Source organism: Nocardia sp. NPDC004278, assembly GCF_053602975.1.
In genome coordinates this window covers 57672-173014 of record NZ_JBSGEQ010000020.1, presented here as the reverse complement: position 1 = coordinate 173014, position 115343 = coordinate 57672, and the positions used below count along the sequence as shown (strand labels likewise).

Below are 115343 nucleotides of genomic sequence, written 5' to 3'. Positions count from 1 at the left end.
ATGGCCGACTTCGGATCCACCGTGTGAGCAAGAGCCTCTTCGAAGGGACCGCCGTCGGCAAGAGCGTCTAGCTCACCAGCGGCGGCCCTGATCAGCAATAGAAATCATCTCCGGACCGGTTGTCCACACGCAGCACTTCGGGTGGTCCCCCCAGGGCAAGAAACACCTTCTCCAGTCCGGTCACGAGCCGCTCAGCGGTGATCGAGCGTTCCACCAGGTGTAGAAGCGACTCGCGCGTGTGCTCGTCGATCATCGATGCGATCTTCGCCGCCTTGCCGTCGACAGTCGAGTCGAACTGGAAGTCCGACGCCCACACCACTTTCGGTGCGTCAGCTTCGACCCTGCATTCCGTGTCACCTGATGTCGCGGGCTCGTTCCGCCGTGTGCAAACCAGCTCGCTCACCCAACTGGACGCTCGGGTCCCTTTTGTTCGACCGTGTCTCACTTCTTTTGCCGCGGAACGGCTTCCGTCGTGCCTTGTTTGTAGCTAGGTTGTTCGTGGCCGCTGCAGGAGGCGGCGAAGGCGAGTCCGAGTGCGGGAGGTTCGGCGGGGTGGATCCGGTGGCATTGGTGGCGGCCGCGGTAGCGGCGGGTGCCACCGCGGGCTTGACCGATACCGCGAAACAGGGAGTGCTCGACTCCTATCAAGCGCTACGCGGATTGATCACCCGCCGGTATCGCTCGGTGGACGTGGGTGTGGTGGAGGCACGGCCGGAAGCCGGTTCGCGGCGAGTGGTGCTCGCCGAGGAATTGGCGCGGGCAGGCGCCGCGGACGATCAGGAGTTGCTGACGGCGGCGCATCATCTCCTACAGTTGATCGAGGAGCACTCGCCACAGGCCGCCCAGGCCGTGGGTGTGACGTTGACCCGGGTCCGAGCCGGTGAACTGAAGATCACCGACATCGAGAGTAGCGGAAGCGGTGTGATCGCCACGGACACAACAGTGTCCGGAACACTGAAGATCGAAGGGCTCCGGGCCGGTGCGCAGGAGCCGCCACACCCTTCGCAGGCGCGGCGGTAACCGGGTATCCCGCTGCGCCCACAATCATGGCGCCTGTTTCCGCGACTGGGGTGACGGTCGGCGGGGACTTCATCACCACCTATCGGTTCGCGGGCGCCTCGCCGGTGGTCACTGAGGCACCCCTCGTCGAGCTGGTGGAGCGGCGGGGAGCGGGGGGCGGACTCCCGCTGATCACCGAGTTGGATCCCTACATGCTGGGGGCCACACCGTCGCGCTTCGGCGAACCCGGCCGGTTCGGTGGTGCCGACCCGTATGTGCCGCGCACCCACAACGCGGTCGATATCCGCTTGGCCGCGGCGTTGTCCGGTGACCGCCTCACGGTGGTGGTCGGCCCGTCGAAGGCAGGCAAGACACGCAGCCTGTTCGAAGCCGTCAGCAAGGCGCTGCCCACGGCCAGGGTCCTGGTGCCCACCCCCGAGTCGCTCGCTCAGATACCGGCCTGCGCGGAGTTCGTCGACTGCCCGGAGCAGATCGTGGTCTGGCTGGACAACCTGGACAGGTTCGTCACGACCAGTCGGCCGCTGACGCCGTTGACACTCAGCCGCCTCACCGCGCGCGCGGCACCGACCGTCGTGGTCGCTACGCTGCGGTGCGAAGCTCGCGACCGATTGCACTATGGCAGTGAGGATCTCGCACACGACACGCGGGTGGTGCTGCAGCAGGCCATCCAGATCGATCTGTCCTCGACCAGCAACAGTCTCATCGAGCACGCCGATGCCGCGGCCGCCTACCCGTCGCTGAACCTGGACCGGTACGGACTCGCCGAAGTCCTCGCCGGCGCACCCGAACTGCTGAAGCACTACGACGATTCCCGCTACCGGAATCCCGTGCTGCACACCGTGATCCAAGTCGCCGTGGACTGGGTCCGCGTCGGGCGCACGGACCCGATCCCCGAACCCGTCCTAGCCGAACTCGCCATGGCGATCGCCGAGGAGCAGTACCCCGAGCTCGAGGTCGGTACCGATCAGGTGCAGGACGCGATCGTCGCCGCCCGCACTCCCTCCCCGAGTGTCGGGCACGTCGCGCTCCTGCTCACCGATCGCCTCCCCGACCGCTCCCGCGCATACCGGCCGTTCGATTACCTCGTCGCGGCAGACGACGGTCAGCACCGCTCCCCACGCCCTATCCCTACCGATTTCTGGCACTTGGCCACCGAGGACGCCGACGTCGATGTGCTGGTTTCCGCAGGCTTGACTGCGTTCTTCCGGGGCCGGGCATCGGTCGTGGAGAAACTTTGCCGCCGCGCCGCCGAGGCCGGTGATCTGAACGCGATATTCAACCTCGGAGTCCTACTGTACGAGCGCGGCGACACGCACGAGGCCGAAGCATGGTGTCGACGCGCCGCCGACGCTGGCGATCTGTCCGCCATGTTCAACCTCGGCGTTCTGCTGCACGAGCGCGGCGACACGCACGGCGCCGAGACCTGGTGGCGCCGGTGCGCCGAAGCCGGAGATCTCAGCGCAATGTCCAATCTCGGTGTCCTGCTTCGAAAACGCGGAGAAGCGCAGGAAGCCGAGACTTGGTACCGTCACGCCGCCGCGGCTGGTGACCTGTCCGCCATGTTCAATCTCGGTGTCCTGCTGGGTAAGCGGGACGAACTGGCGGAGGCGGAGATCTGGTACCGCCGCGCAGCCGCCCGCGGTCATACGTCGGCCGAATTCAATCTCCAGGTCCTGCTCAACAAGAAGCCGCCCGAAGCACCGGTCGGGTGCGCCACCGACGCCACAGAACACCCAGCGGGCAGACCGCAGAGCGCGCTGACACTTCCGGCGGCATGGGCGTGGGCCGAATACTGGGCGGCCCGACGTAGATTGAAGCCGAGGCCGGACTCCGACAGCCCCACATCCACGCCCGGTTAGCCTTCAGCACCAGCGAGGACGACCAACCGACTCCGCTCGCTGCCCGTTCCTGTTCGACCTGTACGCCCCGCCGCCTGGCAACTCGCTGCGGTGGCCATCCCGCTGCGGCAGGGGCAACCCCCGCCCCGGTGATGACGACGCCACCGAATTCGCCGGGCACGATCCGCAATCAGCTGGCCGGCTCCTGCTGCGCGGCAGCAGTGTCGAACGGCCGGTCTCGACGCTATCGGCACTCACACCGCCGGGCCCGGCCTCGATCAAGGTCGACTTGCCCATACCGTTGCGCCCGACCAGGGCGACGCGCTCCGGGCCCTGGATGACGATGCTGCGGTCGCCGTCGCGCAGTTCCGCGAAGCAGCGGCTGCGCGGCACGTTGGGATCCGGCAGTTCGAGATGGATGTGCTCCTCCCGGCGGACCCGGTCCGCTGCAGCGTCCAAAGCCTGCTGGGCAGCGAGCACCTTCGCGTCCAGGGTGGTGCGCAAGGCGCCCGCCGAGCCCCGTCTCGAAGTGCGCTTCCCCGGTGTCACCGGATTCGATCGAGTGTAGGGCCGCGAGTTTGCCTGCGATACCGAGCAATTCAGCGATCGTGGTATCGCGGCCGAGGGCGAGTGTATGAGGCAGTTAGCCGACTTCTGCGGTGGTTTCAATACGTCCGGTCGTCGGTGTCAGGACTCCTGCGATAAATCGCAACAGGGTGGATTTACCTTGGTTCGGTCCATGAACCGCCGACGTAAAGCCGATCGTAGGTGATCATCCGCTTTCTCCTGCCGTAGGCGAATTCTGTTGGTCGCGACAGGTTTCCAGCAATCGGAGCCAGACTTCGCTGATGGTGGGGAACGACGGCACCGCGTGCCAGAGCCGATCGAGGGGGATCTCGCGATGCTTCAGCACCGCGGCAGCGTCGATGGGTCCCGTCAGTGCTTCCCCGACACCGGGAAAGCGCGCGGCCTCGCGGTAGAGCAGCGCGGGGCGCAACAGCGCCTTGCTGGGCTCGCAAGCCTGCTGTGCCGGTGCTGCCGTCTGGATTGGTGGACGGGACCGGATCGAGGGCGGCGGGCAGAGTGGATCCGGGAAACTGGTTGGTCAGCTCCAGTGCGGTCTCGCCGGGCGCGGGCAGGTACGCCGCCACGATGTTCGGGTCTTGCCGACCATCGACCATCCGGTCAGGACCACCATCGCCGAACCTCCCAACGCCGCAGCCAACCGCGTGTCCACGTTGTCGGCGGTGCGTGGCACGTAAGGGTCGCGCCCTGGTTGGTCACGAGTCGGCCCGAATTGATTTGGTGCTGCACCTAGCTGGTATGCATCCACCTCGCACACTTTGGGCAATTTGCCCTCGGCATCGAGCACGGCGGCCAATCCTGCCCAGCCTGAACCGACCTGCTCAGCCTGTGCACGCGAACCCAGATCGACAATGAGATCTCGTCCAGCACTCACATCCACCAAGGACAACGACCCTGACCAGTATTCGGGATCGGCACTGGTAAAGCGGGTCGGGGCTTCCCACAGATTTAGGGGCGCGACCGGGTCGGGGGCTACCGGGGCGCCTGCGTGGGGTCCGACGCCCCGACTCGTCCGACCTGCACCCCGCTGATCCGGATTGCCGCGGCCGTGACGTCTCTAGCCTCTACACCCATGCCACCATCGGCCGTGACGGCGATATCAGTGATCTCAATCTGTCCACTCGCCTCGACCCGGCTGAGCTTCACACCTACCGCATATGCAGCATCTGGTGCCTGGATCGCGATCACCCGCAGCAGTTCCTCCGCCGCCGCGCGCACCTCGAGGTCCTGTCCGGCACCGGCCTTTTCCAGCTGCCTGGCCAGTAACTGGCGTCGTAGCGGTTCCTCGGGCTCGCTCTCCACCCCGATCACTTCCGCATCGACAACCCCGTATTGGCGACTGATCAGGCCCTTCAAAGCGACGTAGCAGTCCGCAACCGCCCGTTTGGCCGTTTCCCCGGCTCCTGCGGCTGCTCCAGCGGCGACCGCCGCTGCAATCAACGTCACCGGATCCATCCGACTGATCCTCCCCACTCATGATGACCACTACCCGCGACCTCGGGCCAACATACTCGAAACCCCGCCAGCTGCAAAGGCATTCAGTCCGACGGATGCCTGCGCGGAGCCGTCCAGCTGACCCATCTCCGCTAGTAATTGCGTCGCGAAGATGCCCCAGACCAGCTAGCTATATCTGTACCCTCGGACGGCGTGCCGATCGATTACAGGAAGCACGTGGCGGACCAGATGATCGAGGCGTTGCCGAAGTCTGAGCGCGCGGTCGTCTCCGAAATCCTCGATCATTTCCAACAATCCCGTGAAGTCGACTTCGACCGAAGATCGACGGACGCAACAGAAGCGAAGATCGTGCTCGATGCGGCCCATGACTTGATCGCAGACCTGGCGGGCGGTGGGCTTCAAACGGCAATGGCCGTTGCCGGCGATGTGCACAGGTTGGAAAACCCATTCAACGGTGCGCGATGTCGTTAGCCACATCCTTCGAGCCAAGCAAGCCGCCCTCCTGGAGGACTATGTCCGACTGGTCAGGCAGGAGGAGATGGCCGAGATCAAGGGGGCAGTCGAAGCGAAGGTCGAGGACCCGCAGGTGCGGCAGGAGCTTTCACACCTGGTGACAGAAGTCCAACGGCGGCAGGAGGAGCTGGACGCCAAGATCAAAGCCGCAGGCGACGAAGACGCCAGAGCGGTTCGAAAGATCGAGCTTCAGAAGCGCAGGTGGGAGATGCGGAGATCGATGCTCGACCGTGAGCCCGCCGCAGTTTTGATCGGCGGGCTTCTCCTGGTCGTGATCGGCGTGGCCCTGCTCATTGCTATGTTCACGCACACCGCCGTACCCGAAATCGTGTCAAGTGCATTCCTGCTGATCTTGGGGTTCTTTTTCGGCCAAACCACCAGCAGCAAAGGCAGATCCGGCGACGCTGGCTGACGCACCGATGATTCCGGCGCTTTGCCGCACCGGCTCGAGGGTATCCACACCCACGGGGCATGAATCGTTCAAGATATCCAAGCGCTCGGATACCCGATCACCCGTCATCGGGACCGTCTTGAAATCGATCTTCGGCAACAAGAGGGACCCCGAACTCAGGCAGCAGACCTGTCGGTGCGGCACTCTAGTTCGGAGGGCGATGCATGGCTGAGACACGGACTTGCATAAGGAGATTGGATGCCTCTCAGACGGCCGAGGTCCCACATCAACTTCCGAGATCTCGATGGTGAAGCTCAATGCTGCTTTCCTGTCGACGCGTATTCCGGCCTTTCAGTGCGGATGAGGCATCCAAGATCGCAGGCGGTCGAAACGAGTATCTGCATGGTGCCGCGTTGGGTATCAATCAGATCCCGGCACAAGCTTGGTGGCCGCAATTCTGGGCTCAAACCGACATTCTTCTAACAGCGCAGGGCCGCGATATCTCCATGCTCGTCGGGGGAGACCGGACCGATGAAGTCGAGCGGCACCTGGCGCAGAACACTGCAGCACACCGCATCCGGATTCGGGGTCCAGATCGGAGCAGCGTATGGAACTGTTTGCCACTGGGCGCCTTTCGCGTTCAGATCCAGCTGGGCGCGGCAACCGCCGGCCCTGTCGTGGCGATGCCGATCGCTCCGCGGCCGGTTACCCAGCGAGTGACCGCGGCAAGCGATCCCGTGATCGTGGTGCTAGGTTCTGTCTCCCAATGCTGTGGATCGATCGGCCACACGTTCGGGGCTGATCGTGCATTATGGCCGCCGTGGCGACCGCGATCGGTGATCGATACCGGGTTCTGACCGACAAGCAGTGGGAACTGTTGGAGTTGCTGCTGCCGAAATCCGAAGGGCACGTGGGCCGTAACTTCGCCAACAACCGCTTGGTCGTGGAGGGGATGTTGTGTCGGCTGCGCACCAGCCTGCCGTGGCGGGATTTGCCCGAGCATTTCGGGCCGTGGCAGACGGTGCGGAAACGGCATCGCCGCTATGCCGCCGACGGCACCTGGGATCGGGTGCTGACCGCGTTGGTCGCGTTGGCCGATAGCACCGGCGACCTGGATTGGGTGGTCTCGATCGACTCGACGATCGTGCGGGCGCACCAGCACGGCGCCGGCGCGCGCGGCGACTCGGTGACCGGGCTATGAACCGGCAGACCATGCGATCGGGCGTTCCCGCGGCGGCTTGACCACCAAGGTGCACCTGGCTGCCGACGGCGCGGGTCGCGGCCTGGCCGTGCTGGTCACGCCGGGGCAAGCAGGCGACTCGCCGCCGCTGCCACCGCTGCTCGACGCGGTGGTGGTGCCGCGCCTGGGAGGCGGGCCGCCGCGCCGCAACCCGGACGTGGTGATCGCCGACCGGGCCTACTCCGCTGCGTCGAATCGAACCCTGTTGCGGCGCAAACGCATCCAGGCCGTCATCCCGGAACGCTCCGACCAGGTCGCCAACCGGAAACGCAAGGGCCGACACGGCGGTCGGGCGCCGAGCTTCGACACCGAGACCTACAAACGTCGCAACGTTGTCGAACGCGCCTTCAACCGAGCCAAGCACTGGCGCGCGGTCGCCACGCGCTATGACAAGCTCGCGATCACCTACCGCGCCGGATTCGTCCTGGCCCTGATCGTCGAATGGCTCAATCATTGGGCGACACGACCTAGCGCCTCCAATAGCGGAGCTCGAGCATGATCCATGAACCAGCACTACCGGGTCGGCGACCGGCAAACGGCGCGATAGCTACCGCTCATCCAGAGACGGCAACACCGTTTCGTCGATGATCAGCAGCACCGCGGCAGCGACCGGGATGGCGAGCAGCGCACCGACGATCCCGAGCAACGCGCCACCGAGCAGAACCGCCACCACCGTCACGACCGGTGGTACACGGACCGTTCTGCCAATGATTCTGGGCACGAGTAGATAGTCCTCGAACAACCGCAGGACGATGAAGAAGATGATGGTGGCCACAGTGACGGGCAGGGACACGGTGAGCGCGACCAGGGCCACGATGATCCCGGCCAGGGTGGAACCCACCACCGGTATCAAGTCCAGGACGCCGACCAGGACACCCAGCAACAGCGCGTAGGGCACATCGAAGATCAGCAGCCAAATGAAGGTCAGCACCGCGGTTATCACCGAAATGGCCAAATTCCCAAGGATGTAGCCGCCGACCTTCACGAAGATCTCATCGCCGATCAGGATCGCCCGCGGTCGGCGCGAGCGCGGAAACAGCCGGTATATCGAAGCGCGAACCTGTGCGAAATTGGCCATGAAATAGCCGGTCAGCACCGCGACGATCACCGTTCCGCTGACGATGCTGAACACGAGGCGGCCGGCGCCGAGGACACCACCGGCCAGTTTGGCGGGATCTGACCCGAGCCCTTGCCGGGCCCGATCCTGCAGATGGAAGTGAGTGTTGAGCGTGTCGATGAGCGGATAGCGTTGCGCAAGATGGTCGACATAGTCCGGAGCATTGTGGACCAGCGCGCTGCCCTGGGTGACCAGCGGAGGTATCGCGGCCGCGAGGAACCCGGCCAGTAAGCCGATCGCGACCACGAACACCGCGATCACGGCGGCCCATCGCGGAAACCATGGCCGAACCAGCCACGACACGACAGGTTCCAGACCTATCGCCAGAAACAGCGCGACGATGATCAAGACCAGCACTTGACTGGCGGCGATCACCGCCTGGATCGCGCCATAGGTCACCGCGACTCCGGCCGCCCCCGCCATGCCGACCATGAACGGCGACCGTGGATCGAATCGTCGCCCGGGCTTGCCCAGCGGGTTCTGCGTTGTGCTGGCCCGCGCTGCCGCCGCCTCCGCGGAAATGATCGGCCCACCTTCGTCGGCGGTGTGCGGCTGCGCGACCAGGTCAGGGTGGCCCCGCTCCGCCACGTCGGGGGCGTGGCGGTCCTCGGTTCGACCTCGATCGGTGTCTTCGTTCATCTGGGTGGGTCCCCGGGGTTGCGACCCGATCAGTCGCGGCCCAGGGCTCGCGCTAGTTGGCCCTTGGACATCTTCGAGCGACCCTCGATCTTGCGCTTCTTCGCCTCGTTGTACAGCTGATCACGGGTCGGTCCCTTCCGGCGATTGGTGCCTGACCGCAGACCGCCACGCCGCTGCGGCGACATGTCCTGCACCGAGGACCGACTGGCGGTCGCGGCTTCCCCGGACTGGGCACGGTTCTTGTTCACCGTGCGCGCCGCGATCTCCTCCGCCCGCCGGCTGGACACACCCTGCTCGTTCTCCGCATCCTTGATGTGCTCGAACTGCCGCTCTCGCTTGTCCGACCATGCCTTCGGCATGTCCATCACCTCCTGTGCCGCGAATACCCCCACCCAGCCGCCGAAACATCGGCACTCCTTGCTCGGTTCCCACACATGGTCAGACGTGTCATGGGCGACGAGCCGCGCAACTCCCACGAATGGGCCTGTCGCCGTTGCCGATTTTGTGTTGCCCAGCAACTGTCGGTCGGTTCGACAAGCGAACCGTTGCGGTTGATCGCGTTGTATGTCGAATGCTAGAAGCGCTGGGAGCGGGTACCCGCAAGTGGCGTCTGCGATCGGTGGCGACTCTCGCATTTCTTCCGTAGCCGCGTGGTGAGATTTCCGGCGCGATTGTGGATTTGTCTCGGTTCTAGTTATCGAACAGCGGGAATATTGATAATAAATCGACTCCGGACTGCGTCGTGTTCGATGCTGCCGGAAGTGTTGGCCCCAACGGGATCACACTGATCGTCGACTCGGCGCTGGCGAGTGGGAAGATGACAGTGGATCGATTATGCGGCAGCGGATTTGACGACCGCCCTAGTCGGCAGACAGATGCTTCCATTCTGGCCGGTACTGCGACGACCGAATGGCTCGAGCGCGTCGGATTGATTTCTCCCGATTCGATGCGAAGAAGAAATGTTCGTGATCCGCGCCGACCACATCGACTACTGCACGAATAGCCAACCGATCTCTATCCGTTGCATACTTGCCCGAACGCACTGCCGCAAAACTGCCGAGTCGCAACTTCGATAACCAGGGGTGTACATCCCTGATCCTCAGGCGTCTACTGGAATACGCAGGACATCGGGTTGCGCATCGCTGCCTGTGTTCCCATGACCGTGGTTGGGTGGGCGCAGTGAGCAATGCTGGCATTGCGCACCCGATCGATCATAGAAGTACCGGAGGGTTTCTCGGAGCCCTTCGAGCACAGTAGCGAAATCAGGTAGTCATGATCGTTCTCGGAGTCATCCTTCTTATTGTTGGATTCATCTTTAGTATCCCGATCCTCTGGACGATCGGAATCGTGGTGCTCGTCATCGGGCTCGTATTACTGCTATTGGGGTCGATGGGCCGCGCCGTCGGCGGCCGACGCCATTACTACTGACCCCAGGATCGAGTTCGCGTTCTGATCCGGTCGCCACGTCACCGCTGTCGTCTCAGCACACTCGGCATCGGCGGTAGTCAACCCGGTCCAGAACTCGCCCCATGTCATCCACCAACTCGGCAACACCGTCGAATGATCATGCACGGCCTACCCCGCTCGCACCAGCACCGCCAACTCGGCACACACCGCGAGAGCATGTTTCTGGCCGGAATTCTTTTGCCGCAACCAGAATCACATTCTCTGCAGCGCCCTCGAACGCACAACCGACCCCTATCGACGGCAGCGTTTGTCAGCTGACTTCGCGGCGGCTGTCCACGCCGATCACTTACTCCCGCAGAGGTGGGGCCAATCCTGCACAAATCCGACATGCCTTCTGAAACCGCCCCGGCCGCAGAACGCAATCTAGTGGTCAGAGCCGCTTCCGTGGCGCCGATGTTCCGAGCCCCGAACAGCCAGGGACACCACGGGATTAACGTCAAGGACGGTGCGGCGCCTGCTCAGAGTCAGACCCCCGCTTCGTTTCATCTGACTTCGAATCCGGATCGACCTTATCCGCGCGCTCCCACTCCTTGTCCAACTCACTTCGCGAATCCGCCGCCTCGCCGCGATCCACGTGCGCCTGCTGGGCAAGCTGCTCGGCCTGCGCCGCCTTCACCTCACCTTCCGCCTTTGCCGCTCGACTCCTCGCAGCGGTCTCCTCTGCCCGCGCCTCCCGCTGACCGACCTCGAACTCCCGCTCCGCCGCACGGTCGCGGATACGCCCAGCTTCAGCCCGGCGGTGTTCGCGCCGTTTGCGCATCGACAACCACACACCGGCCACAAGCAAAATGACCCCAACGACGACAATGATCACGATCACAACGGTGGTGCTCATCTTCCGACTCCTCGCACTCACCCCCCTCCACCCTAACGCCACTCAACCACCCCGAACTGGGAAAATAACTGATCGAAGGCCAAGGCTGATCCGTATCTTGTCGCTGATATCACGCGATATCCGCGCGCACTTCGCGGCTGGGCCCGACCCGCAGCGGCGTCGACACCAGATACAGCGATATATCGACGCCGGCGTCGATGAATGTATGTCCAGCACCGGACCCGACCTGAACGGCTTCTTCACCGCATAGCAGAAAAATGTCCTGCCCACGGTGATGATCGCGGAAATTCGGTCGGCGTACTCGGCCTTCCGAATTACACCCACCCGCACACTGATTGAGCCAGATCAGAAAACGGTCGAGACAACTTCCACCATATTGCCCGACTCGGCGTCGTCGAGGGCGGTGGCGATGTCAGGCTTGGGCGACAATGCCGACCAGGCGGTCGCCCTCCAACGCAGGCACGTGTCGCATTTGATGCTGTGCCATGATCGAAATACCGTTCAGCATGAAAGATTCGTTCGTGAACAGTGCGCAGTAATTCGCCGCGCAGGGTGCGCCGGTAAAACGGCTCTTCACAATCGAGGCTGTCGTGGCATCTGACGGTTCGAGGTATTGGTTACGGGACGCGAGCGTCGTAGGTAGCGCAGTGTGTGAGGACCTCGTCCATGTGGCTCTGCGCCCACGATCTGAGTCCGCGGGTCATGTCATGGAGAGAGTGGCCGAGGTCGGTCATCTTGTAGGTGACGGTGACGGGGACGGTTGGTGTCACGGTGCGGGTGATCAGGCCATCACGTTCCAGCGACCGCAATGTCTGGGTCAACATCTTCTGGCTGACTCCCGCCAGCAATCGCGAAATCTCGGAGTAGCGCATCGCCCTCGCAACGCCCGCCGTACCAGGCTGGTCGGAAGCGTCGCCCCCGAGCGCGCACAAAACGAGCACAACCCACTTGTCCGAGATCCGGTCGAGCAGTTGGCGACTAGGGCATGCCGCCAAGAACGCGTTGTACTCCACCTTGGCCTGCGCTCGTCTCTGAGCGGCGTTTGTCGTCCCCAACCTGATCACACCTATTCCTGAGAGTGGGTTACGCACCTTGGAGTGCCTACTTCCGGATGGGAAGTAACTCCCCAATGATGGTCCGAGGTGGCGACACGCGCCACCGCCTGATCAGGAAGCAGAACCAACCACGATGAACGCATCCTCCACTTCACTTCCCGGTGGCACCTGGGCTCTGGGCGACTCGACCGTCACCCGCTTCGGCTACGGCGCGATGCAGCTCGCGGGCCCGTGGGTCATGGGGCCGCCCGCCGACCACGACGGTGCCCTGGCGGTGCTGCGCGAGGCAGTCGAGGCCGGGATCACCCACATCGACACCAGTGTCGCTTACGGGCCACAGGTCACCAACGAGCTGATCCGCGAAGCCCTGCAGCCCTATCCGGGATCGTTGTTCATCGCCACCAAGGTGGGGGCGAACCGCGACGCGCAGGGTGGCTGGCCCACAGCCCGGCGACCCGAAGACCTGCGCAAGCAGGTCCACGAGACCCTCCAGTCCCTCGGTGTCGAGGTACTCGACCTGGTCAACATGCGTATGGGCGATGCCGAAGGCCCCCAGCCCGGCTCCCTCGCCGAGGCGCTCGGAACGCTCGTCGACCTGCAGCAGGAAGGTCTGATCCGCCACCTCGGGGTCAGCAACGTCACCACCGAGCAGGTCACCGAGGCCCAGAGCATCGCCCAGATCGTGTGCGTGCAGAACATGTACAACCTCGCCCACCGCTACGACGACGACCTCATCGACCGACTCGCCGGCGACGATATCGCCTACGTACCGTTCTTCCCCCTCGGGGGCTTCACGCCGCTACAGTCCGCGGCGCTCTCTGGAGTCGCCGACCGACTGGGGGCAGCTCCGATGTCCGTCGCACTGGCCTGGCTACTGCAGCGCTCCCCGAACATCCTGCTCATCCCCGGCACATCATCGACGGCGCATCTGCGCGAGAACATCGCCGGCGCCGGTCTCTGCCTCTCCGACGAGGACATGGCCGAACTGGACAGCATCGGCCGCTGACCCCACGGAGGCGTCAGGAAGCAGCGTCTGACGTGAATGACGCTAGTCCTGGTCCGGGTCGCTCCAGCGCTGACCTGACCTCCTTTGTTTGGCTGTCCGAATGCGGGTTATCCGTCAGAAGACCGGCTGGAGCCAGCAGGCCGGCACCTTCGAACAGAACAAAGGGGCCGCGATCATGGGCGCTGTCGATAAGGCAAAGAACAAGGCAGAGGAACTGGCCGGTAAGGCCAAGGAGAAGTTCGGCGAGGCCACCGGCGACAAGGGTAAGCAGACCGAGGGCAAGGCCGACCAGACCAAGTCCAACCTCAAGGATGCAGGCGAGAAGGTCAAGGACGCCTTTCGCGACTGACTCGACGCTCGTCAGCAGCGTCGACTACGGGCGGGTGGTCCCGCGAGGCCATCCGCCCGAAGAATCGGTCCCGCATCCACCACCAGCACACCGGCCAGCAACGCGCCTACCTCGTGCTCCTGCCGAACTCCGATCCCGACCCGCATGAAACTCCAGGCAGACCGGTCCACGCCCACATCGAGCCGACAGATAGCTAACGCCCATCCAGTGAACGCAACACCGTCTCACTGATGATCAGCAGCACCGCGGCAGCCACCGGGAAGGCGAGCAGCGCACCGACAATCAGACGTCCGTGCTGATCCGGCCCCCATCTACCGCCACCATGGAAGGCAAAGCCACAGCGCGGCGAATCCACATAGCGAACCGATGTCGGGCGGGTTCCCGGGACGACGGGCCCAGCCAGAGGTCGGTCTTGGGACCGCGCTCCCCACACCGCTCATCGCAACCCTGGCGGACCTTTCACCACCACTAATATGAGGCAAGCACCATGCCCGACAACAAGCCGTCCTCGATGTCGACTGGCGGATCATCGTCGGCGTCGTACAACAACTCGGCCTCGGTCGTGGGCCGGGTAGCCCAGAACAGTGTCTTCGAGCGATCCGCCCGCGCCGGCTTCGTCGTGAGCGGCATCGTGCACCTGATCATCGGCTACATCGCCATCCGGATCGCCCTCGGCGGCACCGCCGGCACCGCCGACCAATCCGGGGCCATGACGGAACTGGCCGCCAAGCCGGGTGGCGTCGCCGCCCTCTGGGGGTGCGTCGCCGCTTTCCTGTTGATGGCGCTGTGGCGGCTCGCCGAAGCGGCACTCGGCAGCTCGTCCAAACCCGACGCCGACAGTAAGAAATCCAAAGCATTCGATCGCATCAAGGCGGCTGGGCTGGCGGTGGCCTATTTCGCTTTCGCCCTCTCCGCGCTCGGATTCGCCCGCGGCCGTGGCCAGTCCAGCAGCGACCAGAGCACGGGGATCACCGCTCGCATGATGCACACCACCACCGGCACGATCACCCTCATCGCAGGCGGGCTGATCATCATCGCGATCGGCGGCTACCACGTCTACAAAGGAGTGCGCCAGAACTTCCTCGAGGACCTCGAGGGCACCACCAGCGATTTGGTGCGAAGGTTGGGCACGGTCGGATACATCGCGAAAGGGCTGGCCATCGCCGCGGTCGGGTTGCTGGTGATCCTCGCCGTGAGTCGATCCGAGCCGGACAAAGCCGCCGGACTCGACGGCGCCTTCAAAACCGTTGGAGCTCAACCCTACGGAGCGGTCCTGCTCATAGTGTCCGGCCTGGGCATCATCACCTACGGCCTCTACAGCTTCGCTATGGCCCGGTACACCAAGATGTAGTCGGTAACGCCGCGCCGAGACCGCGTCAGCGGTCGGTCGAGTCACGCGGGAGAAGGGGACCGAGGGGGCCGAGGTCGATGTTGAGGTCTTCAGGGGTGAGGCCGAAGTGGTCGCGTAGTTCGTCCATGCGTTGTTCGAGCAGCATCAGGGTGGTGCCGATGCGTTCGATCTGGGTGTCGCTGAGGTCGCCCGCGTCTACGCGGCGTAATGCTTGTCGCTCCATCAGTTGCCGCAGTAACTCCACCAGGGTGAGGACGAGGGTGACCAGCCCGCGCTCGACGGATTCGGGATCGGTGTCGATTCGCGGTGGGATGCCGCCGAATTCAGTCATCGGCTGGTTCCAGCGCATCGTGCGGCGCGGACCCGACCGGCGCGTACAGGGTGCTGATCGAGGAGATGAGGGCTCGTAACGAGATCTGGACCAAGTCGACGTCGGCGATGGCGAGTTTGATGTCGCCGGAGATGACCACCCCTCCGGCCAGCACCCGATCCAGCAGGTCGACCAGCGCGACACGGCGCTCGTCGTCGACATTGCGGACGACCTGGCTCATCCCGGCTCTCGTTCCACGCCTGCGAACGAATATGGCGGCCACGGGCCGGTGAGTTCGAGCCGGATGCCGGGGAATTCGGCGTCGAGCATCGTCACGGCCGCGGTGAAGTCGTCGGTGCAATCGTTGTCCACAAGGTAGGTCCCGTTGAGCACCATCCAGTCCCGGCGGCCACTCACGGCTGGATCGGTCAGCGCCTGACGTCGTCCCGCCGCGGCTTGGTGAACCAAGCGCGTATGGATCTCCTCGGCGCGCTCTGCCGCATCGCGTTCCACGGTCTCCTGCGCGGACAGTTGCGCGCGACGCCGGGCCAGATACGCGGTCCCTGCCCCCGTCGCGCTGCCTGAGTTCGCGGCCCGGGCCGCGGCCACGGCAGCGGTCAGGGTAGCGCGATCGCCGTAGCCTTTTACGCCCCACTCGGTGCGCCCACTCACCAGGGTGAGGGCCGCACCGAAGTCCGCCCGCCGCTCGTCGAGCAGCTCGCGCACCCGGTTGTCGTCGCTGAAGACCGTGGCCAATCGTAGCGGGACGGCGGGGCGTCGACGCACCACGGCCGACACAACGGCGTCGTGCGTACGGGCTGTCGCCTCCAACCAGTCGAGATCCTCCAAGTGCTCGCGTAGTGGTTGCTCCCCGAAAACCGCTAGCGGCACCGAGCCGACGACTGCCGTCAGATCGGCCGAGACCACCGTCCGAACCGACTCGCCCGCGACTCCGGTCAGCTCGCTCAGTTCCGCCGCGTCGCCGCAGCTGGACGACACCGCGTACAGCCAGACCCCGAGACCACCGGTCACGATCGTTCTTCCTTCGGCTCGCGGCCGCGCTCGATGAGTTGGCGGCGTTCGTTTGTCGCCTCCAGTTGGGCAATCCGGTCCCGAAGCTCCCGGTTTTCCAGTTCCAGATCCCGATCCTGCCGTTCCAGCGTGCGGGCCTTGCTGTTGAGCCAGGGGTCGGTCTCCCACCAGTCGATGCCGACCGCCTTGGCCGTCTCCAAGGACGCGATCACCAACCGCAGTTTGATCGTGAGCAGTTCGATGTCGAGCAGGTTCACCTGGATGTCGCCCGCGATCACCAGGCCCTTGTCGAGGACCCGCTCCAGGATGTCGGCGAGGTTCGTGGACTGATGCCCGCCCCCGTAGGGCTGCGGGACCGACGATCCGCCGCCGACCACCGTCATCGCGGCGCCCTTCCACCGAATGAGACACAGGCCCAGGCTGATCCCCCGTAAGCGCTGCCTATTCGCCTGCGACAACTTCCGCGACACTCTGGCCCGCGGCTTCGGTGGCGTGCATCTCGTTCGCGTACAACAGGCCGTAGGTGAAACCGTTCTCGTCGCTTGCCGTGCCTGCTGCTGTCGCGGTTCGCCACAGGAATTCGGCCGACACGACGCTGTCGTTGTAGTCGCCGAGCAGGCGCTGAATCTTCTTGTAGTACTTGATGTTCGACCTTGCGCGTGTGGGCTTTCGAACGGGCTTGTGCAGTTCGGCGGCGTAACGTGCGCGTTTGGCGGCTTTGCGCGCGCGGTGCATCGATTCGTGTCGGTGGTTGTGCAATGCGGTCATCAACCGGCGGTCGGCTTTGCCCGCAGCTCGCCGGGCCTGTTTCACCAGTTGGCGCCGACGGATCCGTCGCTCGAACGGCGGCTGCGATTTCCATGTCTGCAGGGTCGCGAGCAGTTGCAGGTAGCGGGGCGAGTTCATTGCCTCGGCGAGAGCATTGCGGCTCGGCAACTGCCGGGCCAGTAGCGTCGAGTCGATCCGCGCGGCGACCGGACCCAAGACGAGTTCGGGTGGTAGCGCGTTGAGTTCATCGTCGAGGCGACGGCGTTGGACGTGGCAATCGCGTATGTCGCCGAGAAGCGCTGCGTACCATCTCAGCTCGTTGTCGATCTCGCCGATCGCGGCGTGGTCCAGCAGCTTGCCGAATACGCGCAACGTGGAGCGGAGTCGCCGCGTCGCGACGCGGGTGTCGTGGATCGGTTCCTCGCCTCGGCGTAACCCGACGTCACCCGCGAAGATCAGGTCGATCTGTGTGGTCATGTATTCGTGCAAGGCACGTGCGGCCCGGGAGCGGGCGTCGGCCGGTCCGAATCGCTCCGGCAGCGCATGAGACAGCTTGGAGGGATAGCTCGACTCGCGCGCTCCTGCTTCGACGAGCCGGTCCCGCAATATCGTCGGGACTTTGTCGGTGTGTGGGCCGAGTTCGACCTCGATCTCACGCCAGGCGAGCAGTTCCGCAGGCCGGTCAGCTGCGGTCGAGTCCACGATGTCGTCATCGATCTCGACGATCAGTTCGCCGCCTGAACCGAGGATGCGGTGACGGCGGCGCAATGTATGAACCCTGGCGACCGCATTCAACGGCCTACCCAACGCGGCGCCGTTGACGATCTCGGCGAGTTCGTGCGGCAGCTCGTCCGACAGCCGGGCGGTTACTTCGACACGACCCCGTGAGTGGGGGACCTTCAACTGCCAGCCGGATTCGTCCTCACCCTCACGGCGACGCAACGTCAGGTCATGGGCGAACAGATCTCGCTCGGCGGTATCGAAATAGGTGCTGGTCAGCTCGACCGGCACCTCCTCGATGCGGCTGTTCGCCACCAGGTCGTCGAGCCTCGGAAGGGTGAAGTCCCGGTCGACCTCCCATTTGCTCTCACGTTCGAGTACGTCCTCCACCGTTACCGCGTTCCCAGCAAACCGCGCGTCAAACAGGGAAGGGGATGTGGTGCTCTTGCCAGCGATCCCGTTCGATTCACTACCACGCTCGCGTAAATCGATCTTGCTCGTCTGCCGCTGCCGCTGAGGTGAAGAGCGGGAGATACCGCCAGATCGCGAACAGCGTGTCGGGGTAGCGAGCCTCTTTGACGCGGTGCACGATCAGCCGCGCGGTGGTGCGGTCTTTGGTGGAAGCGAAAGCGGTGTATGCGATTTCGGCGACCTCGGCATCAGAGATCTAAGCCACCGCTGTCGGGATCGCGAACCGCGCCCGGATACTTCACCGGTGTCCACGCGTCGCGACAAGCAGGTCGCCGACGTGGTCGGTGAATGCGTAGCCGACCCGGTCCAGGATCGCGGCCAGGGACGGCGCCGAGGATCCCATGGAACTCGATGCACACCCCGGACTCCCGCCCATCCGCGTGCGCCTGGAAGGCAAAGGCCGGCAGGTCCTGCCCTCGACGGCCAGCATCGGATGCACGTCGCATCAGGCTCAGGGGCGCAGCTTCGAGCAGTTAGCTGCTGAGACGGACAATGAGGCTGTGTAGCTCCGCGGCGAGCGCGTCGGGTGCCTCCAGGGGTAGGAGGTGGCCGACGCCGGGGACTATGCCCAGTTGAGCGTGTTCGATGTGCGGCAGTAGGTGATCTCGGAGCACGTGTGGCGGTTCCACCGCGTCGTTTTCCCCGGCCAGGACCGTGACAGGGACGTCGATCGCTTGGGCGGCGTCCGTGATGTCCGTTGCTATACCCCGCAACGGCCACTCCCGCCGGGCCTCGGGGTGGACGGCGAGGCTGTCGCGTACGACAGCGGCCCGCAGCGACTCCGGCAACGGGACGGCAGTCAGGACATGAGCGAGCGCCTGCTCGACGGACTCCGGTGAGTCGTACGCGTGAGAGAGCGTCTGTCGATAGTCGAGGGTCACCGCGGCGGGCGGCTCCGGCGGTGCGGGCGCAACCAGCATCAGGCCCGCCAGTCCCGCAGGCCGGCGTGCTGCGACGAGCTGGCTCACCTTGCCTCCCATCGAATGGCCGACGATCACGAATGGCCCGAGGTCCAAGGTTTCGACCACGTACGAGAGGTCGTCGGCGAGTTGGTCCAGGGTGTAGGGGCCGGGCAGTGCCTGTGATGTGCCCCAGCCGCGCTGATCGAAGCGGACCGTGACCTGTTCGGCCGGAAGCCGTTCAACGACCCCGTTCCAGGTGGCGGCGGAGCCTCCCCAGTAGTGGACGAACACCAGCGCCGGCCCGGTGTGCCCCTTCGAGCGCACCTCGATAGCGCCGCCTGCCACGCGTACAGTGCTTGTGTTTTCCATCATTTCCGCGCCTTTCCTCAACGTCGGCGGGGAGCGGAGCGCTGCTGCTTCCGCCGCGGGTGTGCCATCTCTTCCTGCCCTGATCAGCAGGTGACGCCTTCGAAGCTACAGTTGTCATGTGGCTGCTCCCTGGTGGATAGAGACGCAATTCTTGTGAAAATCGGACACCCTGCTGTTCGGCAAGTGCGCTACATGCCCGCCTTCGGGGCGGCATACGGTGTGGAGGTCCTCAGCTTCGCGCAGCTTCGGGAGATGGACGACAAAGGCGTCCGTACCCGGCCGCAGCGACCGGATTTTCATGTGCTCGCCTTGGTCGCCGCCGGCAGGGGCAGTCACGTAGCGGACTTCGAGACGTATCTGTTGGGAGAAGGGGACGTGGTGTGGATCCGGCCCGGCATGGTGCACCGTTGGAGCGACGTCGACGGCGTTGATGGTCCCCTGGTTCTCTTCCGGCCCGGCTTCCTGCCCGACCTGGGCCCGACTCCGGCGTGGGACCTCTCCGCGTCCGCCACCTGGCACCTGGCACCGCAGGTGCAACCGCTCGCCCTGCTGGCAGCTGATCATCTGCGATGCGAACACGATCTGGCAGCGCGGATGCCGCAGTTGGCCTCCCCCGCGCTGCTCTCCCACCTTCTGGCGGCGCTGGTTCTGCGCGTGCTGCCCGTCGAGGCCGCCACCCCCGCCGTCAGTGGGAGGCGATATCGGGAAGTCTTCGGCCGCTACCGGGCTGCGGTCGAGGAACACTTCACGGAGTGGCACCAGGTCGCCGACTACACCCGGGTGACGGGCTACGACCGGCGAACGCTGACCCGGGCTACCTGCGCCGCCACCGGCGTTGGCGCCAAGGAATTCCTGGACCAGCGAATCGTGCTGGAGGCCAAACGGCTGCTCGCCCACACCGACTTGCCGGTGAGCAGGTGCGCACAGCGTCTCGGCTTCCGAGACGCCGCGAACTTCACCACCTTCTTCCAGCGCGGCACAGGGCAGGCCCCGAGCACGTGGCGTACCGCCGACACCCGCGCCGCTCGCCCCTTGTGATCTATCCGACGCGGACCCCGCCGACTGGTCGAACTGCTCGTCCAGGGACTACAGCGACCGCAGTCATTCCGTCAAGGGCAAACCCCCACCGTCATGCGCATGCTACGCGCGTGCTGGAGCCGGTGAGGGTCCAGCTAACGAGGAGGTCCAGAGCCCGTTTCGACGGTGATCCCGCTTCGGCGGTGTAGGCGAACAGGGTCGTGTCGGGGTCTCCGGGCGGGGAGAGGGTTTCGTATTCGACGGTCAGTTCGCCGACCAGCGGGTGGCGCAGGCGTTTGGAGCCGTGGGTGCGTTGGTGAACGCGGTGCTGCTCCCACCAATGGTCGAATTCGGGGCTGTGTTCACGCAGATCGGCGATGAGGGCGGTCGTGTGCTGGTCGTGCGGGGCGCGGCCGACCTCGAGCCGCAGACTCTCGACCGCGGCTCGTGCCTGGTCCTCCCAGTCGACGAACAGGGCGCGGGCGTCGTCGTCGAGGAACATCCAGCGTGCGTAGTTGCGGTGCCGGGGGGCCAGCCGCTCGAAGTCGGTGAACAATGCCCTGGCCATCCGGTTGGCGGCGAGGACATCGGTGCGCCGTCCCAGGACAAGGACGGGTTCGCCGTCGAGGGCTTCGAGGAGCTGGTAGAGGCCGGGTCGGACACGCTGGACGCCGCGGGGGCTTCGTCGGGTCGTCGCCCTGATTCCGATGAGGTCCTGCAGGTGCGCGTGTGCTGCGGCGTCGAGCCCCAGGGCACGGCCGATCGCCTCGACCACGGCGGGTGAGGGGGTGATACGTCGGCCCTGCTCGAGGCGGGCGTAATAGTCGGTCGACACTCCGGCCAGGAGGGCGACTTCCTCACGGCGCAGGCCCGGCACCCGGCGCACGCGGCCGTCCGGGGGCAGGCCCACCCGCGACGGGTCGCCTTGGCTGCGGGCTCGTCGCAGGAAATCAGCCAGTTCACGGTTGGTTTCAGCCACACAGACGAGTGTCGCCGATGCCGGGCGTTCCTGGCTGGCCCTGCGAGTCCTAGGTCGCCCCGTCCGCGGTCGTGCAGGGCGCGATATGGGCGTCCACGACGCACTGCGGTGAACCACGCTGGATGCATACCGACCCCGAGGACCGCTCGGGGTCGCCTCCTGTACGAGCTAAGGATGATCATGGCTTTTCCGACAGAGCGACCCGCGATCTGGTTCGTGACCGGCACCTCCCGCGGCTTGGGGCTCGAACTGGTCAAGCAGCTGCTGGAGCGTGGTGACAACGTCGCCGCGACGACGCGCTCCTGCGAGCGGCTGCTCGCGGCGCTCGGCGACCGGGTCGACACCTCACGTCTGCTCCCGCTCACCGTCGACCTCCGTAACGAGGCCGCGGTCGAGCAGGCCGTGCTCGAGACCACCGAGCGTTTCGGCGGCCTGGACTGCATTGTGAACAACGCGGGCTACGGATTCCTGGCCGCGGTGGAAGAGACCAGCGACCACGAGGTCCGCGACATGCTCGACGTCCAGATCATCGGCGTGTGGAACGTGCTCCGTGCAGCGTTGCCCGTCCTTCGCGAGCAGCGCAGCGGCCACATCGTCAACGTATCCTCGATCCTGGGCCTGACCGCTGTTCCGGGCTGGGCGCTGTACTGCGCGGGGAAGTTCGCGCTGGAGGGGCTCAGCGAGGCTCTCGCAGCCGAGGTATCGGACTTCGGTGTCAACGTCACCATCGTCGAACCCGGCTACTTCCGCACCGAGTTCCTCACCGAGGACTCGCTCGCCCTGCCTGCCGAGGCGACCGCGCACTACCCGGCCATCCGGGAGATGACCGACAACCACCTCGAGCTCCAGGGCAGCCAGCTCGGCGACCCGGTCAAGGGCGCCGAGGTGATCATCAGCCAGGTCGTGGCCGGCGACGGCCCGTTGCGCCGGCTGCTCGGCTCGGACGCCCACGCCTACGCCACCGCCAAGGTCGCGGCCCTTGCGGCGAATGTCGACGCCACGGCGCTCAGCGCACCCGTCACCGACTTCCGGTAGTGCGTTTGCTGGCGACGTTGATCTTCGAGGCACTGCCGTGGCCGGTTCGAACCGCGGCTGCGACAGCACGGGCGCTAGCGGTACGAACGGCTCACGAAACCGTCATAACGGCACAGCACCGCTGCCGGTCTGCTCATCCAACCTGGCCCACCAACGGCCGCCCACCCCCGCAACTGACCGACCTCACCGCGGGCGCGGGCCCAGTCCGTCGAACCCCGTCATCGCCGCCGCCGACCGCCAGCGGTTCTTCGACCACCTGCTCCCGATCGCAGACCGGCGCCGGTGGCCCGACGATGCACTGCTGCGCCGCCAGCTGCTACGGCATCTGCTCGACCGGCTGCGACCCGGCACCGAGCGAGCCGACCTCTACGCTCATACCCTCGCTGACCTGCTCGCCAGCCATCTGCACTTGCTTGCCGCCAGCGCACGCTGCCCGCCGCGAACAGCGCCACGGTGCGGGCGCTTCCGATCGCGAGTGCGTCGGCCGGTGTGACAATTTCGGCGAAATCCGGTGTAGCCCAGGTAGCTGGCTCTGCTCGAGCTGTTGCAGACCGACGGTACCCATACCGGAAACCGCACCGGATATCGCGCGCGAGCTACCATCGGCCCTTCGGCTACTTCAGGAGTTCGATCACGGGCGCGAACGCATCCATGGCCGGTTCCATCATCGTGAAGTAGGTGACCCCGTATCGGTCTCGGCATTCACGCACGCTGTCGGCGATCTGCTGGGGCGTGCCGACCATGACCCCGGCTGCGGCGTCGATCCGATCGTCGGTGAAACCGGGCTGCCACTGGCGCACCCGATCGCCCAGAGTGTTCCGCTCGGCCGGGCCGGCTACCGCCCACACCAGAAGGTTGAGTTCCACCTGATCCCTGCGGTCGCCGAGCAGGCCGCGTACGTAGTCGGCGCGTTCGGCGAGTTTGTCCGCGCTCATGAGGTTCGGCAGGCCGCCGGTCTTCGGCGTCGAGGCGCCGGGCAGGGCGATCACGTCGGCGTGCTGAGCGGCAATGCGTAGCAGGCGGTTTCCCGATCCGGCGATCATGACCGGCGGACCTTCCGGCCGCGTGGGCGCCGGTTGGTAGGCAGGGTCGGCGTACAGCTTGCGCATGGTGAGTACGGTCTGCTCGAGGTGCTCGACGCGGGCGCCCGGGCCGGGCATCGGTATTCCGGCTGCGTCGAATTCTTCCTTCACATATCCCGCGCCCAGCCCGATTTCCAGTCTGCCGCCGCTGAACTGGTCCAGTGTGGCGACGTCACGGGCCAGCAGCGTCGGATTGTAGAACGGCGTATTCAATACGAAGGTGCCCAGCGTGATTCGCTCGGTGGCCTCCGCCGCCAGCGACAACGCCGGAAACGGAGCGGGTATACCGAGATGGTCGGGCACCGTTAGAACGTCGTAACCGAGCGCTTCCGCACGACGAGCCTTGTCCACCCACTTCGAACGCGAACCCGGAAACGCCATGCAGACACCGAAACGGAACTCAGCAACCATGATCTCGTTTCTACCACCGGGGGAGTAAGGCAGCTGTAAGCATGCGATCATGTTGGACCGCTGAGGCTTTCGCGCCGCCAACCGGGCCCGACGCGATCATCGACGTCATCGCCGGGGCCGCACCACGGTCGGCCGATCCGCGCGGTGGCACACCGTATGGAGGCGGGCCGACCGCTGGCAGCGGGACCGTCCGCACGAACTGCAGCAACATCGACCGCGAAACCTCCACCGCCAGCTGCTGTGTCGGTCTCTCATCGGGCCGGCCCATCCGGGGCAGGCCTGATTCGGGTCAGTAACTCCCACAGCAGGGCACACCTGAGCAAACGGCACAACACCCACGGCTCGCCGACCTGCCGGGCGCAACCGCGGTGTACCCGAGGACTGCGCCGCCTGCACCCGGGGTCGAGGAGTACATCCGCCCCGACCCCTCGAGCAGGGTGTTCAGGAAACTGGGCACCTTGGCGGTGCTCATGGGGCGATCCTCACGGCACCCCAAGTACCGACACAGGCACTGCCGTGACCAATTCGTGACCTATTCGAGACATTGGGGTGGGCGGCCTGGTCGTAGGCGGGTAGCGTCCGGACGTGCGACAGCCTCGGCGGCATATGCGCCGCCGGGGCTGTTGTCCAGCTACACCAGGCGTTCATTGCAAACCCCAGACTGCATACGCGCCCACGATGACCAGTTCCACATGAAGGTGCCGGCCCGGTCACCTCGCCGATGCCGAGCGCCCGCAATGCGTTCGCCAATCGGGCAGCGTCCGAGCCCATTTCACTGAAGGTCATGGTCCGCAGGCCGGTGCCCGCCCATGTCGACACCGTGCTGTCGCCATGGAAGGTGGCGGCGTAGCGCAGCAGTGTCGCCAGCGAAAGCGGCTCGTCCTGCATGGTGCTCGGCATTGGAAAGTCGGTTCCTTTCTTCGTTTTTCGGGTGCGTCAGCCGTGGCGCAGCACGGTTAGGGTGGCGAGTAGCTTGTCGATCTTGGCCGTGCGGGCGAAGGTGGTGAGTGCCAGCACCGCCGGGAAACGGCGTCGGGCGACGGATTTCGCGTAGGTGAACTCCTTGAGCCCGTCGGGTCCGTGGATGCGGCCGAATCCGGACTCGCCGACCCCGCCGAATGGCAGTTCGGGCAGGGCCGCGAATAGGTAGACCAGGTTGACGCCGGTCATGCCGGAGCGCAGTCGCCGGGCCAACTCCTCGCCGCGTTGCCTGGAGAACACGGCCGACCCGAGGCCGAAGCGCGAATTGTTGGCGCGTTCGACAGCCTCGTCCATGTCGCGAACCTTGTTGATCGCCAGTGTGGGTCCGAAGGTCTCCTCGGTCATGGCGAGCGAGTCCTCGTGGACGTCGGTGAGGACGGTCGGCTGCACCAGCCGGTCCCCGACCGCGTCGAGCCCACCGATCAGCGTCCGCGCGCCCCGGCGCAGAGCGTCGGCGATGTGCTCGGCAACTACATGCGGCTGGGTGGGCATCGTCATGGGGCCGAGTTGCGCCTCCGGGTCGTCGCCCGCGCGGAGACCGCGCACCAGGTCCCGCACCTTGGTGAGGAATTCGTCGTACACACGCTCGTGCACGTAGACGCGTTCGGTGCCGATGCACGCCTGTCCGGAGTTGGACAGCCCGCCCCACACCGCCGCCTCGGCCGCCGCATCCAGGTCGGCGTCGGTGTCGACCAACAGCGCGTCCTTGCCGCCCGCCTCGATCAACACCGGGGTGAGGGTTTCGGCGCATGCGCTCATGACCTTCTTGGCGGTGGCCGTTGAGCCGGTGAAGGCGATCTTGTCCACGCCCGAACGGCACAGGGCCGCACCGGTTTCGCCGAAACCGGTGACCAGTTGCAGCACCGGGTGTTCGGGAACCACCTGTGCGAAGGTGTCCACCAGCCAGGTGCCGACACCGGGGGTGAATTCGCTCGGCTTGAACACCACCGCGTTGCCCGCGGCCAGCGCATACGCGATGGAGCCCATCGGGGTGAAGACCGGAAAGTTCCACGGCCCGATCACGCCGATCACGCCCAGCGGCAGGTACTCCACTGTCGCGCCGAGGTCGGCGGACGTGAGGCCGGTGGGAACCTTCCTGCGGCCCAGCACCTTCGGAGCGTTGCGCGCCGCCCAGGCCAGATGGTCGAGCATCATAACGATCTCGAGCTGGGCGTCGGAGATGGGTTTACCGGTCTCGGCGTGCGAGATCTCCGCGAGCTGGGCCAGGCGGCGGGCGATCACCCCGCGCCACTTCTTCAGCCGCTCGGCGCGTTCACCGAAGGTCAGTTCGGCCCACCACCGTGCAGCTTCCTGTGCGCGCGCGACGGTTTCGTTCACCTGCTCGGTCGTGAACACCGGATGTGTGCCGACCACGTCGCCGGTGGCGGGGTCGAGCGAATCGAAGGTCGCGGCGACTGCTGTACTCACGGAATCTCCTCGGATTTCCTGGGTCTGTGTCGGCGGCGTCATGCGTGGCCGCCGCGAATCAGATCGGATGCCTTCTCGCCCACCATGATCGTGGCTGCATTGGTGTTGCCGCGGGGCACGACGGGCATGATCGACGCGTCGGCGATGCGCAGCCTTTCGATCCCGCGCACCCGCAGTTGTGGGTCCACCACAGCGTTCTCACTGGTGCCCATCGAGCAGGTGGAGACCGGGTGGTACAGCGTCTGGGTCCAGGCACGAACATGGTCGGCCAGCTCCTCGTCCGTCGCCCCGTCGACCCGGTTCGGCAGATAGGGCTGATCCAGGAAACGCGCGAACGAACGGTCTCCTACGATCTCGAACACACGCCGCGCGCCGGCGACCACCGCCGCCATATCGGCCGGATCCTCGAAATAGGCGGGATCCATCTCCGGCTTCCACGCCGGATCCGCCGACCGCAGCCGCAATCTTCCTCGGCTGGCGACATTCACCAGAGTCACACCTGCCGTGAACATCTGGCCAACCGGCTCGCGGAATCCGTTGTCGTAGAACCCGGTCGGTGCTACGTGAATCTGAATGTCCGGCGCGGCAATCCCGTCGCGGGAGGCAAAGAACGCGCCGCCCTCGCCGACGTTCGAAGACAGCGGTCCGCGTCCGGTCAGTTTCCACTGCATGAGCCGGGCCGGATTGGAGAAATCGGTTAGATCCGAGGTGCCGCGTGTGCGCCAGAGGAACGGCGTCACCGGGTGGTCGTGCAGGTTCTCTCCGACCCCGGGTAGATCCACTACCACCTCGATGCCGTGCTCACGCAGGTGCGCGGCCGGTCCGATGCCCGAAAGCATCAGCAGCTGAGGCGAATTGATCGCACCACCGGACAGCACGACCTCGGCATCGGCAAAGGCGTTGCGCGTCGCACCGCGCTGCCGATACGAGACCCCAATCGCCCGGGCGCCGTCCAGCAGCACCTTGGTGACGAAGGCGTGCGAGCGCACGGTCAGATTCGGGCGCGACAGTGCCGGGCGCAAGTAGCCGTCCGCGGTCGACCAGCGGCGGCCGTTCTTGCAGGTCACCTGATACTGGCCCGCACCTTCCTGTTCGGCGCCGTTGAAATCGTCATTGCGTTTCAGGCCATGCGCGACCGCAGCCTCGATCCAGGTGTCGGTCAACTCGTGGGTGAAGCGCCGGTCCTCCACGTGCAGCGGACCTGCTGTGCCATGGAATCGGTCACGCAGCCGGGTATTCGATTCGGCCCGGACGAAATACGGCAGCACGTCCTCGTAGCCCCAGCCCTCGGCCCCGAAGTCGTCACGCCAGGAATCGAAGTCGGCCTTGTTGCCGCGTATGTAGATCATGGCGTTCATCGACGAGCAGCCGCCCAGCGCTTTCATCCGCGGCCAGAACGCGCGGCGGCCTGCCATATGCTTCTGTTCGGTGGTCTCGTAGTTCCAGTCCCACTTGGTCTTGAACAACGAGGCGAAGGCCGCCGGAATGTGGATCTCGTCGGCATCGTCGGTCCCGCCCGCCTCCAGCAGCAGCACTGACACCGATGGGTCCTCCGACAGCCGGGCGGCCACCACCGCACCGGCACTGCCTGCCCCGATGATCACATAGTCGAAGCGGTCCTTCTCGCTCAACGTTCTCCTCGCCTCCTGGCCGCTCGGCAGTGACGCCGGTCACTGCCATGTCTTCCCGAGGCTAGGGCGGACCACCAGCGAATTCCTATGTCCGGCCGGGCCGCTTTTTTGATATTTTTGGCCAGTGACCATCCCCCCGAAGTCGTCGTGACGGCACGCACCGCACTGCGCACACCCACCAGTGCGCTACTGATCACGCGGCTCGCCACGGAATACGGAGTAAGCGAGCAGGACTGTCTGCGTCGCACCGGATTGCGCGGCGACGATCTGCGCGGTGGGACACTCGTGACCGGTGCGCAGGAGATCGCTCTCATCTCCAATGTGCTGCGCGCGCTACCGGACATCGCCGGGCTCGGACTGCTGGCCGGTCTGCGCTATCACGCCACCGCGCACGGTATCTGGGGTTATGCGCTCATCGCCAGTCAGTCCTTGCGCGACGCCATCGAGGTGGGGTTGCGCTATCTGGAGCTGTCGTATTCGTTCTGCCTCATCACCGCCGTGGAATCCGCTGACGAGGTGTCACTGGTGATCGTGCCCGAAGTAACCGATCCTGCGGTGGCCCGTTTCGTCGCCGAACGAGATATCGGCATCATCGCCACGCTGTACCGCGACATTGCCGGACCGACCGCGCGGCTGCACACCGTCCGGCTGCCCTACCCCGAGCCGGAGTCGGATGCCGCCCGTCGGATAGCCGAAACTCTCTCTTGCGCAGTGCAATACGACTGCGCCCACTACGCCGCGGTCTTCGACCGGAGCACCGTGGACGACCCGCTGCCGCAGGCCGACCCCCACACCGCCGACCTCGCCGCCGGACAATGCCGCGATCTCGCCGCCGCGCGCCGGGCCCTGACCGGCACCTCGGGCCAGGTGCGCGACGTAGTCTTCGCCCAACCCCGCGGCCCCCTGACCGAAGCCGAAGCAGCTGCCGCCCTGCACCTGTCCACACGCACACTACGCAGAAGGCTGGCCGCCGAGGGGCACTCCTTCCGCTCCCTCCTCGACGAGGTCCGCAGCGCACTGGCCTGCGAACTGCTCTCCGGCACCGATCTGCCCACGGCCGCCATCGCCGACCGCCTCGGCTACTCCGAATCCGCCAGCTTCACCCGCGCCTTCCGACGCTGGACCGGGATGTCGCCCCTGCGCTGGCGAAAGGCGCAACCGTCGCCGGCCTGAAGAGCCGAATCCGGTGCCGCTGCACCGCGACAACCAGGAAGGCGATCACCGCTGTCCGGATGCGGGTTCGTGCGCCTTTGCCGGCGGGCGGTCAGTGTTCCGGGCGGCCGAACCAGCGGGTCGCGGCTTGTTGGAACGCTTCGGGATCGGGGCCATGGTCGTCCGCCCAGGCCACAATGCCGTCGGGCCGGATCAGTACGGCGCCGAGACCGAGGTTGTCGTGTACCGGGCCGGCCGCGTAATGGATCCGGCCTTGCCAACCCTGGGCTGCGTCCCGGAGTGCGTGGTCGGTGCTGAAGTCGAGCGCGACGCCGTGTCCTTGCTGTAGGAGGTCACCGAGGCGAGTGTCGTCGTCGAAGCGAAAGTCAGGGGCGGTGTGGCCGGCGCGGGGCTGTCGGCTGCCCAGGTCGTAGCGGTGGGCCAGTCCCGATGTTTTCCGGTACACGTGGGTGGTTCCGTCTGGGGTGCTAATCAGGTCGCGGACCAGCCGCTGCAGGGCGGGGGCATTGGGGCCCGGTTGCATGGTTGCGACCTGGGCCCGGGACCAGTCGAGAACAGACGCGCCGATGGGGTGGCGCTCGCTGGTGTAGGTGTCGAGCAGTCCGTCGGGCGCGTAGCCGTGCACGGTTGCCGCGAGCTTCCACCCGAGATTCATCGCGTCGCCGATGCCGAGGTTGAGTCCTTGGCCGCCGAGTGGGGAGTGGATGTGGGCGGCGTCGCCGGCGAGCAGGACGCGGCCGTTGCGGTAGGTCGTGACCTGCATGGCGCGGTCGGTGAAGCTGGAGGCGAGGTGGACCTCGGTCAGTGTCACCTCGGTGCCGGAGACCCGGCGCAGGACCGCTTGGAGGTGTTCGCGGGTCAGCGGCTGTGCGCGGTCGAACGTGGCGCCGTCGAAGTCCATCATGCCCAGGTGTCCTTCGAAGGGCGTGCGCAGGTACATACCGGTCGGTGTCAGGTTGAACCCGAGGCGCAACTGTTGCGGGTCGGCGAAGGTGACTCGTGCGACGTAGCCGGTGAACAGCGGCTCGGTGCCGACGAACTCGAAGCCTGCGAGCCGGCGTACCGCGCTGCGGCCGCCGTCGCATCCTACGAGCCACCGCGCCCGGTACTCGTGCCCGCCCGCTGTCGCGACAACGGCGTCGTCGTCCTGGGTCACGGCTGTGACGGGAACACCCCGGATGATCTGCGCACCGAGCGCGGCGGCCCGCTCCGCCAGCACCGTCGTGACCGCCTCGAGGCTGGTCATGATCGGTTCCATCGCCGGACTGGGCAGCCGGTGCGGGAGGGCGTCGGTTTCGATATTGGTCGCGTCGAGCGTTATTCCCGCGAAGTGGCTCACATTCCGGGGAGGTGGGGTCCGGTCGGCATCGGGGGCGGCGCCGACCGCTGCCGCATCGACACCGGACGCTTTCAGCAGTGCGTCCAGCATGCCGCGACGGTAGAACGCTTCGACGGAACCGGGGGTCAACCCGCGCAGCCCGAGTGGGAGTGTTTCAACGGCGAGTCCGGGTCCAGGTCCTGCTCGAGTACCAGGACAGCACAACCGGCCAGTGCGAGTTCGCCGGCCAAGAACAGGCCGATCGGGCCGGCGCCCGCGATTATGACGTCATGCATGAAGAAATCCCCTTCTGATTGTCGCTGACCCGATCGGATTCGACGGGTCAGCGCAGGTTGGTGATGCCGTCGAGGACGGCGGCGATGCCGGTGAGGAACTGTTCGCGGTCATCGTGCTCACGCATCTGGCCGGCGATCACGTGCATGAACGGGTAGTCGTCGGGATCGAGTTCCCGCCACGCGGTCGACACCGCGCCGAGGAACTCGCCGCGGTCGGCCTGGGGGTCGACACCCGAGGTATCACCGTCCACACGGGCGTGCTGGCCGACAGCACCGAGGATGTAGTGCACCAGCGTCGAAGTCGCGTCGAACCACGCGGCTTGCGGCACACCCAGTGCCCCCACCTGCCGGCCGAACCGCTCGAAGATCCCCACCGTCACCGGCCCGCACGGATTGCGGGTGATCTGCAGGGCCAAGCGCGTGGCAAGCCACTGATGTTCGGCGATCGCGTCGAACAGGCCCAGCGCCACGGCGCGGATCTCGTCCCCCGCAGTAGCCCGGGCCCCGGCGGGCTCGGTGTCCAGCACAGTGCCGATGACTGTTTCGGTCGCGGCATCCAGCAGCTCGTCTCGGGCGCCTACCTGGTAGTAGATCGCCCCGGTGCCGGTGGCCAGGCGCTCGGTCAGAGCCCGGACCGTCAGCGCGCTCTCGCCGCCGCCGTCGAGCAGCTCAATAGCGGTAGCGATGATCTGCTCGCGGGAGAGCACCTGGTTGCGCCGCTGCGCCCGGCGCGCTCGTGTTGCCATGGCCCGATTCTGCCAGCATTTTTGGAGCATCGCACTAATTTGGATCAATGAACCAATTAAGATACGTTTTCCACATGTCAGATACCCACTCCGGGGTCACCGCACGGGCCGCTGCAGCATCACCGCATCCCGGACCCCTGGTCATGCTTGTGCGAGTGCATGCGCGGCCGGATCAGATCGACGTAGCGCAACGGGCGCTGGAGAAGATCGCCGGTCCAACTCGCGCCAACCCCGACTGCCTGGAATTCCGTATCTTCCAGGACCGAGACGATCCGCAGTCGTTCACTCTTCTGGAACACTGGGTCAGCCTCGAGGCCAATATCGAACACGGCAAACGTGACTACATGGCCGAGTACATCGCCACGAAGGACCTGATCTTCGACGCATTCCGCGGCGAGTTCATCCAGGAGATCTGCCCACCGTCTGACCAGGATCTGCCCGGTCTGCGGCAGCAAGAACCACCGATATGACGATCGGTCGTCGCTGGTCATGTGTCTGGTTCAGTGCGGTGGGCCGGGTTTGGTGCAGGTGAATTGCATGACGTCGATGCGGCCGCGGCGGGCGTAGTCGGCGCATCCGGTCAGGTACCGGATGTAGGCGTTGTAGGTGTCGGGTCCGGCGACCTCGATGGCGCGGTCGCGCTGCTCGCGCAATGCATCGACCCATTGGTCGAGGGCGGTGGCGTACTGCGGTCCCATCGACTGCATGCCGGTAACGGTGAATCCGGCGTCTTCGGCGTATGCGGTGACACCTTTGGGGTCGCGTCCGCTTGGGGGCAGCAGCGGGCCCGAGCCGAAGATGGTTTCGGTGAGGAACCGCATGGACGCGTCATCGGAGCTGGTCTGCTGAATTCCGTGGGCCCACAGGCCGTCGCGGTTGTCGCCGACGATGGCCTGCAGCAGCAGCACTCCATCGGCGAGCAGTGTGCGGTAAGCGAATTCGAAGAACTCGCCGTAGCGGTCTCGGTCGAAGGGTTCGAACGCGCCGATGCACACGATCCGGTCTGCGCGGCGGTCGAATTCCTCCCAGCCTTGCAGCCGCACCCCACCATAGGGGCGTCCTCGAACCATCCGGTCGACCAGCAGATTCCGCACATACCGGTACTGGTTACGGCTGGGAGTCAGCCCGATCACATTCACCCCGTAGGTGTCCATAGCGCGCAGCATGGTCGAACCCCAGCCACAACCGACATCCAACAGGGTCATCCCCGGCCGTAGATCGCACTGGGCCAGAGCGAGGTCGATCTTCGCCGACTGGGCTCGTTCCGAGGTGTCGTCCGGGTGGGGCCAGAACGCGCAACTGTGGGTAAAGGTCGGGTCGGGGAACAGTGCGAAGAACGCATCCGGCAGCTCGGCGCGAGACCGGACCTCTGCGAAGGTCGACTCCCCCGATAGGTCGGTGATCTTTCGATCAGCCTTGCTGAGGCTCTGGCGGCTCAAACGTCTTCCTCCTGGTTTTGCTGTGCGAAGCACTTCTCCCTGTGCCCATGACACAGCGGAAGCGATAGACTGACGGTCTCAATCTGAGACGCGTCATCCTTTGAGACGGCCGCCACCATGGGTTGAGCAACAAGCACCGAGGTATGAGCAGATGCCGGGTCCTCGAGCCGACGTCGCCGTGAGCCCAGAAAAGGCGCGCGAACAATTCCTCACCGTGGGTTCGCTCGATTTCCCGCCGGTGCGCGACACTGTGCTCGATTCGTGGTGCCGATCGCGCGCGCTGCGGATCCATCCCGACCGTGTGGAGCTGCCTTATGTGCGGGAACCGAATCTCGACTCCCCGCTGGTGAGCGCCGCGGCGCCGGTGCTGCGGCGGCTCGCGAGCGATCTGGCCGACCAGGCTGTCAGCGTCATCCTGACCTCGTCGGATGGGCTCTTGCTCGAGCGCTGCGCCGCCGATGCCACAATCATGCGCACACTCGACGGTGTGCAACTCGCTCCCGGCTACAGCTATGCCGAGGACTTCGTCGGCACCAACGGAATCGGCACCACCCTGGAAACAGCCACCCCGACGTTCATTCGTGGCGGCGAACACTATCTCGGCACCCTAGGCGGGCTCGCGTGTGCCGGCTCGCCCATTCGCCACCCGCTGACGCGCTCGATGCTGGGCGTCATCGATCTCACCTGCTGGGCCAGCAGATCCGATCCGCTGATGCTCGCCCTCGCCAACAGCGCGAGCAGCCAGATCCAGGACCGGCTCCGCGTGCTCGCCAGCGAAACCGAGACCGCGCTGCTGGAGACGTATCTGCGCCAATGCCGCCAGTATCCGCTCGGCGTGCTCGCGATCGGCGGCGACGTGGTGCTGATGAACCACTACCTGCGCCAGGCTCTTGACCCGCACGACCAAGGGGCGTTGCTGCAATATTCGACCGACCTGGTTCGTCCCGGGGCCGTCGATACCCTCCTGGCCCCGCTGCCGAGCGGTCAGACCGCAAAAGTGACAGCAGTCGAACGTATTTCGATACGTGGCAGCAGCTTCAACATGGTCCTGCACGTTCAGCTGATCGCTGACCGCACCGTGCACCACCCGGTCGCACGCGGCACGCTCGCATTGCCCGGCATCGCCGGTAGGAGCAGCTCGTGGCGGCGCAGCTGCCAGCAGGTCGAACGCTGCTGCCGGGATCGCGAATGGGTGGTCATCGATGGCGAAAAGGGTTCCGGACGAACAAAACTCGCGAAATCTGTCGTCGCGCACGTCAGCCCCGGCAAGATGGCCCGGGTGCTGCGGACGGCCGACTTCGCCGACACCGAGGGCCTACTGGCCGCGCTGCGCGCCGAAACCAGCAACAGTAATTTCAATGTTGTCATCAAAGATATGGACTGCCTGCCGACCGAGGCGGTCGAGCCGATCGCGGACATACTCCAGACCTGCGCCGGTCGCGGATGGATCGCGGCAACAATGCATTCGGCCACGCCCGCTACGGCTCTCGATTCGCTGCTGCCACTGTTCAGCCAGACCGTCGGCGTGCCCGCGCTCCGGCACCGCATCGAAGACCTCGAAGAGCTGGTCCCCTTCCTGCTGGGCGAGCTGACCAAGGGCGCCGAAGTCCGGCTTGCCCCGGACGCCATGCGCCAGCTCAACAAGCTATCGTGGCCAGGCAACGTCGCCCAACTACGCCGGGTATTAGCCGAAGCCGTTTCACAGCAGCGATCCGGTCTGATCCACATCGACAACCTGCCACCACAATGCCTTTCGCTGACCCGGCGCAGACTGAGCCGGATCGAAGCACTGGAACGCGACGCGATCGTGCGCAGCCTGCAGGAGAACGGCGGCAACAAGGCCGAAGCCGCTGCGGCACTAGGGATATCGCGGGCGACTATCTACCGCAGGATCAAGGACTTCGGCATCGAGTAGGCATAGTTGCCCCGGATCGCGCCGGCGCCCGACAGATATCAATCAGTTGAACCAGTACTCGCACCGGCGGCCATGGCGCCGAACACCGCCCGTTGGATCGGGTGACATCCCTGTGCCGTTGAACTCGGCGAAGTAGGAGCGGGCTCCGGGATGAGGTCTTTGCCATAGAGCAGAACGCGGGCACGGATGCCGCCGTTGTCGGTGCTGTGTGGCACATCGATGATGACAGGCCGGCCAAGCCCAGTCCCGCCGCGACCTGTTTCTGGGACCACAGATTGCGCCGGATCGGGTTGACCTGCTCGCGCCAGATATCGTCTACGACCCGTTCTTCGAGACCCAACAGTCCGTCGGTGTCTTCGATCAGCCGTAGTGTCCGTCATTCGTAACGGACGGTTTGGCCGGCTGAATCAGGTTGCGGGTATTCGCGCGCGGTGGCGCGTTGGCCGAGCAGCCTATCGGCGCGACAAAACGAGGAAGTTTACGAATTTGTGCTCGTCATTGTGACGATGTATCGCTGCCACGCCCGGTGCATGATTGTGACCACCATCACCAGACGTATCGACGTGATTGGAGAGATGGCTCAACACAGTCTCGACGGTCGGCGGGCAAATGAATGACACTGCCGAGAACGAATACGCCCCCTGCGGTGCACAACGAGGTGCAGCCGACTCGAGCAAAGACGCTCGGTGGGGGTCGCGGCACATCATTTCGCCAACTAAGCGGCACATCATTTCGCCAACTAAGACGAAGGTGCGAGATGGCTCCTGGCCAATGCCATGAGCTATGCACAACCGGGCGACGAGCGTGACAGCCGAGCTCGGCCTCGCGCGGGCCAAACGGCACCGGTGCACACTTGCTGTCCCTGATGACAGATCCGGCTGATAGATGAGAATCTCCCGAAGTCGGCCAACAGGAAACCGAATGATCTGATGACTGCACTACTTCCCCTTGCATACGGATATCTGCGCGACGATTTACTCGATGACCACAACCCGAGCCCGAGCGAAGACAGGCTGCGGAACATCGCCAGGTCACTCGGATACGAGCTGGGCACCGTATTCCACGAGCCCGAACCCCAGAACGGGACACTCCCCCCGGCATTCGTCGATCTAGTCCAGGAATGCCGGCGAGCCGCGGCAAGCATGGTGATAACCCTGCGCGGCCACCTCTCGAACATGCCAGTGTGCCGAATGATCTTGCTGACGGTCCTGGACGTACGAGCCGGCGCCGCAGTACACGAAGTCGAGTTCTGACCATTCCGTCACGCATCCGCCGCGGGTACGGCCCAATCGTGCCGGGCGCCTACACGAGCCGGCCGACAAGGGAGACCCCGTCCGGGATGTAGTGGTTTCTCGACGAAGGCCGGATTCCCGCAAATCGCGAATGAACCGGGGCGTGGGGCGTTCTTATGTCGGGGAACGCCCCACGCCGGTCAGAGAGTCAGTACCGTGCCGATACTGCTGGAGAGGGCTTTGTCGTAGACGGCTTTGCCGACGACGACGTCGCAGACGGCCATGCCGATGTTGCTGTTGACGATAATCTGGTCGGGGTGGTCGCGGCCGGTGGTGAGTTCGGCGAGCACTTCGCCGGTTTCGGCGGTAATGGTCGGCAGTCCATCCGGGAAATAACCCATTTCGGCGAACAGGATGTGTTCATCGATGCTGTCGACGATGTATTTGTCAGCGCGTTTGCTGGTTCGCGGATCCCAGAATGTGTTGAGGTCGCAGGGCAGGATGGTTTGTCCCGCGCTGATCCATTCGTCTTTCACCACGGCCAGCGGTTGTTTGAGGATGACGGTTGCCGAACTGAGGACCTGCGCGCTCTTGGCGACCTCCTCCGCGCTGTCACCCTTGACGAGCGCGAACGGAACCTGGTCGCGGAGATCGGCGATGAGCGCGTCCGCCGCGGCGTCGTTGGTGTCGTAAACGTACACTGTCTCGAGTTTCGGCAGTGCTCGTGCGGCGTAGCGGACGTGTTCTCGGCCTTGTATGCCACAACCGAACATACCGAAAGTGGCTGCGTCGGGGTGGATTTTGGCCGCAGCGAGAACGGTGACCGCGGGTGTGCGCTGGGCGGTGATCCAGGTAGAGTCCATGATCGCCACCGGCACTCCGGATTCGACGTCGTTGATGACCATCAGTCCCGTGGTTTGGGGCAGCCCGAATCGTGCCGGGTTGTTCGGGTAGCATTCGATCCACTTGCAGCCCACCGCGTTTGCGGCCGGCACGTGCGCCGGCATTGCGTGGTAGAAGACTTCCGGATAGGGATGGATGCCGATCTTGGCAGGCATCTCGTAGCGGTGATGGCCGTGCTCCACCAGGGCGGTATGGGTGAACTCCAGGATCTGGGTCCGGCTGATGTCCAGCTCGATGATGTTCTGCTTGCTGAGATAGAGCACTTCGCGGCCTCGCTCGAGCGGATGAGCGCTGGTGTCCAGCTCGCTGGTGATGGTCATGATTGTCCCTTCTCGAACACGATGTGTGCGCGTCGGCGCCGGTCTGCCCCTCATCGGTCGGCCGCCGGTTCGGCGGATGCCGTTACAGACCGACTAATACTTCCCAGGACTGCCGGATTGTTCCCGGCGGAATTGGTGGGGCTGGGATTCGGCCGGGGAATTATTATTCCCTGCCGAGAATTCTGGTCGCTGAATTCGTGCGCTACATCCGCAGAATTCACGACGACTGATCGAGGTTTTCCACAGATTGCAGCAGGGCAGGCAGATCGGAATCAGCGATCTTGTGTAGCTTGACGGCGAGGTGGAGAGCGAGCCGGTGCCGGCCGTCGGCCAGATCGATCCCGGTGAGTTTCTCGATCTGGCTGACCCGGTAGTAGAGCGTGCTGCGGTGGATATAGAGGGCGTCAGCGGTGGCGGTGCGGTCGCCACCGACGTCGAGGTAGGCTTCGGCGGTTTCCAGCAGGATCCGGTTGGCGGGATCGAACAGCGGCGCTAGTTCGGCCGGCGGGACAGCGGCCTGCGGACAGGTGACCGCCATGTCCATCAGTAACTGGTAGGGCGACAGCGACGCCCCGGTCACAGCCCGGCCGACGTCGGAAAAGATGTGCCCGGCGCAGGCCGCCAGAACGGCGTCCCGCAACAGGATCGGGGCGGCGTCCAGCGTGCCAGGAGCGCTACAACCGACGCAGACGCTCTGGTCGTCGAGGGCGTCGGCCAAGCGTGCGACCAGGGTGTCGACGCCGGTGTCGGGGCCGATGCCGCCGGAACATAGGAGGACAGCCGCGGGGGCGAGGTCGAGCTCGATCGCCGCGCGGCCGGCTCGGCTCCACTCGCGCACCGCTGGAGTGGTCAGTAGCGGCGGAAACGCCGGGCTGCGGGGTTGGTGTAGTGGTTGCGCCGCCGCCACCACCTGAATCGTCCCGCCGGGGCTGATGAAGCCGCGGCGAGACAACTCGGCGGCAGCGTCGCGGGAATCAGCCGCCGAGCTCGACAGCAGTTGCCGGCCGAGAGCGGTCAGCTGGGCGTTCTTGTCGTCGCTGGCCGAGGCCCGTTGGGACAGCTCGGCGGCGATGGTGTCGGCGTAGCGGCGGATCAGCTCGTCGGTTCCGGAGTGGGCGTCGTCGATGAGCCACAGAAATCCGTACAGCTTCCGACGGTGCCGCAGTGGATAGCAACAACGGGCTTTCAGACCCAGCTCCGGCCTCGCCGGGATCACCACCTTGTCGGTGGCGGAGCGGATGCCGAAGCCGTACAGATATCTTGCGACGTGTGGATCCAAGGCCCGGGACAATACGACTTCGACTCGTACCGCGTCTTCGTCACCGAAATGCCTGCTCGACACGATGAGGTCGCCGCGTGTGTCGTCGACGGCCACCGAGCGATGGAGCCGTTCGGCAAGCTCGTCGACCAGTCGCTGCACATCTGCCATTTGCTGACCGATCGTTGCGTGTTGACTGCGTAGTGCCGGTCCTGGGCTGCTGTTTCGGGCAGACCGGTCACCGATCGTGGCGGACTTCGAGTATTTCACAGGACCGAGCAGCGATCGGTGACCGGATACCGGCGGCGGTGATGCAGTCACCGGGTGATCCCGTGGCCGCGATCGGCAGTGCTCACCGGCCGTGGTGTGCCGATTGCGGCTGCTTCGTCGAGGGACAGATCCTTGGTTTCCGGCGCCCAGATCACGCTGACCAGGAAACCGAGCAGGGTGACCGCGGCGGCGAGCAGCATCGTGCTGCCGATACCGATGTGCAGCAACGCAAGGGGGACCAGGTATGTGCCAGCTGCAGCACCGATCCGGCTCAGTGACGACGCCATCCCTACCGCGGTACCGCGAATCTCGGTCGGGAACAGTTCATTGGGATAGACGAACTGCAGCACCTGGGCGCCGCCGATGAAGACCGCATACAGCGTGAACAACGACAACACCACCGCCGACCCGGAATCCGGGAATATGCCCAGGACGAGCAGCGCGACGCCCGACAGTAGGAAACTGCGGGTCAGCAGCGGACGCCGGCCGATCCGGTTGATGATGGTGACCGCGATCAGGCAGCCGATTACGAACACGGCGGTGATGAGGGCAGAGCCGACGTTCTCGAGGCCGCCCGTGAGCCCCAGGGCTGAGAGGATTCTCGGGCCGAATGCGTATATGGCGAATACCGGAACAACCGAGCAGGTCCAGAACACCGCGACGAACATCATCCGGCCCAGATACCCGGACCGATACAGGCGCGTCAGATCGACTTTGTCGGATTCGTTTGCCGGCGCAAGCTGTTCGACGGTGACGTGTGGGCCGAACACCTTGGTCACCACGGCCTGCGCTTCGTCTGCGCGTCCCTGCTGCATCAGCCAGCGCGGCGACTCGGGGGTGCCCATCCGCATCAGAACAATGACCACCCCGGGCACCGCGGCGCTGGCCAGCATCCACCGCCAGGCGTCCCCGCCGCCGAACCGGGCCAGCAGGTCGCCGACGACGTAGGCTGTTGCGGCGCCGACGAACCAGGCCACCATCAACATCGAGAGCAGCGGGCCGCGGTAGCGGCGCGGGGTGAATTCGGCCAGCAGCGAGGTCGCGATCGGATAGTCGGCGCCGACAGCCATGCCGATCAGCAGGCGCAGCGCGAACAGCCACCAGAATCCGTTGAGCCAGAACTGAGCCAACGACAGTACGATGATCGCGATCAGGTCCACGGTGTAGAGCACTTCGCGACCGAACATGTCGGCCAGCCAGCCGCCGGCGAACGCGCCGAGGAAGATGCCGATCAACGCTGCCGCACCGACGAGTCCCTCCTCGGCCGCGGTGAATCCGAACCGCGGGCTGATCTGTGTCAACGCGAGGCCGATGATGCTCAGCACGTAGCCGTCGAGGAATGGGCCGCCCGAGGAGTACACGGCCAGTTTCTTGTGGAATGTACTCAACGGTGAATCGTCGAGACTGTGTTCAGCCACGTTGCCTACCCTTCGATATGACTGGTGATGCTCGTCACAAGCGTGCGCTGAGCAGGGCAACGACACATCGTCATGATGGCGAGAACAAATTCGTGAACTTCCCCGTTTTGTCGCGCTGACAGGCAATCGGAGTGCCTGATGGGTTGGCCACGATGCTTGTCAAAGGTGGTGGCGATTGTTTTGCGTGTCCTGCCGGGGCAGGAACCTGCGGCAACCGGACCAGCGACCGGGAGTACCTCGCGAAAGCGCGGTCCCGATGCGATCACGAGAGGAGGATGGTGGCCGTGAGGGCCGACCCGGCCGTCAAAGATCGCAGACAGAGTACAAACCTAGAGCGGTGCGGGTCCCGCCGATCCGTACCGAGGAAGGGTGCGCATCATGTCGACGCCGACCACACCGAGCATCGTATTCGCCCACGGCTTGTGGGCCGATGGGTCCTGCTTCAGCAAGGTGATTCCCGCATTGCAGGCGGCGGGACACGAGGTGGTGTCCACGCAGAACAGCCTCGACACACTGGAAGGCGATGTCGCCGCGGTCAAGCGGGCGCTGGGCCGGGTCAGCAGCCCGGCCATCCTCGTCGGTCACTCGTACGGCGGCACCGTCATTACGGCCGCGGGGACCGATGACCGTGTCGCGGGGCTCGTCTACATCGCCGCGCTCGCCCCGGACGCGGACGAGACGTCGCAGAGTCTGCAGGCCAAGTTCCCCACGACGGACGTGTTCGCGCACATCGAGATCGCCGAGGGTCGCATCTGGTTGCGGCCGGACGGTATCGAATACTTCGCGGGCGATCTCTCCGAACAGGAACAGCAACTCCTGCTGGCTACCCAGGGCGTACCCGCCGTGGACCTCTTCGAGCAGCAGGTCGCGGGCACCGCGTGGAAGTCGAAACCGAGCTGGTACATCGTGGGCAGAAACGACCGCACCGTACATCCGGAGCTGGAGCGATTCTGCGCAAAACGCATGGACGCCGGCACCTACGAGGCGGACAGCAGCCACGTCCCCATGCTGTCCCAGCCCGGCCTGGTGATCGACGTGATCCGCACCGCCGCGAAATCCTGTCAGGGAGCGTAAGCAGAAACAGCTTTCAGCAGGCGTTTGACAAGGAATTCAAACGACTGCTTGACTTTCGTCGTGCGGGAACAGAAGACGGATTTGCGGCGGGAGACCGGGCAACGGACGCGTGAGCGGTTGCTGGCCGCCGCGCTGGAGTTGCTCGCGCAGCGGGGACCGGAGGGGGTGACACTGCGCGAGCTCACCGAGAATGCCGGAGCCAATGTGGCGGCGGTGAGCTATCACTTCGGATCGCTGAAGGCGCTGTGTCATGCGGCCATCGAACAGGCGTTGGAGCGGTACCTGGACGCACAGATCCAGGAGCTCGGCGCGGTGGAATCCACTGCGACGCTTCAGGACTTGGCCGCGGCGTTCACGCGGCCGATGATTCGCGCCCTTGCCGCCGGCGGGCAGGACCTGGCGGTCATGCGGACCGTGGCGCGCGTCGGAATCGACCCGCCGGCAGGGTGGGATCGATTGAACGAGAAGTTCGATCGAGCCCGCGCCGAGAGCCTGCGGGTGCTCACGAACCACTTGCCCGAGATCGACGAGCAGGAACTGATCTTCCGGACCCGTTGTGCGGCCGGACTTTTGAACTGGCTCGCGCTGGCACCCATCGGCGCCGAGCTCGCCGCCGCACCCACGGCGGAGATCGAGCGGTTGCTCGTGCCCGTGGTGGCCGGAGCCTTCCACGGCCACGAGCACACTGCCTGACCACGCCGAACAAACCTCTCCCCCAAAACAATTCAAACGGCAACTCGCACAATCCCGTTCCTACATCGAGGCATTCGACCGTGCTGTTGCCAAACTGTCCTCGGCACAGGAGGTTATCGATGAAATGACCGCCCTTTTTCCCGGCTACGGGAATCCCTACACGTTGTTCGCCGCCGCCTATTCCCAATTCCAGAACTGATCGCCTGCACGGAAGGAGAGATCGACCCGACATGATCGGGTCGAGTCGGTGCCGGTCGGGCAGCACCCTCACCAGCGTTCACTGTCGGTGTGGACGATCTCGATATCGCTGAATGTCATTCCGATCAGCACCGGGATGCTGCGCCGCCGTCCGGGTAGCGCGGCACGATCTCCCGGCCGGTCGCGAAGGCAATTCCGTCGATCGTTGCATAGCCGGACAGGATGTGAGCCACCCGAAGATCTGGGAGTTGCAGTCCAGCCGGCGCAATAGGTGGGTGTCATCGGTGCACAGAGCCTACAGGCGATTGTGGGTTGCGATGCGATCCGGATAGGAACACTCGATCCGCTGCGACACGCCCGTACGCGACCTGCCCTTACCTAGTTAACTATAGTTATATATAGTCAGATCGCCGCAAGAGTAGATCAGGGAGGCAGACATGACGACAATCGAGGGTGCGATCGCCCTGGTGACAGGCGGGCAGCGCGGGCTGGGCCGCGCGCTCGCACAGGAGTTCCTGAACCGGGGCGCGTCCAAGGTGTACGTGACCGCACGCAAGCCGGAAGCGAGCGACGATCCGCGGGTCGTGCCGTTCGAGCTGGAGGTAACCGACCCGGATTCGATCGCCGCAGCGAAGGAGCGGGCCGGCGATGTGAGCATCGTGGTGAACAACGCGGGCGTGCTGCGGCCGGGCCCACTATTGCGGACCGAGATGGCGGATGTGGTGGAGACGTTCGAGACGAATGTCTTCGGGCCGCTGCGGATCGCACGGGCTTTCGCACCGGTCCTAGCGGCGAACGGCGGTGGGGCGCTGGTGGATATGCACTCGGCGCTGTCCTGGAGTTCGGGGGCGGCGGCGTACGGCGCGTCCAAGGCCGCGCTGTGGTCGATCACCAATTCGCTGCGGATCGAATTGGCGGAGCAGGGCACACAGGTGGTCGGTGTGCATCTCGGATTCGCCGACACCGACATGGTGAAGGCCATCGCGGTGCCGAAGATCGGGCCGGCAGAGGTCGCCGCGGCGGTCGCCGACGGGCTGGAGCAGGGAGCGTCCGAGGTGCTCGTCGACGAGTTCACCAGACAGGTGAAGGCCGCGCTGTCCGGGCCGGTCGAGGGCCTCGCTTTGCCATTCGCTCGCTGAAAATCCTGCTCTTTCAAGGGAGTTCATCATGCCGCTGTGGCACATCTATCACCCCGCCGACACCTTCACGGCCGAAGACAAACAGAACTTCGCCAAGGACATCACCGCCTATTACGCGCACTTCGGGCTGCCCGAGTTCTATGCGGTGGTGCTCTTCCACGAAGTCCCGGCCGATTCCTTCTACGTCGGCGGCGTACCGACCCCCTCGGTGCGAATCACCATCGACCATCTGGCACGCCAAGTCGACGATCCCGATATGCGCAAGCGCATGAGCGAGCGCCTGCACGACCTCATGGCCCCGTACACCCACGACCGCGGGTTGCATGTCGAATTCAATATCAACGAGGTGCCCCGGGACACCTGGATGATCGCGGGACTGTTCCCGCCCGCGCCTGGCAGTGATGTCGAGCGCGGCTGGGCCGAGACGAACAAACCCATTCCCTACTGACCGACGGGAAAACACGCACGCCCATCGGTATTTCCGTGCCTCAGCCACCCTGGATCGGAGCCGAACTCAGCTGGCGGCATGCTGATTCATCACGTTCGCGAGCTGAACGCGTAATCGCACACCGAGTTTGGCGAACACGGACCGCAGATGGGTTCCGATGGTGTTGGTGGATACAGCGAGTTCGGTGGCCGCGGATCTGTTGGTATTCCCCGCCGCGATGAGTGTGGCCACGCGACGTTCGGTCGGTGTCAAGGCACTCACCGAAAAAGCTGTCGTCACGCCCAGCCAGCACCCAGACGATGGGCAGTCCGGACAGCCGCGACATCACGGTGCACAATAGGAATCGACTGGTCGGGTCGGCTCGATGCAGATCGTCCAGCGCGATCAGCAGCGGCCCGCCTGCTGCGGCGGCGGCCAGGTGATCCCCGATTCGATCAGCGACGAGAAGCGGTTCCGCAGCCGTATGCACGAGTTGCGCGTAATCGTCGCTACCGAGAACGGTTCGCGCCCGGCCCGTAGCATCGCGATCACGGCAGCCCCGGGCGTCGCCTGCTGCGCCGGATCACATTGCCCGGCAATGACTCTCAGCCCCATCCGGGACGCCCGCCGTCCCACCTCCGCGGTCAGCGCCGTCTTACCGACCTCACGAGCAGAACCCGACAGCCTCCTCAGCCGATCGCGCACGCCCGCCACGACGCGCTGCCTCAGACGCCCGCTGCCAAGCTGCAGTGCGTCCGGCTCGGGCATCTCCACCCGCCGGTCCTGCTCGAGCCGGGTGTGTAAGCGTGTGCGGTGAATCGGCACGCCTGGTATTCCGTCGTCGCCCACATCCGGCAGCCGCGGGGGCAAAATTCTCCCTGGGCGAAGGTCCGTACTGGTCACACTGAATGTGTACGTGTTCGGGACGACGAGGTGCATCACCTCGATCGGGTGATTGGGGTGACGGCGGGTGCGCTGCGGCCGCACTCACTCATTCAGGTGAGTGCGACAGCTATATCGACTGCTGCAGGGTGAGAACATGTCGAGCGCCCAGCAGCCAACGAAGTGGTTACAGACCGGGGATGGACGCGAGGGAGGTTTGATGACCAGGACGCACATAATCGTGCTGCCCGGCGGTGGATACGCCGAACACGCACCGCACGAGGGAGAACCTGTTGTCGACTGGCTGCGCTCCATCGACGTTCAGGCAAGCGTATTCCGATATCCGCTCAATGTCCGACACCCGGTTCCGTTGCAGGCCTTGCGTGCCGAGATCCGGCGCCGACGGGCCGAGGGCGCACAACGAGTCGGGGTCGTCGGATTCTCCGCCGGCGGCCATCTGGCCGGACTGGCTGCCTTGGCGCCCGGAGCGGACACCGACGAAGCAGTACAGTTCGCCGTGCTCGGCTACCCGATCACGTCGATGGAGACCGAGACCTATCGTCCGGCCCGGCTGATCCTGCTCGGTGCGGACGCCAGCCCGGAACTACGCCGGTCGACCTCGCTGGACGCCTTGGTCTCGCCGCAATCACCACCGTTTTTCGTCTGGCACACCGCAGAGGACGCCTACGTAGCGCCCGAGCACACCTACCGATTGGCTTCTGCGCTGGCCGCGAACCATGTACCCCATGCAGTGCATGTGTTCCCGCACGGTCCCCACAGCCTCGGCCTGGCGCGCGGCGCCGGTGACGCCGCGATCTGGACCACGCTGGCCGATCGGTGGATCCATGAACAAGTGAGGGCCTGACGGAAAGCTCTGATGGCGGCCCGTACAACCTAGTTCGCGTCTATCGCAGCGGGCACAGGCACGAATTCGACTGTACCCAAGTCAATTTCGTGCGAGGTCGATACCGCCGTTCAGCTCCGGCGGCAGCTGACCACCGAGCAATCGGATGAGGGTGGCCAATAGGCCGTCGAGTTCACGACCGACCGCCTCGATGATGGGATCGTCGAAGCTGGCGAACAGCAGACTGGGCTGGTCGACGGCGAATGTCGTCTCGCCGTCGGGGCCGACGAACACCAGGGTGCGCAGGGGCGCATGGAGCATGACCGCTGGGTCGCGGCGGAACATGCGTTCGGCAATCGTGTGATTGCCCATCAGGTACTGCGTGGCCCGCCACTTCGACGGCGACCCCACCATGGCGGTACCGATATCGCTGCGGTAGTAGCGCATGAACCCGTGCGGAGCGCTGAGCGCCGCTATGTCGAGGACTTCATCCCAGGATCCCGCCTGTGCGAACGCGGCTGGATCCATTGGCGGAACAAGCTTTTCGTAGATCGTCAGCGCCTCCTCATAGGTTTGGGGTAACGCGACAAGAAGTCGGCGGGTCTGGTGTTCGATCGTGCGAGAGGTGGCCATGTCCGAACCTGTCTGGTCTGTGCCGATCCGGCCTGAATCAGTCGCTGTCAGAGGTTGGGGCGCAACAGCTTTCGTGTAGTCGCAGCATGCACTCGTTCGCGGCACCTGCGGGAATTCCCAGCGGTCGGGCTTTGCCAGCGGCGGCGATCTCGGCGTGCACACCGCGATGCCTTACAGGATCGTCAGTTTGATGTGGGCCCAGGCGTTGTTGCCGTATCCGCGGGGATTCCATACGGATGCCAGGGATTCGGGTTGGGTGGCTCCGGCGTCGTCCCAGGCGCGGGCGGTGATGTTCAGTGGCCCGGGTCGCATGTCGACGGTCAGTGACCACGGCCGCCACGCCCACCGGCCGGGTGCGGGGTGCAGGTCGGCCTGCCGCCAGCTGCGGCCGTCGTCGACGGAGACGTCGACCCGTCTGATGCCGTGGCCGTCGCCGGCGATTGCCCATCCACGAACGGTCCGGGAGCCACGCGGAATCCGATCGCCCTCGGTGGGCACGAGGATGTCGCAGTTGAGCGCCAACGACGATAGCGAGATGCCCTCGCCCGGCGCGACCGCCTCCGGGTCGGCCTCGGGCGGAAGAATGCGGTAGTCGAGGGCCTGAAAATAGTTCTGTGATGGGACCGGTTGCACGGTGACGGCGGTGACCCATTTGACGCTGCGAGCCCCGATGTAGCCAGGCACCACCACACGCACCGGGCCACCGTGAACGCGCGGAAGTGGCTGAGAATTCATCTGCCAGGCCAACAACACCTCCTCGCGGAGCGCCTTGGTCAGCGGGATGGAGCTGCCGTAGGACTGAACCGGCCGGGCCTCCTGGGCCACATCGGGTGCAGCGAATGCGACATGCAGTCGGTCATCGTGGTGCACCCCGGCCGCCTGCAGCACATCGGCCAGCCTGGGCCCGGCCCACTCGGCGGTCGAGATCGCGCCGTGCTCCCATGGCTCCTTGCCGGGGATCGGGCGCACCGCCAGCAGTTCGGCGCGCCGGTTGCCGGCACACGCCAGCGTCGCTACCACGCTGTGTTGCTCAAAGCCGGTCGTCAGCTGGTCGTAGGTCACGGTGAGCGGATTGTCCACCCGTCCATCGACGCCCAACCGCCACTGCTCGGTGCGGATGTCGGGGAACGGACCATGATTGCGCGCATAGAACGCGTCCACCGCGGTGATTTCGCTGCCCGCCAGCACCGATGGCGGCGGCTCGGCGTTGAACGGTAGCCGTCCCCGCACAATCATGTCCTCGCGCTTACCCCACATCTCACCGCCCCGGCAAGGAGTCGTCGCGGACTGCGACTGCGACTTCAATCCTATCGCCGGTTGCCGGGGATCTGCTCGTAGTCGACTCCGAGGCGACGCGGTGTGCGTCGGCGTAGGAGAAGCCGCTGGCGAGCAGCATTTTGTCGGGGCTGAGACCGGTGCCGGGCGCCTGGTTCCGCTTGAAGTTGGCCATCTGCTCGATGATCATCGCCGCCTAGCGGCGCTAAGGGCTGCTACCGCCGACCGCGGTTCCGGCGGTGAACACCAGGCATGGACCAGATTTCGGCGCGGGCAGAGGTGAGCAAACCGGGACGCTGACATGCGGTAGATTGGTTATTGAAATAATCAGATTATCGTTTGGATGGGCGAGAGGAGCGGATTCGAATGCGACGGGAGGTCACCCGCGCGCGCAATCGCGCCGCACTCCTCGATTCGGCCGTGGCCGTCATCGCACAGCACGGATACGAAGCGGCGCGCGTCGGTGCGATCGCCGACGCGGTCGACCTGACCACCGGCGCCGTGTACTCGATCTTCGGCAGTAAGCGTGGGCTGCTGATCGCCGCGGCCGAGCGCATGATCGAGGAGCAGCTCGACGTCTTGGAGCGGCTGGCGGACCCGAGACTCACGCTGACCGAGGTACTGCACGAGCTGGCGCGGATCAGCTACGAGTCGGCGACCGGCGACCTGGCGAACGTGCGCGCATCGTTCCAGCTCGAGACGATGGTCGCCGGCATGCGCGACCGCGACCTGCTGACATCGGTGACCATGGTCGAGCGGACCGATACGGCGCTCGCGCGGCTGCTGACCGACCGGCAGCTCGATAGCTCGGGCGCTCGCACCACACCCGAGCAGGCTGCCCGCTTAGTGCCTGCCGTGACCGCGCTGCTGAGCGGATTGTCGCAAGAGCTGCTGTTCGCCCCCGGCGGCATCGACCTCGACTACTGCACCGACACCGTCGCCATGCTCGTTGGACTGATCAAGTAATGGCTGCGAACGCGAGAACCGCCGGAGCCGCCATGCGGGTTGCAGTCGCCGAGGATCATGCCCTGATGCGGGAGGGGCTCGTGCTGTTGCTGCGTAGTTCCGGTATGGAGGTGACGGCGGCCTGTGACAATGCCGTCGATTTCATCGCCGCGGTCACCGCCGACCGACCCGACGCGGTGATCGTCGATCTCCGGATGCCGCCGACGCGCACCGATGACGGGTTGCGCGCCGCGATCCAGTTGCGGCGGGTGCATCCCGGGCTGCCGGTGCTGGTGCTGTCGAGCAGCATCGAGCCTGAGCATGCCGGCGACCTGCTTGCCGATGGTGCGGGCGGCGTCGGCTACCTACTCGAAGAGCGGGTGGAGAAGGTGGCGGACTTCCTTGATGTCCTGCGCCGAATCGCTTTCGGCGCAACGGTATTGGACCCCGAGGTGCTCGCGCGGATCGTGCGGGGCTATCGCGCCGACCCGCTCGCGGCGCTGACGACTCGGGAACGCGAGGTGCTCGCGCTGATGGCCGAGGGCCACAACAACACCGCCATCGCCGAACACCTGCTGGTCAGCAATGCCGCCGTGCACAAACACATTCGCGCCATCTTCGCGAAACTCGATCTGAGCAGCGAGGATCGGGTGCACCGCCGCGTCCAGGCCGTGCTCGCCTACCTCGACGCCTGACGCCGAGCCACCCGCGGCCCTCACTCCGAGCACACCGCGGTGTCGAAGGCGGCATCGATCGCCGCGCGCGGCTGGTCTTCCATGGTCAGCAGGTTGACGGTCAGGTGCACGGCGCGCCCATCGGGGGTGACCACGGATCGTGTCGTGAAGCCTTCGAGGTCTCCGCCATGTCCCCATGCTTCCTTACCGCAGCTCACTTCCCGTCGCATGAGGCCCAGCCCGTACTGCATTCGGGAATCCGGCGGACCGGCCACGGTGTGCTTCATCTCGGCGAGTAGGTGCCGTGGCAGCAGCCGGCCGTCCAGTAGCGCGATAAAGAATCGGTTCAGATCGGCGGCGGTCGAGACGAGTGCTCCCGCGGCTCCGGCCCAGGATGTGTTCATATCGGTGGCGTCGACGAACGTGCCATTGGCATCGCGATAGCCGTTGGCGTGTGGCCCGCGGATGGTGGTTTCGCCGTCTTGCGGATAGTAGGTGGAATTCAGCCCGAGTGGTTCGACGATGCGACGAGCGATCTCGGCGCCGACGGATTGTCCGGTGATCTTCTCGATCAGCATGCCGGCGAGCAGGTATCCGGTGTTCGAGTACTGCCAGCCGGTTCCCGGTTCGAACAACGGCGGCTTCTTCGCCAGCACGGTGCGCACCAAATCGGCTGCTTCGAGCTGCTGCGTGCGGACGGTGTCGAAATTCCGCAGCAGCTCTTCGTCGGCGTAGTCGGGCAGTCCTGCGGCGTGCTGGAGCAGTTGGCGCACGGTGCTGCGATTGCCGTCGAATCCGTTGCCCTGCAACGTGCCCGGCAGGTAGCGCGCCACCGGCGCATCCAGTTCGATCTTGCCCTCGTTCACCAGTTGGAGCACCACGGTCGCCACGAAGGTTTTCGTATTGCTGCCCACCCGGACACGGTCATCGAGGGCGAACGGCCGACCGGAGGCGGTGTCCGCGACGCCCGCGGTCGCCTGGCGATCGCGGCCGGCGGCGGTGAAGACCACCTGCGTTCCCGGGATGCCCTGCCGGACAATCTCATCCAAGTTCCGGGCCAGCTCGGGCGGGATCGGCTCGGGCGGGCACACCGCGGCGTCGAAGGCGGCCTTCATTGCCGTGGCCGCCTCGGTGGGCTGCGGCAGCAGGTTGGCGGTCACGGTCACCGCGACGCCGTCCGCCGTCACGCCGCCGCGCGTCGCGAACCCGAGTGTGGCGCCGCCGTGTCCCCAGACCTCTGTGCCGCAGGACACCGGAATACGCATGAGACCAAGACCGGCCTGGGCGCCTGGTTGCAGCGCGTCGGCGGGTACCGTGCGCTGCATTTCGTCCAGCAGGTGCGGCGCCAGCAGCCTGCCGCCGAGCAATGCGGTGAAGAAGCGATTGAGGTCGGCCCCGGTCGATACGATCGCACCGTCGGCGCCGCCGATCCCGTAGGGATCCAGTTCCGTTGCGTCCGTGCGTTGTCCGTCGATCACGAGATAGCCGTGCGCATGGGAGCCGCGGAGAGCGGTTTCGCCGGGCTCGGGATAGTACGTCGAGGCCAGTTCCAAAGGCTGGATGATTCGAGTGGTGATCTCGGTCCCGATGGGGCGTCCGGTGACCTGCTCGATTACCAGGCCCGCCAGCAGATACCCAGCGTTCGAGTAGATCATCCGCTCGCCGGGCTCCGCCAGCGGCGGCTTCGTCGCGAGGACCTCGCCGACCAACGTGGCGGCGTCGAACGGCTGCCGATGCAAATTTCCTGCGCTCTTCGCCATCTTCTCGGGTTCGATGTAGTCGGCCAATCCGGCGGTGTGCTGCAGCAGATTTCGCACGGTGATCCGATGTCCGTCGTACCCGTTGCCGTGGACGAACCCGGGCAGGTAGCGCTCGACCGGCGCATCGAGTTCGATCTTCCCCTCGCCGACGAGTTGCAGCATGACCGTCGCGACGAACGACTTGGTATTGCTGGCGATCCGGATCCGATCGTCGAGTGCGAACGCGCGGCCGGATGTCGTGTCAGCGGCGCCCGAGGTGACGGCGCGGTCGCGGCCATCCTGGGTGATAACCACCTGAACACCCGGAATCCCCTGCCGAACAGCGTCATCCAGCGCACTCCGCAGTTCTGGTGGCTCCGCCGCAGTGGTCGCATTCGAGTCATCGGAGGTGCCTTCCGCGCACGATGTTGTGATCGCGAGGATGGTAGCCGCTGCTGTCACCGCACAGGCGGTACGTCTAAATTGTTTCCAGGACAACGGATTCCTTTATTGGTGGGAATTTTGGGCGAAATGACCAGAACGAATTTCCAAGATCGATCGGCTATCTCAACCGTAGTTGTCCATGCAGTTCCTGGCGATAAAGCCAGTGACCGAATTATCGGTATCGCAAAAGATATCGAAAGAGTATCGCCAGCGCTACGTGGGCGACACCATCGGGCGGTGAATAAACAAGGCGACCAGTGGGAAGACGCCGTCGAGCACTCTGCGCTGGACGTCACCCAGGGGTGACGGATGGTTCGATGACATGCACTCCTTTGCTGTCAGACACCCGGCATGGCACAGCCGATCCGGTGAGCCGAGTTCGCCACATCGGGTCATGGTCATTGCCAGGCGTGGCGAAATCGGGGTTGCGCGAGGACACTGAAGACGTAGCGCCGAATTCGTCTCCAGGAGCAATGTGATGGCAACCGACGGGCCTTTCGGGATCGATCCGGAAGAATTCGAACGCGCGCTACGGGAGGTGGGGATCGAATTCCGCGACCTTCTCGGAAAGGCCGGCGAGTACATCGATCGCGCAGGCGGGAGCACGCTGGCGTCGCTGCTCGGTCAGTTTGTTCAGCCGGAGCGTACGCGGCCGCCGCAGCCGGAGGGCGAGACCACCGGCGAGACCGGCAGTGGGGTATGGGTCATCTACAGCATCGACGACGTCGGCGAGGCCAGAGTCGAGCAGGTTTTTCCGAGCGAGCTCGAGGCCTTGCGTGCGCACCGCGACAATACCGATGAACGCCGTCGCGTGCGGTTCCTGCCCTACGGCGTCCCGGTGACTGCGCTGGGCCCGCCCTGACACAAGCCGCGGCCGCTCAACCTCTCGGGCTGATCAGATCTCGGCATCGGGTACCGCCGAGTGGAGTGCAGCCAGCTGACAGCGCACGATTTCGCAGTCGAGCATTGTTTCGCGGCTCACGCTAGGACCAGCAATTGCTGCTGGTACGGACACTTCGCCGACCGGGCGTACGCGGTCGAGATCCAGTGGTCCCGGCTCGATCCGGCTACCGATAGCAGTAGGAGTCGGAGGATGCGTCGCCGCCCTGGAGGCGCACCTGATGCACCCGCAGACCTCGAAAGTCCTCGTCGTGCGGGAAGAACGACTCATCGATGGTCATTCCGCCGTCCGGATCGGTGTCTATCACGGCCATCCAGGCGCCGACCCCATCCGGGTAGAACTGGTCGTCCCACGCGCTATAGAGCGAGTTGGTGAGGTAGACCCGCCGACCATTACGGCTGATCTCGACCATCTGGGACCCGCCGGCAAGCGGCTTGTTCGGCGCGGCCGGGTGGGCGCTGCGGCCGACGATCCCGCCGAGGCGGATCGCCCCGGTCTGTTTCGGGTCAGCCGGATTGCGCACGTCGAACTGCCGGAGTTCCCCGGTGCCCCAGCACGAGACGTAGAGGTATGCGTCGTCGACCGACAGGCCGATGTCGGTGACCAGCGGCGGTACCGCGCCGAACGGTTTCAGTGCCGGCGGCAGCAGGTCGGGATCGGCCGGTTCGGCCGGAATGGTGATCACCTTGTCGACCGCCCACACACCACCATCGCGGTGCCAACGCCACACGGAGGCCGACAGATCCTCGGTCGAGATCACCACACCGACGAACCCCCAAGTGGCGTCCGGATCGTGCGAAGGGCGCAGCTCTAGTGGCATCTGGTACTGCTCGCCGAGATCGATCCGCTGCTGGTGTCGACCGGCGGCGAGGTCCCAGAAGTGGATCGCGTGACCGTACTTGTTGGCCAGCAGCAGCTCCGGCTTCAGCCCGTCCTCGATCATGAACGGGGTGCCCCACTCGCTGCTGATCAGCGTGTTCTGGTTGAGATGCCACCAGGCGTCGTACGCGAAGTATTGCGGCCCACGGTCGGTCTCCCATTGCCGCAGCACATCGAACGTATCGTGATCGAGCAGCGCGATCCCGCCCGGCCCGTCCGATCCGTTTGCCGCGCCGAGGCAGGTCATGAACACACCGTCCGGCCCGCAGTGCAGCGTGTGTGGACGGGAGTAGCCGGCCTTGGCCGCGAGCTCGGAGCTGTCCACGATCTTGGACAGGGTGGGCTGGCGTGGGTCGGGCTGGGTATCGAATACGTGCAGTCGTGACGAGCGCAGACCCGGCACGATCAGGTACCGCCGAGCCAGCCCCGCACTGTGGTGGCCCGCATGCTTCAGCGCGCTGCTGCAGGCGTTCCAGCCGAAATGGTGGAGCTCGTTGCCCAAGTGGGGTACCTCGGTCCAGCCCACCACCCGGCCGTAGGTGGCCGAGCCCGGATCCACATCGACTACTGACAGCGCATCCGGCTTCTGTGCCGCGCCGTCGAACGCAACAACGTATGCGAGCCGCTCCGGTGGCGCGGCTACCGCCTCTGCTGCGCTCCGATAGAAGGTCGGGTCCAAGTCCGAGTGATTCATTTCCAGCCTCCTTCATGTCGATAGGCGGAGACCCGCGCACCTCGCCCGATCTGGCGGTGCCGAGCGACTCGTGTGGTCGCGTGCAGTAATGGCGCGGGCAGGCAGTAACCAGTCTCGGCCTTTCTACATAGATCCACCAGCTACGGCCGGCGCAGCCGTCAGCTGGCCAGAAGTCGACGTGCTTCTGTGATGTTGATCCGCCACCGAATCACTTCGACGCGGTAGCCCAAGTTCCAGGCCGCTTCTTCAAGACTGTTGCGCCGCTCGGCAATTCCCTGTGCCGCCTGCGCATCGTTACCGTGCAGCACACGGATCGCCTTGCCCGTGTTCGGATGGTGGAGCTTCGAGGTCAGCCAGAGTCAGCACTGGAAGATCGAGATACTCGGCCTCGATTGCCCGAGAAGGGGCACTACCTCATATCAGACAAGCCGGGCCGCAACACGGTGCAGATCAACCTACCGCTGTTCGAGGGCTCCGTGGAGCAACATATCGCTATGGAGATAACCGGTATCGAGATGGACACATTCGATCGCGACCACAAGCTGCGACCGTATCGGTACGTTTTCACCGGCCTGCCAACAAAATGGTTGGGTTCGACCGAACCGGGTGCGAGCAACAAATGACCGAATCCGGCCCCAAAGATCTCAAGGCGCGACATCGCGCAATGTGGGCACTGGGCGACTACCCGGCCGTCGCCACCGAAGTCATCCCTGGGCTGGGTCGGCATCTCGTCGAGGTCTGCCGTATCGGCCCGGGTCAGCGCGTGCTGGACATTGCGGCCGGATCCGGGAACGCGGCGATCCCGGCCGCGGAGACCGGTGCGGACGTCGTTGCGAGCGACCTCACGCCCGAACTGTTCGACGTCGGCCGGCGTCTCGCCGCCGCCCAGGGCGTCGACCTGCAGTGGCAGGAAGCCGACGCCGAGGCATTGCCCTACGCCGATGCCGAGTTCGACGCCGTGATCTCGTGCGTAGGCATCATGTTCGCGCCGTCCCACCAAGCGGCCGCGGACGAACTGGTGCGGGTCACCAAGCCGGGCGGCACGATCGGGCTGATCAACTGGACATCCACCGGTTTCATCGGACAGATGTTCGCCACCATGAAACCGTTCGCTCCGCCGCCCCCGCCCGGTGCGCTGCCACCCCCGCTGTGGGGCGACGAGACACATGTCCGGTCGCTCTTGGGCGATCGCGTCACCGACCTCGAGCTGCGACGCGAAAAAGCAGTCATCGATCGCTTCGCCGACGGCGCCGGGTTCCGCGACTTCTTCAAGGCCTACTACGGACCGACCATCGCCGTGTACAAGGCCATTGCCGCGGAACCAGACCGGATCGCACGGTTGGACCGGGAACTCGCCGATCTCGCTTCCCAGCACGACATGGGCAATGGGCGAATGGAGTGGGAGTACCTCTTGGTCACCGCACGCCGATCGGTCTGAACTGGGCGGCAGGCGCCAGGGTCGCGCACTCGAAAGGGGTCCGCGATGCGCGAATTCGGTTCGGGCGCGGTCGTCACCGGGCTGGCCGCCGCCGCGACATTCCCCTCTGGACGCGACTCAACACGAAAGCCGTTGCACTGCAACGGCTTTCGTCATTTTACGGCTCAACGCCGACTGGAAACCCGAATTCCAGTTCGGATGGTTCGAGAAACCGCCAACGCTTCCGCAAGCCCTACCTCGAACAAGCTCGGGATCTTCAGGACGTGATGGCGACAGCGACAACCGCATTTTCTCTGCCGGCGTCGCTGTGTCGAAATTAGACTGTTGATCAGCGCGATTGTCCGCTCGGTCACCGTGCGCGGGGGTGGTTGGTCGAAGTGATCGACGATGACGTCGATTCGAGCTCGAGTTGCGCGTCTTGTGTTCTCCAACGTTTTCGGTCCAACTCCAGAGCGCCGTACGAACCGGGGGCCGCCATTTCGGCAGCGTCGCACCCGATGAGCAGATCCGACGCTCTGCGCCTCTCTGGAAAGAAGGTCGGCATGGCCACTACCACTGGTTTTCCCCATGGTCGTGATCTGCTTCGCGACCCGCGGTACAACCGCGGCACGGCATTCACCAACGAGCAGCGCGTCTCGCTCGGGCTGCAGGGCCTGCTCCCGGCGGGCGTGTTCTCGCTCGAACAACAGGTCGGTCGCGTCTACCAGCAGTACAGTTCGCAGCCCAGCGATCTGGCCAAGAACACGTTTCTCGCTGCATTGCACGATCGCAACGAGGTGCTCTACTACAAACTGCTCGAGGATCATCTGACCGAGATGCTCCCGGTCGTCTACGACCCCGTGATAGCGCAGGCAATCGAGCACTACAGCCACGAATTCCGTCGGCCCGACGGGGTGTACCTGTCGATAGACGCGATCGACGCAATCGAGCAGGCCTTTCGTAACTATGGCCTCGACGCGGACGACGTAGACCTGGTGGTGGCGACCGACGCCGAGGAGATCCTGGGTATCGGCGACTGGGGGGCGAACGGGATGGACATCTCCATCGGCAAACTGGCCATCTACACCGCCGCTGCGGGTATCGACCCCGACCGGGTCATCCCGGTCATGCTCGACGTGGGAACCGACCGTGAATCGCTGCTCAACGACCCGCTGTATGTCGGCAATCGCCACAGCCGGACGCGTGGCGAACGATACGACGCGTTCATCGACGCCTATGTGGAAAGTGCGAGCCGCCTATTCCCGCATGCGCTGTTGCATTTCGAGGATTTCGGACCGTCCAATGCGCGGCGGATTCTCGAGCGGTACCGGGACAAGGCCCGGGTCTTCAACGACGACATGCAGGGAACTGGTGCGATCACTCTGGCGGCAGTCCTGGCGGGCATGCGGGTCGCGGGCACGCGGGCGAGTGAACAGCGCGTTGTCGTATTCGGTGCAGGAACAGCGGGGGTCGGGATCGCCGACCAGCTGAGAACGGTCATGGTGCGCGACGGCCTGTCCGAGCGGGAGGCGACACGGCGGTTCTGGCTGGTCGACAAGCCGGGGCTGCTGGTCGATGACATGAACGACCTGCGCGACTACCAGAAGCCTTACGCCAGAACCCGTCCGGAGGTCGTCGGTCGGATCGACTGTAAGAGCGATCTGGCAGCGGTGGTCGCGGCGGTACACCCGACCATCCTGATCGGCACCTCGACGGTGGGCGGCGCCTTCACCGAGGCCGTCGTCCGTACGATGGCAGAAAATGTCGAACGCCCCATGATCTTCGCGCTCTCCAATCCGACCGAACGAATCGAAGCCCGGCCCGCCGACGCGATCCGGTGGACGGACGGACGCGGCCTCGTCGCGACCGGAACGCCGTGGGAGCCCGTCTCCTACAACGGAACCACCTACGAGATCGGTCAGGCCAACAACGCCCTCGTGTACCCGGGCATCGGTCTGGGCACAATCGTCTCGGCCGCCGATCATGTGACCGATGGAATGTTGTTCGCCGCTTCGGAAGCCATCGGTGGGCTGGTGGACAGTGCGCGCAAGGGCGCCGGTCTGTTACCGAATGTCGAGAACCTGCGGGTCATGTCGGCGACGGTTGCCGTCGCAGTCGCCGAACAAGCCGTGCAGGACGGCGTCGCAAAGCCGTTGACCGACCCCGGCAGAGCCGTCCAGGACGCGATGTGGCATGCCAGCTACCCCGACTTGGAGGTCGCACCATGACCGGAGTCACCGGTCAACCGCCGCGCGCGATCCCGATCGGCACCGGGGCGACCGGTACGCGCGTCGTCTGGCCTGCTTACCGGAACGTATCCGCGAATTGCGCTTTGCCGTCTCGGGCGAGCCAGGTGTCGAAGGTCAGCAGACCGGGGTGCAGCTTCCGCAAGGCCGGGATGTCCGCTTGCCAGCCGCCCCGTTCGTTGGCGAAGACAAATCCCGCGATCGCATCGGGGTCCCTCCCCTCGAGCGCTTCGCGTGGCAGCGATCGGTAGCTCACCGGTTGTCCGGTCGCTCGGGTAATCGCGCCGACAACCTGCGGCATGGTCAGCTCGTCGCCCGCCAATTCGAGTGCCTTGCCGAGATATTCGTCCGGATTCTCGAAGGCGAGCGCGGCGAAGGCGCCGATGTCGCGGGCCGCGATCAGCTGGACGCGAGTGTCAGGGCGGAAGACGTCGGTGAGGATACCGTCGCGAACACCGAGCGTTGGGTCGGCTTGGTTCTCCATGAACCTGACCGGGCGCAGGATTGTCGCGGCCAGGCCGAGGGTGGCGATGTGCTGCTCGATTCGCCATTTGGTCGCCCAGCGTGCGATACCGGGATCTCGGTCGGCTCCGCCGACAGACGAGTACACCAGGTGTCGCACACCGGCCGCCCGGGCCGCCTCGGCGACGGCGACGCCGAGGCGCACCTCGTCGTCGAGGGTGAAAGTCGGCGGCGTGCCGGGATATCCCTGGGTCGGCTGGACACTGAACACTCCGTAGACGTCTCGCATGGCCACGTCGAGTGAGTCGCGGTCGCCCATGTCGCCCTGGAAGAGTTCGGCGCCCGCCGCAGCGAGTTCCCGCGCCGCGGGGCTGTGCGGATCGCGGACCAGGGCGCGCACCTTCTGTCCGTTGGTCAACAACCGCCGCGCCGCGGCGCCACCCTGCCATCCGGTGGCGCCGGTGACCAGAATTGACTGCTCGGATATCGACATCTGTCCGTTCCTTGATTCGTATGTCCTTGCGGGACTGGATATCTCGCAACCGTCAGATAAATGGGGACAGTCCCCGGTTGCCGATTGATACAATACGGGGACACTCCCCGGTTTTGCAATCTGAATGGTGGTCATGACGAAACCGAACAGCACGGGCGGGCCCCGTGCACGACCGATGCGTGCCGACGCGCGGCGCAACTACGAGCGATTGCTCACGGCGGCGCGCGCTGTGTACGCGGAGCACGGCCTCGACGCCTCGCTGGATGACATCGCCCGACGGGCAGGAGTCGGAAATGCCACGCTGTACCGCCATTTCTCCACTCGTGAAGCGTTATTGGATGCGGTACACCAGGATGAGATCGAGGCGCTGTGCACCGCAGCGGAACAGTTGGGCACCGAGTCGGAGCCGGGTGCGGCGCTGACGATCTGGTTGCGATCGCTGATCGGTCAGGGAAGCACCTCACGCGGCCTGCTTGCCGCCCTGACTGCCGCCCTATCGATGGGCGGGTCGGATATGTCCTGGTGCCGTGAGGCGATAATCACGGCCGCGACGACACTGCTCAGCCGCGCGCAGCGCGCAGGAGTGGTGCGTGCCGATATCACCGCAGCGCAACTGCTGAAGCTGGTCAACGCCATCGCGTTCGTTACCGAGCGCGATCCGGACAACGCCACCCGAGCAGATCAACTACTCACCCTGATGATGGAAGGAATATACCCACGCAACCCAGCGCCTACCGACCCGTGAACCTGGGTTCCCGGCGTTCGAGCATGGCGGAGACCGCTTCGTGGTGGTCGTCGGTCTGGTGGGCGATGGCCTGTAGGGCAGCGGATAGTTCGAGCAGACTTTCCAGGCTCTGCCATTGGCCTTCGCGGAGTAGCTTTTTGGTCATCCGCAGCACCTGGGGTGGATTGGCGGCGACCCGGGCGGCCAGCGCGTGGGCCGCGTCGAGCAGTGCGTCGGGTTCGACGACCGCCGAGACCAGTCCCCAGTGCAGCGCCGTGGCGGCGTCGATCGGCTCGCCGGTGAATGCCATCTCGCTGGCGCGAGCCATGCCGACGGCCCGCGGAAGTAGCCAGGCACCGCCGTCACCGGGGATGATGCCGACCTTGGCGAAGCTCTCGGCGAATGTCGCGGTGTCGGCGGCGATACGCATATCGCACATGAGGGCCAGATCGCAGCCCGCGCCGATGGCGGGGCCATTGACCGCGGCGATGGTCGGAATTTCGCAGTGATACAGGGCCTTCGGGATGCGCTGGATCCCGTGCCGATATCCCTGCCGCAACTCGGCGGGTGCGCCGCCGAACATGCCGGTCCGGTCGCGCATGTGCTTGATATTGCCGCCCGACGAGAAGGCGGTACCGGCACCGGTCAGGATCGCCACCCGCACCGAGGGATCGGCGTTGGCGGCCGACACCGCCCGTTCGAGCGCGTCCACCGTCTCGGCATCGGATATCGGGTTGCGGGCCTCGGGGTTGTTGAGGGTCCAGACGACGACGTCGCCGGTGCGCTCGATGCGGACGGGCTCACTCACGATCTACTCCTCGGGTGCGATAACGATCCGGACATCCACCGGAATTGTGCCGGTACCCGAGGCGACGACGGGATCGAGGTCCAGTTCCGCGATCGTCTGATAGCCGCGTTCGGCCGGATCGGTGGGTGCGTCGGTGGCTGTGGTCATCGAGGTAGATCTCCTCTTGATACGGGTCAGCGGGCCGCGCCGACCATGGGGGTGGGAGTGAGCGGAATATCGTCGGCTGGTTCGGATTTCGAGCGCACCTTCTTCAACGCCGCACCGGACGACGGTAGTGGCTCGCCGCGGAATGTGATGGCGCCTCCGCTGATCGTCTCGAGCCGATTGATGGTGCGGCACAGCGTCGACTTGCCGGAACCCGAGGGCCCGATCACGACCACGACCTCGCCTTTGGCGATGTCCAGGTCGATGTCGCGCAGCACGGCGGTTGCGCCAAAGGTCTTGGTCACACCCCATATAGAGATCAGCGGCGGTTGCGGGGAGCTGGTGGCGCCGGTGAGTGATGTCGTTGTCATGGACGGATCCAGTCGTGATCGGCAGCTTGTGCGAGACAGCTAACAGCCCCGAAGGGTAAAATGCAAGAAGATTTGCAGAATGCGTAGAAATACAATTAATCTTGCACGCGGCCGACGGCTCCGGCTCGGCTCGAGCCACGAGGGAGAATGACCGCTCGCGACCTGGGAGTCTGCAGTCCGGCAGCTGACCGACGCGCCCCGGGGGCACGTGATGGGCTTGCGCAAATGCCATGCACCCACCTATCTGCTGGCCTACCGGCTCGGCATGGTGCGTGAGGACGTCGCGCTGGTGACGGCAACGGCTGGCGCGCTGACCGACGACCTGCGCCGGGTGCGTGCACGAGACTGCTTCATGGCCATATCGATTCATCGCCATATGACCGACACGGTGCGCGGCGCGGCGTGGGCACGGTCGGTCGGCGCCCATGTCATCGCACTGATCGACAACCCGGGTCGCCCTGGCCGCATCGGCGGACGAATGTTTCTTCGGGATGCGGCCAGCACCTCGGTGCTGCGCTCGATGACCGCGTTCACCGCGCTGATGCAGACGCTCACCGCGGAGGTGGCGAAGTCACACGGGCGTGAGGCACGCGCGTCACTGCTGCAGGAGGAGCAGCTGCTCAGCGACTTCCACATCTACACAAACGGATTCGGGGCCCAAGTAAGGATCTCCTTATGGACCGTCACCCAGCCGGGCACGCGAACCCGTCACCTGGCCGTATACCGCTTGCACATGGACACCGTCCTACTCGCCGCGCGGAAATTCGCTACCGCGGCGAGCTCGGACGGGAGGCTCCGGCGGTCTGGCGTCGGCCGAGCGTAGGGATGACTGTCCTACTACCCCAGCGCTATTCCGACACGCCCTTTACACTCGCGAAGTAACCTACGCCGAACGAACCATGCCCTCAGCCGTGACACCTGGGAGTAGACGATGTTTTCTCGATGGAAGAACACCGCCGCATGCGCGGCTGCACTGGTGAGCGCCGCCCTTCCGGTCGGCGCGGCCTCGACCGCGCAAGCAGCCCCACAGCAGTGCCCCGACATGTATGTCGTAGCGGTTCCCGGCACCTGGGAAACGTCGAAGTCCGAACCGGGCCAAGGGATGCTCGCCGCCGTCGCCAACGGCTTGCCCGGCAACGTCCAGACCGACTACGTCGCCTACGCGGCGACCGCGTTCCCTTGGGAAGGCGACGTGTACGGCCGCTCCAAACGAGAAGCCCTCGACAATGCCCGTGGCCTGGTCAGCGCGATGGCCCAGCGCTGTGGCGCAACACGATTCGCGCTGGTGGGCTACAGCCAGGGCGCGGACGCCGCCGGTGATCTCGCCGCCGAGATCGGCACCGGGGTCGGTGTCGTATCGCCGAACCGCGTGGAATTGGTCGGACTGATCTCCGACCCCCGCCGCTCCCCCACCGACAACCTCATCGGCCCGCCCGTCCTTGGCGCGGGCGCCGGTGGTCCACGCTTGGGCGGTTTCGGCTGGCTCACCCCGAAGACGTACACCTTCTGCGCCGTTGGAGATCTGTACTGCGCAACCCCCGACGGCGACTTCGCTGCTCGCATCGCCGGATTCTTCGCCCAGATCTCCAACCCCGACCCCGCCCAGTTCGGTACCTATCAGCTGGAGGCGGGCAACCTCATCGCCGACGCCCTCGCCGCGGGTGGTCTCGGGCTGCTCAACGACCAGCTCAATAACTCGGCCTACGAACAGCGCAAACAGCAGGTCGACGATTTCGTGAAGTCCGGGATCCACCAGAGCTACCCGCACTACGCGATCGGCCCCGGCGGCGCCACCCCGCTGACCTGGCTGCACCAACAGCTGATCGACGCGGCACGCAACTAGCCGCTTGTGCGGTATCGGCGACCGATTGGCCGGTCGCCGATACCGCCGTCGCATTACGTCTTTCAGCAGACCCGATCTGCACGCTCATCGGCAAATATTCGCCGGACATGCGGTACGTCGCGCCATCAACCGGCCGATACCACGAAATCCGCTCCAACGAATAAGTCGACCACTGAGAAACGGCTGGTCGCACCGGATTCCATCGGTATGGAGCGCCGACAAAAGGCGGCCAACGACCGGTCGGCAGCTCCGCCGCTGGAGCATGCTGACAGCAGATGCCGACAAGGCCGTCCGTTCGGACCTGTTACCACCTACATCAAGGACGTTGACAGGCATCAGCAGCACTGATAGTCGTAGGCTATGACCTATCCGGATGATTTCGATTTCGAAGCCGTCTACCAAGGCACAGGCGGCCCGTTCGGGCCGGGCGTCAAGCCGCCGTGGAGTATCGGGGAACCCCAGCCCGAACTCGCCGCGCTGATCCAGCAGGGCAAATTCCATGGCGAAGTCCTCGATGTCGGATGCGGAGAGGCGGCGATCTCGCTGTATCTGGCCGGGCAGGGCTACACCACCGTGGGACTGGATCTGTCGCCGACCGCGATCGAGCTGGCCCGCGCTGAAGCCGCCCGGCGCGGCCTGGCCAACGCCTCCTTCGAGGTCGCCGATATCACTTCCTTTACCGGCTACGACGGCCGCTTCGGCACCATCGTCGACAGCACGCTGTTCCATTCGATCCCGGTCGAGTCGCGGGCGGGCTACCAGCAGTCGATTGTGCGCGCCGCCGCGCCTGGCGCGTCCTATTACGCGCTGGTTTTCGACCGGGCCGCCCTGCCCGATGCACCCGTGCCGGGCCCCGCGCCGGTCACCGCCGACGAGCTTCGGGAGGCGGTGGAGAAGTACTGGGTGGTCGATGAGATCAGACCGGCGCGGATCCATGGCGACCTACCCGAAGGCGAAATCGGTGTGTCTGCGGGCGGCCCGACGTTCCGGTTCGAGGGCATTCGCGACGAACCCACCGGCCGCAAGTCGGTTCCGGCCTGGCTGTTGAGCGCCCACCTCGGCTGATCCCGCCACAGCGAGGTCACGGGTGCGCGGTACCTCAGGAGAGCGGCATCGTCAGCCATCGACAAGGGTTGCGGCTGTCGTGGCGAATCGGCGCTTGTAGTCGGTGGGTGTGATGCCGAGATTCCGCGCGAAGGCACGCCGCAATGATTCGTCGCTGCGGTAGGCCGCGGAAATGATCGTATGCCCTTCCAGCAGGAGCTGTTGGGCGGTCGAGGCGGACCCGTTCGACCCAGCGCGCCGGCGTGGTCCCCAGTTCCGCGTGGAAGAGCCGGGTTATCTGGCGGGTGCTCATCGCCGCGGCGGCGGCCAAGGGGTTCGTGCTGTGATCGGCGGTGGGGTCTGTCAGTATCCGAAACGATTTCGTCGAGATCATCCAGCACTCGGCGTGGCCCGAGTGAACGAATCGGCTCGACCCGTCGCCCGACTGCAAAACCAACGGCCCCGGCTCGATCGGAGACCGCGACTGCCCCGGTCCGAGGGGACTAGCGTCGCGCTACCGCGAAGCCCCACGGAATGCCGTACAGCGCAACGAGAATCAGCCCCAATGCCAGCGGCGCGGGTCGCAGGTACACCACCGTGAGCGCCAGCGCCGCGCAGAGCGCGCTCAGGGTGGCGAGGGATCGATAGAAGCGGGGCCGGCGCTGCCACTCCCTCAACGTGGCCGCGAGCGCCATGGTGATGCACAGCGTGAGAGCGGTTCCGGCGCACAGCATCCAGGCCGTACTGGCGGGTGTACGGGCGCCATCGGCATGCTCGACCATCCAGACCATGGCCGCACCCATGACTGCGATGGCGGCCGTCAGCGGCAGGTGCGCGAGGATCCATCCCAGGGTGGCACCGCGCCCGTTGTGGAACTGGCTTCGGCACAACCGATTTCGCGGATCACGGTGGCCGAGCTCGCGGCCTGCGCCGGCATCACCCGGGCGATGTTCTACAACCGCTTCGGTAGTCCCGTGGAGGCCATCAAGGCATGGCTCGCCGACGACAGCGTCACCAAACAGGACCTGGTCGATGCGGCGGTCGCATGCGCACCCGTCTGGTGGAGCTGACCATCGTCGTGAATGCTACACAGGCCGAACACATCCTGCGCGTGGGAGTGGAGTCTCCGCTATCCGACGGGCGCCTCCGCCCCTTCGTCACCGAGGTCTTCCAGATTCGCCAGCGCATCGCGAAGACCGCCGCTATCCCCCCGAGCACAGCGTCTGCACAGATTTGAAGCACCGCCCCGGTCTCTGCTGGCTCATTCATTCACTTCGACGGTGATAAGTATCTGGAACTTCCGGTTCTGTCCCAACAGGATTCGGCTCCCCGCGATCATCGGCACTCACTTTTCCGCCAGCGTTAATAGCTCGCGGCATCGAATAATGCTGTGCCGCACGGGATTCGGATAAGTTCGACTGAAAAGCAAGAGTAAATGTGGAGTACCGCGCGGTCGGCCCCGCACAACTCCGATGTACTACAAACGTCCACCCGACCTGCAGACTTCATGGCTTGATGGAACGTCCGGCCCGCTGTGAGTGCATCAGCAGTCCTCGAGCAGGGCGATCCGACGACTTCGCGATCGGCGTGACGCTCGGGCGGCGACAGCTGGACATCAATGTCCGATTCCCGAATTCTGTGGCAGTCGCATATCTTTCGCGGAAATCCGAGATCACCGATTACATCTTGTCGGACTTCGCGGTCACTGCGATGGTTCGCGAAAGCTGACGCTGTACCGGTACAACCGCGAGCAATTAGCGGGGTCCGCACGTTTGCACAGAATTAACGTGGAAGGCACACGACCGCAGCCGACAGAACCCCGCAGGCCACTAAGCTCGATGACGCGTCCTCGACACGCATCGGCATCACCGGAAGAGCGGAGCGGCTCGAACGGTTCGCAGCGCCCGCAGATACCGACCGACCACAAATGCGTCGCGGCACCATCACACCGCCCGTTGAACTGAATCGGCAGTCTGTCCCGAACCAAGCGACAACGCGGAGTCCCTATGTTCCACGCCGACTTGAAAACCGCCCGACACCTGGAAGCCCGCATCATGACACCGGGCCAACTCACCAGTGGCACATCCGCTGACCGAGCGACACCGTCGCAAAAGATTCCGCTATCGCCCGACAACGGGCCATCCCGGCAGCTCAGTTCGCTCGATGTCCTGCTGCTCAATGCCGAATCACCCACCATGCTGCTCCACGTCGGGTCGGTCACGCTGCTGGAACCGCCCACCACGGGTGACGCGCTGGATGTCACGGTACTGCGCCGGTTGATCGCGGGCCGACTACATCTGATCGCACCCCTGAGATGGCGATTGCGCACTGTTCCGTTGGGTCTGGACCTCCCCTATTGGGAAGACAGCGACACCATCGACCTCGGATATCACGTGCGCGATACGCGCCTGCCCGAGGGTTCGACCGACGTGGCGCTGGCCGATCTCGCCGCCCGCCTGCACGCGCAGCCGCTCGACCGAACTCGACCACTATGGGAATGCCACCTGATCTCGGGGTTGGCCGACGGCCGACAGGCCATCTACACCAAGGTGCACCATGCCCTGATCGATGGCGTGTCCGGAGCGGAGGTCATGGCCGCAGTCTTCGATATCGTGCCCGAGTCCCAGCCCGTGCCGCCACCGCCCGAGGGGCTCCGCTTGGCACGAACGCCCAATCCCGCCGAAGTTCTCGGCCGCGGCATCGCACACACGATGACCCGCCAGGCCGATCGAGTACGCCTGCCGCTGCGCCTGGGACCGATGCTGCCGAACGCACTCACCGACATGCCCAAAGTAAATCCCGCACTGCCGGGCAACGGCCCCAACGGCACCGATCGGTCCTTCGCCTTCGTCTCGCTACCGCTCGACACTGTCAAACAGATCAAGAACAGCTTCGGCGGCACCGTCAACGATGTGGTAATGACATTGTGCACCAGCGCATTTCGCCGCTGGCTCCTGGACAACGACGCACCGGCCGACGACCCGGCCGTGGCCGCGATCCCGGTATCGGTGCGCACCCAGGACCAACTCGGCACCGCGGGCAACCAGTTCTCCATCATGCTGTGCGAACTACCGATCGGCGAACACGACCCACAGCACCGCATGAAACTCACCCACGCCGCAATGCTCGCCGCCAAGGACCGCTTCCAAACCACCCCACCGGCCCTGCTGCACTATGCCACCGCGGCCCTACCGCAGATCCTGCACGGTCTGGCCACCCGCCTACTCCTGCGCGTCGCCGCCCCCGCACTCCCCTTGGCCAATATGGTCGTCTCCAACGTGCCCGGACCGCAGATACCGTTGTACGCCGGGGGAATTCGGGTGGCAGGGAGCTACCCCATCTCCGTACTCACCGATCTGTCCGGCCCGCTCAACATCACCGTCATGTCCTACAACGGCCACCTCGACTTCGGCATCCTCGCCTGCACCGACGCCATCCCGGACGTCTGGAACTTCGCCACCTACTTACAGGACGCGCTCGCCGAACTAGTCGATTGCGCCTAGTAGTTCGTCGGGGTTGCCAGGTGGTGGAGTCGTTGAGGTAGGCCCTGGCCATCGAGCCGTCCCCAAGTGGCTCGCCGCGTTCGAGGCCGCGGCCCCGCTCCAGCAAATTGCGGGCACTCGCTCCGACGCCGGCCTCACCTTCGTCAACGGCCGCGCCCACCCCAGCGCTCGATGCCCGGACCGATTCCGGCGGCATGGCACTTCACGCGATTCGCGCTGTGCCCCATTCCGTCCATGGCCTGTCGGCGATAGGCAGACAATATGACCGGGCGCTGGTATCCGGTGCGTCGTCTGTATGTGGTGCATTCGACGGAGAGGAGGCTGAGCATGACTCCGGCAAACAGTGGACACAAAGGTGAAGACACCTACGACGTTGTCGTCCTCGGTGCTGGTCCGGTGGGCCAGACCGCCGCCCAGCGCGCCCGCGCCGCGGGGTTGAGCGTCGCCGTGGTGGAGCGGGAATTGGTCGGCGGTGAATGTTCGTATTGGGGTTGTATCCCGAGTAAGGCCCTGCTTCGTCCGGTCATCGCGGTGGCCGACGCGCACCGGGTCGATGGGGCACGGCAAGCGGTCTCCGGTGCGCTGGACGTGCCCGCGGTATTCGGTCGCCGCGACCGCTACGTGACCGATTGGGACGATACCGGGCAGGCGGACTGGGTGAAGAACATCGGCGCCGTGCTGCTCCGCGGTCACGGTCGCCTCGATGGCATCCGGCGGGTGGCTGTCGGCACCGAAGCCGGCGACCCGGTGGTCCTCGCGGCGCGGCAGGCGGTCGCGGTGTGCACCGGCAGCCGGGCGGCGGTACCGGATCTGCCCGGTATCGCCGAGGCGCGCCCGTGGACAAATCGCAACGGCACCGACAGCAGCCAGGTCCCCGCCCGGCTTGTGGTGGTGGGCGGCGGCCCGGTCGGCGTGGAGATGGCCACCGCCTGGCACGGGTTCAGCGCCGCGATTACCGTGCTGGCACGCACGCCGCGACTGCTGCCACGGATGGAACCGTTCGTCGGGGAACTGGTGGCCGATCGGTTCGCCGCCGATGGTGTCGAGATTCGCTTCGGTGTGTCCGTCCGCGCGGTGCGGCGCCCGGAGCCGCAGGGCCCGGTCACGCTGATGCTGGACGACGGCACCGAGATCGAGACCGATGAGGTGCTATTTGCCACCGGCCGCCTGCCCAACACCGACGACATCGGTCTGGATACCGTCGGACTGCCGCCGGGTGACTGGCTGGATGTGAACGACAGCTGTCAGGTGCGCGGTGTCGACGACGGCTGGCTTTTCGCGGCAGGCGACGTCAACCACCGCGCGCTGCTCACCCATCAAGGCAAATACCAGGCACGAATCATCGGCAACGTGATCGCCGCCCGTGCGGCCGGAAAGCCGGTGGTCGCAAGCGAGTGGGGCGCTTACACCGCGACGGCCGATGCCGGTGCGGTGCCGCAGGTGGTTTTCAGCGATCCGGAAGCCGCCGCGGTCGGGCTCACCGCCGAGCAAGCCGAGCGAGCCGGACACCGCGTGCGGGTCGTGGATGTCGAGATCGGCGATGTGGTCGCCGGGGCATACCTGTATGCCGATGGATATCGTGGCCGGGCTCGCATGGTGGTCGATCTGGACCACAGCCATCTGCTCGGTGTCAGCTTCGTCGGTCCGGGAGTGGCCGAATTGTTGCATTCGGCCACCGTCGCCGTGGCGGGTCAGGTGCCGATCGACCGCCTCTGGCATGCCGTTCCGTGTTTTCCCACCATCAGCGAGGTGTGGCTGCGCCTGCTAGAGGCCTACCGAGGCTAGCTCCCGGCTGCCTGAAATCGGTGTCGGTGCGTGTCAACGGCCGTCTCGCCAGGCGAGTAGTTCCTTCAGGGGGCTGAGGTCGTAGCGGAAGACATCGCATCGCGCCAGGCCCGGTAGTTCGGTGCTCCGCCGGGCCAGATGTGGGCGCCGATACGAATATGACGAACCACTCCGGTGGATGGACGGGATGCGGGTCGACAGCGAAGTGCGAACCCGCATCTGCTGTCAACGCCGGATTCGGCGGCGGCTTCCCGACCCGCTGCAGGTTCTGCTTATCGCCGCCAGCGGCAGAACCGATGGCGAACCGTGATGTCCCGCAGCGGAATTCGGTTGGAACGGACTGCGGTGTCGGCGACATACCCGACGCCGGACGAATGGATCGATTCGACGAATACGAAATGAGGAGATGTGATGTCGGAACTGTCTGGACTCTCGGCCTTGGTTACCGGCGGCACCAGCGGAATCGGTCGCGCCACCGCGTTGACATTGGCTCGGCGCGGTGCCCGCGTGGCCCTGTCCGGGCGCAATGAGCAGCGTGGTAAGGCGGTGGTCGCCGAGATCGAGGCAATCGGTGGAACCGCCGTGTTCATCCCGGCGGATCTGCGGGGCGAGGCATCCGCGCGGGCACTGGCCCGGGACGCGGTCGCCCGGCTCGGCCAGGTCGATGTGCTGGTCAACAATGCGGGCAGCTATCCGTCCGGTCCGACGGAACAGATGACCGAAGCCGATTTCGACGCGGTGTACGCCATCAATGTCAAGGCGCCGTATTTCCTGGTCGCCGAACTCGCCCCGCAGATGGCCGCGCGCGGCCACGGTGCGATCATCAACGTCACCACCATGGCCGCCGAATTCGGTATTGCGGGGAGCAGCCTGTACGGGTCCAGCAAGGCGGCCGTGGTGTTGCTGACCAAGGCATGGACCGCCGAATACGGGTCCCGCGGGGTACGGGTCAACGCGGTCAGCCCCGGACCCACCCGTACCGAGGGCACCGCGGCATACGACGGCTTCGACGAGCTGGCGGCGACCACACCGGCGGGACGACCGGGAACGCCGGAGGAAATAGCCGAAGCCATCGCCTTCCTGGCCGACAGCCGGGCGGACTTCGTCTACGGTGCGATCCTGCCGGTCGATGGCGGGCGCACCGCTATCTGACCGGGCACCGGTCCATGCAGGGCGGGTGGGTCGTGCTGAGAGTCGCAGCCACCGACCAGCCGGAACCGGCCCGCGGCTGGGACCGGCACCAGTCTTCTGCCAGTAGTTCAGTGCGACCGCGGATTCGGCATTTGACGTCGCGGAACTCGTTGGTCAGGAATTGGTCTCGGCCGGTGTCTGCACGGGTATTTCGCCGCCCAGCTCGTAGCCGCCGCTCAGCTGCAGTCTATCTCCGCTCCAAAAGCGTCCAGGGTCGTACCAGTTGGGGCTGTGGTGCCGCGACAGCAGTCCCATCTCCTGGTATGTCGCGGCCACGACTTCCGCGCAGTACGCGTTCTCGAATTTTTGGGCGGCAGCCTGGCGAGACTTGTTGCGCGGCAGGCGCGCCCGGCCGCGTAGCCAGCGTCCGGCGAGAGCGGCGGTGGATGGGAACGGGGTGCCGTCGAGTCGGGCGATGGTGCGCAGCAGGCTGTCCTCCATCTCCCGGGTGGCCGGACGGTTCAACTGGCGCAGCCAGGTCTGCTGACCGTAGCGGTGTGCCCACACCAGCACGGCATCGCGCAGATTGTGCAGCTGGACGCCGCGGTGCACGACTCCCGACCACATATCGGGCAGCGATCGGCCGAGTTCCGCATGCCAGATCAGCGCGGGCAGATCGTCGATCACAACCGACATGCCCACATGGTTCACCGGACTGTTCGTCGTCATCCGGATCGCGCGGTCGGCGGCCGAATGACCACGGAACAGCCAGATATCGCCGGTTCTGGTGAGCTCGAGTGCTCGGTCGAGACCGATGCCCGTACCCGTCATGGCCGTAGCCTATGCGGTATGAGGTGGTGGAAGGCAGTGGGATTGGCGGGTGCGGCCGGTGTAGTCGCGACCGGGGTGGTGATCGTGCGCGCCGAGCGCCGCCGCCGTGCCTACACCCCGGACCAGGTCCGCGAACAACTACACATGCGATTCGCCCGAGCGACCTCGGCCGGGGCGGCTGAAAGCCCTGCTCCGACACCGCAGGACGCTTCCGGTATCCGCGTTCGCATCCGACGTTTGTTTCGACGCCGACCACAGCCGGGGCGCCGACCGAGGTGAGGTCACGGGGTGGGCAAAACCGGCGGAACGTATTCGAACGTCCTTCCGAGCAACCACACGAGAAGCAATACCACTGGCAAGTGAAAAATGAACTGCAGGAACGTGAAACCGACGAGGTCTCGCGCCCGCAGTTTGAGCACTGCCAGCAGCGGCAGCATGAAGAACGGATTGACAAGGTTGGGCAGTGCCTCGGCCACGTTGTAGATCTGGACGGTCCAGCCCAGGTTCATGTGGACATCGGTCGCCGCCTGCATGACATAGGGGGCTTCGACCAGCCACTTTCCGCCGCCGGACGGGACGAAGACGCCCAGCACCACCGTGTAGATGGCAATGACGATGGCAAAGCCGCCACCGCCGCCGATGTTCGTGAAGAACTCCGCGAGGTGCTCGGAGACGGTAAGTCCGCCCCGGCCCTTCGCTTTGGTGAGTATCGCGGCCATGGCGGCGTACAGCGGGAACTGGACGAGAATGCCAGCCGTGGCGGGTACGGCGAGCGAGACGGCTTGCAAGAACTTGCGCGGCGTTCCGTGGAGCACCAGGCCGAGCATGAGGAAGACGAGCAGATAGCCGTTCAGGCTGCTGACAACGGTGAGTACCGGTTTGGTGACGAGCTGGGAGATCAACCAGCCTGCCGTCATCAGGCCGGCCAGGACCGGCAGGGTACGGCTGTACTCGAGCCATTCCCCCGGCCGCGAGCGTGGCGCCACTTGCGCGGGCTGGTCGTCCAGATCGACATCCAGGTCCTCGGCGGTCTTGATGGCCGCACCCTTCGGCGCCGAGAAGTGCGCGACCACCACGGTCAGCGCCATGATGATGGCGCACATGAGCAGGGACTGCCACGTGAAGATCGTGCTGCCGAAGTCGAGGACACCGGTGATCTTCAGCAGTGCCGGGGGCAGCGAGCCCGCGGTGGCCTGTAGCTGCGCGGCCGAGGAGGATATTCCCAACGCCCACACCGCGCCCAACCCCATGAACGCCGCGGCGCCGAGCGCGCGATAGTCCACACGCAGATCGGTCCGACGGGCGATCGCCCGGGCCAGCAGACCGCCGAAAACCAAACTGAGTCCCCAGTTCAGAAACGATACCGACATGGCAAGGAACGCAACGAGACCGACTGCGCTGCTAGCGGTTTGCGGCACGGTGGCCAGCCGGTCGATCAGCCGGGCGACAGGCGGGGAGGTGGCGACGACATATCCGGTGAGCACCACCATGGCCATCTGAAGAGTGAAAGCTGTCAGATCCCAGAAGCCATCACCGAACGCGTTTACCACCCTTTGTGGCGACGAGCCGTTGGCCAGCGCAGCGGCGGCCACAATGAATACGCCTGCGAGTGCGACGACATAGGCGTCCGGGAACCACTTCTCCGTCCACCCGGCGAGCGACTGCGCGACCCGTGCAAGGCCCTTTTCGGAGCTGGCTTCTTCGATGGTGGACGTCATCCAGTTATCCCTCTTCTTTCCACACACTGCACGTGCGCATGTGACGCACCGCACAAGCTCGGTTGGTCAGTATTGGTGCCAATTTGTGTGCGGGCAATAGGGAAATGCGCAGGTACCATCTGCAAAAGTGCAGAAACTGTCGGTGGTCTCGCACTCGACAAGTAATTAGCAGCGCGTCCTGCGTCGCGCTTATCCGACGGGCCTCGGATCCGTGAGCTGCCCGTCCGGCAACGCCTCCGTGACCTCAGCCAATTTTGGTGACGGGTAACGTTTTCCATCGCATCGACTTCGGGAAGCGCAGCGGCACAGCCAATTTCGAAGCACAAACCGAAGTGAATCGACCGAGGGCAGATGCGGAGGGGTTATGTTGCAGCACAGGCGATCAGCGATGCGGCGCCACGCTCCGCCTCCGGCCGCCGAGACGGTCGCCGCCGCACCAGCTACTCGCCGATCGACAGGAGCGGATTCCGCGTATTGTGCACACCGTCCGCAACGGTGGCCGTGGGTTAGCCGCCGCCGAGCGAACGTTGCTGCAACCGCCAATGGTTATCCCACCAGGCGCGGATGACGGCGGGATCCGCGTTCAACGGCGGTGGCGGGGATTCACCGGGAAAGAGCCAGTCGCCGTTCGGCGCATCGACGGTGGTCGAGGTCGGCGTCGACGACTCGGTGGTGGTCGACGTCGGTGTCGGCGACTCGGAGGTCGTGGTGGTGGTTGGTTCGGGCGGGTCCGTGGTTTCGGATGTGGGGGCAGAGGCGGTGCTGGGCGGGCGGTGCGCCGGCGTCGGGGTCACGGTGATCGACCAGTTCGCGGCCGACGTCGGTTCGATGGTGATGGGTTCGGACGAGGCTGTGGTCGGTGCGGGCTCGACCGTGATCGGCGCGACTGGCGCGACGGATACGGACATGCCCGGCGGCAGCGATTCCGTGGTCCGGTTGACAACCTCCGACGGATGGTCGTCGCGGATCTGCGCCACCGCGATTCCGGACGCACCCAGCACGGTCGCGACGGCGGCAGCACCCAGGAGCAGTCGCCGGGTCCGTCCGCCATCGGCCGACACCACCTCCGGTAGATCTCGAAGCCGCTGGGCGGCGATCAACGCCGCACCGCGCGCCGCGGCTTCGGCGGGATCCGCAACCAGGATCACCGGCGCCTCGAATCCGAGTACCAGCATGGTCGCGATATCGGGATCCGCCGCACTCGAACCGCAGACAGCGACCGCGTCCGGTCGCATGTCGACCGAATCCAGCATCGGCAAGATCCGGCCGATCGTCTGACCCGCGGTATCGGCGTCGACAGTGCCATAAGCCCATGAGCCCGATGCCGATACCGCCTCCCGATCCGGTCCGAGCAGCACGAATGACGTGTGACCGTCCGCCATCTCCAATACGAGCACCGTGCCGAATTCGTCGAGCCCCGGCTCTTCTCGGGTCAGCACTGCCAGCGCCGACCGCTCCGAAACCAGTGACGATGACGCCCATCGTCCGCCCGCCAACTGCGACACGATCAACCGCCGCTCGACCACCGACCGGTACACGATGGCTATGTCCTCGACCTGGGCACTGTCACCCAGAACTTCCGCGAAACCGTCGAGTACGCCAGCGATCGCAGCGCCGACCTCATCTTCGTGCGGGCGCGACCGTGCCGCAGACGACACGATCTCCGGTACCCCGTCCGCCAGCACGACCCCGCGTACCACCGTCCGCTCCGCTGATATCCCCACTGTGGCCATGCCGAACACCCTTTACTCGGTAAGGACTCTCCGGACTCTCCTCTGTCATTCGAAACGGACGCGTCAACCGACTGCACGTCTGCCCGACTTCCTCCGGTATATCGCCAGCACGGTCGGCTTCCGCGTTCCCGACCAACAGCGTTCACCTGTTTCCGCAGATCGCCGCTTCGGCACGCCGAGTGGGACCAGATTCGGTGCCGTCACCGCGCCCTTGGCCCGCCTGCGTCCTTCCCAACCATGAAGTCTCCTCGTCCCATTCGAGTGGTTCGGATGGTCGAACATGGAGTCCAGTCGATCCGAGGAAGGTCATATGGAACCCAGCGGCACAAGGATTCTCGACGTTGTGGGCAGCCGTCGGATGGCGGTGGCGACGTTGGCGACGATCACGGGGTTCTACTACCTGTTCGTCGCATTCACCAACTGCGTGGACACCGATACCAACCGAAACGCGGTCGCCGCTGTGCTGTCGATGAAATCGACGATCCACAATGCCGGAACCGATTGGCGAGCGATCACGAATAGCAGCGTCGCCCTCATCGCCTACATCCTGATTGTGATCTGGGAGTTTCTGATCGCCTTCGTACTGCTGGCGGCCGCAGCGGTATGGGGCCGAGTACTGACCGGACGGCCGCGCCGACTTCGAGCGGGTCTCGACACGGCGGTGAAACTGTCGAGCCTGGGCTGGACCATGGCAATGCTGCTGTTCGCGGGCGGGTTCCTCACGATCGCGGGCGAATGGTTCCGGATGTGGGCCAACAAGCAGGTGAACGCATCATCGGCGGCGCTGCAGAACTTCCTGATCGCCGCCGTCGGCCTAATCCTCGTCCACCTTCCGGACTCGAACACAGCGCGGGATACGCCCGCGTGACGCGGGCGCAGCCGCAGGACAGAAAGCCGCAGTCGAGGACGAAAGCCACCGCGGTGGACCAGGTGTTCAGGCGCTCGCAACGCTGAGATGGCGGCGGAACCAGTCGAGGGCCAGATCCGCGACCTGCTCGAGTGCGCCGGGCTCCTCGAACAGGTGCGTCGCGTGCGGTACGACGTCGATCTCGCTCGGACACGGCATCCGCAGCCGGGCCTGCTGATTGAGCTCCAGCACTCGCCGGTCGTTACCACCGACGATGAGCAGCGTCGGCACGCGGACCAGCGCCAACCGCGGACCGGCCAGGTCGGGGCGGCCGCCACGAGAGACAATGGCGGCAATCTCGATGCCGGGTTCGGTGGCTGCCCACAGCGCCGCACCAGCTCCGGTGCTCGCGCCGAAATACCCAGTGGGAAGCTCGCTCAGCTCCGACCGCGTGCGCAACCAACGGGTCACCTCGACGAGCCGATGGGCCAGCATCTCGATATCGAAAACGCGGGCACGATCTCCCTCTTCGTCCGCGGTCAGCAGGTCGACCAGCATCGTCGCGAGTCCCGCACGATTCAGAACATCGGCGACCAACCGATTTCTCGGACTGCGCCGACCGCTACCACTGCCGTGCGCGAAGGCGACCAGACCGGTGACGTTCTGCGGGACGGCCAGTATCCCCGCCAGCCGAATGGAATCCGACGGCACTATGACCTCGTCTGTCCGTGTCAAGGGATCGGATGCAAACGACTGCATCGAACACCTCCTGGTATCCGGACTACCCGACGATTCGGTCATGCACAAGGGGTTGGCATGGTCGCGTCCGGCATGCTGACTGCTCAGGCTCCCGATGACGACTGAGCCGGGGTCTGCGACACCGGGTCACCACCTCCCGCGGCGGTGGTGACCCGGGTGGTCGCAGCCCGGAGCGACGTCTTCAGCAACCCGATCTCGGCGTGTACGCTCTCAAAGAAGATCATGTAATTGTGACAGGGGTCACAGCTCCTGTCGCCAGTCTCGTTGTGCCAGATCGTCGAACCAGTCGCCCTATTGGAGTTCCATGGCGCTCGTTCACACGCCCATCTCGGCGAGTGAAGGGGTTCGTTCGGCACTCGGGCATCGTTGCTCGATAGCCGGTGTGCGTCGTATGCAATCACCCTGTCGGGAAGCCGGATCCGTCACTACGGAGACCTCATGAGTTCACCGAACCGATTCGACGAAATGCAAAGTCGCGTTGCAGATATCGCTCCAGTGTTCCGCACGCCGCTGGACTCGCCGTACGAGATTTCGAATGAACTGTTCGCCGCGCTGCGGCACGTCCTGCACGACGTCGGCGGACAGCCGGATGTACCAATCGAATACCAGGAAAAAGTCGAAGAACCCTGGGAGATGAACACCTACGTCACGTGCGAATGCCTCGGCTGGCGTGGGGTGTGGAATTCCGAGGAACGCCGTCGCGCCGAGAACGACCTCGGCGCGACGCTGTACTTCGGTCTGCCCTACTACGCGCGCTGGGCGACTGTCGCGGCGAAGTGCCTGGTCAACAAGGGTTTGATCACCCCGGACGAACTGTCGGCGAAATTGGATGAGGTACGCGCACGGCTGGCGACGCGGACATGACAAGGAAATACCAGATCGGCGATCGCGTCCGGGTGCGCGACGCGACATCAATGTTTCACACCCGCACCCAGGCCTACACCCGCGGACGAACGGGTGTCGTCGTCGAGAACCGGCCCGAGTGGGTGATTCCCGAGGACGAGGCATGGGGACGCGATAACGGCCGCTTCGAACCGTTCTATGTGGTGCGGTTCCGCCAGATGGACCTGTGGCCCAACTACACCGGCTTCGACGTCGACACCCTGGAGACGGAGGTGTCCGAGCACTGGCTCGAACCAGCGGAGGAGGATGGCAAGTGAGTCGAACCCACGATCACGGGGCGCACGCACCGATCCAGACGAGCGACGAGATCAGCGAGTTCGAGGTCCTGGAGACCGCGGTTCGCGAACTCGCCATCGAGAAAGGCCTGTTCTCGCAGGAAGACCACCGACGGTTCTCGGAATGGGCCGAATCGGTCGGTCCGCACGGCGGTTCGAAACTGGTCGCGAAGGCGTGGACGGACCCGGATTTCAAGGCGCGTCTGCTCGCCGACGGGACCGAGACGTGCAAGGAAGTCGGCATCGACTGGCGCGACCCGACCGGCTCCGGAACGCCGAGCGACTACACCTATTTCTACGTGCTGGAGAACACGCCCAAGGTGCACAACGTGATCGTGTGCACGCTGTGTTCGTGCTATCCGCGGCCGGTTCTCGGGATGTCTCCGGACTGGTATCGCACCCCCAACTACCGTCGGCGCCTGGTGCGTTGGCCCCGGGAGGTGCTCGCCGAATTCGGCCTGCACTTCCCGCCCGACGTCGAGGTCCGCGTGCACGACTCGAACCAGAAGTCCCGTTTCATGGTGATGCCGATGCGCCCGGAGGGCACCGAGGGCTGGACCGAGGAACAGCTCGCGGCCATCGTCACCAGGGACACGATGATCGGCGTGGCACTGCCCCGGGTCGACTGGACCGCACAGGTGCCGCCGAACCAGGTCCAGGCCGCCACGGGCAAGGACGGGCAGCGATGAACAACGGTCCGTACGAAGTCCTGCTGGATACGCTGGACCCCGCGTCCAAGAGGGAGCGCACCCTGCCGGAGCTGGACCGCAAGCCCGACCCGTGGGAGTCGAGCATGCAGGCAACCTGCGAATGCCTGTCCTGGCGCGGTACATTGGACAACCTGGAACGCCGCCATGCCGAGGATGCGCTCGGTGAGACGATCTACCACGACTTTCCGGTACGGACCCGATCGGTCGTGGTCACGGCGCACACGCTGATGGATCGTGGATTGATCACCCCGGAGGAACTGCGGATGCGGATGGAGGCGGTTCGGACGCGGTTCAACCGGGACTAACCCCTCCTGCGGATTCGTGGTGTCCGAGCGGTTGCGAGCGGCCGGGATCGCAATGGTTCCGAAACGGTATAGCTCGGCCGGGCGGTGACCTCGACCTCGGCATTCCCAATAGGACCAAAGGCACCTCCACTACCACGCACTCGACACCCACCACCACTCCGACGCGGTGGCGGCGAACTCCGCGTTGACCGAAATTTGTTGTGCGACAACAGCTCCTACACTCTTATAGCGGTCGCTAGGATAGAGGGGTGCGGATCGGAGTCGGACTCTCCACCGCGCCGCAAGCGCGGCAGGCGGGCATGGAGGCCGCAGCGATCGCACGCGACCAGATCGCGGGCGAGTCGCCATCACTTGCTGTGCTACTGGCGTCACGAGCACACACCGACGAGGCCGCGGCCGTACTCGCCGGAGTCCACGAGGCGGTGCGGGTGCCCGCACTCGTCGGATGTGTGGCGCAGGCGATCGTGGCGGGTCGCCGCGAGATCGAGGACGAGCCCGCGGTGGCGGTATGGCTGGCATCCGGATTGCCCGCCGCCGCCGAGACCTTCCAGCTCGACTTCGTCCGCACAACAGCCGGCGGGCTACTCGCGGGCTACCGCTTCGACAAAGCCGCACGCGATTTCCATCTGCTGCTGCCGGACCCGTTCTCCTTCCCCGCCGACATACTGCTGCAGCATTTGAACGCGGATCTGCCCGGCACCATCGTGATGGGCGGGTTGGTGAGCGGTGCGCAATGGCCCGGCGGCAGCAGGCTGTTCTGCGACCATGACGTGGTGACCTCCGGCGCCGTCGGCGTCCGACTGCCCGGCCTGCACAGTGTCCCCATCGTGTCGCAGGGCTGCCGACCGATCGGGTACCCATATATCGTCACCGGCGCGCGTGGCGCACTGATCACCGAACTGGGTGGCCGCCCGCCGTTCGATCGGTTGCGCGAAATGGTCGAGGCGCTGCCACCCGACCAACAGGAACTGGTGACGCGCGGGCTGCAGATCGGAATCGTGGTCGACGAACACCTGGCAACGCCCGGACAGGGCGATTTCCTGATCCGTGGCCTCCTCGGTGCCGACCCGTCCAGCGGCGCTATCGAAATCGGTGAGCTCATCGAGGTCGGTACGACCGTGCAGTTCCAGGTCCGCGACGCGGTCGGGGCCGACGAGGATCTGCGGGCGGCCCTGGTCCACATGGGTACGGATCTGCCGGGCCGCCCGGCCGGTGCACTGCTGTTCACCTGCAACGGACGCGGCCGGCGGATGTTCGGGGTCGCCGACCACGACGCCGCGACCATCGAGGACCTGCTCGACGGCATACCGCTCGCCGGCTTCTTCGCCGCGGGCGAGATCGGTCCCATCGCGGGCCGCAATGCGCTGCACGGATTCACGGCGTCGATGGCGGTCTTCACCGAATGAGCGTCGACATGCGGGTCTACGCCGAGCTGAACGACTTCCTCCGGCCCGGCGAGCGATACACGGTGCAGCGCAGACAGTTTCGTCCGCACCAGACCGTGAAGGACGTCATCGAGGCGGCTGGCATCCCGCACACCGAGGTCGACCTGGTACTGGTCAACGGGCAACCAGTGGCCTTCGACCGGCGTCCGCACGACGGCGATCGGATCACCGCCTATCCGGTGTTCGAGAGCCTGGATATCGGCCGGGTCACCAGGGTGCGCCCACATCCGCTGCGCGAGCCGCGCTTCGTCGCCGATGTCAATCTCGGCGGCCTCGCCAAGCTGATGCGGCTGATGGGCCTGGACGTGCGCTGTCCATGGGACGCCGACGATGCCGCACTCGCCGAACTGTCGGCGGCCGCGCACCGGATCCTGCTCACCCGCGACCGCGGACTGTTGAAGCGGCGCAACGTAACTCACGGCGTGTACATCCGCTCGGACCGGCCGGTCGATCAGATCGTCGAGGTGATCCGGCGGCTCGACCTCGGCGAGCAACTTGCACCGTTCACCCGCTGCCTGCGCTGCGGTGGCGCCGTCGTCGCGGTCGCCAAAGCCGAGGTCGAAGCTCTGCTCGAACCGCTCACCCGGCGCCATTACGACACGTTTTGGCAGTGCCGCGGCTGCGGGCGGGTCTACTGGCAGGGCTCGCACCAGCGTCGGCTCGATGCCACGGTGGAGAAGATTCGCAGCGAGCTGACTCGATCCTGACACCGGGCGGCCGGGCTATTTCGATACCGACACCGCGGCCGGAATCTACTGTTGAACCAGATGTGCTGCACCCGCTCGTCGGCCTCGGCCGACCGGTGCCATCGCGACGAACGCGGTGGCGTGTGCGTAGCCGCTGACGTTGTCATCGGTCATCGGCTATCGTCGCGGCGCTGGCGGCGATGGCCGAAGTCCGGTAGCGACGGAAGCGGTGCGGCGGGCTTGGTGAGCAGCGATATCACCGAGCTGGTTCGGTCGCACGGAGCGTTGGCGCTCAGGCGCCGATGCGGGCCACCGTCGCGGCCACTCGCTCCAGGTGATCGGTCATTGCGGCGCGTGCGGACTCCGGCGAACCGGCCTCGATGGCGCGGACGATGGCATCGTGCTCGTGGTCGGAATCGGTGCGGCGGTCCTGGGTCAGATTGAGGAATTCCGATTGCAGGTCCAGCGCGCGGCGGGTGTCGGCGACCATGGCGGCCAGCATGGTGTTACCGCTGGCCGCCGCGATGGCGGTGTGCAATTCGCCGTCGTAGCGCACCCAGTCGTGCGCATCGGTGGCCGTCGCCAGCTTGTCGAGGATCTCGAACAGCAGCCGCAGCTGGTCCGGCGTGCGCCGCTCGGCGGCGAAACCGGCAGCCGGTATCTCGACGAGCCGCCGCGCCTCGATCAGGTCATCGGCGCCGACACCCGCGAAGGTCGGCTGGGTATCGGCGTTCTTGGAGAGGATGAAAGTGCCTCGGCCGGTATGGGTTTCGGTGAGTCCGAGGATCGCGCACGCATGCAGTGCCTCACGGACCACCGGCCGGCTCACGCCGAACTGCTTGGCCAGCGCCAGCTCCGCGGGCAGGCGGTCGCCCACCGCGTAGTCCTCGCTCTGGATGAGACTCTTCAGCCGACGAAAGACCGCCTCGGTGGCGCCGATGCGCTGCACGTACCCCTCTTCGACCGTCACGCGACCAGTATGGAGACTTCCGCGATACGACGTCAAAATGCTTGTTCCAGCGGGTAACGGCCACCGACGAACCCGGCGTTGACAGTCGCTGTGACCCCCATTACAGTCAACCTGTCTTACAGCCTGACAGCCTTACTTCTGAGCGTTCCGAACAGCGCTGAGCCCGCCCATCTGCGGAGGCTGGATCCGGCCCATGGAGGGTTTCGATGCACGACCACGAACAACAGTCGACAGCCACCGCCGCCGCGCCCGAGCCGCGCATCGATATCGGCGACCTCGGCTACCAGAAGCGGCTGCGCAAGCGCCACATGCAGATGATCGCGATCGGCGGTTCGATCGGCACCGGGTTGTTCCTCGGCGCCAGCGGCCGAATGGCGCTCGCCGGTCCCTCCCTCGCCCTCGTCTACATCGTGTGCGGGATCTTCACGTTCATGGTGGTCCGCGCGCTCGGCGAACTGGTGATGTACCGGCCGTCGTCCGGCGCGTTCGTCTCCTATGCCCGCGAATTCCTCGGTGAACGCGGCGCGTATTCGGTGGGTTGGCTGTACTTCCTGAACTGGTCGACGACGCTCGTCGCCGATATCACGGCGGTCGCGCTGTACGCGCACTTCTGGTCGTTCTTCGTACCCGTGCCGCAGTGGGTGCTCGCGCTGATCGCGCTCATGGTCGTCGTCGGGCTCAATGTGGTGTCGGTCCGGCTGTTCGGCGAACTGGAATTCTGGTTCGCGCTGGTCAAGGTCGGGACCATCGTCGTATTCATGGCGTTGGCCGTCGGGTTCATCGTCACCGGAACATCGGTGGGCGACAACGTCGCCGGCATTTCCACGATCACCGACCACGGCGGGCTGTTCCCGCGCGGCCTGGCGCCCATGCTCACCATCGCCCTCGGGGTGGTGTTCGCATTCGGTGGTACCGAGATGATCGGTGTCGCGGCGGGCGAATCCGATAATCCCCGGGCCGTGGTGCCGCGCGCGGTGAACTCCATCATGTGGCGGATCATCCTGTTCTACGCCGGGTCGGTCATCCTGTTCACACTGCTGCTGCCGTGGACTGCCTATTCCCCCAGTGAAAGTCCGTTCGTCACGGTGATGAGCTCGGTCGGCATCCCGCACGCGGGCGATGTAATGAATCTGGTGGTGCTCACCGCCGCGATGTCGAGCCTGAACGCGGGGCTCTACGCGACCGGACGCACCCTGCGTTCGATGGCGGTGGCGGGCGCGGCGCCGCGCTTCGCGCAGCGGATGAATCGCAGCGGCGCACCGTACGGTGGGATCCTGATCACCAGCGTGGTCGGCATTGCCGGGGTGGTGCTCAATCTGGCCATGCCGCACAAGGCCTTCGAGATCGTGCTGAATCTGGCCGGACTCGGCATTGTCGGCACCTGGGCCTCGATCATGATCTGCCACTGGATCTTCGTGCGCAGAGCCCAGCAGGGACACTACGACCGGCCCGCCTTCCGGCTGCCGTTCGCGCCGGTGCTCAACATTCTCACACTCGGCTTCCTGCTCGCAGTGATCGTGCTGATGTTCTTCGACGACGAGATCGGCCGCATCACCCTGGCGGCGTTCCTGCTCGTCGTCGCCGCCATGGTCGCTGGCTGGTTCCGGGTTCGCGGACGGCTCGATCCGGATGTCCTCGCCCCCATCGAGCGGCCCGGCACCGCCGCGGACGGATCGGTGCACGGGTGAGCGCTCGCGAGCTACCGGTTGCGACTGCGCCGCAACTTCTTTCGCCGGTCACTGTCGACATCCTCTACACCGGTGGCACGTTCGGGATGGTCGATCACGGTGCTGGTCTGCGACCCCGCCGCGGCCTCGGCAGTGAGATCGCCGATGTCGTCACACAATTCGAGCGCACCAGCGGCATCGCGGTGCGATTCGAGTACACCGAGCTCGAGCAGGTCATCGACAGCGCCGATGCGGGCGCCGGCACCGCGCGCCGAATCGCCGAACGGGTGCGCTCCGGTATTGCGCACCGGCGCCCCGACGGGGTCATCGTCGTACACGGCACCGACACGATGGCCTATGTGGGCGCGCGGATGGCATTCGAACTGCACGATCTGAATGTGCCGGTCGTGTTCACCGGCGCCCAGATCCCGCTGGGTCGGCCAGGTAGCGATGCCGGGAGCAACCTGTCCCTGGCGCTGAACCACATTGCCGCCCAACCAGTTCCGGGAACGTACATCGCATTCGGCACATCGCTGCATCCCGCCGTGCGGGCCAGCAAACGCGCGTGCGACCACTACGACGGATTCACCACGGTCCGGGAATTCACACCGCCGCCGACCCCGCCCCGGCTGCCCGAGCGGCGGCCGCGCGCGGACAGCCCACCGGTCGGATTGTTCGCCGTGTTCCCCGGAATGGATCCGGACCTGCTCGACGCGGCACTGCGCCACTATCGCGGCGGACTCGTCCTCGAATGCTACGGCTCCGGCACGCTGCCGCTGCACGGTGACGCCACGGCGGCGGCCATCCGGGCGGCAACCACACGCGAGACTCCCGTGGTCGTCATCACCCACTGTGACAGCGGCACAGTGGATCTCGACCGCTATCAGCCCGGCCGGGCCCTGCGCGCCGCCGGTGCCATCGGTGGTGGCGATATGACCAGGGAGGCCGCGCTCGCGAAGCTGGCGTATCTGGTCGACCTCGGTATGTCCGGTAGCGGGCTGCGCCGGTGGATGACTGCCAATCTGCTCGGCGAACTCTCGAATCATCATGCGACACAGTCGATCCCGAATCCGACGCACAACTGAACAGGAGCTATCGATGATCGAAAGCACGCGCACCGAACGCGATTCCCTCGGCACCCGAGCGGTACCGCGCGAAGTCTACTGGGGCGTCCACACCGCCCGCGCGCTGGACAATTTCGCCATCACGGGCGACCGCATCGGCAACTATCCGGCCCTGATCACCGCGCTGGCCGCGGTCAAACAGGCCGCCTGCCGCGCCAACCGGGACCTCGGCCTGCTCGATACGCGCCGGGCCGACGCGATCGATAGCGCCTGCGACGAGATCCGCGGCGGCGCACTGCACGACCAATTCCCCATCGATCCCGTCCAGGGTGGGGCCGGGACCTCGACGAATATGAATGCCAACGAGGTCATCGCCAACCGCGCGCTGGAACTGCTCGGCCACGACCGTGGCACTTACACCGAACTCGACCCGCTCGATCACGTGAATCTCGGCCAGTCCACCAATGACGTCTATCCGACCGCGGTGAAACTCGCCGTCGTGCACCACATCCACGACCTGGTCGCCGCATTGGGCCGGTTGGCAACCGAATTCGACCGCAAGGCAATCGAATTCGCCGATGTCATCAAGATGGGCCGCACCCAGCTGCAGGACGCGGTACCCATGACGCTCGGGCAGGAGTTCGGCACCTTCGCCATCATGGTGCGCGAGGACTGTGCGCGCCTCGGCGAGGGCACCGCGCTGCTGCGCGAATGCAACCTCGGTGGCACGGCGATCGGCACCGGGATCAACGGCCACCCCGACTATCCGGCGCTGGCCTGCACCCATCTCAGTGAACTCACCGGTATTCCGGTGCTATCGGCCGCCGACCTCATCGAGGCCACCCAGGATTGCGGCGCCTTCGTGCAGGTCTCCGGGATCGTCAAACGCGTCGCCGTCAAGCTGTCCAAGATCTGCAATGACCTGCGGCTCATGTCCTCGGGGCCGACGACCGGCCTCGGTGAAATAAGCCTTCCCCCGGTCCAGGCCGGGTCCTCGATCATGCCAGGCAAGGTCAATCCGGTCATCCCGGAGGTCGTCAACCAGGTCGCGTTCGCGGCCATCGGCAACGATATGACCGTCACCATGGCCGCCGAGGCGGGACAGCTCCAGCTCAACGCCTTCGAGCCGATCATCGCCTACAGCATGCTGCGCACCACCGCACATCTGACCGCCGCCGTCGACACCCTCGCGACCAGATGCATCACGGGCATAACCCCGCACCGCGAACATCTGGAACAGGGCGTCCGGCGCTCGATCGGCATTGTCACCGCCCTCACCCCACACATCGGATACGCCGCCAGCGCCCGAATCGCCAAGCAGGCATTGCACACCGGCCGCCCCGTCGAGGAGATCGCCATCGAACTCGGCCTGCTTTCGGCCGACACCGTGAAAGCCCTGCTGGCACCGCACCGCCTCGCCGGACTTTCGCGGCCATGACCTGGGACGACGTGCCGCCGCAGGGGTACCTCTGAACCGTCACCGCATGCCACACCGAGGATCAGATTCGCGACACGGCCGATGAGCTGGCGCTGCTCTGGCGTGCCCGATGATCGATCGCCCAGCGCGGCGGTTTAGCGGGTCGCTCAGTGGTAACTCGCACAATGCCGCTGCTCGGCGAGCGCGACCGCCGCGCTCCGATCCCCCGCGGGCAACGCAAGCACAATCGAACGGGAGGAAGACGATGCCGAATCCTGGTAGCCACGCGCAACGGACCCCGGTGCGGGCCGAGCTGCGCAGTACCGCATTCAGCGACCACACGACAATTCCCGAGCGCTACTCATACGACGGCGGAAATGTATCCCCGCCGCTGGAGTGGCACGGCATCCCCGACGATGCCGCGGAGTTGGTCCTGCTGTGCGAGGACCAGGACGCGCCTGGTGGCGTGTTCACCCACTGGGTCCTGACCGGGATCGCACCGACTACGACCGGAGTCGGTGCGCAAGCGGCACCGCCCCGGGCCGTCGCCGGTCGCAATGACTTCGGCGAAATCGGCTGGAGCGGTCCGCGACCGCCGCAGGGCGACAGCCCGCACCGGTACTTCTTCCGCCTCTATGCACTCGACCAACCGCTCGAGTTCACCGAGGAAACCAGTGCCGATGTGGTCCGATCGGATATCACCGACCACGTCATCGCCAGCGGCACCCTCGTCGGGCTGTTCGCCCGCTGACTCGCCAACGAGCCCGACCGGTCGGCGTGCGAATCGGCCCGAGCGCAGTACCACCCGCACCGGGTGCGACGGAGACATCCGTAGCGGGACGGCGAGCCGTCCGGATTCGGGAATCGCTCCCGAACGGCAAGGAGGCAGGGTGCACGATCACGGTCGCCGTTGCGGCCGATGCGTCGTTCGATATCGATGTCGCCACAGCGGGCGCCGGGGGCAGCCCGGCGCCGGCCGTCGACACCTGCGGCATTGGGTACCGATATCGCCGCGGCGGTGCCGGCCCAGCTGCGGTGACCGCACCGGCAGCGGCGCAGGGTGCCCGGTGATCCGCCGATGGGCATGCCATGCGATTCGCGGATCAAGCGCGCACGTGCAGTCCAAAACCCGTGCGGCCCTTGGCTTCCAGACCCTCGCGCAGGCGCAGGGCGGGCAGTTCGTAATCGCCGCCGTTCTGCGTGCGGAAGGCGATCGGATCGGTCTGTTCGATCGATAGCAACCGCTGCTCCCATGCCTTGGCTACATCGGTGAAGTCCGCGGGCGATACCCGATCCGCGCTGTATGTCACGAACGGCGGCAGCACGTCCATACCGGGGTAGTAGAGGATGCCGTGCTGGATCGGGAAGAGCAGATCGTCGATGGGGCCGTTGATTCCGCGGTCGGTGTAGTGCGGTTCACGGCCACCGATCGTCACCGCCAGCATGGCCCGCTTGCCCGCGAGGGTGCCCTCGCCGTAGCGGTCGCCGTAGCGGGTGTCGCTGTGTTCGCCGACGCCGTAGGCGAAGTTGAAGGTGAAGACCCGGTCGACCCAGCCCTTGAGGATCGCGGGCATCGAGTACCACCACAGCGGGAATTGCAGGATCACCGTATCGGCCCAGCGCAGTTTTTCCTGCTCGGCCGCGATATCGGCGGTGAGCGTCGCGGTGTCGTACGCGTGACCGGAGTCTTCGACGACTCGCAGCGGGCCGCTCGTCCCACCGAAGTCGTCGGCGTCGACCGACGGCTTCCATCGCATCGCATACAGGTCGCTGACCTGCACCTCGTGCCCGGCTTCGCGCAGGGTGGTGACCGCGATGTCCTTGAGGGCGCCATTGAGCGACCGCGGTTCTGGGTGGGCGTGGACGATGAGTGTTCGCATTGCTGCTCCTTCGGATCGGATGTGTTCGATCCTGCGAGTCGGCGGGCCCGCTGTTCAGAGACGCTTCATCCATCGGACGGGACTTCCTGGTACCGGCAGGACCACCCTCGGCCCGCGAACCCGTGGCAATACTGGAGGGATGGACGATCTCTCCGACTTCCTGCGCACGCGGCGATCCCGGGTGGATCCGGGGTCGGTCGGCATTGCCACCGATTCGCGCCGTCGAGTCGCGGGATTGCGCCGGGAGGAGGTGGCGCACCTGTCCGGGGTGACATGTTGGTTGCGCACTCCTTAAGTGCTCGCCTTGGGTAGTGAGCAACAGCGGGCGGCGTGGGCAGGGAGTTTGCGCAGGGTATGTGCGGGTTTTGTCAGGTCGGTAGTGACGTGGCGGGCCTTGTGGGTGTGGTTGGCTCGGCTGCGGTAGGTCCACCTTGGATGTCTTACCAGAACACGGTGATTCGAAATCGTGGAGTAGGACACTGACGCCGCTACCTTCTAGTGAAGTGGCGGCGTTGTTCGTTTCCGGAAGATCTACTCGCCGACCCGCTTCGGGGTGGCGTCGGTCGGGTGCACTGATCTCAGGCTGTGGGATGGTGCCGTCGGCAGCGAGCTCGATGAGGTTTTCTTCCCGCGGCTGCCTATCGAACCAGGATGAATCAAGGGCGTAGCAGCGGACGTCCTTCAACTACGGCGGCCCAGAGCTTTTCCGCGGCGTCTTCGAGGTCGCCGTCCAGGAACTCGGGCAACAGGATGTCGGCCGCGTCATCCGCGTCGGAGTGTTCGAAGTAGTCACCCTCGGACACCCGCAGCCGACGGGCCTGCAGATCATCGACGAAGATGACCTCGCCCTTGTCCCATGTTTCGAACCACGCGCTCGCTGAAGCGGCACCGTGTACGACGAGCATTCCCATATCGGAGAGTTCCGTCATCAGCAGACCCCCGACAGTGAGCGAGCCGCCGATGAAGAGATTGCTGTCCAGGAGGCACATCAGGTGCTGCACGGTGACCGAGCCGGTGACATAAAGCGGCGTGTAGACGTCTCCGTTCAAGAAGCGCATCGGCCCGTTGACCGTCAGGTCGCCATCGATGACGTAAACGGTGTCCTCCGCCAGACCGGGATTGTTTCCTATCGACAACGCCCCGTCGACGGTCAGGTCACCCTGGTGAACGAAGAAGCATTCCGGCTCCTCCCCGAAGAGTTCTTCCAGGTCCTCCGCGCGGTTGTCGGCGGCTTTACTTATGTCGTAGCGCTCTACTGCCTCGGACAGCGGTACCGATTCCCAACGTGTGCTCCACTGCTCGAAAGACACCTGACTCCTCGCGTTCTTACCGATACCTGTTGCGGCCCAGTGAGTCTCGCACATCACCCGCGGATCGGTGAACTGCCCACCGCCCCCGACGCGGTGCGGCCGCTGCGCGTCGAGAGTCACCGCGCGGTCCGCCTGCACGACGACATGCTCGAACTCGGATCTGTGGCCCGATCGCGGTCAGGGTGTTCGCGTTGTGAAGCGTTAGGCCCAGGATCAGGCCGGTTGCAGCATGATCGCGCGCCCGGTCCAGCTCGCCCAGAACCGTCGCGCCGGAACCTCCGAATGCTCAGCACCCCATCGGGACGGGTCGGCGAATCCCGCGACGGTGTCACCGTCGCGGTCTGCCTCGCCGGTAAACACGATCAGGTGCCCGCCCTTACGTCCGTCTTCAGGCAGTTGCCACGTGCACGAGATGATGCTGGGTACGCCGTCAGCGGCCATACCCTGAAGCGTGGAACGGTCGACCGCTTCAGCAGTACCGGCAAGGCCGTGCCGTGCGGCCAGCGCGACCAGTCCGGCGTGTGTCCAGCCCACCCCGGTGGCATACGCGTTGGTGTCCAACCCCTCTCGGAGTAGTTCACGCTGTAGCGGCACCGGCAGGCCATGGAACCGGAGCAGCATTCGCAGGCACGCAATGCCGCAACACCGATCACCCCATGTCTGTGGGCCACCATCGGGCCAAGGGAAACCAGGGTCGTCGGTTTCGTCGTCGGTGAAGTGTTGCGGGAACCGGTGGACATCCAGCGGAAGGCGGTGCAATCTCACTCCATTCGATCCAGGGTAGCCAGCCCAATGTAGGGCAACGCCGCCTCGAGCTGGGGCGAAGGGCCGCGGTGCTGCTCAACAAACGATCGGACCACCCACGGAGGACGAACCCCGTTCTCGATCGCGTCCGCGAGCAGCATCAGGATCAGCTCCCGATATCCGATTCCGACCGCGCGGGCCGCAACCGGCAGATTGCTGTGCCGCTGCACACCCGGAGTCGTGTTCACCTCTAACGCGTACGCCACACCAGCCGCATCGACCATGTAGTCGATCCGGATCGCGCCACGGCACTCCAGGAATCCGTATACCGCCAGCGCACCGAAGGACATTGCGTCGAGGGTGGCCGACGCCAGATCATCGGGAACCTGATAGGTAACCGCTGGACCATCGCCGCCGCCGAGCTTGGTTTCCTCGTCGTAGTAATCGCGTTCGGTGAGGACTTCCAACGGCGGCAACGCTTTCGGCCCGGTCGGGGTGCCGAGCACCGCAACCGTCATCGCACGACCGACGACGAACTCCTCGAGGAAGAATCGGCGAAATCCGCGCTCACGGAATCGGTGCGCCGCGTTGGCGGCTTCGGTCAGGGTCTGGACTCGTTGCAGCCCGACGCTGGAACCGCCGTCGACCGCTTTGAGCATTGCGGGCATCGGGAACGCCGGGATTGCCGATTCGACGATCAGCCCGGAGTCGCGCAGTGTCGGGATGCCGACGTAGTTGAACACTGCCTTCGAGGCCAGCTTGTCCGCACCGATACCGCCCGCGAGAACACCCGACGACGTGTAGGGCACGTGCAGGTAGTCCAACAGACCTTGAAGACGGCCGTCCTCACCCCAGGGACCGTGGACGTTCACGTATGCGACGTCGAACGTGCGGACCCGCTCAACGAAATCGGGGGCGGTCGGGTCGAGGTGTTCGGCGTCGATACCGGACTCGGTGAGGGTTTCCATGATCGCAGTCAGCGACCATTTCTCGTGCGGTGTGTTGCGAATGTAGACGCGATCCTCTTCTGAGACTGGCCCGTACAGGACTGCGACGCGCACGCTCTTCAGATTCGCGGGGACGTTGATCATGTCCGGCTCCTTCGGGATGACTGAGGGTGATCTCTGGAACACAGGTCCGAGGCGCGACGGTTTGAGAACAACCCGTGGCCAATCGTGTGCGAGATGATCGAATACGTTGTGTGGGTCAATGATTCGGCCAATTGGGGGCTCGCGCCCCTGGGGCCAGACTCTTCGGACGCGATCACCGTTCCCCGCTGGATCGCGGCACAATCCCAGCCGGAGTCACCAGATCGCACGCCAATGCGACCGCTTTCGCGTGTCCGCCGAGGTGGGCAAGGTCGGGGGTTAGGATGGCGGAAGCGCCTGCCTTGCATACGGTTTCGACTACCAGTGTCGTCGGCATGTAGGTGTCGGTACCGATGGTGAGCAGTCCGGCTAGCTCGTAACCTTGGCGCTGCGCCAGATGTCTGATTACCTGCTCGTACCGTTGCCGATCCGATCCGGTGATTTCGAGCAGCAGCAGACCGATTGCCTTGGGTTGCATGGGGTTTTCCTTCGCTCGCGCTACCGGTTCCTACCCGGTCACGGCGTTTCGGTGTCGACGACGCTTATGGGCGCGATCGTGGGGGCGTCGGCTTCGTCCAGGTCCGCGTCCGAGTCGGATATCCACCCGTCCTCGTCAACCCGCGTCATCGAGCCGTCCGCGCGCTGCAATATGGGACGGCTATCCACGGGGGCACGGTCGAGTTTCTTGTGAGTGTCCTCATGGAAGGCAGCGAGCAGCGCCCGCACCGATGGAGCGATATCCGTTCGTGTGAAATGCAATTCGGTCATCTGTTAGCCGCCTGCGCCCGACGACGGGAGATCCGCCGTATTAAGTAAGGCGGCCCAGTAGTCCTCGCGTACCGCGTCCCACAGGTCGCCATGCTCGGAAAGCAGCTCGCGGGCGTCGACCAAATCCGGGTAGGCATCGAACATGATCGTGCCGGGCTGCGCGTCGGGCAGCTTGGTCAGCGATGGCAGGCGGTAGGCGGTGAATGCCTCGGTGGTGAGCTGCACGCGCAGTATGCGGGCGGCGCGGTTGACGAGCTGCCACACCGCGACCTTCCCCGGTATCGCGGTGGTGTGCAACATATTTCGGTTCACTGCGCCCCCTCGGGTCGTTCAGCATCCGTCCACTCGTGGGCGTTCAGGGCTTCGAGGTAACGCTTCATCAGTTCGGTCGGCACATCGCAGTAGACCGCGCATTGCGGCCCGACGAATGCGGACCGTTTCGGCAGTTCGCTGACGCTCATCGGACGGCCCTCACGTCGGCCACGATCTGCCCGGAATAAGCCAGTGTCCAGAACGCGGCGTATTTCGCCGAGCAGACGTCGGTGCGGCAATCGCGGGTGCCGCCGCATCTCGGCGTGCGCCTGCTCCGGCGTGTACGGCTCGGGCGATGCGCGATGCGACGGCTCGAGCTCCCATGAATCGGTTCTCAGGGTGCCCTCTGCGGTGACGCGATCGAGGATATCGACGCCCGACACCGCGCCGTCCGGAATGGTGTCGTCGCGGTCGCGGTCGATCACATAGGGCAGCCAATATCCGATGCCGCAGCAGAGGACAAGTATCGCGGCGGCCGTGACGATCAGGGCGATGGTTCCTACAGGCATGGGTGGTATCCCTCGGTGCGTGTTCCAATGTCGGTGGGCACCCAGCACCGGGTGACACGAACCCCATTCGGTTGTCGAAGGGGGGCGTGTAGCTCGGCATCGGCTGCTACCCAAAAGATTCGGTGGGACCGAGGGTGTTGCACTAGCGTTGCAGTGTTGGCGATATTGCAACGCTGGTAGAGGGCTCATGGGAAGGTGGGTCATGGAGCAATGGCGTCCGTTCGGCGACGAATTGCGCAAACTTCGTGGCCATGAATCGCTGCGAAGTCTTGCTCGCCGGATCGGCTACAACGCGGGGGACCTGTCGCGGTTTGAACGAGGAATTCGCAAGCCGCCAGCGGATATCGTCCGGCTGCTCGACCGGGAACTGTCCGCATCCGGGCGTCTGATCGAGATCGCCGCAGTGGCGATGTTCGATCTCGACAACGAACGTGCCAACGGGCACGATGAGTCGGGTCGTGACTATCCCTACGAGAACGGAGAAGGCGAGTTCATGCCGATCTCCAGGCGCAGTTTCATCGCGGCAGTCGGCATGGAAGCGGCAATCGGCACGAGTCCCAACCCGCGAATCGCGTTGAACCGCAACTCTTCCGTCGATTACCTTGACCACTTTCGTCAACTCAAACGTGTCCTCGTCGACCAGGACAGCCTGCTGGGGCCGACCACCGTGATCCCGATCGTGCAACAACAGATCCAGGTCATCGGCCAGTTGCGCAGATTGAACGGCACGGACACCACCGGGTTGCTCAAGATGCAAACCAGCTACGCAGAGTTCGCGGGCTGGCTTCACCAGGACTCCGGGGACTTCACTGCCGCCGAGTATTGGACAGACCGGGCATTCCAGTGGTCCATGGCATCCGGCGACGACGCCATGTCCTCCTACATCCTCAACCGGAAAGCACACCTGTCCGGCGACGAAGGCGATGGCGGCGAAACGGTCGCGCTCGCAGCCGCCGCGATACGCACCGCCCCGGGCGATACACCGATCGCGGCCCTCGCCAATATGCGTGCCGCGCATGGTCACGCGCTGCTCGGCGACCATAAGGCGACAGAAAACGCCTACAACATGGCGTTGGAATCTGTCGACAGCCCCGACATGGACCCGGACCTCCCCTGGGCGGGATGGTTCGACCACTCCTACATCAACGTCCACCGGGCGCGAAGCCTGTCGGCGTTGGGCGACTACCACACTGCGGCAGAGCAATTCACGCATGTGCTCGACACGCTGCCTCCTCATTACGCCAGAGACAGGTCCGTCTATCTGGTACGCGCAGCGGTAGCACACGTAGGCAATGGCGACGTAGAACACGCCGCGAGCCTGGGTATGGAAGCGATCTCCGCCGGAAGTGGCTCGGGCTCGGGACGACTTGCGAAGGAACTGGAACTGCTGGATCGGGCGTTCAATCCATGGCAGACCCAAGCCGCCGTCGTCGAGTTTCGGGACGCCCGTCGAGAACTCCTCGTCTAACTCCTAGACGAGTTGCAGGTCAAGCCGAAAGCCGCTGTTCGTGGACTCGGCGTCCTGTCCGCGAGATGTCTGCACCCGCACCGTTACCTGGTAAGCGTATTTCGGGTTTGCGGGGCTGAAATTGCAGTACAGGCCCTTCACCGAAGCGTAACCACCCTCGCTCGTCGCCTCTGCGACCGAGCGGGGCGACACTTCCACGGTCGTGATGAACGCGACGTCATAACTACCTGAGCCGAAGGGCTGAACCCGGATATCAGCCACGTGTTCCTGCGCGTATGTCGTTTCAACGACAGACCCGTCAGCAGCCACTGTGACAGACACATTCACGTACTCACCGGGCATAACTACCAGGATAGGGGTGGGCCTCGTGCTGAGACGCCTGTCGGGTGGATATCGAATTGGTCCTCGTAGCCCACCCAAATCCGATGTCGCCCCGGTTGGTGGCGGCTGTCGTGCTGGGGATCGGTCAGTCTCGGTGTTATCCGATTCTCCGTGCTTGCAACGGTGCGCGCTGGATGCGATCGACCACACAACGAATTGTGGTCGCTGACCGCTGCTCCTTCGGATCGGATGTCTTCGATCCTGGGAGTCGGCGGGCCCGCTGTTCAGAGACGCTTCATCCATCGGACGGGACTTCCTGGTACCAGCAGGACCACCCTCGCCCCGCGAACCCGTGGCAATACTGGAGGGATGGACGATCTCTCCGACTTCCTGCGCACGCGGCGATCCCGGGTGGATCCGGGGTCGGTCGGCATTGCCACCGATTCGCGCCGTCGAGTCGCGGGATTGCGCCGGGAGGAGGTCGCGCACCTGTCCGGAGTGAGCGTCGACTATTACGTGCGTTTGGAGCAGGGGCGGGCCCGGCAGCCGTCGGCGCAGGTGCTCGATGCGCTGGCCCGGGTGCTCGGCCTCGACGAGGTGGAGCGCGAGCACCTGCACCGACTGGCACGCCGCCCGCTGCGCCCGGCGAAGTCGGCACCGAATGTCCGCATCCGTCCCGAGTTGCTGCGGGTGCTCGATCTCATTCCCGACACGCCCGCGTTCATCGTCGATCACCGCCTCGACGTGGTGGCGGGCAACCGGCTCGCGGAACTGTTGTACGGGCGCAGTCCGATGAAGGGTCTGAATATCGCCCGGCACATCTTCCTGGACGACCCGGACGACGAGGGCCGCTCACTCTATGTCGAATGGGAGGTCTGCACCCGCGATACCGTCGGCCACCTGCGTCTGGCCGCGGGCAAGTATCCGGACGATCCGAAACTGTCGGCCCTGATCGGTGAACTGGCCGTGCACAGCGACCGCTTCCGCAAACTGTGGGCCCGCGCCGATGTCCGCTCTCGGACCCACGGCCGAAAAGCCTTCGCCCACCCTCTGGTCGGCACCTTGGACCTACACCAGGAAAACTTCGCTCTCCCTGAGGAAACCGGCACCGAACTCGTTGTCCTGTCCGCCGAATCCGGCACCGAATCCCACGACAATTTGCGCCTGCTGGCCAGCCTCGGTGCTACGGATGCCCGGACTCTCGATCGGTCACCGGACCGCGATATGACACAACCCTAGCGGGCGTCACGATGGTGTAATACGGTGAACCGGGGACCGCAGGAGAACGGGGCCGCTGATGACCACTCACCGTGACGCACTCGAACCGGACATCGTCACCGATTTCAGTTCCCGCATGAGCTACAGCGCCTACCTGGATCTCGATACGTTGCTCAGTGCGCAGCATCCGGTCAGTCGACCGGAGCACCATGATGAATTGCTGTTCATCATCCAGCATCAGACCACTGAACTGTGGTTGAAGCTGGTGCTGCATGAAATACGGGCCGCGCGCACGGCTTTCGATGCCGACGATATCGGGGTTGCGCTGAAATGTATTGCGCGGGTGAAGCACATCCAGAAAACGCTGACCGAGCAGTGGTCGGTGCTCGCGACACTGACGCCCACCGAGTACGCGCAGTTTCGCCACTTCCTGGGAAACTCATCGGGCTTCCAGTCCCATCAGTACCGCGCCGTCGAGTTCATCCTCGGCAATAAGAATGCGGCGGTACTTCGGGTCTTCGAATCCGATGCGGCGGCACACGATCAGCTGGCCGCGCTCTTACGGGAACCGACCGTCTACGACGCCTTCTGGCACCACCTCGCCCGCACCGGGCTCGACGTGCCCCGCTCGATGTTGGAGCGCGATGTCACCGAGGCCCACACCCTCGACGCCGAACTTCTCGCCTTGGTGCAGTCCATTTACCAAGCTCCGGAACAATATTGGTCCGTGTACGAAACATTCGAGGAGCTGGTCGATCTCGAGGAGAACTTCCAGCTGTGGCAGTTCCGGCATCTGCGCACCGTGCTGCGCGTCATCGGCAGGAAAGGCGGGACTGGCGGATCCAGCGGCGCCGGATTCCTGCAACGCGCACTCGAACACACCTACTTCCCCGAACTTTTCGCCGCCCGCACCTGGACCGGACACTGACCCGCAATGGCGGATCGAATCACATGACGGCTCAGCACCCCAACCACCGTTCGACTCGCCTCGAGCGAACGCCCGATCCGCAGTTCGCGGGCGCGGTACTCGATGACATCGACGCACGGCCCGGTAGCGCGACATCGCTGGCCCGCACCGTGCTCGGCGCGTACGTCCGCGATCTCGGCGGGTGGATCGCGATCGCGGACTTCACCGAACTGCTCGCCCTACTGGACATTCCGGCACCGAGCACCCGCACGGCGATCACCCGACTCAAGTCCAAGGGCGTGCTGCGCCCCGAAAGCCGTTGCGGACGTGCGGGTTATGCGTTGACCGAGCCCGCACTGGCGATGTTCGCCCGCGGCGACCCGCGAATCTTCGGATTCCGCCAGATGGTCCCGGGTGATGCCTGGCGGCTCCTGTCCTTCGGCATTCCGGAATCCGAACGCGCCGCCAGACACCAACTTCGGCGCCGACTGACCGCGATCGGCTGCGGCACAGTCTCGGCGGGCCTTTGGATCTACCCGGAGTACCTAGCGACGGAGGCCGCCGCCATCATCACCGCCTTGGAACTCGACGCCCACGTAACCTCGTTCCGCGCCACCGACCCCGTCGTACCCGGCAGCCTGCGACAGGCCGCCGCGCAATGGTGGAACCTGGACGATCTCGCAGCCCGGCACCGAACCTTCTACCAGCGCCACCGCGACATTCTCAACGAAACCACCGACCGAAACACCTTCGCCCACTTCACCCTGATGCTCGACGAATGGCGCATCCTCCCATATATCGATCCGGGCCTCCCCAACGAAATGCTGCCCGCCAACTGGCCGGGCCCAGCCAGCGTGCACCTATTCGCCGAGGCCCGCCAGCGCTACCTGGAACCGAGCCGCCAGCGGGTGCGAACACTGGTCGAAAAGCCCTGAACACCCCAGCCACACGACAACCCGGTAACGGCCCCGAAGCCGACACTCGCGCGCAACCGCAACCCAACCCCCTTGGACAAGCGATCACCATGCGCTCATGCAGGTAAACACCGGGAGCCCACCTACACCAGCGCATTCGCGGGTCCGTGATCGAACGCGACCTGGGTGCCGGTGGCGTACGGCGTTCAGCGGTCTGAGGGGAGGCTTGGCGTGGATGCGGCGATCGGCCCACTGGGAACGTCTTGGCAGAGAGTTGGCGGGAGATCTGGTGCGGGCGTTTGACGTGATCACCCTGAACGCAGGGAAATGCACGGTGGACGATGCCGATGGGGCTGAGCGGCCGGGGGTGCACCGATGCGGACCATGCCGCGTGGATCGGGGCGCAAGTCAGTAGACGGTGTCGGCGACTCCGAGGCCAAGGTGTATCCACGTGCTCGGGCGGCCTGCACCCAATGTGCGGGCCGCCCAGGGCAATTCGCTACATCAGGTCGGTTGGGTCGATGGCCTTGGCGTGCCGAGGCAGGAACAGGATCGATGCGATGGCGCCTGCCACCGCGATGGCGGTGCATACCCACAGCATTGTTGCGATGCTGTCGACGAAGGCAGTGGTTACCGAGTCGAGGAGCTGCGGGGAATTCAGGTGGTGGGCAATGGCGATGCCGTTGGCGGCGCTCTTTTCGACCGCTGCTGCGGCCTGGTCGGGCAATCCGTCGGTGTGGACCGCGCTGCGGTAGGTGGCATTGAGGACGGTGCCGAGTAGGGCGATGCCGACGGTGCCGCCGACCTGTCGCATTGCCTGGATCAGTGAGGATCCGGCACCGGCGCGGTCGGGATCGATTTCCCCGAGCGCGGCATTCATTGCCGAGGGCATACCGAAACCCGCGCCGGCACCGGCGATCGCGATCCAGGTGGCCACATAGCCGTAGCCGGAGTCCACATCGGTCAGCGCGCCCATCGCCAATCCGACTGCGAGAATGACGAATCCGATCGCGACGGTGATCCTGGTGCCCGCCGCGGTATCGACGGGTGTCGCCAATTTCGCACCGATCACCATGCCGCCGATGAACGGCAGCAGCTTCAGCCCGGTGCCCAGCGCGTCCGCGCCCTGTACGGCCTGGAAGAACTGCGGCATCGTGAACAGCAGGCCGAACATCGCGAATACCGTGACGGTGATGAGCAGGGTGCCGCACACGAAGGACCGCGAACGCAACAGGTGCGCGTCGACCAGCGGCGTGCCGGTCCGGCCGAAACGGCTCTCGAGCACCGCGAAGATCGCCAGCAGTACCGCCGCGGCGACCATGAACGCGATCGCCCACCCATTGCCCCAACCCCTTTCACCGGCCAGCGTCACTCCATAGACCAGCGCCGCCAGCGCCGCCGAAGAGATCACGATGCCGAGGTAGTCGATCGTCGGCCGCACCGAACTGCGCGATTCCGGAATCAGCGCGACGACCGCGCCGACCGCCACCACGGCGACCGGAACATTGATCCAGAAGATCGACGCCCACGAGTAGTGATCCAGCAGCAGACCACCGACGATCGGACCGAGCGGTAGCCCGATGCTGTTGGCGACGACGAAGAAGTTGATCGCCTTTTTCCGTTCGGCCGCCGGGAACAGCACGGCGATCAGCGACATCACCACCGGAACCAGCAGCGCCGCACCGATTCCCAGGAAGGCGCGCGCGGCAATGAGCTGCCCCGCCGAGGTGGACAGCGCGCACACCACCGAACCGGCTCCGAACAGGACCAGCGCCGCGGCCAGCATCTTTCTGCGGCCGAACCGATCGCCGAGCAGTCCGGCGGGCAGCAGCAGTGCGGCCAGGACGAGGTTGTAGGAGTTGGCGATCCACTGCAGCTGTTCGGTCGACGCGTCGAGGTCGACCGACAGCGTCGGGAGCGCGACATTCAACACGGTGGTGTCGAGACCGACGACCAGCACCGCGAGACAGAGCGCGGCCAGCACACCGAAGCGGCGGGTGCCGGAGAGTTCGCCCGGTGCGACGGCATCGAGCAGGGCCGGGTTGGAGTCCGACGTGTGGTCGGCTCGTTCATTGGGAAGCATGTCGGCACATTATTACTAATCTCTGATAGTTGCAATAGTTCAGAAACTTGACGGGGTAGGCTCTGCACATGACGGCAACAGACCCGACGACAGCGGAATCGGAGCGAGCACGAGCGTTCGTCGAACGACTCGGCGGAGCAATGGCGGCCAGCGGCGTGCCACAGATGGCCGCGCGGGTCCTCGCACAGATGCTGATCAGCGAAAAAGGCGTCATGACCTCGGCCGAACTCGCCGAGGCGCTACAGGTCAGTCAGCCGTCGATCTCGGGTGCGGTCCGCTTCCTCGGGCAGATCGGTTTCGTCTCTCGGGAGCGGGTGCCGCGCACCCGCAAGGACCAGTACCGCATTCGCGACAATGTGTGGGAAACGGTGCTCACCCTGCGCAACGACTCACTCGACGCGTGGAAGGCCAACCTGCAGTACGGCGTCGACACCTTCGGCGTGGACACCCCGACCGGGCGCCGACTCACCGAGGCCGTCGACTTCTTCGACTTCGTCCAGCAGGATATGCACGGCCTCATCGCCCGCTGGCGCGAACATCAGCGAAAGGCCGAGCGACACGGGTGAATCGTCATCGCCGGGGGTGACTAAGCTTCGGACGATAGGTAACAACGCCCGTCGAACGGAGAGAGCTGATTCATGGCGTCCGCAACAGCATCCGCACAGATCGGGGTTACCGGCCTTGCGGTCATGGGTAGCAATATCGCGCGCAACTTCGCCAGGCACGGCTACACGGTAGCCCTGCACAACCGCAGCATCGCCAAGACCGACGCACTGCTGGCCGAACACGGCGGTGACGGCAACTTCGTGCGCACCGAGACGATCGAGGAGTTCGTCGCGGCGCTGGAGAAGCCGCGCCGGGTGCTGATCATGGTCAAGGCGGGCGACCCGACCGACACCGTCATCGAGGAACTGGCCGACGCGATGGAGCCCGGCGACATCATTATCGACGGCGGCAATGCGCTCTACACCGACACCATCCGCCGCGAGGCCGCGATGAAGGCGCGTGGGCTGAACTTCGTCGGCGCGGGTATCTCCGGTGGTGAGGAGGGCGCGCTGAACGGTCCGTCGATCATGCCCGGCGGTCCGAAGGAGTCCTACGAATCCCTCGGACCACTGCTGGAATCCATTGCGGCACAGGTGGACGGCACGCCGTGCTGCACGCATATCGGCCCCGACGGGTCCGGCCACTTCGTCAAGATGGTGCACAACGGCATCGAATACGCCGATATGCAACTGATCGGCGAGGCGTACCACCTGTTCCGCGACGCGCTCGGCTTCGACGCCAAGCAGATCGCCGACGTCTTCACCCAGTGGAACTCCGGCGAACTGGAGAGCTACCTCGTCGAGATCACCGCCGAAGTGCTCAACCAGGTCGACGCCAAGACCGGCAAGCCGCTGGTCGATGTCATCGTGGACGCCGCCGAGCAGAAGGGCACCGGTCGCTGGACCGTGAAGTCCGCACTCGATCTGGGCATCCCGGTCACCGGCATCGCCGAGGCGGTCTTCGCGCGGGCACTGTCGGGCGCACGCGCCCAGCGCAAGGCCGCGGTCGGTCTCGCCGCTGGCAAGCTCGGCGAAAAGCCCACCGACGCAGCGCAATTCACTGAGGACATCCGCCAGGCGCTCTATGCATCGAAGATCGTCGCCTACGCCCAGGGCTTCGACCAGATCGCCGCGGGCAGCGTGGAATACAACTGGGATCTGCACCCCGGCGATCTCGCTACCATCTGGCGCGGCGGCTGCATCATTCGCGCCCGCTTCCTGAACCGGATCAAGGAGGCGTACGACCAGAACCCGGCACTGCCGAGCCTGATTCTCGCACCGTACTTCCGCGAGGCGATCGAGACGGCCATCGACAGCTGGCGCAGTGTGGTCGCGACCGCCACCATGCTCGGCATCCCGGTGCCCGCGTTCGCGTCCTCACTGTCGTACTACGACGCCCTGCGCGCCGAACGGCTCCCGGCCGCACTCACCCAGGGCCAGCGCGATTTCTTCGGCGCCCACACCTACGAGCGGATCGACGCGCCGGGCAAGTACCACACCCTGTGGAGCGGCGACCGCAGCGAGGTCTCCGCCGACTGAGTTCGCTCGCGCCAGCGCGCAGGCCCGGCGTGCGCGTTGGCCGGGCCCGCGCAAGCCCGCGTCCGCGCAGGCCCGCGGGTCGACTCGCTCATATGCGCACGATTCCCAATCGTGGCAACACTTTACCGTGGTATTCGTGTCGCAGGACGAGCAGGATTTCTGGCTTCGGACGATGCCCGAAGCCAGAAATGTTCGTCTGGCGGCCGCACGGAAATCGCCACGGGCTGGTCGATCGTCCTGATCGCGGTATTCGCGATCTTCGACGCGGCGGCCTTCGCCACGGGATTCACCGGGTTGGACCGGCTCGCGGATTCGGCACGAGACTTTGTCAGGGGCGTCGTGTCGTGGCCATCGTTGCCACGCTCGCGGCGGCGCTCTCGGCCGGATCCGCGGCCCTTCCACACCCTGACCCGCCAGCGATCCCTCGTCGGAGACCTTTCGGTTCGAGTACCGGACCCACGCGGGCAACACTTTTCGGCGGCTACGTCGCTCCGTGCTGCTGGTGACCTTCGCCGCCCCCGCGTTGGCGGGCGGTGCGATCACGGTCGCATTCGCCGACTCGACACCCGCCGCGGAACCACCACTCATAGTGACCATGGTCGACGGCAAGATGCTGTGCCGTGCGGTCGGTCTCGATCGAGACGGCACGCTATGACTGCACGCCAGACCGTTTAACTAGGCGAGCTTCGGCACCGTCGTCGCGGCGTGCCCGACGTACCGCTAGGTCCCATCCTTACTGGTCGCGCGATTGCCACCTGACGTCGGGCGACCCAACGGGTACGCCCGCCCCCGCTGGCCACCGGTTGATAGGTCGATCGGTCTCGCGGGATACGGTCACCCGCCCCAGCGCCCGGCGATCACCCGAGACCACCGCCGGGATGCACATCGACCTCGGAATTCCTAACGATAGTCCCACCTCTGGGAAGGCTCGAAAATGAGGACCCGGAATGACGTATCAAGCGCGCGAATGAGGAGGACCGCTTGGCGGACGAACCGAGCGAACCATCCGCCGAGCAGCGACTCGCCGATGCACTGGCTACGCTCGGGCCGAAGGGCTGGCAGCGGGCGGACGCGGTATTCGCGGTCACGGTGGCGGGCGAGGTCGGACAGCTTGCGTATTCCGTCGGCGAGCAGCTGATTCCGATATCGCCACCGGAGCCGGTCCTCGCCCTGGTCCGGGAAATGCGGGAGCTCGCGGCCCGATCCAATGGCGGACCATGGTGGCGAATGCTGGTGGTACTGGCCGATTCCGGCGCGATCGATATCGACTACGACTACGGCGAGCAGCCGTTCCCACCCGGGCAGCTGTTCGGTCCGGAGGCGTATCGCGCCGATCTCGAGGCGTATCCGCGCGCCAAGATACCGGTGTGGTTGGGCGCCTACATCGGCCACGGCGACCGGCAACGGCGCAGTCCGCAACAGGCCGCCGCCCAGGCACGTGGCGATCGATCCCGCGAGGTGTGGGCGACACTGGCGGAGTACGAATTTCCTCCGTTCCCGCAGATGTGGTCGCGCTGGGCGACGATCGCCGCGGCGTTCGTCGCAGCCCGGTCGGAGCTCGGTCCGCGCATGGAGCCGTGGACGGGAGTGTTCGAGGGCGCGGCGTTGGACGGGTCTACGCTGCGTGCGCTCCCGGCCGGGCGGGCGGTGCTCTCGGGCGGGGTGTGGAATGCCCCCACCCTGGACGCGGTCTACAACGGCGGCGAGCCGATGCCGAATCTCTATGCTGGCGCACCGGATTGGGTCGCCGATCCGGTTCTCGACCCGCGCGCGGCATCGGGTCTGCTGTCATTCTGCTACTGGTGGGAGGCCGGGCGCTGGTATCGCGGATCGTCGCCGTCGGCGGAGGACTGCGCCGTAGCGGTACCCGGAGTGTGGACCAGGGAATCGGTGCTGGGTATCGTGGCCGATCTGCTCGGGCCGAATTCGGCTGCGCGGGAGGCCATTGCCGCACTACTGGCCGCGGCCGAGGTCGGTCGGGTCACGCGCCGGGAGTTGGTGGATGTATTCGGCGAGGACGGCCGTTTCGATATCGACGGTGCGCTCTATCAGTACTCGCTGGCCGGATTGGCGCCGCCGAGGCCGGAGCCGATGCACGCCGCGGAGGCCATCTCCCGGGTACGGGATTACATCACCGGGCGCGTACTGGACACCACGGGATATCCGCTCGAGCAGTTGGTCGCCGAACGATTCAGCGTCGGCTGGATGGTGCATGTGCCGGTGCCCGCCGGGATGGTCGCGACCGATCGGGCGATCTTCTATCTCGGCGACGACGGTCTGCTGGAGCAATCGTCGTCATCCATCGATCCACCGGTCTACATCGCCGACTTCGAACGGCGATACGCCGAACGCTACGGCTGAGCCGGATCGAGGGAAGGTAGTCATGGACCGCTGGGAACGAGAAGGGCTGCGCTCGGCCAACTTCGGGATACGCAACCAGGTCGAGCAGATTCTCGACGCACTCGCCGAGCAACGCGAGCGCCGAGCCGACGTTCAGCGCCAGCTCGACGCGGCACGGAGCACCGCGACCTCGGCGGACGGACTGGTGGAGGTGACCGTCGACAGTGCCGGTGTGCTCATCGACGTGCGGTTCACTGCGGATGCCCAGCGCAGTACTCCCGCACAGCTGGGCCGGTCGGTCACCGAGGCCGGGCGCGCGGCGGCCCGCCGCGTGCGGGAGCAGACCCGACAGATCCTGGCCCCGGTCGTCGCCGCCGCCGACGCGATGCCCGACCTGTCCGATCTGGTGTCCGGCGCACCGAGCCTGCGCGAGCGGCGCGAAGCGGAGAGTCGCGATGGATAGCCCCATCTATTCCCAATGACGGGGAGAGGGGTGGGGTCGCAGTAGGATTTTTCGCCAGGCAATCGCCTTCTCGGTTTCACTGGTGAGGGTTGAAGGGTTACCGGGCATGGGCCAGTCGTTGCATATCGATCCGAATCGCCTCCATGCGCTGATCGCCGAGCTCACCGCCGTCGCCGAATCCGCGCACCGAGATCTGGCCGAGCTGAAGGACACCCTGGCCCGCGAGGGCAAACCCTGGGGTGACGACGAGCCGGGACGGAAGATCGGCGAAACCTATGAGCCACAGGCGAAGAAGGGGCTCGAAGGGTACCAGAACCTGGTCGGCAATATTCGCGGACTGAGCAAGGCCGTCGGCGAGGTCAACGACGCTCTGCACAACCAGGACCAGGACGGCGGTCAACGGATCCGCACCGCCGGCTCGAATCAACCGGTGTCCTCCGGGACGGATCCGGTGTGGCCCAGTGCCGGTACGCCCCGAACCAGTTCACCCACAACCGGTTTCGGATCGAATCCCGATAACGCCAACACACCGCGAAAGCTGCCGGACAGCGGCACCTCGCCTACCCAGCAACCGGACTTCACCGGCGACAACCCGGTCGGCGGACCCACACCTGGCTACCAGCAGCCCTGGTACCCGGATTCGAGCACACCGTCGATCGAACCGGACGCCGCGCCCCAGCCCGCTGCGGAAACCTCGGCCGCTGGCAACGAAAATGCCGCGTCACCGCCGGTCGCGGATGATTCGATCCCGGCCGCGCCGGGCACGACATCGCCCGCCGCAGCGCCACCCCGGGCCGGTGATCCCGCGGTCGCCGAGAAGCCCACGGGCACACCGTGGTCGCGAACGCCGGGGACGGCTGTCCCTTCGATACAGTCGGGCACCCCCTGGTCGGGTGCCCCTACCGGCGCTCGCCCACCGGGACAGGTCTTCGCGCCCCCGCCGACCGGCGTGAGCCCGGTGCAGCCCACCGAGCCGAAGCGAGACGGCAAGTCCCGCAAGAAGAAGCGCGGATCGACCGCGGCGGACCAGATCCAGGTACCGACCGATGCGGCGGCCCTGGCGGCGGCCCGGGAGCTCGCCGATCGACACGAACTGCGGCTCGTCGGCTTCGACACCTCGGGTATCGGACAGGAGATGGTCGCCCAGCTGGCCGCGGCCATCGACGACATTCTCGGCAAATATCCGTTCATCGACCTCGACGGGATCGAGATCACCGAACTCGGCGACCCGATCTCCCAAGTAACCCGGGATCGAGGCTATGACGGATCGGAATCGGCGAGCACCCGGTCGTGGATCCTGCTCGATCGCACCCTCGTCACGAATCCGGCCCAGTTCAGCGAAAAGGTCTATGCAGCAATACAATCCGGGAACTCGCTAGCCGGATCTGAGGAGCGACCGATGTATTCGACGATCGTCGGCGACCTCGGCCGGATCATGGAGGCGCAGGCGGGGCAGCCCGTCCGACGGCTGGCGCAGCGTGCCCTGATCACCGAATATCGGCGTATCAACGGCCCGTGGGACGCACCGGGCACCCTGACCCGCATCGTCGGCGGCTACCGGCGGTGGCGAGACCAGTTGGGCGGCAACAGCATTGTCGATGGCCGATTCCAGCCGCGTGCGGCGTTGGTCGCGGCATTCGCCGAGGTGGAGTTGCGTGGCGATGACGCGTGCGGTCCGGCGCGGGTGCTGTATCGATTGTTGGTGGAGGGCGCCAGAGAGCGGTCGACGCCCCGGTGAGTATTACGATCCCGCCCCATTTCCCGGACTGGCTGACCCGCTGGGTAATCGGCCATTTTCCGGTCGGGAATCCCGACGCCATGCGCGCCGCGGCCGACGCCTGGGCACGCTCGGCCGAACGTCTCACCATTACGCTGCGAGACCTCGAACGACTCGCTCGCGACGTGCCCGCGGCAATCCAGGGCGAAGCGGGCGAGGCGATCCAAGGAGAGCTGAAGACCCAGATCGCGAACACGCGTAATCAACGCGAATACGCCAACGGCATGGCCACCATGCTCTACGACTCGGCCAACGCGATCGAACTCGAGCAGTACATCGTCATCGGCATCGCGGCGGTCCTACTCGCCAACCTGCTCATCGACACCGCCGCACCGATGAAGGCCGCCAGCGACCGCATCGCCGCCGACGTTGCCGCCACCGCCGCCCGTCGCGACACCCTCACCTTCCTATTCCAGCGCGCCGCCGCGTTCATGGAGCGATTCCCCCATATGGCGCTCGCCATTCGCGCGACCATCATGGGCGCGGTCTCCATGGGCGGCGTCGTCGCCGGTGCGCAATACGCCCAAATCCTCCAGGGCCACGGCAAACCCGGACGCCGCACCAGCATGGATTGGGGCCAGGTCTGGGTGGCGGCGGCCGCCGGCGGCGGGGGTGGTTTGGCAGGCTCTCTGGCAACTCGCGCGGTCCTGCCCGCGCTCAGCCGCGCCGGGGCCAACGCCGCTACACAACTGGGACGCACAACCGGACGCACCGTGGCGGTCGTGCTCGCCAGCGCCACCGGCGGAGCCGCGGGTGGGGCCGCCGCTGCGGTGATCATGTCCGCGCTCACCAACACCAAACTCGCCGGCCGAAACCTTGCCGAGATGGTGATGATGGGTGCCGCCAGCGGTGTCATCGCCGGTATGAGCGCGGCGATGCGTGCCGCCCGAGCGATAAACCCTGTTCGACCTCCTGAGATCGGCCGGTCCGGCTCCGAAAGCGGGCGCGACGGACTCTCGGTCCGATCAACGCCCGACTCGGCCAGGCCACACAGCAGCGCCGAAACACCCCGGCCACGCGAGGAAACCATCCCCCAGACCGGCCGATCCCGGGACAACAGCGGGCACGACGGACTGCCAGGCGGATCAACGCCCGACTCGGCCGGACCACACAGCAGCGCCGAAACACCCCGGCCAGGCGAGGAAACCATCCCCGAGACCGGCCGATCCCGGGACGACGGCTCGCGTGACGGCCTGCCGGTCCGAGAAACCAATGACGGTTCCACAACTCGGCCACGCAAAGAGACCGTCGACGAGATCAACGAGATCGGCGAGTCATACAAGAGGGCCTTCCGCGAACTCGATGAGGGCGGCACCCCGCCGCCTTCGGATACCGACCAACCGCCATCGGGCACGCCGCCGGCCCCACCCGCATCGCCGACATCCCCCAGATCCACCCCTGAGGCCGGCCACGGCTGGAGCTCCTGGGATGATGCCCTGCAAGCACTCACTGCGGGCAGTTTCGGAGACGCGCCGGCCGATCCCATGGCCGCACCGGGAAGCTCGTCGTCGACCGGCCTTCCCGGCACCGCCCAATTTCACAGCGGCCGACCCGACTCTCCGCAGATGAGCCTGGCCGGAACCGTCCTCGCCGCCGAGGGCCAGCCCAGCGCCACACCGGGATCGGTGCTGACGATGAGTGCCGACACCCATGCCGAGAACACCCCCTACGTCGCTTCCGTCAAAGATCTCGGCGGCACCGGAGGGGGCAGTGGGCCGGCTGTCACGGCGGGACCACCTGTCTCGCACGGGGATTCACCGACCGGTGGCGGACCGGGTTCGCAACCGCCCGCGACCGGGAAGGGGCCCGGCCAACTACCGCCCGGCCCGGACGAGGCCATCCTGCTCGACCTCGATTTCTTCGACTACGAGTTGGGTCCCAACGACCCGGTCACACCGGCCGGCAACTCCCCCACGGCAACGCCGCACGCCGCAGGCACCGCACCGGTCGAACCGAGGCTGGGCAGCGAGTCCGGCTCGCCTCCGTCGCGCACGCCGACGGAGGCGAAGAGCCCGACCGCACAGGCGGGGGCAACGCCTGGTTCCGGCGGCGCAGCGGCTGCACCCGCTCCCACACCTGTGACCAGCGCACCCCACGCCAACCAACAGGCCGGGCAAGCCAACGCACCTCAGCCACACGCCACACCACAAACCAACGCACCCCAACCACAGGCCAACACACCGCCCCACCAAGCCAACCCGCAAGGCGCGCACGCCGACTCACCACAGCAGCCGCACGCTGCAACACCGACTCCCGGCACACCCGCAAACACCCTTGCAGCCCAGGCGATCCCACCCACAGTGCTGGCCGGCGCGGCGGCACTGTCCGGGCATGGACCGTCGAATCCCGATGCCGTCGCGGAACACTCAGCATCCCTGCCCGCGATGTCGGGTGCACAACCCAGCGGCAACGACCAAACCCCCAGCGAGCCAGAAGAATTCCCCGACCGCATCGGCACCGTCGTCACACCCCCGATGCCCAGCTACGTCCCCACCCAACCACAAGTCGACGAATTCCCGGACAACGCACCCGACGAATACACCAAACCCTCAGGCACCACCTACAAGATCCCCGGCCAACCTGACCTACCAGACGGCCCACCCCCCAACGCAATCCCGATCATCCCGCACCCGACCACCCCGGCTCTGCCTGAGACCGGACCCGCCATACCCCTCACCGACCGACCACAGGTACCGATCCCCGACACCGCCATCCCCGGCGCACCCCCCGAAGACGATGGGCAAAAGCCCCGCGTACACGACTCCGAACCACCCCTACCCCGCCACAACAACACCCCCGCACCACACCTACCCGCCACACCCGCCGACCACCCCACCGAACTAAACCCACCCTCCCACTACGCCACCACACCCAACCCCGAAACCCCAGGCGCCCCAACCGACCCCACCGGAGCACCACAACTCAACCGCGACAACACCCAATACATCCCCGACCCCACCATCCAACCCACCCGCGGCGGCACTCCCGCCACCACACTCACCGGACCATTGCCCCAACCAGTGGTAGCCGCACGCCCGGTCCCGATGGCATCGGCCTCGGCAGATCCGCCCAACAAACGCAAACGCAAACAAGCCCCGCCACCACCCAAACCACCACAGCCGCAGCCAAAGCCGAAACCAGCGCCGATACCGGTACCAACCCCGCAGCCGAAGCCACAGCCAAGCCGATCAGCGACACCACCGGCCCGCACGAAGATCACCACACCGTCGGCCCGAACAACCGGACGCGACCTGGCCATCACCTTCGCCAGCGCCTCCGGGAGCGGCGGTGCCATAACCATGCCCGCACGCACCGGCACCGAACTGCGTGGCCGCAACCTCGCCGAGACGTTGCTGACGGGCGGCGGCCTGGCTACGGCCACCCGCCCCACCCGCACCACGAGCACGCAGGTCCGCCCCCTCGCGGCAACCGCCACCGAACTCGACGACAGCTGGCTCGATGGACTCCTGCTCCCGGCGGAAACCGATTCGGCCAACCAACGCACTACTCGCGACGGGCACGCACCGCGGCCGCATGAAGACACCATTGCCGAGATCGAAGAGATCGCCCGGACCATCTTCCAGGAACTCGGCCTACCCGCCGACGACAGCGGCGCCCAACCACTCTCGGGCTCTACGCAACCACCGACCGCCCCCGGAAACGCACCCGACCCCAGCCACGGCTGGAGCGCCTGGGACGCGGCTCTGGAAGAACTCACCCAGGGCACCTACACACCCGCGCCGACCGACCCCATCACCCCACCGGCAACCCCGGCACCGACCGACCGCCCCGGCACCACCCAATTCCACAGCAGCCGACCCGACACTGAGCAGCCGAGCCTCACCGGAACAATCCTCGCCGACGAGGGCCGACCCGACACCGCACCAGGATCGGCGCTCCCGACGAGCACCCCCGCACAGGCTGATACCACCCACACCGCCACAACCACCGACCTCGGCATCACCGGCAGCAAGCCGCAACTTCCAACTGAAGCACTCGTCCCACGTGCTGCCGGAGCCGAGCACGCGCCCGGCGAAACACCAACCGCCCCCTACGAAGCCAGCATCGTCGACCTCGACTTTCTCGATGCTGGGCCAGTCGTCGACGACCCCGCAACACCGGCACACTCCAACACACACAAACCGAAGGTCACACCACAAGCCGCACAAGCCAACTCGCCGCAGCAGCCGCCCGCCGCGACACCGGGCGTGCCTGAGAACGACTTTGCCGCCCAGGCCATCCCACCGACAGCACTGGCCGCTGCCGCGATACCGCCGAGCGGGCATGGACCCTCGAATACCGGTACTGCTTCCGGCTCCTCCCCGACACCGCCGCCCGCGATGTCCGGCGGGCAGCCCACCGACAACAACGGGACCACCAGCGAGCCAGAAGAATTCCCCGACCGCATCGGCACCGTCGTCACACCCCCGATGCCCAGCTACGTCCCCACCCAACCACAAGTCGACGAATTCCCGGACAACGCACCCGACGAATACACCAAACCCTCAGGCACCACCTACAAGATCCCCGGCCAACCAGATGCACCGGACGGCCCACCCCCCAACGCAATCCCGATCGTCCCGCGCCCGTCCACCCCGGCCGTACCGGAACGTCGACCCGCCATACCCCTCACCGACCGACCACAGGTCCCGATCCCCGACACCGCCATCCCCGGCGCACCCGCCGAAAACGACCGCGACGGGCAAAAACCCCTTGTACACGACTCCGAACCACCCCTGCCCCGCTACAACAACACCCCCGCACCACACCTACCCGCCACACCCGCCGACCGCCCCACCGAACTAAATCCACCGTCCCACTACGCCACCACACCCAACCCCGAAACCCCTGGCGCTCCAACCGATCCCACCGCCGCCCCGCAACTCAACCGCGACAGCACGCAGTACATCCCCGATCCCACCATCCAACCCACTCGCGGCGGCACTCCCGCCACCACACTCGCCGGACCATTGCCACAACCGGTGGTAGCAGTACGCCCGGTCCCGATGGCCCAAGCCTCGGCCAACGACCCCAAGAACCCCAAACGCAAACCGAAGACGCCACCGGAACCACCTCAGACGCCACCGGAACCACCTGCTCTGGTACCGACATCGACGGCTCAGCCCAAGCCCAAAAAGCGTCCCGGCAAGGGACAACCAAAGCCGCCACCGGCACCCGCCGATCCACCCGCGGTGAGCCCGGAGCCCCCCACATCCGGACGCCCGAAGCCGGGGAAATCCGGCGGACAACCGCTCAGCGAAACCGATCGTGCGCGTGCGGATCTCGCCCGAGTGCTCGGGGTGGATCCGAATAGATTGGCGCTGCGGGGTTCATTGCTGCAGGTCATCGATCAGCTGCAAATGGAGTTGCGTCTGCTCGACTACGATGACTGGGGTCTGGTCCAAGCCGGGAAACTTCCCGGCTGGCTCGGCCGAGCGTTGGACCGCGAGTACCGCGCCCAGCGCGCGATAAGCGACGGGGCCACCCCTGAAGAGTTGGCGCGCTTGGACAGCGACACACGCCAGTTGGAAGCCGATCTGCCTGGGTACCTGGGGCAGGAGGAACTGGCCCCCGGGTGGCGCCAAGCGCCCAGCGACGACCCGCTACACGAGCTGCGGCAGCTGGCTATGCGCGCCGACGCGCCATCGGAGCTCAGGCAGTTCGTCGACGCCGCCGCACGATTCCTGGGAGCCGAACCCTTCGTCGCTCCGGTCGCTGAGTCCGCAGACCCCACGCCCGACGCCGAGTCCACTCCGACCGCAGGCCCCGCCGCAGCCACTGAACCCGCTGCTGCGGCTTCCAGTGCGATTCGCGAATTGCTCACCGACGAAACAGATATCGCGGCGACCGAAGAAATCCTCGACACACTGTTGCGGTCCGCGGAGGGTGCGGCGACCGTCTCGGTGACACGCAGTGCGACGGGCCTGCGGATCGCAGTGGTCGATCGGAGTCAGGAACCGCCGGTCCGTGATGCGGAGGAGGCAGAGCCGACCGAGTCGGGTGAGGTCAGCGAACTGCTCGACCTGTCGCGGCGCTGGGGCTACCAGCTGGATGCAAACGGGAAGCGGACGCGATGGTTCGATGTCGCCCCGCTCGCCGCACAAGCCGATGCACCGCAACAGAGGCCAGCTTTCACATTGACATTCGACCGCGGGCAGATCGAATCGCAAGTACAGGCGGCGCGACATCAGGTCATCGAATTCCTGCGGCACCATACTCGACTGGCTCCGAAGAAGATCGATGCCGCCGCGGTCGCGGTATCGGAATTCCTCAGCAACGCGGCATTACACGCGGACGAGGGCGGGGCCGAATTGACGGTCGAGGAGCACAACGACCGGGCACGAATCGGGGTTGCCGACACCTCTCGAGGGCTGCCGACCATGCGGCCGGAAAGCAACGTCGACGCAGCCGATGAGGTGGCACCGTCACCGGTGGTCGACCAAGCCGAACAGGACCGGTTCCTGGCCGCATTCGACGAGGAGGATCGGGAGACCGGTCCCGTTGCCATACCGGAAACCGACAGCTCCGACCCGTCGGGTATGCGTCGCCGCAGCGCAGGCCAGCATGGACGCGGATTCCGGCTCGTCATGGACGAGGCGATCGCGTACGGCGTCGATCTGGCACCGCTCGGACAACCGGGCAAAAAAGTTTGGATCGAGTACAAACTCCCCCCGATGGCGTATACCGGTTCCCCTGACGCTGCCTTCGACCTCCCACAGGGCCGCGCGGCCCGCGCCGACGGCGCTCCAATGGTGGTGTCGCCGTGGACAAAGCGAGATTCGTTGGTCGAAGGACCCTTGGTCTTCCGCGAACCGCCGGGTGGCGTGCCAGGTGTCGGGCCAACCCCACCGGGGCCAGATTCGGGCAAGCCGTCGGAGCGAGCAGACAATGAACCCGATTCCGCCGCACGCGGTTCGGAGTCGGAACCGGCAGCAGTCCAGCCGAGTGCTGCCCCGGGTGCTGCTTCGGTGGCCCCCCAATCCCCGCCGAGCCCCAGCACTGAGACCGAATCGGTTCCACATGCGAGCACCACCTCCACGGCAGCAACGGTCAACGATGAGGCGCGTACGAATCCTCAAGGTGCACAGTCGAATTCGCACCCCATGTCGGCGAGCACGGACCTGACCGTTGAGTCGGTTCCCAATGAAGAGCTCACACTATTGTTCGCGTCTTACGGTGATGCCGACGGCGGCTGGACGGGTGCGGACGGTACATACTCGCGGCGACTGCCGGACGGCCGACATCTGTGGATGTTCTCCGATGTCTTCCTCGGGGGGACACTGAATCCGGACGGGTCCAGGCGTAGGCCCGCCAACATGGTGAATACCGCGTTCGTGGTTCAGAGCGACGGTGAACTCTTGACCGTGCATCGCGGGACGACTGCTTCGCCGAGACCGTTGATGCAAGCCGACAAGGGCGAATTCTATTGGCTCGGCGGCGGATACGTCACGGGTAACACGGTTGCCGTCATGTTCATCCGGTTCGCTCGCAACGGTCGTGGTGTCATGAACGCGACCTTCAAGGACAACCTACTCGCCAGATTCGACGTCGATGACCTCAGCTTGATCGACACGACCCCGATGCCCTCCGCGACAGGGGTCGCGTGGTCGGCGTGGTTGGACTACGACGGCACGCACACCTATGTCTACGGCACCGAGGATTTGGGAGCCGACAAGTACATGCACGTCGCGCGGGTGCCCGGCGACGACCTCCGCGAGCAGTGGGAGTTCTTCGACGGCGTCGGATGGTCGACGAACGAGAGTGACTCCGTCCGTGTCATGCCCGGTGTCGCCAACGAGTACAGCGTGACCCGGTGGCGCGGCCGCTACCTGTTGATCACCCAGGACACCACGACGCCTGCCAGTCCCCAAATCTTGGCCTATGTGTCCAATTCGCCGACCGGCCCGTTCACCGCACCGACTCTGGTTTATCAGGCACCCGAAGTCGGTGCCACCGGATCGTACGGCGATCCGAACCTAATCATCTACAACGCTCACGAACATCCCGAGCTCCGATCCGGAGACGCGCTGACCGTGAGCTACAACGTCAACAGCCTGGACTTCAAGGGCGTGCTCGACAATATGTCGAAATACCGTCCAAGATTCGTCACGGTGAGATTGGAGGCCGCCGACGACGATGCCACCGGACTGCTCGACACGGCGCATACCTTGACCGATCGCTTCCCTGAAGCGCAGGAGCACGGCGTCCTCGAAACCGGGGGTGCCGCGGCACCGCTGGCACCGCCGCGGGATCCAGATTCGCAACAACCAACGACCGCAAACCCCCGGCGAGGTGGGGGCAGTCCGGGAATGGGCGACTCGCCACCCGGACCAGTGGTGCAGTTCCACGACCCCGCTGGCGCGATCGACGGCCGGTTCAGGCGACGGCGCCCAGGTGAAGCCCCCTGGATACTCAACCGGTTCGGCCCGGAAAACCCTGCGCCGCAAGAGCGTCCAACGACACCGGATCCGCGCACCGAACGACCAGATGCGCCATTGACCGGACAACCCGATACCCGCCCGGACTCGGGCGCCCCCGCACCCGCGGACCCACCCGAGTCGGAAGGCGACAACAGCACAGACACCGGCGCGATCAATTCCCTTCTTGCGGATTACCCCATCGAGGGGCCGGGTGGCGACGTCCTGACCCCACGCGAGGCCGACACGCTCCGTTTGCTGGCTGAAGGCATGACGAACAGGGAGATCGGGGAGCAACTCGGCATATCAGAGAAGACCGCCGCCCAGCATCTGGAGCACATCTTCTGGAAGCTCGACGTCCGCAATCGGACCGAAGCCGCGCTCAAGGCCAGGAGTCTGTTCGATCTCAACGGCGGCGACGCCCCGGATCCGGACGCAAGCGATCTGTCCAGCCACGATATCGAGACACTCGCCCTCCTCGTCGCAGGCAAAACGAACAAGGAAATAGCGCAGGCACTCTACCTATCGGAGAAAGGCGTCAAAAACCGCCTCAACAAGATCTACAAGAAACTCGGTGTAACCAATCGGACCGAGGCGGCCGTGCAGGCTGCCGAGTTGGATCTCGACCCGTACAGCATTCGTCACAAGCTCTCCGCGCGCGAACTGGCGACCCTCCAACTGCTGTCCGAGGGCGTCGAGGTCAAACAGATCGCGCTGAACCTGGGCGAACCGTTCAAGACTGTGAAGAATCGCGTTTCGAGCATTCTGCACAAACTGGAAGTGAGCAATCGAACCGAAGCCGCGCTCAAAGCGACAAGCTTGGGCCTTGTCACTCCGACCGGCGGCTCGGAGGCAACGGCCGAGACGGCACCCATCCAGCTTTCCGAACGCGAGAAATCGATACTGGAACTGCTGACCGAAGGAAAACGCAACAGCGAAATAGCGCAATCCTTACAAATATCCGAAAAGACGGTCAAGAATCACCTGACAAATATCTTCCGTCAGCTCGGTGTCGAAAATCGAACCGAGGCCGCGATGAAAGCCGGGAGTCTGGACCTTCGCAGCGGACCGCCGCCCGGGCCGGCAGCGGCCGGCAGCGGAGATGGAACTACCAGCGGCACCCCCGGCCCCACACGTCGCCGCCCGGCCGGGCCAGGCGGGCGCCACCATCACGCGCGCAGGCCGCGTCAACCATTCACTGTCGGGATCATTCCAGGCGAATTCGATTCGGTGCGGTACCACCACCTCCCTTCGGATTGCCCAACAGATCCCCATGGACGCCGCGGGAAGCAATCGGGCGCAGGAAACCCCGAACCCGACGGCAGCACAGCACATCCCAGCGACACGCCACCTGCCGCCGCGTCCGCAGAAATGCCGGCGGCACAAACGGTCCATGACGATTCCCCAGCGCTGGACGCCCCGACCGGCGCTGTACCCGCGATGAGCGATTCGGGCGCAAGCGATTCCGAAATCCCAGCCGAGGGCACAAGCAGCGACGCTCCCGCACATCCCCCGCGTTCGCTGGTCGTCGGATTGGCCGCCCAACTGTACGGGGTTCTAGCCGCCGAATACACCGGCGAAACCGCTGGATACGACGCGGCGCTCGATACCACCACCGCGCCGGCGTGGATTGACGCTCACCAGGGCAGCAACCAAGTTCCGTTGACCACCACGGACTTCCATGATCTTCCGAACGACGTGCTGTCCGAACAT

General features: G+C 65.5%; 108 protein-coding genes and 5 pseudogenes (1 of these 113 only partly in view). 58 read left to right on the top strand and 55 right to left on the bottom strand.

Annotated elements, in window-relative coordinates; translation table 11 throughout:
• Positions 1-91 precede the first annotated feature (91 nt).
• Positions 92-403: a DDE-type integrase/transposase/recombinase gene (locus tag ACWEO2_RS27855; protein ID WP_452408016.1), complete on the bottom strand. Its 312-nt coding sequence runs from the start codon at positions 401-403 to the stop codon at positions 92-94.
• A gap of 95 nt (positions 404-498) precedes the next feature.
• Here ACWEO2_RS27855 and ACWEO2_RS27850 point away from each other — a divergent pair, with 95 nt between their 5' ends.
• Positions 499-1020, top strand: a complete 522-nt coding sequence (locus ACWEO2_RS27850) for a hypothetical protein (protein ID WP_452408015.1) — start codon at positions 499-501, stop codon at positions 1018-1020.
• Between the two features lie 50 nt (positions 1021-1070).
• A complete protein-coding gene (locus tag ACWEO2_RS27845; protein ID WP_452408014.1) occupies positions 1071-2879 on the top strand; it encodes a tetratricopeptide repeat protein in 1809 nt (602 codons plus the stop codon).
• A 3-nt stretch (positions 2880-2882) separates the two neighbouring features.
• Here ACWEO2_RS27845 and ACWEO2_RS27840 read toward each other — a convergent pair whose 3' ends face one another.
• From ACWEO2_RS27840 to ACWEO2_RS27830, 3 genes and pseudogenes are all read right to left on the bottom strand, one after another.
• Positions 2883-3362, bottom strand: coding sequence for a hypothetical protein (locus tag ACWEO2_RS27840; RefSeq protein ID WP_452408013.1), 480 nt, complete (start codon positions 3360-3362; stop codon positions 2883-2885).
• A 268-nt stretch (positions 3363-3630) separates the two neighbouring features.
• Positions 3631-3750, bottom strand: a pseudogene (locus ACWEO2_RS27835) (hypothetical protein); the annotation flags it as partial.
• A gap of 665 nt (positions 3751-4415) precedes the next feature.
• Positions 4416-4898, bottom strand: coding sequence for a hypothetical protein (locus tag ACWEO2_RS27830; RefSeq protein WP_452408012.1), 483 nt, complete (start codon positions 4896-4898; stop codon positions 4416-4418).
• A gap of 192 nt (positions 4899-5090) precedes the next feature.
• Between ACWEO2_RS27830 and ACWEO2_RS27825 the strand changes: the two genes are divergently transcribed.
• From ACWEO2_RS27825 to ACWEO2_RS27810, 4 genes and pseudogenes are all read left to right on the top strand, one after another.
• Positions 5091-5369: a hypothetical protein gene (locus tag ACWEO2_RS27825; protein WP_452408011.1), complete on the top strand. Its 279-nt coding sequence runs from the start codon at positions 5091-5093 to the stop codon at positions 5367-5369.
• Between the two features lie 67 nt (positions 5370-5436).
• Positions 5437-5823 (top strand): hypothetical protein, encoded by a 387-nt coding sequence (locus ACWEO2_RS27820; RefSeq protein ID WP_452408010.1) that lies wholly within the window; start codon positions 5437-5439, stop codon positions 5821-5823.
• Between the two features lie 296 nt (positions 5824-6119).
• Positions 6120-6659, top strand: a complete 540-nt coding sequence (locus tag ACWEO2_RS27815; RefSeq protein ID WP_452408009.1) for a hypothetical protein — start codon at positions 6120-6122, stop codon at positions 6657-6659.
• Positions 6614-7541 (top strand): annotated as a pseudogene (locus tag ACWEO2_RS27810) (IS5 family transposase). The gene ACWEO2_RS27815 and the pseudogene ACWEO2_RS27810 overlap by 46 nt, the downstream one beginning before the upstream one ends.
• A gap of 48 nt (positions 7542-7589) precedes the next feature.
• Here ACWEO2_RS27810 and ACWEO2_RS27805 read toward each other — a convergent pair.
• The gene (locus ACWEO2_RS27805) at positions 7590-8798 is read right to left on the bottom strand and encodes an AI-2E family transporter (RefSeq protein WP_452408008.1); all 1209 of its coding nucleotides are present in this window, start codon (positions 8796-8798) and stop codon (positions 7590-7592) included.
• Positions 8799-8827: 29 nt separating this feature from the next.
• Positions 8828-9157 (bottom strand): plasmid stabilization protein, encoded by a 330-nt coding sequence (locus tag ACWEO2_RS27800; RefSeq protein ID WP_452408007.1) that lies wholly within the window; start codon positions 9155-9157, stop codon positions 8828-8830.
• 913 nt (positions 9158-10070) lie between these two features.
• Between ACWEO2_RS27800 and ACWEO2_RS27795 the strand changes: the two genes are divergently transcribed.
• Positions 10071-10226, top strand: a complete 156-nt coding sequence (locus tag ACWEO2_RS27795) for a DUF6131 family protein (RefSeq protein ID WP_085998611.1) — start codon at positions 10071-10073, stop codon at positions 10224-10226.
• 475 nt (positions 10227-10701) lie between these two features.
• Here ACWEO2_RS27795 and ACWEO2_RS27790 read toward each other — a convergent pair whose 3' ends face one another.
• Positions 10702-11100, bottom strand: a complete 399-nt coding sequence (locus tag ACWEO2_RS27790) for a hypothetical protein (protein WP_452408006.1) — start codon at positions 11098-11100, stop codon at positions 10702-10704.
• A 617-nt stretch (positions 11101-11717) separates the two neighbouring features.
• Complete coding sequence (locus ACWEO2_RS27785) at positions 11718-12155, bottom strand: winged helix-turn-helix transcriptional regulator (protein ID WP_452408023.1); 438 nt, start codon at positions 12153-12155, stop codon at positions 11718-11720.
• A 133-nt stretch (positions 12156-12288) separates the two neighbouring features.
• Here ACWEO2_RS27785 and ACWEO2_RS27780 point away from each other — a divergent pair, with 133 nt between their 5' ends.
• Positions 12289-13161 carry an aldo/keto reductase family oxidoreductase gene (locus ACWEO2_RS27780; RefSeq protein ID WP_452408005.1) on the top strand — a complete coding sequence of 291 codons (873 nt, stop codon included), beginning with the start codon at positions 12289-12291 and terminating at the stop codon, positions 13159-13161.
• A 175-nt stretch (positions 13162-13336) separates the two neighbouring features.
• Complete coding sequence (locus ACWEO2_RS27775; protein ID WP_452408022.1) at positions 13337-13510, top strand: CsbD family protein; 174 nt, start codon at positions 13337-13339, stop codon at positions 13508-13510.
• Between the two features lie 193 nt (positions 13511-13703).
• Here ACWEO2_RS27775 and ACWEO2_RS27770 read toward each other — a convergent pair whose 3' ends face one another.
• Positions 13704-13865, bottom strand: a complete 162-nt coding sequence (locus ACWEO2_RS27770) for a hypothetical protein (protein WP_452408004.1) — start codon at positions 13863-13865, stop codon at positions 13704-13706.
• A 156-nt stretch (positions 13866-14021) separates the two neighbouring features.
• Here ACWEO2_RS27770 and ACWEO2_RS27765 point away from each other — a divergent pair, with 156 nt between their 5' ends.
• On the top strand, positions 14022-14861 hold the full coding sequence (locus ACWEO2_RS27765; RefSeq protein WP_452408021.1) for a DUF1206 domain-containing protein: 840 nt from the start codon (positions 14022-14024) through the stop codon (positions 14859-14861).
• Between the two features lie 25 nt (positions 14862-14886).
• On the opposite strand, the gene ACWEO2_RS27760 is transcribed toward ACWEO2_RS27765, so the two are convergent.
• The 7 genes and pseudogenes from ACWEO2_RS27760 to ACWEO2_RS27730 all read right to left on the bottom strand — a co-directional run bounded on the left by ACWEO2_RS27760 (position 14887) and on the right by ACWEO2_RS27730 (position 19436).
• On the bottom strand, positions 14887-15192 hold the full coding sequence (locus ACWEO2_RS27760; protein ID WP_452408003.1) for a gas vesicle protein K: 306 nt from the start codon (positions 15190-15192) through the stop codon (positions 14887-14889).
• The gene (locus ACWEO2_RS27755; protein WP_452408002.1) at positions 15185-15412 is read right to left on the bottom strand and encodes a gas vesicle protein; all 228 of its coding nucleotides are present in this window, start codon (positions 15410-15412) and stop codon (positions 15185-15187) included. The genes ACWEO2_RS27760 and ACWEO2_RS27755 overlap by 8 nt, the downstream gene beginning before the upstream one ends.
• On the bottom strand, positions 15409-16203 hold the full coding sequence (locus ACWEO2_RS27750; protein WP_452408001.1) for a GvpL/GvpF family gas vesicle protein: 795 nt from the start codon (positions 16201-16203) through the stop codon (positions 15409-15411). The genes ACWEO2_RS27755 and ACWEO2_RS27750 overlap by 4 nt, the downstream gene beginning before the upstream one ends.
• Positions 16200-16586, bottom strand: coding sequence for a gas vesicle protein (locus ACWEO2_RS27745; protein ID WP_406238639.1), 387 nt, complete (start codon positions 16584-16586; stop codon positions 16200-16202). The genes ACWEO2_RS27750 and ACWEO2_RS27745 overlap by 4 nt, the downstream gene beginning before the upstream one ends.
• A 58-nt stretch (positions 16587-16644) precedes the next feature.
• A complete protein-coding gene (locus ACWEO2_RS27740; protein WP_452408000.1) occupies positions 16645-18081 on the bottom strand; it encodes a CYTH and CHAD domain-containing protein in 1437 nt (478 codons plus the stop codon).
• Between the two features lie 124 nt (positions 18082-18205).
• Positions 18206-18416 (bottom strand): annotated as a pseudogene (locus tag ACWEO2_RS27735) (IS1380 family transposase); the annotation flags it as partial.
• A 219-nt stretch (positions 18417-18635) separates the two neighbouring features.
• Entirely contained in the window at positions 18636-19436 is an 801-nt protein-coding gene (locus ACWEO2_RS27730; RefSeq protein WP_452407999.1) for an alpha/beta fold hydrolase, read from the bottom strand.
• A 189-nt stretch (positions 19437-19625) separates the two neighbouring features.
• Here ACWEO2_RS27730 and ACWEO2_RS27725 point away from each other — a divergent pair, with 189 nt between their 5' ends.
• A complete protein-coding gene (locus ACWEO2_RS27725; RefSeq protein WP_452407998.1) occupies positions 19626-20471 on the top strand; it encodes a helix-turn-helix domain-containing protein in 846 nt (281 codons plus the stop codon).
• A gap of 91 nt (positions 20472-20562) precedes the next feature.
• Here ACWEO2_RS27725 and ACWEO2_RS27720 read toward each other — a convergent pair whose 3' ends face one another.
• Positions 20563-21429, bottom strand: a complete 867-nt coding sequence (locus tag ACWEO2_RS27720; protein WP_452407997.1) for a helix-turn-helix transcriptional regulator — start codon at positions 21427-21429, stop codon at positions 20563-20565.
• Positions 21430-21609: 180 nt separating this feature from the next.
• Here ACWEO2_RS27720 and ACWEO2_RS27715 point away from each other — a divergent pair, with 180 nt between their 5' ends.
• Positions 21610-22464: an SDR family oxidoreductase gene (locus tag ACWEO2_RS27715; RefSeq protein WP_452407996.1), complete on the top strand. Its 855-nt coding sequence runs from the start codon at positions 21610-21612 to the stop codon at positions 22462-22464.
• A 614-nt stretch (positions 22465-23078) separates the two neighbouring features.
• Here ACWEO2_RS27715 and ACWEO2_RS27710 read toward each other — a convergent pair.
• The 3 genes from ACWEO2_RS27710 to ACWEO2_RS27700 all read right to left on the bottom strand — a co-directional run bounded on the left by ACWEO2_RS27710 (position 23079) and on the right by ACWEO2_RS27700 (position 27997).
• Positions 23079-23957, bottom strand: coding sequence for an LLM class F420-dependent oxidoreductase (locus ACWEO2_RS27710; protein ID WP_452407995.1), 879 nt, complete (start codon positions 23955-23957; stop codon positions 23079-23081).
• A gap of 936 nt (positions 23958-24893) precedes the next feature.
• Complete coding sequence (locus ACWEO2_RS27705) at positions 24894-26408, bottom strand: aldehyde dehydrogenase family protein (protein ID WP_452407994.1); 1515 nt, start codon at positions 26406-26408, stop codon at positions 24894-24896.
• Positions 26405-27997, bottom strand: a complete 1593-nt coding sequence (locus ACWEO2_RS27700) for a GMC family oxidoreductase (protein ID WP_452407993.1) — start codon at positions 27995-27997, stop codon at positions 26405-26407. Before ACWEO2_RS27700 ends, ACWEO2_RS27705 begins: the two co-directional genes overlap by 4 nt.
• A gap of 147 nt (positions 27998-28144) precedes the next feature.
• Between ACWEO2_RS27700 and ACWEO2_RS27695 the strand changes: the two genes are divergently transcribed.
• Entirely contained in the window at positions 28145-29170 is a 1026-nt protein-coding gene (locus ACWEO2_RS27695) for an AraC family transcriptional regulator (RefSeq protein ID WP_452407992.1), read from the top strand.
• Positions 29171-29261: 91 nt separating this feature from the next.
• Here the strand turns inward: ACWEO2_RS27695 and ACWEO2_RS27690 are convergent, their stop codons facing one another.
• The 3 genes from ACWEO2_RS27690 to ACWEO2_RS27680 are packed head-to-tail and all read right to left on the bottom strand — an operon-like array spanning position 29262 to position 31530.
• Entirely contained in the window at positions 29262-30599 is a 1338-nt protein-coding gene (locus ACWEO2_RS27690) for an FAD-dependent oxidoreductase (RefSeq protein ID WP_452407991.1), read from the bottom strand.
• Positions 30600-30634: 35 nt separating this feature from the next.
• Complete coding sequence (locus ACWEO2_RS27685) at positions 30635-30784, bottom strand: FAD-dependent monooxygenase (protein ID WP_452407990.1); 150 nt, start codon at positions 30782-30784, stop codon at positions 30635-30637.
• 47 nt (positions 30785-30831) lie between these two features.
• Positions 30832-31530 carry a TetR/AcrR family transcriptional regulator gene (locus tag ACWEO2_RS27680; protein WP_452407989.1) on the bottom strand — a complete coding sequence of 233 codons (699 nt, stop codon included), beginning with the start codon at positions 31528-31530 and terminating at the stop codon, positions 30832-30834.
• A gap of 74 nt (positions 31531-31604) precedes the next feature.
• Here ACWEO2_RS27680 and ACWEO2_RS27675 point away from each other — a divergent pair, with 74 nt between their 5' ends.
• Positions 31605-32000: a putative quinol monooxygenase gene (locus ACWEO2_RS27675; RefSeq protein WP_452407988.1), complete on the top strand. Its 396-nt coding sequence runs from the start codon at positions 31605-31607 to the stop codon at positions 31998-32000.
• A 30-nt stretch (positions 32001-32030) separates the two neighbouring features.
• On the opposite strand, the gene ACWEO2_RS27670 is transcribed toward ACWEO2_RS27675, so the two are convergent.
• Complete coding sequence (locus tag ACWEO2_RS27670) at positions 32031-32969, bottom strand: class I SAM-dependent methyltransferase (protein ID WP_452407987.1); 939 nt, start codon at positions 32967-32969, stop codon at positions 32031-32033.
• A gap of 151 nt (positions 32970-33120) precedes the next feature.
• Here ACWEO2_RS27670 and ACWEO2_RS27665 point away from each other — a divergent pair, with 151 nt between their 5' ends.
• A complete protein-coding gene (locus ACWEO2_RS27665; protein WP_452407986.1) occupies positions 33121-34884 on the top strand; it encodes a sigma-54-dependent Fis family transcriptional regulator in 1764 nt (587 codons plus the stop codon).
• Positions 34885-36316: 1432 nt separating this feature from the next.
• Here the strand turns inward: ACWEO2_RS27665 and ACWEO2_RS27660 are convergent.
• The 3 genes from ACWEO2_RS27660 to ACWEO2_RS27650 all read right to left on the bottom strand — a co-directional run bounded on the left by ACWEO2_RS27660 (position 36317) and on the right by ACWEO2_RS27650 (position 40285).
• Entirely contained in the window at positions 36317-37339 is a 1023-nt protein-coding gene (locus tag ACWEO2_RS27660; protein ID WP_452407985.1) for a hypothetical protein, read from the bottom strand.
• Positions 37340-37556: 217 nt separating this feature from the next.
• Positions 37557-38714, bottom strand: a complete 1158-nt coding sequence (locus tag ACWEO2_RS27655; RefSeq protein ID WP_452407984.1) for a PucR family transcriptional regulator — start codon at positions 38712-38714, stop codon at positions 37557-37559.
• A 200-nt stretch (positions 38715-38914) separates the two neighbouring features.
• Entirely contained in the window at positions 38915-40285 is a 1371-nt protein-coding gene (locus tag ACWEO2_RS27650) for an MFS transporter (protein ID WP_452407983.1), read from the bottom strand.
• Positions 40286-40663: 378 nt separating this feature from the next.
• Between ACWEO2_RS27650 and ACWEO2_RS27645 the strand changes: the two genes are divergently transcribed.
• From ACWEO2_RS27645 to ACWEO2_RS27630, 4 genes are all read left to right on the top strand, one after another.
• Positions 40664-41359: an alpha/beta fold hydrolase gene (locus ACWEO2_RS27645; RefSeq protein ID WP_452407982.1), complete on the top strand. Its 696-nt coding sequence runs from the start codon at positions 40664-40666 to the stop codon at positions 41357-41359.
• A gap of 60 nt (positions 41360-41419) precedes the next feature.
• Positions 41420-42052: a TetR family transcriptional regulator gene (locus ACWEO2_RS27640; RefSeq protein WP_452407981.1), complete on the top strand. Its 633-nt coding sequence runs from the start codon at positions 41420-41422 to the stop codon at positions 42050-42052.
• Positions 42053-42687: 635 nt separating this feature from the next.
• Positions 42688-43389 (top strand): SDR family oxidoreductase, encoded by a 702-nt coding sequence (locus tag ACWEO2_RS27635; protein WP_452407980.1) that lies wholly within the window; start codon positions 42688-42690, stop codon positions 43387-43389.
• A gap of 28 nt (positions 43390-43417) precedes the next feature.
• Complete coding sequence (locus ACWEO2_RS27630) at positions 43418-43837, top strand: tautomerase family protein (RefSeq protein ID WP_452407979.1); 420 nt, start codon at positions 43418-43420, stop codon at positions 43835-43837.
• 66 nt (positions 43838-43903) lie between these two features.
• Here the strand turns inward: ACWEO2_RS27630 and ACWEO2_RS27625 are convergent, their stop codons facing one another.
• Positions 43904-44098 carry a response regulator transcription factor gene (locus tag ACWEO2_RS27625; RefSeq protein ID WP_452407978.1) on the bottom strand — a complete coding sequence of 65 codons (195 nt, stop codon included), beginning with the start codon at positions 44096-44098 and terminating at the stop codon, positions 43904-43906.
• A gap of 123 nt (positions 44099-44221) precedes the next feature.
• A complete protein-coding gene (locus ACWEO2_RS27620; RefSeq protein WP_452407977.1) occupies positions 44222-44590 on the bottom strand; it encodes a hypothetical protein in 369 nt (122 codons plus the stop codon).
• 328 nt (positions 44591-44918) lie between these two features.
• Here ACWEO2_RS27620 and ACWEO2_RS27615 point away from each other — a divergent pair, with 328 nt between their 5' ends.
• Positions 44919-45563, top strand: a complete 645-nt coding sequence (locus ACWEO2_RS27615; protein ID WP_452407976.1) for an alpha/beta hydrolase — start codon at positions 44919-44921, stop codon at positions 45561-45563.
• A gap of 81 nt (positions 45564-45644) precedes the next feature.
• On the opposite strand, the gene ACWEO2_RS27610 is transcribed toward ACWEO2_RS27615, so the two are convergent.
• The 3 genes and pseudogenes from ACWEO2_RS27610 to ACWEO2_RS27600 form a co-directional block, all read right to left on the bottom strand.
• Complete coding sequence (locus ACWEO2_RS27610; protein ID WP_452407975.1) at positions 45645-46175, bottom strand: DUF302 domain-containing protein; 531 nt, start codon at positions 46173-46175, stop codon at positions 45645-45647.
• Between the two features lie 171 nt (positions 46176-46346).
• Positions 46347-47432, bottom strand: coding sequence for a sulfite oxidase (locus tag ACWEO2_RS27605; RefSeq protein WP_452407974.1), 1086 nt, complete (start codon positions 47430-47432; stop codon positions 46347-46349).
• 59 nt (positions 47433-47491) lie between these two features.
• A pseudogene (locus ACWEO2_RS27600) lies at positions 47492-47634 on the bottom strand (catalase); the annotation flags it as partial.
• Positions 47635-47816: 182 nt separating this feature from the next.
• Here ACWEO2_RS27600 and ACWEO2_RS27595 point away from each other — a divergent pair.
• Together ACWEO2_RS27595 and ACWEO2_RS27590 are read left to right on the top strand one after the other, a co-directional pair.
• A complete protein-coding gene (locus ACWEO2_RS27595) occupies positions 47817-48416 on the top strand; it encodes a TetR/AcrR family transcriptional regulator (RefSeq protein ID WP_452407973.1) in 600 nt (199 codons plus the stop codon).
• Between the two features lie 32 nt (positions 48417-48448).
• Positions 48449-49090 (top strand): response regulator transcription factor, encoded by a 642-nt coding sequence (locus ACWEO2_RS27590; protein ID WP_452407972.1) that lies wholly within the window; start codon positions 48449-48451, stop codon positions 49088-49090.
• Positions 49091-49110: 20 nt separating this feature from the next.
• On the opposite strand, the gene ACWEO2_RS27585 is transcribed toward ACWEO2_RS27590, so the two are convergent.
• Positions 49111-51270 carry a serine hydrolase domain-containing protein gene (locus ACWEO2_RS27585; protein WP_452407971.1) on the bottom strand — a complete coding sequence of 720 codons (2160 nt, stop codon included), beginning with the start codon at positions 51268-51270 and terminating at the stop codon, positions 49111-49113.
• A 460-nt stretch (positions 51271-51730) separates the two neighbouring features.
• Here ACWEO2_RS27585 and ACWEO2_RS27580 point away from each other — a divergent pair, with 460 nt between their 5' ends.
• The gene (locus tag ACWEO2_RS27580; RefSeq protein WP_452407970.1) at positions 51731-52114 is read left to right on the top strand and encodes a hypothetical protein; all 384 of its coding nucleotides are present in this window, start codon (positions 51731-51733) and stop codon (positions 52112-52114) included.
• Between the two features lie 205 nt (positions 52115-52319).
• On the opposite strand, the gene ACWEO2_RS27575 is transcribed toward ACWEO2_RS27580, so the two are convergent.
• Together ACWEO2_RS27575 and ACWEO2_RS27570 are read right to left on the bottom strand one after the other, a co-directional pair.
• Complete coding sequence (locus ACWEO2_RS27575) at positions 52320-53726, bottom strand: selenium-binding protein SBP56-related protein (protein ID WP_452407969.1); 1407 nt, start codon at positions 53724-53726, stop codon at positions 52320-52322.
• Positions 53727-53884: 158 nt separating this feature from the next.
• The gene (locus ACWEO2_RS27570) at positions 53885-54034 is read right to left on the bottom strand and encodes a hypothetical protein (protein WP_452407968.1); all 150 of its coding nucleotides are present in this window, start codon (positions 54032-54034) and stop codon (positions 53885-53887) included.
• Positions 54035-54118: 84 nt separating this feature from the next.
• On the opposite strand from ACWEO2_RS27570, the gene ACWEO2_RS27565 reads away from it, so the two are divergent.
• The 3 genes from ACWEO2_RS27565 to ACWEO2_RS27555 all read left to right on the top strand — a co-directional run bounded on the left by ACWEO2_RS27565 (position 54119) and on the right by ACWEO2_RS27555 (position 57371).
• The gene (locus tag ACWEO2_RS27565) at positions 54119-54349 is read left to right on the top strand and encodes a hypothetical protein (RefSeq protein WP_452407967.1); all 231 of its coding nucleotides are present in this window, start codon (positions 54119-54121) and stop codon (positions 54347-54349) included.
• The gene (locus ACWEO2_RS27560) at positions 54346-55164 is read left to right on the top strand and encodes a class I SAM-dependent methyltransferase (RefSeq protein ID WP_452407966.1); all 819 of its coding nucleotides are present in this window, start codon (positions 54346-54348) and stop codon (positions 55162-55164) included. The genes ACWEO2_RS27565 and ACWEO2_RS27560 overlap by 4 nt, the downstream gene beginning before the upstream one ends.
• Before the next feature lie 542 nt (positions 55165-55706).
• Positions 55707-57371: an NAD-dependent malic enzyme gene (locus ACWEO2_RS27555; protein WP_452407965.1), complete on the top strand. Its 1665-nt coding sequence runs from the start codon at positions 55707-55709 to the stop codon at positions 57369-57371.
• 76 nt (positions 57372-57447) lie between these two features.
• On the opposite strand, the gene ACWEO2_RS27550 is transcribed toward ACWEO2_RS27555, so the two are convergent.
• A complete protein-coding gene (locus ACWEO2_RS27550) occupies positions 57448-58344 on the bottom strand; it encodes an NmrA/HSCARG family protein (protein ID WP_452407964.1) in 897 nt (298 codons plus the stop codon).
• Between the two features lie 133 nt (positions 58345-58477).
• On the opposite strand from ACWEO2_RS27550, the gene ACWEO2_RS27545 reads away from it, so the two are divergent.
• The gene (locus ACWEO2_RS27545) at positions 58478-59089 is read left to right on the top strand and encodes a TetR/AcrR family transcriptional regulator (protein ID WP_452407963.1); all 612 of its coding nucleotides are present in this window, start codon (positions 58478-58480) and stop codon (positions 59087-59089) included.
• On the opposite strand, the gene ACWEO2_RS27540 is transcribed toward ACWEO2_RS27545, so the two are convergent.
• From ACWEO2_RS27540 to ACWEO2_RS27530, 3 genes are read right to left on the bottom strand one after another with little or no spacing between them, the layout of a single operon-like run.
• Positions 59076-59876 (bottom strand): crotonase/enoyl-CoA hydratase family protein, encoded by an 801-nt coding sequence (locus ACWEO2_RS27540; protein ID WP_452407962.1) that lies wholly within the window; start codon positions 59874-59876, stop codon positions 59076-59078. The genes ACWEO2_RS27545 and ACWEO2_RS27540 overlap by 14 nt on opposite strands.
• A gap of 3 nt (positions 59877-59879) precedes the next feature.
• Complete coding sequence (locus ACWEO2_RS27535; protein ID WP_452407961.1) at positions 59880-60023, bottom strand: hypothetical protein; 144 nt, start codon at positions 60021-60023, stop codon at positions 59880-59882.
• A 26-nt stretch (positions 60024-60049) separates the two neighbouring features.
• Positions 60050-60391, bottom strand: a complete 342-nt coding sequence (locus tag ACWEO2_RS27530; RefSeq protein WP_452407960.1) for an ATP-binding cassette domain-containing protein — start codon at positions 60389-60391, stop codon at positions 60050-60052.
• 211 nt (positions 60392-60602) lie between these two features.
• Between ACWEO2_RS27530 and ACWEO2_RS27525 the strand changes: the two genes are divergently transcribed.
• The 3 genes from ACWEO2_RS27525 (at position 60603) to ACWEO2_RS27515 (ending at position 63299) form a co-directional block, all read left to right on the top strand.
• Positions 60603-61214 (top strand): MurR/RpiR family transcriptional regulator, encoded by a 612-nt coding sequence (locus tag ACWEO2_RS27525; RefSeq protein WP_452407959.1) that lies wholly within the window; start codon positions 60603-60605, stop codon positions 61212-61214.
• Positions 61215-61322: 108 nt separating this feature from the next.
• The gene (locus tag ACWEO2_RS27520; RefSeq protein ID WP_452407958.1) at positions 61323-62234 is read left to right on the top strand and encodes a cutinase family protein; all 912 of its coding nucleotides are present in this window, start codon (positions 61323-61325) and stop codon (positions 62232-62234) included.
• Positions 62235-62594: 360 nt separating this feature from the next.
• Complete coding sequence (locus tag ACWEO2_RS27515) at positions 62595-63299, top strand: class I SAM-dependent methyltransferase (RefSeq protein ID WP_452407957.1); 705 nt, start codon at positions 62595-62597, stop codon at positions 63297-63299.
• 482 nt (positions 63300-63781) lie between these two features.
• Here the strand turns inward: ACWEO2_RS27515 and ACWEO2_RS27510 are convergent, their stop codons facing one another.
• Positions 63782-64168 carry a low temperature requirement protein A gene (locus ACWEO2_RS27510; RefSeq protein WP_452407956.1) on the bottom strand — a complete coding sequence of 129 codons (387 nt, stop codon included), beginning with the start codon at positions 64166-64168 and terminating at the stop codon, positions 63782-63784.
• Here ACWEO2_RS27510 and ACWEO2_RS27505 point away from each other — a divergent pair.
• The 5 genes from ACWEO2_RS27505 (at position 64049) to ACWEO2_RS27485 (ending at position 69718) form a co-directional block, all read left to right on the top strand.
• Positions 64049-64348 (top strand): hypothetical protein, encoded by a 300-nt coding sequence (locus ACWEO2_RS27505; protein WP_452408025.1) that lies wholly within the window; start codon positions 64049-64051, stop codon positions 64346-64348. The two genes, ACWEO2_RS27510 and ACWEO2_RS27505, sit on opposite strands and share 120 nt — an antisense overlap.
• Positions 64324-64515 (top strand): hypothetical protein, encoded by a 192-nt coding sequence (locus tag ACWEO2_RS27500; RefSeq protein WP_452407955.1) that lies wholly within the window; start codon positions 64324-64326, stop codon positions 64513-64515. Before ACWEO2_RS27505 ends, ACWEO2_RS27500 begins: the two co-directional genes overlap by 25 nt.
• Positions 64516-65284: 769 nt before the next feature.
• Positions 65285-66781, top strand: coding sequence for a WS/DGAT/MGAT family O-acyltransferase (locus tag ACWEO2_RS27495; RefSeq protein ID WP_452407954.1), 1497 nt, complete (start codon positions 65285-65287; stop codon positions 66779-66781).
• Between the two features lie 327 nt (positions 66782-67108).
• Positions 67109-68566, top strand: coding sequence for a dihydrolipoyl dehydrogenase family protein (locus ACWEO2_RS27490; protein WP_452407953.1), 1458 nt, complete (start codon positions 67109-67111; stop codon positions 68564-68566).
• A 411-nt stretch (positions 68567-68977) separates the two neighbouring features.
• A complete protein-coding gene (locus tag ACWEO2_RS27485) occupies positions 68978-69718 on the top strand; it encodes an SDR family NAD(P)-dependent oxidoreductase (protein ID WP_452407952.1) in 741 nt (246 codons plus the stop codon).
• Positions 69719-69871: 153 nt separating this feature from the next.
• On the opposite strand, the gene ACWEO2_RS27480 is transcribed toward ACWEO2_RS27485, so the two are convergent.
• The 3 genes from ACWEO2_RS27480 to ACWEO2_RS27470 form a co-directional block, all read right to left on the bottom strand.
• Positions 69872-70528, bottom strand: a complete 657-nt coding sequence (locus ACWEO2_RS27480; RefSeq protein ID WP_452407951.1) for a hypothetical protein — start codon at positions 70526-70528, stop codon at positions 69872-69874.
• A 281-nt stretch (positions 70529-70809) separates the two neighbouring features.
• Entirely contained in the window at positions 70810-72246 is a 1437-nt protein-coding gene (locus ACWEO2_RS27475) for a short-chain fatty acid transporter (RefSeq protein ID WP_452407950.1), read from the bottom strand.
• A 506-nt stretch (positions 72247-72752) separates the two neighbouring features.
• Complete coding sequence (locus ACWEO2_RS27470; RefSeq protein ID WP_452407949.1) at positions 72753-73979, bottom strand: hypothetical protein; 1227 nt, start codon at positions 73977-73979, stop codon at positions 72753-72755.
• A 310-nt stretch (positions 73980-74289) separates the two neighbouring features.
• Between ACWEO2_RS27470 and ACWEO2_RS27465 the strand changes: the two genes are divergently transcribed.
• Complete coding sequence (locus ACWEO2_RS27465; RefSeq protein ID WP_452407948.1) at positions 74290-74847, top strand: DUF2165 domain-containing protein; 558 nt, start codon at positions 74290-74292, stop codon at positions 74845-74847.
• 66 nt (positions 74848-74913) lie between these two features.
• Here the strand turns inward: ACWEO2_RS27465 and ACWEO2_RS27460 are convergent.
• Positions 74914-75567: pseudogene (locus ACWEO2_RS27460) on the bottom strand (dienelactone hydrolase family protein); the annotation flags it as partial.
• A gap of 456 nt (positions 75568-76023) precedes the next feature.
• Here ACWEO2_RS27460 and ACWEO2_RS27455 point away from each other — a divergent pair.
• The 6 genes from ACWEO2_RS27455 to ACWEO2_RS27430 all read left to right on the top strand — a co-directional run bounded on the left by ACWEO2_RS27455 (position 76024) and on the right by ACWEO2_RS27430 (position 79930).
• Positions 76024-76449, top strand: a complete 426-nt coding sequence (locus tag ACWEO2_RS27455) for a hypothetical protein (protein ID WP_452407947.1) — start codon at positions 76024-76026, stop codon at positions 76447-76449.
• On the top strand, positions 76446-76745 hold the full coding sequence (locus ACWEO2_RS27450) for an SH3-like domain-containing protein (RefSeq protein ID WP_355182828.1): 300 nt from the start codon (positions 76446-76448) through the stop codon (positions 76743-76745). The genes ACWEO2_RS27455 and ACWEO2_RS27450 overlap by 4 nt, the downstream gene beginning before the upstream one ends.
• On the top strand, positions 76742-77452 hold the full coding sequence (gene scnC / locus ACWEO2_RS27445; RefSeq protein WP_452407946.1) for a thiocyanate hydrolase subunit gamma: 711 nt from the start codon (positions 76742-76744) through the stop codon (positions 77450-77452). The genes ACWEO2_RS27450 and scnC overlap by 4 nt, the downstream gene beginning before the upstream one ends.
• Positions 77449-77778, top strand: a complete 330-nt coding sequence (locus ACWEO2_RS27440) for a ScnB (protein WP_452407945.1) — start codon at positions 77449-77451, stop codon at positions 77776-77778. Before scnC ends, ACWEO2_RS27440 begins: the two co-directional genes overlap by 4 nt.
• Before the next feature lie 248 nt (positions 77779-78026).
• A complete protein-coding gene (locus ACWEO2_RS27435) occupies positions 78027-79184 on the top strand; it encodes an FIST signal transduction protein (RefSeq protein ID WP_452407944.1) in 1158 nt (385 codons plus the stop codon).
• Positions 79185-79192: 8 nt separating this feature from the next.
• Positions 79193-79930, top strand: a complete 738-nt coding sequence (locus ACWEO2_RS27430) for a Mut7-C RNAse domain-containing protein (RefSeq protein WP_452407943.1) — start codon at positions 79193-79195, stop codon at positions 79928-79930.
• Positions 79931-80201: 271 nt separating this feature from the next.
• Here the strand turns inward: ACWEO2_RS27430 and ACWEO2_RS27425 are convergent, their stop codons facing one another.
• Positions 80202-80879, bottom strand: a complete 678-nt coding sequence (locus ACWEO2_RS27425; RefSeq protein ID WP_452407942.1) for a FadR/GntR family transcriptional regulator — start codon at positions 80877-80879, stop codon at positions 80202-80204.
• A 206-nt stretch (positions 80880-81085) separates the two neighbouring features.
• Between ACWEO2_RS27425 and ACWEO2_RS27420 the strand changes: the two genes are divergently transcribed.
• The 4 genes from ACWEO2_RS27420 (at position 81086) to ACWEO2_RS27405 (ending at position 85778) form a co-directional block, all read left to right on the top strand.
• Complete coding sequence (locus tag ACWEO2_RS27420; RefSeq protein WP_452407941.1) at positions 81086-82567, top strand: amino acid permease; 1482 nt, start codon at positions 81086-81088, stop codon at positions 82565-82567.
• Positions 82564-83631, top strand: a complete 1068-nt coding sequence (locus ACWEO2_RS27415) for an asparaginase domain-containing protein (RefSeq protein ID WP_452407940.1) — start codon at positions 82564-82566, stop codon at positions 83629-83631. Before ACWEO2_RS27420 ends, ACWEO2_RS27415 begins: the two co-directional genes overlap by 4 nt.
• A 13-nt stretch (positions 83632-83644) precedes the next feature.
• The gene (locus tag ACWEO2_RS27410) at positions 83645-85048 is read left to right on the top strand and encodes an aspartate ammonia-lyase (RefSeq protein WP_452407939.1); all 1404 of its coding nucleotides are present in this window, start codon (positions 83645-83647) and stop codon (positions 85046-85048) included.
• A 244-nt stretch (positions 85049-85292) separates the two neighbouring features.
• Entirely contained in the window at positions 85293-85778 is a 486-nt protein-coding gene (locus ACWEO2_RS27405) for a YbhB/YbcL family Raf kinase inhibitor-like protein (protein WP_452407938.1), read from the top strand.
• Positions 85779-86130: 352 nt separating this feature from the next.
• On the opposite strand, the gene ACWEO2_RS27400 is transcribed toward ACWEO2_RS27405, so the two are convergent.
• Positions 86131-86907, bottom strand: a complete 777-nt coding sequence (locus tag ACWEO2_RS27400) for an NAD(P)H-dependent oxidoreductase (RefSeq protein ID WP_452407937.1) — start codon at positions 86905-86907, stop codon at positions 86131-86133.
• Between the two features lie 139 nt (positions 86908-87046).
• Here ACWEO2_RS27400 and ACWEO2_RS27395 point away from each other — a divergent pair, with 139 nt between their 5' ends.
• Positions 87047-87202, top strand: coding sequence for a hypothetical protein (locus ACWEO2_RS27395; RefSeq protein ID WP_452407936.1), 156 nt, complete (start codon positions 87047-87049; stop codon positions 87200-87202).
• Positions 87203-87563: 361 nt separating this feature from the next.
• Here the strand turns inward: ACWEO2_RS27395 and ACWEO2_RS27390 are convergent, their stop codons facing one another.
• The 7 genes from ACWEO2_RS27390 to ACWEO2_RS27360 all read right to left on the bottom strand — a co-directional run bounded on the left by ACWEO2_RS27390 (position 87564) and on the right by ACWEO2_RS27360 (position 91638).
• On the bottom strand, positions 87564-88355 hold the full coding sequence (locus ACWEO2_RS27390; RefSeq protein WP_452407935.1) for a hypothetical protein: 792 nt from the start codon (positions 88353-88355) through the stop codon (positions 87564-87566).
• Between the two features lie 75 nt (positions 88356-88430).
• Entirely contained in the window at positions 88431-88982 is a 552-nt protein-coding gene (locus ACWEO2_RS27385) for a cysteine peptidase family C39 domain-containing protein (RefSeq protein WP_452407934.1), read from the bottom strand.
• On the bottom strand, positions 88979-90052 hold the full coding sequence (locus tag ACWEO2_RS27380; RefSeq protein ID WP_452407933.1) for a D-alanine--D-alanine ligase family protein: 1074 nt from the start codon (positions 90050-90052) through the stop codon (positions 88979-88981). The genes ACWEO2_RS27385 and ACWEO2_RS27380 overlap by 4 nt, the downstream gene beginning before the upstream one ends.
• Before the next feature lie 172 nt (positions 90053-90224).
• On the bottom strand, positions 90225-90527 hold the full coding sequence (locus tag ACWEO2_RS27375; RefSeq protein ID WP_452407932.1) for a hypothetical protein: 303 nt from the start codon (positions 90525-90527) through the stop codon (positions 90225-90227).
• Between the two features lie 38 nt (positions 90528-90565).
• Entirely contained in the window at positions 90566-90817 is a 252-nt protein-coding gene (locus ACWEO2_RS27370; RefSeq protein ID WP_452407931.1) for a hypothetical protein, read from the bottom strand.
• 3 nt (positions 90818-90820) lie between these two features.
• Positions 90821-91129, bottom strand: coding sequence for a hypothetical protein (locus tag ACWEO2_RS27365; protein WP_452407930.1), 309 nt, complete (start codon positions 91127-91129; stop codon positions 90821-90823).
• Positions 91126-91638, bottom strand: coding sequence for a hypothetical protein (locus tag ACWEO2_RS27360; protein WP_452407929.1), 513 nt, complete (start codon positions 91636-91638; stop codon positions 91126-91128). Before ACWEO2_RS27360 ends, ACWEO2_RS27365 begins: the two co-directional genes overlap by 4 nt.
• A 202-nt stretch (positions 91639-91840) precedes the next feature.
• Between ACWEO2_RS27360 and ACWEO2_RS27355 the strand changes: the two genes are divergently transcribed.
• The gene (locus tag ACWEO2_RS27355) at positions 91841-93106 is read left to right on the top strand and encodes a helix-turn-helix domain-containing protein (RefSeq protein WP_452407928.1); all 1266 of its coding nucleotides are present in this window, start codon (positions 91841-91843) and stop codon (positions 93104-93106) included.
• A 3-nt stretch (positions 93107-93109) separates the two neighbouring features.
• Here ACWEO2_RS27355 and ACWEO2_RS27350 read toward each other — a convergent pair whose 3' ends face one another.
• The gene (locus ACWEO2_RS27350) at positions 93110-93448 is read right to left on the bottom strand and encodes a hypothetical protein (RefSeq protein WP_452407927.1); all 339 of its coding nucleotides are present in this window, start codon (positions 93446-93448) and stop codon (positions 93110-93112) included.
• A gap of 348 nt (positions 93449-93796) precedes the next feature.
• Between ACWEO2_RS27350 and ACWEO2_RS27345 the strand changes: the two genes are divergently transcribed.
• From ACWEO2_RS27345 to ACWEO2_RS27335, 3 genes are read left to right on the top strand one after another with little or no spacing between them, the layout of a single operon-like run.
• Positions 93797-94666 carry a helix-turn-helix transcriptional regulator gene (locus tag ACWEO2_RS27345; protein ID WP_452407926.1) on the top strand — a complete coding sequence of 290 codons (870 nt, stop codon included), beginning with the start codon at positions 93797-93799 and terminating at the stop codon, positions 94664-94666.
• Positions 94667-94724: 58 nt separating this feature from the next.
• Positions 94725-95573, top strand: coding sequence for a tryptophan 2,3-dioxygenase (locus tag ACWEO2_RS27340; protein ID WP_452407925.1), 849 nt, complete (start codon positions 94725-94727; stop codon positions 95571-95573).
• A 23-nt stretch (positions 95574-95596) separates the two neighbouring features.
• Positions 95597-96487, top strand: a complete 891-nt coding sequence (locus tag ACWEO2_RS27335; protein ID WP_452407924.1) for a PaaX family transcriptional regulator — start codon at positions 95597-95599, stop codon at positions 96485-96487.
• A gap of 478 nt (positions 96488-96965) precedes the next feature.
• Here the strand turns inward: ACWEO2_RS27335 and ACWEO2_RS27330 are convergent, their stop codons facing one another.
• Positions 96966-98549 (bottom strand): DHA2 family efflux MFS transporter permease subunit, encoded by a 1584-nt coding sequence (locus ACWEO2_RS27330; RefSeq protein ID WP_452407923.1) that lies wholly within the window; start codon positions 98547-98549, stop codon positions 96966-96968.
• A 68-nt stretch (positions 98550-98617) separates the two neighbouring features.
• Between ACWEO2_RS27330 and ACWEO2_RS27325 the strand changes: the two genes are divergently transcribed.
• The 7 genes from ACWEO2_RS27325 to ACWEO2_RS27295 all read left to right on the top strand — a co-directional run.
• Positions 98618-99115 (top strand): GbsR/MarR family transcriptional regulator, encoded by a 498-nt coding sequence (locus tag ACWEO2_RS27325; protein WP_452407922.1) that lies wholly within the window; start codon positions 98618-98620, stop codon positions 99113-99115.
• Between the two features lie 72 nt (positions 99116-99187).
• Positions 99188-100633, top strand: coding sequence for an NADP-dependent phosphogluconate dehydrogenase (gene gndA, locus ACWEO2_RS27320; RefSeq protein ID WP_452407921.1), 1446 nt, complete (start codon positions 99188-99190; stop codon positions 100631-100633).
• Positions 100634-101126: 493 nt separating this feature from the next.
• Positions 101127-101288: a hypothetical protein gene (locus tag ACWEO2_RS27315; protein ID WP_452407920.1), complete on the top strand. Its 162-nt coding sequence runs from the start codon at positions 101127-101129 to the stop codon at positions 101286-101288.
• Positions 101289-101614: 326 nt separating this feature from the next.
• The gene (locus tag ACWEO2_RS27310) at positions 101615-102994 is read left to right on the top strand and encodes a hypothetical protein (RefSeq protein WP_452407919.1); all 1380 of its coding nucleotides are present in this window, start codon (positions 101615-101617) and stop codon (positions 102992-102994) included.
• Between the two features lie 22 nt (positions 102995-103016).
• Positions 103017-103436, top strand: coding sequence for a YbaB/EbfC family nucleoid-associated protein (locus ACWEO2_RS27305; protein WP_452407918.1), 420 nt, complete (start codon positions 103017-103019; stop codon positions 103434-103436).
• 106 nt (positions 103437-103542) lie between these two features.
• Complete coding sequence (locus tag ACWEO2_RS27300; protein ID WP_452407917.1) at positions 103543-105174, top strand: hypothetical protein; 1632 nt, start codon at positions 103543-103545, stop codon at positions 105172-105174.
• Positions 105171-115343, top strand: the 5' end (the start) of a protein-coding gene (locus ACWEO2_RS27295) for an MFS transporter (RefSeq protein WP_452407916.1). The gene runs 17394 nt beyond the window's last position; only the first 10173 of its 27567 coding nucleotides appear in the window; its start codon is at positions 105171-105173; the stop codon falls past the right edge of the window. The genes ACWEO2_RS27300 and ACWEO2_RS27295 overlap by 4 nt, the downstream gene beginning before the upstream one ends.

Bases quoted from the DNA above. Each gene is read 5' to 3' on its own strand.
- ACWEO2_RS27830 (WP_452408012.1), bottom strand. From the start codon at position 4,898: ATGGATCCGGTGACGTTGATTGCAGCGGCGGTCGCCGCTGGAGCAGCC.
- ACWEO2_RS27820 (WP_452408010.1), top strand. From the start codon at position 5,437: ATGGCCGAGATCAAGGGGGCAGTCGAAGCGAAGGTCGAGGACCCGCAG.
- ACWEO2_RS27815 (WP_452408009.1), top strand. From the start codon at position 6,120: ATGCTGCTTTCCTGTCGACGCGTATTCCGGCCTTTCAGTGCGGATGAG.
- ACWEO2_RS27805 (WP_452408008.1), bottom strand. From the start codon at position 8,798: ATGAACGAAGACACCGATCGAGGTCGAACCGAGGACCGCCACGCCCCC.
- ACWEO2_RS27800 (WP_452408007.1), bottom strand. From the start codon at position 9,157: ATGCCGAAGGCATGGTCGGACAAGCGAGAGCGGCAGTTCGAGCACATC.
- ACWEO2_RS27795 (WP_085998611.1), top strand. From the start codon at position 10,071: ATGATCGTTCTCGGAGTCATCCTTCTTATTGTTGGATTCATCTTTAGT.
- ACWEO2_RS27790 (WP_452408006.1), bottom strand. From the start codon at position 11,100: ATGAGCACCACCGTTGTGATCGTGATCATTGTCGTCGTTGGGGTCATT.
- ACWEO2_RS27780 (WP_452408005.1), top strand. From the start codon at position 12,289: ATGAACGCATCCTCCACTTCACTTCCCGGTGGCACCTGGGCTCTGGGC.
- ACWEO2_RS27775 (WP_452408022.1), top strand. From the start codon at position 13,337: ATGGGCGCTGTCGATAAGGCAAAGAACAAGGCAGAGGAACTGGCCGGT.
- ACWEO2_RS27765 (WP_452408021.1), top strand. From the start codon at position 14,022: ATGTCGACTGGCGGATCATCGTCGGCGTCGTACAACAACTCGGCCTCG.
- ACWEO2_RS27760 (WP_452408003.1), bottom strand. From the start codon at position 15,192: ATGACTGAATTCGGCGGCATCCCACCGCGAATCGACACCGATCCCGAA.
- ACWEO2_RS27755 (WP_452408002.1), bottom strand. From the start codon at position 15,412: ATGAGCCAGGTCGTCCGCAATGTCGACGACGAGCGCCGTGTCGCGCTG.
- ACWEO2_RS27745 (WP_406238639.1), bottom strand. From the start codon at position 16,586: ATGACGGTGGTCGGCGGCGGATCGTCGGTCCCGCAGCCCTACGGGGGC.
- ACWEO2_RS27730 (WP_452407999.1), bottom strand. From the start codon at position 19,436: ATGATGGAAAACACAAGCACTGTACGCGTGGCAGGCGGCGCTATCGAG.
- ACWEO2_RS27725 (WP_452407998.1), top strand. From the start codon at position 19,626: ATGCCCGCCTTCGGGGCGGCATACGGTGTGGAGGTCCTCAGCTTCGCG.
- ACWEO2_RS27715 (WP_452407996.1), top strand. From the start codon at position 21,610: ATGGCTTTTCCGACAGAGCGACCCGCGATCTGGTTCGTGACCGGCACC.
- ACWEO2_RS27710 (WP_452407995.1), bottom strand. From the start codon at position 23,957: ATGGTTGCTGAGTTCCGTTTCGGTGTCTGCATGGCGTTTCCGGGTTCG.
- ACWEO2_RS27705 (WP_452407994.1), bottom strand. From the start codon at position 26,408: ATGACGCCGCCGACACAGACCCAGGAAATCCGAGGAGATTCCGTGAGT.
- ACWEO2_RS27690 (WP_452407991.1), bottom strand. From the start codon at position 30,599: ATGCTGGACGCACTGCTGAAAGCGTCCGGTGTCGATGCGGCAGCGGTC.
- ACWEO2_RS27685 (WP_452407990.1), bottom strand. From the start codon at position 30,784: ATGCATGACGTCATAATCGCGGGCGCCGGCCCGATCGGCCTGTTCTTG.
- ACWEO2_RS27680 (WP_452407989.1), bottom strand. From the start codon at position 31,530: ATGGCAACACGAGCGCGCCGGGCGCAGCGGCGCAACCAGGTGCTCTCC.
- ACWEO2_RS27675 (WP_452407988.1), top strand. From the start codon at position 31,605: ATGTCAGATACCCACTCCGGGGTCACCGCACGGGCCGCTGCAGCATCA.
- ACWEO2_RS27665 (WP_452407986.1), top strand. From the start codon at position 33,121: ATGCCGGGTCCTCGAGCCGACGTCGCCGTGAGCCCAGAAAAGGCGCGC.
- ACWEO2_RS27660 (WP_452407985.1), bottom strand. From the start codon at position 37,339: ATGACCATCACCAGCGAGCTGGACACCAGCGCTCATCCGCTCGAGCGA.
- ACWEO2_RS27645 (WP_452407982.1), top strand. From the start codon at position 40,664: ATGTCGACGCCGACCACACCGAGCATCGTATTCGCCCACGGCTTGTGG.
- ACWEO2_RS27635 (WP_452407980.1), top strand. From the start codon at position 42,688: ATGACGACAATCGAGGGTGCGATCGCCCTGGTGACAGGCGGGCAGCGC.
- ACWEO2_RS27630 (WP_452407979.1), top strand. From the start codon at position 43,418: ATGCCGCTGTGGCACATCTATCACCCCGCCGACACCTTCACGGCCGAA.
- ACWEO2_RS27615 (WP_452407976.1), top strand. From the start codon at position 44,919: ATGACCAGGACGCACATAATCGTGCTGCCCGGCGGTGGATACGCCGAA.
- ACWEO2_RS27610 (WP_452407975.1), bottom strand. From the start codon at position 46,175: ATGGCCACCTCTCGCACGATCGAACACCAGACCCGCCGACTTCTTGTC.
- ACWEO2_RS27605 (WP_452407974.1), bottom strand. From the start codon at position 47,432: ATGTGGGGTAAGCGCGAGGACATGATTGTGCGGGGACGGCTACCGTTC.
- ACWEO2_RS27595 (WP_452407973.1), top strand. From the start codon at position 47,817: ATGCGACGGGAGGTCACCCGCGCGCGCAATCGCGCCGCACTCCTCGAT.
- ACWEO2_RS27590 (WP_452407972.1), top strand. From the start codon at position 48,449: ATGCGGGTTGCAGTCGCCGAGGATCATGCCCTGATGCGGGAGGGGCTC.
- ACWEO2_RS27580 (WP_452407970.1), top strand. From the start codon at position 51,731: ATGGCAACCGACGGGCCTTTCGGGATCGATCCGGAAGAATTCGAACGC.
- ACWEO2_RS27575 (WP_452407969.1), bottom strand. From the start codon at position 53,726: ATGAATCACTCGGACTTGGACCCGACCTTCTATCGGAGCGCAGCAGAG.
- ACWEO2_RS27560 (WP_452407966.1), top strand. From the start codon at position 54,346: ATGACCGAATCCGGCCCCAAAGATCTCAAGGCGCGACATCGCGCAATG.
- ACWEO2_RS27555 (WP_452407965.1), top strand. From the start codon at position 55,707: ATGGCCACTACCACTGGTTTTCCCCATGGTCGTGATCTGCTTCGCGAC.
- ACWEO2_RS27550 (WP_452407964.1), bottom strand. From the start codon at position 58,344: ATGTCGATATCCGAGCAGTCAATTCTGGTCACCGGCGCCACCGGATGG.
- ACWEO2_RS27545 (WP_452407963.1), top strand. From the start codon at position 58,478: ATGACGAAACCGAACAGCACGGGCGGGCCCCGTGCACGACCGATGCGT.
- ACWEO2_RS27535 (WP_452407961.1), bottom strand. From the start codon at position 60,023: ATGACCACAGCCACCGACGCACCCACCGATCCGGCCGAACGCGGCTAT.
- ACWEO2_RS27530 (WP_452407960.1), bottom strand. From the start codon at position 60,391: ATGACAACGACATCACTCACCGGCGCCACCAGCTCCCCGCAACCGCCG.
- ACWEO2_RS27525 (WP_452407959.1), top strand. From the start codon at position 60,603: ATGGGCTTGCGCAAATGCCATGCACCCACCTATCTGCTGGCCTACCGG.
- ACWEO2_RS27520 (WP_452407958.1), top strand. From the start codon at position 61,323: ATGTTTTCTCGATGGAAGAACACCGCCGCATGCGCGGCTGCACTGGTG.
- ACWEO2_RS27515 (WP_452407957.1), top strand. From the start codon at position 62,595: ATGACCTATCCGGATGATTTCGATTTCGAAGCCGTCTACCAAGGCACA.
- ACWEO2_RS27505 (WP_452408025.1), top strand. From the start codon at position 64,049: ATGCTCGACCATCCAGACCATGGCCGCACCCATGACTGCGATGGCGGC.
- ACWEO2_RS27500 (WP_452407955.1), top strand. From the start codon at position 64,324: ATGCGCACCCGTCTGGTGGAGCTGACCATCGTCGTGAATGCTACACAG.
- ACWEO2_RS27495 (WP_452407954.1), top strand. From the start codon at position 65,285: ATGTTCCACGCCGACTTGAAAACCGCCCGACACCTGGAAGCCCGCATC.
- ACWEO2_RS27490 (WP_452407953.1), top strand. From the start codon at position 67,109: ATGACTCCGGCAAACAGTGGACACAAAGGTGAAGACACCTACGACGTT.
- ACWEO2_RS27485 (WP_452407952.1), top strand. From the start codon at position 68,978: ATGTCGGAACTGTCTGGACTCTCGGCCTTGGTTACCGGCGGCACCAGC.
- ACWEO2_RS27480 (WP_452407951.1), bottom strand. From the start codon at position 70,528: ATGACGGGTACGGGCATCGGTCTCGACCGAGCACTCGAGCTCACCAGA.
- ACWEO2_RS27475 (WP_452407950.1), bottom strand. From the start codon at position 72,246: ATGACGTCCACCATCGAAGAAGCCAGCTCCGAAAAGGGCCTTGCACGG.
- ACWEO2_RS27470 (WP_452407949.1), bottom strand. From the start codon at position 73,979: ATGGCCACAGTGGGGATATCAGCGGAGCGGACGGTGGTACGCGGGGTC.
- ACWEO2_RS27465 (WP_452407948.1), top strand. From the start codon at position 74,290: ATGGAACCCAGCGGCACAAGGATTCTCGACGTTGTGGGCAGCCGTCGG.
- ACWEO2_RS27455 (WP_452407947.1), top strand. From the start codon at position 76,024: ATGAGTTCACCGAACCGATTCGACGAAATGCAAAGTCGCGTTGCAGAT.
- ACWEO2_RS27450 (WP_355182828.1), top strand. From the start codon at position 76,446: ATGACAAGGAAATACCAGATCGGCGATCGCGTCCGGGTGCGCGACGCG.
- ACWEO2_RS27440 (WP_452407945.1), top strand. From the start codon at position 77,449: ATGAACAACGGTCCGTACGAAGTCCTGCTGGATACGCTGGACCCCGCG.
- ACWEO2_RS27430 (WP_452407943.1), top strand. From the start codon at position 79,193: ATGCGGGTCTACGCCGAGCTGAACGACTTCCTCCGGCCCGGCGAGCGA.
- ACWEO2_RS27420 (WP_452407941.1), top strand. From the start codon at position 81,086: ATGCACGACCACGAACAACAGTCGACAGCCACCGCCGCCGCGCCCGAG.
- ACWEO2_RS27410 (WP_452407939.1), top strand. From the start codon at position 83,645: ATGATCGAAAGCACGCGCACCGAACGCGATTCCCTCGGCACCCGAGCG.
- ACWEO2_RS27405 (WP_452407938.1), top strand. From the start codon at position 85,293: ATGCCGAATCCTGGTAGCCACGCGCAACGGACCCCGGTGCGGGCCGAG.
- ACWEO2_RS27400 (WP_452407937.1), bottom strand. From the start codon at position 86,907: ATGCGAACACTCATCGTCCACGCCCACCCAGAACCGCGGTCGCTCAAT.
- ACWEO2_RS27395 (WP_452407936.1), top strand. From the start codon at position 87,047: ATGGACGATCTCTCCGACTTCCTGCGCACGCGGCGATCCCGGGTGGAT.
- ACWEO2_RS27380 (WP_452407933.1), bottom strand. From the start codon at position 90,052: ATGATCAACGTCCCCGCGAATCTGAAGAGCGTGCGCGTCGCAGTCCTG.
- ACWEO2_RS27375 (WP_452407932.1), bottom strand. From the start codon at position 90,527: ATGCAACCCAAGGCAATCGGTCTGCTGCTGCTCGAAATCACCGGATCG.
- ACWEO2_RS27370 (WP_452407931.1), bottom strand. From the start codon at position 90,817: ATGACCGAATTGCATTTCACACGAACGGATATCGCTCCATCGGTGCGG.
- ACWEO2_RS27360 (WP_452407929.1), bottom strand. From the start codon at position 91,638: ATGCCTGTAGGAACCATCGCCCTGATCGTCACGGCCGCCGCGATACTT.
- ACWEO2_RS27355 (WP_452407928.1), top strand. From the start codon at position 91,841: ATGGAGCAATGGCGTCCGTTCGGCGACGAATTGCGCAAACTTCGTGGC.
- ACWEO2_RS27350 (WP_452407927.1), bottom strand. From the start codon at position 93,448: ATGCCCGGTGAGTACGTGAATGTGTCTGTCACAGTGGCTGCTGACGGG.
- ACWEO2_RS27345 (WP_452407926.1), top strand. From the start codon at position 93,797: ATGGACGATCTCTCCGACTTCCTGCGCACGCGGCGATCCCGGGTGGAT.
- ACWEO2_RS27340 (WP_452407925.1), top strand. From the start codon at position 94,725: ATGACCACTCACCGTGACGCACTCGAACCGGACATCGTCACCGATTTC.
- ACWEO2_RS27335 (WP_452407924.1), top strand. From the start codon at position 95,597: ATGACGGCTCAGCACCCCAACCACCGTTCGACTCGCCTCGAGCGAACG.
- ACWEO2_RS27330 (WP_452407923.1), bottom strand. From the start codon at position 98,549: ATGCTTCCCAATGAACGAGCCGACCACACGTCGGACTCCAACCCGGCC.
- ACWEO2_RS27325 (WP_452407922.1), top strand. From the start codon at position 98,618: ATGACGGCAACAGACCCGACGACAGCGGAATCGGAGCGAGCACGAGCG.
- gndA (WP_452407921.1), top strand. From the start codon at position 99,188: ATGGCGTCCGCAACAGCATCCGCACAGATCGGGGTTACCGGCCTTGCG.
- ACWEO2_RS27305 (WP_452407918.1), top strand. From the start codon at position 103,017: ATGGACCGCTGGGAACGAGAAGGGCTGCGCTCGGCCAACTTCGGGATA.
- ACWEO2_RS27300 (WP_452407917.1), top strand. From the start codon at position 103,543: ATGGGCCAGTCGTTGCATATCGATCCGAATCGCCTCCATGCGCTGATC.